Annotated in this window: 92 protein-coding genes, 2 tRNA genes and 1 other annotated feature (2 of these 95 running past the window's edge); of the genes, 40 read left to right on the plus strand and 54 right to left on the minus strand. The window is 47.4% G+C overall.

The window, feature by feature from the left end; genetic code table 11:
* The 3 genes from clpB to rluD all read right to left on the minus strand — a co-directional run.
* Positions 1 to 2,349: the 5' portion of an ATP-dependent chaperone ClpB gene (clpB, locus tag R4537_RS15585; protein ID WP_071179747.1), read on the minus strand. The gene continues 225 nt to the left of window position 1, outside the view; 2,349 of the gene's 2,574 nt are visible here — the first part of the coding sequence; the start codon lies at positions 2,347 to 2,349; its stop codon lies off the left edge, out of view.
* Positions 2,350 to 2,473: 124 nt separating this feature from the next.
* The gene (gene pgeF, locus R4537_RS15590) at positions 2,474 to 3,196 is read right to left on the minus strand and encodes a peptidoglycan editing factor PgeF (protein WP_071179746.1); all 723 of its coding nucleotides are present in this window, start codon (positions 3,194 to 3,196) and stop codon (positions 2,474 to 2,476) included.
* A 2-nt stretch (positions 3,197 to 3,198) separates the two neighbouring features.
* Complete coding sequence (rluD, locus tag R4537_RS15595; RefSeq protein ID WP_071179745.1) at positions 3,199 to 4,173, minus strand: 23S rRNA pseudouridine(1911/1915/1917) synthase RluD; 975 nt, start codon at positions 4,171 to 4,173, stop codon at positions 3,199 to 3,201.
* A gap of 154 nt (positions 4,174 to 4,327) precedes the next feature.
* On the opposite strand from rluD, the gene R4537_RS15600 reads away from it, so the two are divergent.
* The 6 genes from R4537_RS15600 to yjjX all read left to right on the plus strand — a co-directional run bounded on the left by R4537_RS15600 (position 4,328) and on the right by yjjX (position 11,252).
* Entirely contained in the window at positions 4,328 to 5,053 is a 726-nt protein-coding gene (locus R4537_RS15600) for an outer membrane protein assembly factor BamD (protein ID WP_000877193.1), read from the plus strand.
* Positions 5,054 to 5,453: 400 nt separating this feature from the next.
* On the plus strand, positions 5,454 to 5,783 hold the full coding sequence (hpf, locus tag R4537_RS15605) for a ribosome hibernation-promoting factor, HPF/YfiA family (protein ID WP_000700175.1): 330 nt from the start codon (positions 5,454 to 5,456) through the stop codon (positions 5,781 to 5,783).
* Positions 5,784 to 5,895: 112 nt separating this feature from the next.
* Positions 5,896 to 6,018: a sequence feature (Phe leader region), on the plus strand.
* Positions 6,019 to 6,029: 11 nt separating this feature from the next.
* A complete protein-coding gene (gene pheA, locus R4537_RS15610) occupies positions 6,030 to 7,205 on the plus strand; it encodes a prephenate dehydratase (protein WP_071179744.1) in 1,176 nt (391 codons plus the stop codon).
* 181 nt (positions 7,206 to 7,386) lie between these two features.
* Complete coding sequence (locus R4537_RS15615) at positions 7,387 to 8,421, plus strand: polyamine ABC transporter substrate-binding protein (protein WP_071179743.1); 1,035 nt, start codon at positions 7,387 to 7,389, stop codon at positions 8,419 to 8,421.
* The gene (gene mbaA / locus R4537_RS15620) at positions 8,405 to 10,780 is read left to right on the plus strand and encodes a biofilm architecture maintenance protein MbaA (RefSeq protein ID WP_071179742.1); all 2,376 of its coding nucleotides are present in this window, start codon (positions 8,405 to 8,407) and stop codon (positions 10,778 to 10,780) included. The genes R4537_RS15615 and mbaA overlap by 17 nt, the downstream gene beginning before the upstream one ends.
* A complete protein-coding gene (yjjX, locus tag R4537_RS15625; RefSeq protein ID WP_071179751.1) occupies positions 10,767 to 11,252 on the plus strand; it encodes an inosine/xanthosine triphosphatase in 486 nt (161 codons plus the stop codon). The genes mbaA and yjjX overlap by 14 nt, the downstream gene beginning before the upstream one ends.
* 77 nt (positions 11,253 to 11,329) lie before the next feature.
* On the opposite strand, the gene trpR is transcribed toward yjjX, so the two are convergent.
* Both trpR and sltY read right to left on the minus strand, forming a co-directional pair.
* A complete protein-coding gene (trpR, locus tag R4537_RS15630; RefSeq protein ID WP_071179750.1) occupies positions 11,330 to 11,641 on the minus strand; it encodes a trp operon repressor in 312 nt (103 codons plus the stop codon).
* A gap of 54 nt (positions 11,642 to 11,695) precedes the next feature.
* Positions 11,696 to 13,642 (minus strand): murein transglycosylase, encoded by a 1,947-nt coding sequence (gene sltY, locus R4537_RS15635; RefSeq protein ID WP_071179741.1) that lies wholly within the window; start codon positions 13,640 to 13,642, stop codon positions 11,696 to 11,698.
* A gap of 361 nt (positions 13,643 to 14,003) precedes the next feature.
* On the opposite strand from sltY, the gene ettA reads away from it, so the two are divergent.
* Together ettA and R4537_RS15645 are read left to right on the plus strand one after the other, a co-directional pair.
* A complete protein-coding gene (gene ettA / locus R4537_RS15640) occupies positions 14,004 to 15,671 on the plus strand; it encodes an energy-dependent translational throttle protein EttA (RefSeq protein ID WP_000852861.1) in 1,668 nt (555 codons plus the stop codon).
* 170 nt (positions 15,672 to 15,841) lie between these two features.
* Positions 15,842 to 16,213 (plus strand): PilZ domain-containing protein, encoded by a 372-nt coding sequence (locus R4537_RS15645; protein ID WP_071179740.1) that lies wholly within the window; start codon positions 15,842 to 15,844, stop codon positions 16,211 to 16,213.
* A 66-nt stretch (positions 16,214 to 16,279) separates the two neighbouring features.
* On the opposite strand, the gene tyrA is transcribed toward R4537_RS15645, so the two are convergent.
* Both tyrA and R4537_RS15655 read right to left on the minus strand, forming a co-directional pair.
* Positions 16,280 to 17,407 (minus strand): bifunctional chorismate mutase/prephenate dehydrogenase, encoded by a 1,128-nt coding sequence (gene tyrA, locus R4537_RS15650; RefSeq protein WP_071179739.1) that lies wholly within the window; start codon positions 17,405 to 17,407, stop codon positions 16,280 to 16,282.
* A 12-nt stretch (positions 17,408 to 17,419) separates the two neighbouring features.
* A complete protein-coding gene (locus R4537_RS15655; RefSeq protein ID WP_000747931.1) occupies positions 17,420 to 18,493 on the minus strand; it encodes a 3-deoxy-7-phosphoheptulonate synthase in 1,074 nt (357 codons plus the stop codon).
* A 241-nt stretch (positions 18,494 to 18,734) separates the two neighbouring features.
* Between R4537_RS15655 and R4537_RS15660 the strand changes: the two genes are divergently transcribed.
* Together R4537_RS15660 and btsR are read left to right on the plus strand one after the other, a co-directional pair.
* Positions 18,735 to 20,411 carry a sensor histidine kinase gene (locus R4537_RS15660; protein WP_071179738.1) on the plus strand — a complete coding sequence of 559 codons (1,677 nt, stop codon included), beginning with the start codon at positions 18,735 to 18,737 and terminating at the stop codon, positions 20,409 to 20,411.
* A 9-nt stretch (positions 20,412 to 20,420) separates the two neighbouring features.
* Positions 20,421 to 21,134 carry a two-component system response regulator BtsR gene (gene btsR, locus R4537_RS15665; RefSeq protein ID WP_000947378.1) on the plus strand — a complete coding sequence of 238 codons (714 nt, stop codon included), beginning with the start codon at positions 20,421 to 20,423 and terminating at the stop codon, positions 21,132 to 21,134.
* A gap of 26 nt (positions 21,135 to 21,160) precedes the next feature.
* Here btsR and nagZ read toward each other — a convergent pair whose 3' ends face one another.
* On the minus strand, positions 21,161 to 22,153 hold the full coding sequence (gene nagZ, locus R4537_RS15670; protein ID WP_071179737.1) for a beta-N-acetylhexosaminidase: 993 nt from the start codon (positions 22,151 to 22,153) through the stop codon (positions 21,161 to 21,163).
* 105 nt (positions 22,154 to 22,258) lie between these two features.
* Here nagZ and R4537_RS15675 point away from each other — a divergent pair, with 105 nt between their 5' ends.
* The gene (locus R4537_RS15675) at positions 22,259 to 23,371 is read left to right on the plus strand and encodes an anhydro-N-acetylmuramic acid kinase (protein ID WP_071179736.1); all 1,113 of its coding nucleotides are present in this window, start codon (positions 22,259 to 22,261) and stop codon (positions 23,369 to 23,371) included.
* Between the two features lie 17 nt (positions 23,372 to 23,388).
* The gene (gene murQ, locus R4537_RS15680; RefSeq protein WP_000180252.1) at positions 23,389 to 24,312 is read left to right on the plus strand and encodes an N-acetylmuramic acid 6-phosphate etherase; all 924 of its coding nucleotides are present in this window, start codon (positions 23,389 to 23,391) and stop codon (positions 24,310 to 24,312) included.
* 42 nt (positions 24,313 to 24,354) lie between these two features.
* Here the strand turns inward: murQ and R4537_RS15685 are convergent, their stop codons facing one another.
* Positions 24,355 to 24,696, minus strand: coding sequence for a DUF2799 domain-containing protein (locus R4537_RS15685; RefSeq protein ID WP_000759195.1), 342 nt, complete (start codon positions 24,694 to 24,696; stop codon positions 24,355 to 24,357).
* Positions 24,697 to 24,948: 252 nt separating this feature from the next.
* On the opposite strand from R4537_RS15685, the gene R4537_RS15690 reads away from it, so the two are divergent.
* Positions 24,949 to 26,433: a carbon starvation CstA family protein gene (locus R4537_RS15690; RefSeq protein ID WP_000964327.1), complete on the plus strand. Its 1,485-nt coding sequence runs from the start codon at positions 24,949 to 24,951 to the stop codon at positions 26,431 to 26,433.
* A gap of 136 nt (positions 26,434 to 26,569) precedes the next feature.
* On the opposite strand, the gene ispH is transcribed toward R4537_RS15690, so the two are convergent.
* The 6 genes from ispH to murJ all read right to left on the minus strand — a co-directional run bounded on the left by ispH (position 26,570) and on the right by murJ (position 34,174).
* Positions 26,570 to 27,520: a 4-hydroxy-3-methylbut-2-enyl diphosphate reductase gene (gene ispH / locus R4537_RS15695; RefSeq protein WP_080483671.1), complete on the minus strand. Its 951-nt coding sequence runs from the start codon at positions 27,518 to 27,520 to the stop codon at positions 26,570 to 26,572.
* Between the two features lie 46 nt (positions 27,521 to 27,566).
* Complete coding sequence (gene fkpB, locus R4537_RS15700) at positions 27,567 to 28,001, minus strand: FKBP-type peptidyl-prolyl cis-trans isomerase (protein ID WP_001068088.1); 435 nt, start codon at positions 27,999 to 28,001, stop codon at positions 27,567 to 27,569.
* Positions 28,002 to 28,163: 162 nt separating this feature from the next.
* Positions 28,164 to 28,679 carry a signal peptidase II gene (gene lspA / locus R4537_RS15705; RefSeq protein ID WP_071179734.1) on the minus strand — a complete coding sequence of 172 codons (516 nt, stop codon included), beginning with the start codon at positions 28,677 to 28,679 and terminating at the stop codon, positions 28,164 to 28,166.
* Positions 28,680 to 28,694: 15 nt separating this feature from the next.
* Positions 28,695 to 31,544, minus strand: a complete 2,850-nt coding sequence (ileS, locus tag R4537_RS15710) for an isoleucine--tRNA ligase (protein WP_071179733.1) — start codon at positions 31,542 to 31,544, stop codon at positions 28,695 to 28,697.
* A 30-nt stretch (positions 31,545 to 31,574) separates the two neighbouring features.
* Positions 31,575 to 32,543 carry a bifunctional riboflavin kinase/FAD synthetase gene (gene ribF, locus R4537_RS15715; RefSeq protein WP_071179732.1) on the minus strand — a complete coding sequence of 323 codons (969 nt, stop codon included), beginning with the start codon at positions 32,541 to 32,543 and terminating at the stop codon, positions 31,575 to 31,577.
* A 68-nt stretch (positions 32,544 to 32,611) separates the two neighbouring features.
* Positions 32,612 to 34,174, minus strand: a complete 1,563-nt coding sequence (gene murJ, locus R4537_RS15720) for a murein biosynthesis integral membrane protein MurJ (protein ID WP_071179731.1) — start codon at positions 34,172 to 34,174, stop codon at positions 32,612 to 32,614.
* A 257-nt stretch (positions 34,175 to 34,431) separates the two neighbouring features.
* On the opposite strand from murJ, the gene rpsT reads away from it, so the two are divergent.
* Complete coding sequence (gene rpsT, locus R4537_RS15725; protein ID WP_000002742.1) at positions 34,432 to 34,692, plus strand: 30S ribosomal protein S20; 261 nt, start codon at positions 34,432 to 34,434, stop codon at positions 34,690 to 34,692.
* 67 nt (positions 34,693 to 34,759) lie between these two features.
* Here rpsT and R4537_RS15730 read toward each other — a convergent pair whose 3' ends face one another.
* Complete coding sequence (locus tag R4537_RS15730) at positions 34,760 to 35,062, minus strand: ArsR/SmtB family transcription factor (protein WP_001053149.1); 303 nt, start codon at positions 35,060 to 35,062, stop codon at positions 34,760 to 34,762.
* A gap of 223 nt (positions 35,063 to 35,285) precedes the next feature.
* A complete protein-coding gene (gene nhaR, locus R4537_RS15735) occupies positions 35,286 to 36,176 on the minus strand; it encodes a transcriptional activator NhaR (protein WP_000018879.1) in 891 nt (296 codons plus the stop codon).
* A gap of 394 nt (positions 36,177 to 36,570) precedes the next feature.
* Here nhaR and R4537_RS15740 point away from each other — a divergent pair, with 394 nt between their 5' ends.
* Positions 36,571 to 37,719, plus strand: coding sequence for a Na/Pi symporter (locus R4537_RS15740; RefSeq protein ID WP_071179730.1), 1,149 nt, complete (start codon positions 36,571 to 36,573; stop codon positions 37,717 to 37,719).
* Between the two features lie 88 nt (positions 37,720 to 37,807).
* Here R4537_RS15740 and R4537_RS15745 read toward each other — a convergent pair whose 3' ends face one another.
* The 5 genes from R4537_RS15745 to rppH are packed head-to-tail and all read right to left on the minus strand — an operon-like array spanning position 37,808 to position 43,084.
* The gene (locus tag R4537_RS15745; protein ID WP_071179729.1) at positions 37,808 to 38,659 is read right to left on the minus strand and encodes a thymidylate synthase; all 852 of its coding nucleotides are present in this window, start codon (positions 38,657 to 38,659) and stop codon (positions 37,808 to 37,810) included.
* A gap of 9 nt (positions 38,660 to 38,668) precedes the next feature.
* On the minus strand, positions 38,669 to 39,484 hold the full coding sequence (gene lgt / locus R4537_RS15750; protein ID WP_071179728.1) for a prolipoprotein diacylglyceryl transferase: 816 nt from the start codon (positions 39,482 to 39,484) through the stop codon (positions 38,669 to 38,671).
* 28 nt (positions 39,485 to 39,512) lie between these two features.
* Positions 39,513 to 40,307, minus strand: coding sequence for a sulfite exporter TauE/SafE family protein (locus tag R4537_RS15755; RefSeq protein WP_071179727.1), 795 nt, complete (start codon positions 40,305 to 40,307; stop codon positions 39,513 to 39,515).
* Positions 40,308 to 40,316: 9 nt separating this feature from the next.
* Positions 40,317 to 42,563: a phosphoenolpyruvate--protein phosphotransferase gene (gene ptsP, locus R4537_RS15760; RefSeq protein ID WP_029628503.1), complete on the minus strand. Its 2,247-nt coding sequence runs from the start codon at positions 42,561 to 42,563 to the stop codon at positions 40,317 to 40,319.
* Between the two features lie 2 nt (positions 42,564 to 42,565).
* Positions 42,566 to 43,084: an RNA pyrophosphohydrolase gene (gene rppH, locus R4537_RS15765; protein ID WP_001971555.1), complete on the minus strand. Its 519-nt coding sequence runs from the start codon at positions 43,082 to 43,084 to the stop codon at positions 42,566 to 42,568.
* Between the two features lie 630 nt (positions 43,085 to 43,714).
* Here rppH and mutH point away from each other — a divergent pair.
* Together mutH and R4537_RS15775 are read left to right on the plus strand one after the other, a co-directional pair.
* The gene (mutH, locus tag R4537_RS15770; RefSeq protein WP_071179725.1) at positions 43,715 to 44,380 is read left to right on the plus strand and encodes a DNA mismatch repair endonuclease MutH; all 666 of its coding nucleotides are present in this window, start codon (positions 43,715 to 43,717) and stop codon (positions 44,378 to 44,380) included.
* Positions 44,381 to 44,596: 216 nt separating this feature from the next.
* Entirely contained in the window at positions 44,597 to 45,631 is a 1,035-nt protein-coding gene (locus R4537_RS15775) for an NADP(H)-dependent aldo-keto reductase (RefSeq protein WP_071179724.1), read from the plus strand.
* Between the two features lie 37 nt (positions 45,632 to 45,668).
* Here R4537_RS15775 and R4537_RS15780 read toward each other — a convergent pair whose 3' ends face one another.
* The 5 genes from R4537_RS15780 to brnQ form a co-directional block, all read right to left on the minus strand.
* Positions 45,669 to 45,920: a hypothetical protein gene (locus tag R4537_RS15780; protein ID WP_001249919.1), complete on the minus strand. Its 252-nt coding sequence runs from the start codon at positions 45,918 to 45,920 to the stop codon at positions 45,669 to 45,671.
* 580 nt (positions 45,921 to 46,500) lie between these two features.
* The gene (vpsR, locus tag R4537_RS15785; RefSeq protein WP_071179723.1) at positions 46,501 to 47,835 is read right to left on the minus strand and encodes a cyclic-di-GMP-binding transcriptional regulator VpsR; all 1,335 of its coding nucleotides are present in this window, start codon (positions 47,833 to 47,835) and stop codon (positions 46,501 to 46,503) included.
* 273 nt (positions 47,836 to 48,108) lie between these two features.
* Complete coding sequence (gene lysS, locus R4537_RS15790; RefSeq protein ID WP_071179722.1) at positions 48,109 to 49,641, minus strand: lysine--tRNA ligase; 1,533 nt, start codon at positions 49,639 to 49,641, stop codon at positions 48,109 to 48,111.
* 30 nt (positions 49,642 to 49,671) lie between these two features.
* Positions 49,672 to 50,770, minus strand: a protein-coding gene (gene prfB / locus R4537_RS15795; RefSeq protein ID WP_108911955.1) for a peptide chain release factor 2 whose coding sequence is annotated in 2 segments (ribosomal slippage) — positions 49,672 to 50,694 and positions 50,696 to 50,770 — 1,098 coding nt in all. Because the reading frame shifts where the segments join, the coding sequence is not laid out codon by codon here.
* A gap of 169 nt (positions 50,771 to 50,939) precedes the next feature.
* Positions 50,940 to 52,253: a branched-chain amino acid transport system II carrier protein gene (gene brnQ, locus R4537_RS15800; protein WP_071179721.1), complete on the minus strand. Its 1,314-nt coding sequence runs from the start codon at positions 52,251 to 52,253 to the stop codon at positions 50,940 to 50,942.
* Between the two features lie 308 nt (positions 52,254 to 52,561).
* Between brnQ and R4537_RS15805 the strand changes: the two genes are divergently transcribed.
* On the plus strand, positions 52,562 to 53,284 hold the full coding sequence (locus R4537_RS15805) for a tRNA1(Val) (adenine(37)-N6)-methyltransferase (RefSeq protein WP_071179720.1): 723 nt from the start codon (positions 52,562 to 52,564) through the stop codon (positions 53,282 to 53,284).
* Positions 53,285 to 53,371: 87 nt separating this feature from the next.
* Positions 53,372 to 54,643: an ATP-dependent RNA helicase SrmB gene (srmB, locus tag R4537_RS15810; RefSeq protein WP_032480042.1), complete on the plus strand. Its 1,272-nt coding sequence runs from the start codon at positions 53,372 to 53,374 to the stop codon at positions 54,641 to 54,643.
* 105 nt (positions 54,644 to 54,748) lie between these two features.
* On the opposite strand, the gene prfC is transcribed toward srmB, so the two are convergent.
* Positions 54,749 to 56,338 (minus strand): peptide chain release factor 3, encoded by a 1,590-nt coding sequence (prfC, locus tag R4537_RS15815; protein ID WP_000108385.1) that lies wholly within the window; start codon positions 56,336 to 56,338, stop codon positions 54,749 to 54,751.
* A gap of 208 nt (positions 56,339 to 56,546) precedes the next feature.
* On the opposite strand from prfC, the gene R4537_RS15820 reads away from it, so the two are divergent.
* Positions 56,547 to 58,604: a putative bifunctional diguanylate cyclase/phosphodiesterase gene (locus tag R4537_RS15820; protein ID WP_071179719.1), complete on the plus strand. Its 2,058-nt coding sequence runs from the start codon at positions 56,547 to 56,549 to the stop codon at positions 58,602 to 58,604.
* Here R4537_RS15820 and rimI read toward each other — a convergent pair.
* The 4 genes from rimI to ubiT form a co-directional block, all read right to left on the minus strand.
* Positions 58,593 to 59,042 (minus strand): ribosomal protein S18-alanine N-acetyltransferase, encoded by a 450-nt coding sequence (gene rimI / locus R4537_RS15825; RefSeq protein ID WP_071179718.1) that lies wholly within the window; start codon positions 59,040 to 59,042, stop codon positions 58,593 to 58,595. The two genes, R4537_RS15820 and rimI, sit on opposite strands and share 12 nt — an antisense overlap.
* On the minus strand, positions 59,039 to 59,446 hold the full coding sequence (locus R4537_RS15830) for a DNA polymerase III subunit psi (protein WP_029627946.1): 408 nt from the start codon (positions 59,444 to 59,446) through the stop codon (positions 59,039 to 59,041). Before R4537_RS15830 ends, rimI begins: the two co-directional genes overlap by 4 nt.
* A 110-nt stretch (positions 59,447 to 59,556) precedes the next feature.
* Positions 59,557 to 60,060 (minus strand): GNAT family N-acetyltransferase, encoded by a 504-nt coding sequence (locus R4537_RS15835; protein ID WP_071179717.1) that lies wholly within the window; start codon positions 60,058 to 60,060, stop codon positions 59,557 to 59,559.
* Positions 60,044 to 60,571: a ubiquinone anaerobic biosynthesis accessory factor UbiT gene (ubiT, locus tag R4537_RS15840; RefSeq protein ID WP_071179716.1), complete on the minus strand. Its 528-nt coding sequence runs from the start codon at positions 60,569 to 60,571 to the stop codon at positions 60,044 to 60,046. The genes R4537_RS15835 and ubiT overlap by 17 nt, the downstream gene beginning before the upstream one ends.
* 232 nt (positions 60,572 to 60,803) lie before the next feature.
* On the opposite strand from ubiT, the gene R4537_RS15845 reads away from it, so the two are divergent.
* From R4537_RS15845 to R4537_RS15855, 3 genes are all read left to right on the plus strand, one after another.
* A complete protein-coding gene (locus R4537_RS15845; RefSeq protein WP_071179715.1) occupies positions 60,804 to 62,858 on the plus strand; it encodes a bifunctional diguanylate cyclase/phosphodiesterase in 2,055 nt (684 codons plus the stop codon).
* 107 nt (positions 62,859 to 62,965) lie between these two features.
* Complete coding sequence (gene ubiU / locus R4537_RS15850; protein WP_071179714.1) at positions 62,966 to 63,979, plus strand: ubiquinone anaerobic biosynthesis protein UbiU; 1,014 nt, start codon at positions 62,966 to 62,968, stop codon at positions 63,977 to 63,979.
* An 11-nt stretch (positions 63,980 to 63,990) separates the two neighbouring features.
* Entirely contained in the window at positions 63,991 to 64,869 is an 879-nt protein-coding gene (locus R4537_RS15855; protein WP_071179713.1) for a U32 family peptidase, read from the plus strand.
* Between the two features lie 46 nt (positions 64,870 to 64,915).
* Here the strand turns inward: R4537_RS15855 and vcrM are convergent, their stop codons facing one another.
* The 17 genes from vcrM to rlmE all read right to left on the minus strand — a co-directional run bounded on the left by vcrM (position 64,916) and on the right by rlmE (position 82,831).
* Positions 64,916 to 66,253: a sodium-coupled multidrug efflux MATE transporter VcrM gene (gene vcrM / locus R4537_RS15860; protein ID WP_000981941.1), complete on the minus strand. Its 1,338-nt coding sequence runs from the start codon at positions 66,251 to 66,253 to the stop codon at positions 64,916 to 64,918.
* A 42-nt stretch (positions 66,254 to 66,295) separates the two neighbouring features.
* Complete coding sequence (locus tag R4537_RS15865; protein WP_000887848.1) at positions 66,296 to 66,703, minus strand: MarR family winged helix-turn-helix transcriptional regulator; 408 nt, start codon at positions 66,701 to 66,703, stop codon at positions 66,296 to 66,298.
* A gap of 98 nt (positions 66,704 to 66,801) precedes the next feature.
* A complete protein-coding gene (gene nlpI / locus R4537_RS15870) occupies positions 66,802 to 67,713 on the minus strand; it encodes a lipoprotein NlpI (protein WP_071179712.1) in 912 nt (303 codons plus the stop codon).
* Between the two features lie 115 nt (positions 67,714 to 67,828).
* Positions 67,829 to 69,958 (minus strand): polyribonucleotide nucleotidyltransferase, encoded by a 2,130-nt coding sequence (gene pnp / locus R4537_RS15875; protein WP_071179711.1) that lies wholly within the window; start codon positions 69,956 to 69,958, stop codon positions 67,829 to 67,831.
* Positions 69,959 to 70,320: 362 nt separating this feature from the next.
* Entirely contained in the window at positions 70,321 to 70,590 is a 270-nt protein-coding gene (rpsO, locus tag R4537_RS15880) for a 30S ribosomal protein S15 (RefSeq protein WP_000055654.1), read from the minus strand.
* 141 nt (positions 70,591 to 70,731) lie between these two features.
* Positions 70,732 to 71,670 (minus strand): tRNA pseudouridine(55) synthase TruB, encoded by a 939-nt coding sequence (gene truB / locus R4537_RS15885; RefSeq protein WP_071179710.1) that lies wholly within the window; start codon positions 71,668 to 71,670, stop codon positions 70,732 to 70,734.
* Entirely contained in the window at positions 71,670 to 72,068 is a 399-nt protein-coding gene (gene rbfA, locus R4537_RS15890) for a 30S ribosome-binding factor RbfA (RefSeq protein WP_001123653.1), read from the minus strand. The genes truB and rbfA overlap by 1 nt, the downstream gene beginning before the upstream one ends.
* Before the next feature lie 100 nt (positions 72,069 to 72,168).
* The gene (infB, locus tag R4537_RS15895; RefSeq protein WP_000192213.1) at positions 72,169 to 74,865 is read right to left on the minus strand and encodes a translation initiation factor IF-2; all 2,697 of its coding nucleotides are present in this window, start codon (positions 74,863 to 74,865) and stop codon (positions 72,169 to 72,171) included.
* Between the two features lie 23 nt (positions 74,866 to 74,888).
* A complete protein-coding gene (gene nusA / locus R4537_RS15900) occupies positions 74,889 to 76,376 on the minus strand; it encodes a transcription termination factor NusA (RefSeq protein ID WP_000031599.1) in 1,488 nt (495 codons plus the stop codon).
* Between the two features lie 18 nt (positions 76,377 to 76,394).
* Positions 76,395 to 76,850 carry a ribosome maturation factor RimP gene (rimP, locus tag R4537_RS15905; protein WP_000147147.1) on the minus strand — a complete coding sequence of 152 codons (456 nt, stop codon included), beginning with the start codon at positions 76,848 to 76,850 and terminating at the stop codon, positions 76,395 to 76,397.
* Positions 76,851 to 77,062: 212 nt separating this feature from the next.
* Positions 77,063 to 77,139: transfer RNA gene (locus R4537_RS15910), tRNA-Met, on the minus strand.
* Between the two features lie 53 nt (positions 77,140 to 77,192).
* Positions 77,193 to 77,276, minus strand: a tRNA-Leu gene (locus R4537_RS15915).
* An 8-nt stretch (positions 77,277 to 77,284) separates the two neighbouring features.
* A complete protein-coding gene (gene secG / locus R4537_RS15920; protein WP_002031100.1) occupies positions 77,285 to 77,620 on the minus strand; it encodes a preprotein translocase subunit SecG in 336 nt (111 codons plus the stop codon).
* A gap of 256 nt (positions 77,621 to 77,876) precedes the next feature.
* Positions 77,877 to 79,217: a phosphoglucosamine mutase gene (gene glmM / locus R4537_RS15925; protein ID WP_071179709.1), complete on the minus strand. Its 1,341-nt coding sequence runs from the start codon at positions 79,215 to 79,217 to the stop codon at positions 77,877 to 77,879.
* Between the two features lie 25 nt (positions 79,218 to 79,242).
* Positions 79,243 to 80,079 (minus strand): dihydropteroate synthase, encoded by an 837-nt coding sequence (folP, locus tag R4537_RS15930; RefSeq protein ID WP_071179708.1) that lies wholly within the window; start codon positions 80,077 to 80,079, stop codon positions 79,243 to 79,245.
* 66 nt (positions 80,080 to 80,145) lie between these two features.
* A complete protein-coding gene (gene ftsH / locus R4537_RS15935) occupies positions 80,146 to 82,092 on the minus strand; it encodes an ATP-dependent zinc metalloprotease FtsH (RefSeq protein ID WP_071179707.1) in 1,947 nt (648 codons plus the stop codon).
* Positions 82,093 to 82,201: 109 nt separating this feature from the next.
* Positions 82,202 to 82,831 carry a 23S rRNA (uridine(2552)-2'-O)-methyltransferase RlmE gene (gene rlmE, locus R4537_RS15940; protein ID WP_000043220.1) on the minus strand — a complete coding sequence of 210 codons (630 nt, stop codon included), beginning with the start codon at positions 82,829 to 82,831 and terminating at the stop codon, positions 82,202 to 82,204.
* Between the two features lie 119 nt (positions 82,832 to 82,950).
* Between rlmE and yhbY the strand changes: the two genes are divergently transcribed.
* The gene (gene yhbY, locus R4537_RS15945; protein ID WP_001054290.1) at positions 82,951 to 83,247 is read left to right on the plus strand and encodes a ribosome assembly RNA-binding protein YhbY; all 297 of its coding nucleotides are present in this window, start codon (positions 82,951 to 82,953) and stop codon (positions 83,245 to 83,247) included.
* A 76-nt stretch (positions 83,248 to 83,323) separates the two neighbouring features.
* Here yhbY and greA read toward each other — a convergent pair whose 3' ends face one another.
* Positions 83,324 to 83,797: a transcription elongation factor GreA gene (greA, locus tag R4537_RS15950; protein ID WP_001924700.1), complete on the minus strand. Its 474-nt coding sequence runs from the start codon at positions 83,795 to 83,797 to the stop codon at positions 83,324 to 83,326.
* A gap of 555 nt (positions 83,798 to 84,352) precedes the next feature.
* Between greA and R4537_RS15955 the strand changes: the two genes are divergently transcribed.
* A complete protein-coding gene (locus R4537_RS15955; protein WP_071179706.1) occupies positions 84,353 to 85,375 on the plus strand; it encodes a porin in 1,023 nt (340 codons plus the stop codon).
* A 97-nt stretch (positions 85,376 to 85,472) separates the two neighbouring features.
* Entirely contained in the window at positions 85,473 to 86,918 is a 1,446-nt protein-coding gene (gene dacB, locus R4537_RS15960; RefSeq protein ID WP_071179705.1) for a serine-type D-Ala-D-Ala carboxypeptidase, read from the plus strand.
* A gap of 70 nt (positions 86,919 to 86,988) precedes the next feature.
* On the opposite strand, the gene tyrS is transcribed toward dacB, so the two are convergent.
* Positions 86,989 to 88,176, minus strand: a complete 1,188-nt coding sequence (tyrS, locus tag R4537_RS15965; RefSeq protein ID WP_000146479.1) for a tyrosine--tRNA ligase — start codon at positions 88,174 to 88,176, stop codon at positions 86,989 to 86,991.
* 130 nt (positions 88,177 to 88,306) lie between these two features.
* Here tyrS and R4537_RS15970 point away from each other — a divergent pair, with 130 nt between their 5' ends.
* Entirely contained in the window at positions 88,307 to 89,608 is a 1,302-nt protein-coding gene (locus tag R4537_RS15970; protein WP_071179704.1) for a peptidoglycan DD-endopeptidase ShyC, read from the plus strand.
* Between the two features lie 80 nt (positions 89,609 to 89,688).
* Here R4537_RS15970 and vexF read toward each other — a convergent pair whose 3' ends face one another.
* From vexF to erpA, 3 genes are all read right to left on the minus strand, one after another.
* On the minus strand, positions 89,689 to 92,808 hold the full coding sequence (gene vexF / locus R4537_RS15975) for a multidrug efflux RND transporter permease subunit VexF (RefSeq protein ID WP_002031092.1): 3,120 nt from the start codon (positions 92,806 to 92,808) through the stop codon (positions 89,689 to 89,691).
* Positions 92,809 to 92,818: 10 nt separating this feature from the next.
* A complete protein-coding gene (vexE, locus tag R4537_RS15980; RefSeq protein ID WP_071179703.1) occupies positions 92,819 to 93,919 on the minus strand; it encodes a multidrug efflux RND transporter periplasmic adaptor subunit VexE in 1,101 nt (366 codons plus the stop codon).
* A gap of 97 nt (positions 93,920 to 94,016) precedes the next feature.
* Positions 94,017 to 94,358: an iron-sulfur cluster insertion protein ErpA gene (gene erpA, locus R4537_RS15985; protein WP_000005743.1), complete on the minus strand. Its 342-nt coding sequence runs from the start codon at positions 94,356 to 94,358 to the stop codon at positions 94,017 to 94,019.
* Positions 94,359 to 94,641: 283 nt separating this feature from the next.
* On the opposite strand from erpA, the gene hemL reads away from it, so the two are divergent.
* From hemL to R4537_RS16050, 13 genes are all read left to right on the plus strand, one after another.
* Entirely contained in the window at positions 94,642 to 95,940 is a 1,299-nt protein-coding gene (hemL, locus tag R4537_RS15990; protein WP_000167257.1) for a glutamate-1-semialdehyde 2,1-aminomutase, read from the plus strand.
* A gap of 267 nt (positions 95,941 to 96,207) precedes the next feature.
* A complete protein-coding gene (locus tag R4537_RS15995; RefSeq protein WP_071179702.1) occupies positions 96,208 to 97,293 on the plus strand; it encodes an AI-2E family transporter in 1,086 nt (361 codons plus the stop codon).
* A 72-nt stretch (positions 97,294 to 97,365) separates the two neighbouring features.
* Positions 97,366 to 98,388, plus strand: a complete 1,023-nt coding sequence (rsmC, locus tag R4537_RS16000; protein ID WP_071179701.1) for a 16S rRNA (guanine(1207)-N(2))-methyltransferase RsmC — start codon at positions 97,366 to 97,368, stop codon at positions 98,386 to 98,388.
* A gap of 63 nt (positions 98,389 to 98,451) precedes the next feature.
* The gene (chiS, locus tag R4537_RS16005) at positions 98,452 to 101,985 is read left to right on the plus strand and encodes a two-component system sensor histidine kinase ChiS (RefSeq protein WP_175463874.1); all 3,534 of its coding nucleotides are present in this window, start codon (positions 98,452 to 98,454) and stop codon (positions 101,983 to 101,985) included.
* Between the two features lie 915 nt (positions 101,986 to 102,900).
* Positions 102,901 to 104,571 carry an ABC transporter substrate-binding protein gene (locus R4537_RS16010; protein WP_071179699.1) on the plus strand — a complete coding sequence of 557 codons (1,671 nt, stop codon included), beginning with the start codon at positions 102,901 to 102,903 and terminating at the stop codon, positions 104,569 to 104,571.
* A 169-nt stretch (positions 104,572 to 104,740) separates the two neighbouring features.
* Positions 104,741 to 105,727: an ABC transporter permease gene (locus R4537_RS16015; RefSeq protein WP_071179698.1), complete on the plus strand. Its 987-nt coding sequence runs from the start codon at positions 104,741 to 104,743 to the stop codon at positions 105,725 to 105,727.
* A gap of 2 nt (positions 105,728 to 105,729) precedes the next feature.
* Positions 105,730 to 106,755: an ABC transporter permease gene (locus R4537_RS16020; RefSeq protein WP_071179697.1), complete on the plus strand. Its 1,026-nt coding sequence runs from the start codon at positions 105,730 to 105,732 to the stop codon at positions 106,753 to 106,755.
* Between the two features lie 2 nt (positions 106,756 to 106,757).
* Complete coding sequence (locus R4537_RS16025; RefSeq protein ID WP_000211040.1) at positions 106,758 to 107,741, plus strand: ABC transporter ATP-binding protein; 984 nt, start codon at positions 106,758 to 106,760, stop codon at positions 107,739 to 107,741.
* Positions 107,742 to 107,783: 42 nt separating this feature from the next.
* Complete coding sequence (locus tag R4537_RS16030) at positions 107,784 to 108,779, plus strand: ABC transporter ATP-binding protein (RefSeq protein ID WP_000042560.1); 996 nt, start codon at positions 107,784 to 107,786, stop codon at positions 108,777 to 108,779.
* A 56-nt stretch (positions 108,780 to 108,835) separates the two neighbouring features.
* Positions 108,836 to 110,560: a glycoside hydrolase family 9 protein gene (locus tag R4537_RS16035; RefSeq protein WP_071179696.1), complete on the plus strand. Its 1,725-nt coding sequence runs from the start codon at positions 108,836 to 108,838 to the stop codon at positions 110,558 to 110,560.
* Positions 110,557 to 111,441, plus strand: a complete 885-nt coding sequence (locus tag R4537_RS16040; RefSeq protein ID WP_071179695.1) for a glucosamine kinase nucleotide-binding domain-containing protein — start codon at positions 110,557 to 110,559, stop codon at positions 111,439 to 111,441. Before R4537_RS16035 ends, R4537_RS16040 begins: the two co-directional genes overlap by 4 nt.
* Complete coding sequence (locus tag R4537_RS16045; protein WP_071179694.1) at positions 111,438 to 113,351, plus strand: beta-N-acetylhexosaminidase; 1,914 nt, start codon at positions 111,438 to 111,440, stop codon at positions 113,349 to 113,351. Before R4537_RS16040 ends, R4537_RS16045 begins: the two co-directional genes overlap by 4 nt.
* Positions 113,352 to 113,468: 117 nt before the next feature.
* On the plus strand, positions 113,469 to 115,343 hold the 5' portion of the coding sequence (locus R4537_RS16050; RefSeq protein WP_071179693.1) for a glycoside hydrolase family 94 protein. The gene runs 531 nt beyond the window's last position; only the first 1,875 of its 2,406 coding nucleotides appear in the window; its start codon is at positions 113,469 to 113,471; the stop codon falls past the right edge of the window.

A 115,343-nucleotide genomic window follows, 5' to 3' on the forward strand; every position in this document is an offset into this window, starting at 1 on the left:
ACGTAATCGTGCCAACTGAATAGAGGCGATCGACTTAATATGCTCTTGACCTAATGGGTGGAATACCACACTTTCATCGACTCGGTTTAAGAACTCAGGTCTGAAGTGTTTGCTGACGATATCCATCACTTGTTCTTTAATGCCTTGATAGTCCAACCTTGCAAAATTTTCTTGGATACGGCTTGAACCCAAGTTGGAGGTCATGATCACCACGGTATTTCGAAAATCGACCGTGCGCCCTTGCCCATCCGTCAAGCGGCCATCATCCAAAACTTGCAACAGAATATTAAAGACATCCGGGTGTGCCTTTTCCACTTCATCAAGCAAAATCACCGAGTAAGGTTTACGGCGCACAGCTTCCGTTAAGTAGCCACCTTCTTCATAGCCGACATAACCTGGAGGCGCACCGACTAAACGAGCAACCGAGTGTTTCTCCATAAATTCCGACATATCCACACGTACCATGGCATCTTCACTATCAAACAGGAAGTTGGCCAAGGTTTTACACAGCTCAGTTTTACCGACCCCTGTTGGCCCTAAGAATAAGAAGGAGCCAATCGGACGATTTGGATCAGAAAGCCCTGCGCGACTACGGCGAATCGCATTCGCAACCACTTCTACCGCTTCTTTTTGGCCAATCACGCGTTTATGCAGCACTTCTTCCATGCGCAGCAACTTTTCTTTCTCGGCTTCAAGCATTTTTGATACAGGAATACCAGTCTGTTTTGAAAGCACTTCGGCAATTTCTGCATCCGTCACTTTATTACGCAGCAGAGTCATTTCCTGCATTTCAGCCTGTGCGGCTAGATCGAGCTGCTTTTCTAGCTCAGGAATGCGGCCATATTGCAGCTCTGACATACGGTTTAAATCCCCCGCACGGCGAGCGACTTCCAGATCCATCCGCGCTTGTTCAAGTGCCGCTTTAATATGTTGCGTGCCGGAGAGTGCCGCCTTTTCCGCTTTCCATACTTCTTCCAACTCCGCGTAATCACGCTCTTTCTCTTGCAGCTCTTCATTTAAGATAGCCAAACGTTTTTCACTGGCTTCATCGTGCTCATTAGAGAGCGCTTGCTGCTCGATTTTCAGTTGGATGATTTTGCGCTCAAGCTTGTCCAGAGCTTCTGGTTTGGAGTCAATCTGCATCCGAATGCTTGAAGCCGCCTCATCGATCAAATCGATCGCTTTATCGGGTAATTGGCGATCAGAAATATAGCGATGCGATAGGCTCGCTGACGCCACAATCGCTGGGTCTGTAATTTCGACATGGTGGTGCAGCTCATACCGCTCTTTCAATCCACGCAAGATGGCGATGGTATCTTCTACCGTGGGCTCATCGACCAACACTTTTTGGAAGCGGCGCTCTAGCGCTGGATCTTTTTCGATATATTGGCGGTACTCATCTAAAGTGGTTGCGCCGACACAGTGCAACTCACCACGCGCCAAAGCGGGTTTGAGCATATTGCCCGCATCCATCGAGCCTTCGCCTTTCCCAGCGCCAACCATGGTGTGCAGCTCATCAATAAATAAGATGACATTGCCCTCTTCCTTAGCCAGCTCGTTGAGCACTGATTTCAAGCGCTCTTCAAATTCGCCGCGGTATTTCGCTCCAGCCACCAGTGCGCCCATATCTAAAGACAATACGCGGCGCCCACGCAGGCCTTCTGGTACTTCATTATTAATGATGCGCTGCGCCAAACCTTCCACTATCGCAGTTTTACCGACACCGGGTTCACCGATGATCACTGGGTTGTTTTTAGTACGACGTTGCAGCACTTGAATGGTGCGACGAATTTCATCATCACGACCGATCACAGGATCGAGTTTGCCCTGCTCAGCGCGTTCAGTGAGATCGATGGTGAATTTTTCCAACGCTTGGCGCAGCTCTTCTGCATTCGGGTCATTGACCTTCTGGCCGCCACGAATTTTTTCAATTGCATCAGAGAGCTTCTTCTCGGTCAGTCCAAACTCTTTAAGCAAGGTTCCAAGTGGACCTTTATCTTCCAATGCAGCCAATAGATAGATTTCAGAGGAGATGTAGGCATCTTGACGCTTTTGCGCAACCTTATCACACAGATTAAACAGCGAGCCAAGCGCCGAAGAGAGCTGTACATCACCACCAATGCCACTGACTTTGGGTAAACGATCGAGCATTTCACCCAGTTTTGAGCGCAGTTGCATCGCATCCACATTGAGCATGGTGAGTAATGGGCGAATTGGGCTGCCGTTTTGATCCAGCAGTGCCACCATCAGGTGCACAGGTTCGATATATTGATGATCACGGCCGAGCGCTAATGACTGGGCATCGGAAATCGCGATCTGAAATTTGCTCGTAAATCTGTCAAGACGCATACCAACCTTCCTAACCTCATCTGAGATAAATTGAATACGTTAGGAAAGATGGTTATCACGAACCAGATTTTCAAGGGAAGTTGAGGAAACTTTCTTGTTGTTTGATATGGGTATGGATGAAAGCTTACTCTTCAAGCCAAATAAAAGCGGCTTGGCGCCCCGTTACTCCATCGCGGCGGTAGGAATAAAAACGCTCAGCATCCTGATAAGTGCATAAGCCACTATCAAAGACTTGCTCAATACCTAGTTGATGTAAACGCAGTTTGACTAATTGGCTCATATCCGCCAGCCATTTCCCTTGTTGTACACAAGGAGTGAAAGCGAGTTCGGCTTGAGGATGGTGAACAACAAAAGCGGCGAAAACATCTTCCCCCACTTCAAACGCCTGCGCGCCAATCGCAGGGCCAAGCCACACCATGACATCGCCAGACATTCTTGCCGCTGTGTGTTCAACGATGCCATTCACCAAACCACGCCAACCGGCATGTACAGCCGCGACTTGGGTACCAGTACGATTGGTCATTAATACCGGCAGGCAATCCGCCGTCATTGCCGAGCACACCACATTCGGCGTTGAAGTAATGATGCCATCGGCATCCAACACTTGCTCAGTCGGAGCATCAACATCGAGTACCACTGTGGAATGGGTCTGGTTTAGCCAAATGGGTGAACTTGGCATAGCTGACGTTTCCACCAGCCATTGCCGATTATGCAGCACAAGCGCAGGGTCGTCCCCAACATGCATACCGAGGTTCAATCCTTGGTAGACACCTTGTGAAAATCCACCTTGGCGAGTCGAACTAAACGCTTTGACTTGTTTGGGGGCATTCCAGTTGGGGATAATCATATTTAGTACTCTTCAGTGTGGTTCAGTTTGGCATCTTCACGCAGTGCAAGTGTCATCTCAACCATATCATCAGGCACTGGTGCATGGAATTCGAGCTCTTCACCCGTAACCGGATGCTCAAATTTCAACATCACCGCATGCAGCGCTTGACGATCAAAGCCACGGATCATTTCCGTCAGCTTTTCAGACGCACCTTTCGGGATACGCGCACGACCACCATATGCAACATCACCTAAAAGAGGATGCTGCAAATAAGCCATGTGCACACGAATTTGGTGGGTACGACCTGTTTCCAAACGCAGACGCAAACGCGTATGTTCACGGAAATGCTCCGCAACACGATAGTGAGTAATCGCATGTTTACCCATAGGGGAAACCGACATTAAAGTACGTTTGGTTGAGTGACGACCAATCGGCTTATCAATCATGCCACCCGCGGTCATTGTGCCAATCACAATCGCTTCGTACTCACGAGTGACGTCGCGCTTTTGTAGTGCACGTACCAAGCGTGTTTGCGCTGGAACCGTTTTCGCCACCACCATCAAACCCGTCGTGTCTTTATCGAGACGATGGACGATACCTGCACGTGGCACTTCAGCAATGGGCGGATAATGGAATAGCAATGCGTTAAGCACGGTACTATCGGCCTGCCCTGCACCAGGGTGAACCACAAAGTCACGCGGTTTGTTAATAACGATAATGTCGTCATCTTCATACACAATGTTCAGTGGCAAATCCTGCGCTTCCCAGCGCTGTTCGTCTTCCAGTTCTGCCTGAACGGTAATCACCTCGCCACCCATCACTTTGGTACGCGGTTTGGTGATGACATCACCATTCACGGCAATCTTGCCTTCCAACAACCACTCTTTTAAACGTGAGCGGGAAAAGTCGGTAAATAATTCAGCCACAGCTTGATCAAGACGTTGACCAAGCTGGCTATCTTTTACTGTTTGAGTTAATTCAATCTGATGAGCCATATCGAACTTTTTAAAAAACCGTGAGACTAATAGTCGCTAGTATGGAAAAATACGCCGACATTGTATCTGTTACTGCCAAGAAAGTAACGAAACGATTTGCGCGCGGTTTACGCACCTATTGAAAAGCAAGATTTGCAAGGAATTCCACCCTGACATGAAATACCAGACTTTATCAGGCCTACTCGCGTTATCCCTGTTATTTGGTTGCTCTAGCGGCCGAGACGTAGTGCCAGATGTACCGCCATCAGAGCTATACTCACAAGCGCAAACCGCTCTACAAAGCGGAACGTGGTTAACCGCTATCGAAAAACTAGAGGCGCTCGATTCACGCTATCCATTTGGTGCTTATTCAGAGCAAGTACAACTTGATTTGATTTATGCCTACTATAAAAATGATGACCTGGCCCTTGGCCTCGCGACCATCGAACGTTTTACACGCCTTAATCCAACCCATGAAAAAATGGATTGGGTACTCTACATGCGCGGTTTGACGCACATGGCGCAAGATCGCAACTTCATGCATGACTTGTTTAATATCGATCGCCGTGACCGCGATCCAGAACCCGTGAAAGCGGCCTTTGCGGATTTTAAGAAGCTGCTCCAGCGTTACCCCAACAGCCCATACGCAGAAGATGCACAGCGTCGAATGTTTGCGCTCAAGAACCGTTTAGCAGAATACGATTTAGCGACCGCAGATTTCTACCTGCGCCGTGAAGCATGGATTGCGGCGATTAATCGCACTCAAGAGTTACAAAAAACCTATCCAGATACCGAAGCTGCACGTAAATCCTTAGACATCCAACTCAAGGCTTATCAGCAGCTTGGTTTAACCGACGCAATAGAACGAACTAAGCAGTTAATGCAGCTTAACCCTTTATAAGGGCTAGAACGCACCAACAAAAAGAGCCACAGTAATTGTGGCTCTTTTTGTTTTGATTTTTTTATTGATCTAACGTGGCGATGTTTCCCTTAGACGCCCACCAACAAAGTGACTTTCATCACAAAAGCAACATGGCGACTTTTCATCCATTAAGCTTTTTTAGGTCGAAACAAAGCGCTAAAAAATCGGAAATTTTTAGTCTCTACTTACCTGAATCTAGCGGTTTTATAAGAGATAACAAGCTTTTTCTTTACCTCTTCAGCACAAGCTTTGCGATAGATCACGTTTATTTCACATCAAGAAAAACCCTCAATATAAAGTGATCTTAATCACATTATTTCCGCGATAGCGCGCTAATCTGAACTTAACCCATAAGGGATGACACAGAGGAAAATGCATTATGAAAATCAACATCACTGGTAAAAACATCGAAGTCACCTCTGCAATCCGCAATCATATCGAGGGTAAACTCAAAAAATTAGAAAAATGGCAAGTCGACATTATTGGCTGCCAAGCCAGCTTCAGCGAAGAGCCCAACAAACAGAAAAAATTTGAAGCAGTCGTTAGCATTCCACGCGGTCAGTTAGTCGCTTCTGCGATTCACGAAGATTTGTACGCCGCCATTAACGAGGTAGAGCAAAAGCTCGAACGACAATTGAATAAACTACGCCACAAACCAGAAGCTCGCCGAGCAGATAAAGCAGAACTGAGCGAAGAAGAAGTGGAATAAACATATAAACAGAATGATGGGAGATAGCGCCTTAGGGCGCTATTTTTTTGCTTGACGCTCTCTAGGGGCTTGCTTATTGTGTGGTGACTTACTTGGATAAATATGCATTGATGACACCTCATTTCCTGTACTTTTTTGACTTCTTTTTTCTCCAATAATGTTTGGAGGCTCGCTCGTTGCTCAAAGACAAGTCAAAAACGAACAGAAAGCCTCCTCTTAAGGGGGTTTTTTTATAAGGATAACTTTATGACAGACAAACAATACTCACTCGACGACATTCGCTTACGGCTAAACGAACTCGACGATCAACTGCTAAACCTGCTGTCAGAACGACGCAAAATGAGTATTGAGGTCGCCAAAAGCAAAGTCGAAACTGCGAAACCTGTGCGCGATCCGGCTCGTGAGCAGCAGCTACTGGTAAAACTCATCAATGCTGGCAAAGAGAAATATCAGCTCGATCCTCAATACATCACCAAAATTTTCCACACCATCATTGAAGATTCAGTGTTGCTTCAGCAATCCTATCTGCAAAATCTTGCGAATCCACAAAGTCGTAAGCCATTGGCTAGAGTCGCCTTTTTAGGCGCTAAAGGCTCTTATTCACATCTGGCGACTCGCGAATATTTCAGCCGAAAAAATACTGAGCTGATTGAGCTCAACTGCGACCATTTTAAAGAAGTGGCAAGAACCGTGGAATCCGGCCACGCGGATTATGGTGTGCTACCGATTGAGAATACCAGCTCAGGCTCCATCAACGAAGTTTACGATTTGCTGCAGCACACCACACTGTACATAGTGGGTGAGTTAGCGCAGCCAATAGAGCATTGCTTGGTGGCCACGCAAGAGATTCGTTTGGAGGATCTGAAAGTCCTCTATTCCCATCCACAACCTCACCAACAGTGCAGCGAATTTCTTAGCCGCTTAAAAGGGGTCAAGTTAGAAAGTTGCGCCAGTACTGCAGATGCCATGAAAAAAGTGCAAGAGCTCGATCGTGCGGATGTGGCAGCGATTGGCAACTCAGCCAGCGGCAAGCTGTACGGACTGCAACCGATTCAAAGTAATATTGCCAACCAAACCGAAAACCACACTCGCTTTATCGTGGTAGCTCGTAAACCCGTCGAAGTTTCACCACAAATTCCAGCCAAAACCACCTTGATTATGTCAACGTCACAAGAGGCGGGCTCGCTGGTTTCGACCTTACTCGTGCTGCAACGTTACGGCATTAATATGACTAAGCTGGAGTCGCGTCCGATTATGGGTAATCCGTGGGAAGAAATGTTCTACGTAGATTTAGAAGCGCATATTGACTCCGATGAGATGCAGCAAGCGTTGGCAGAACTCACTCAACTGACTCGACACCTCAAAGTGCTTGGCTGCTACCCTAGTGAAAACGTTAAACCCACTCAGGTGAAATTCATTTAGCGTCAATAAATTGAACCTTTTAAGCTGACAGCCTCACCCACTCTGATTATAATGCGACCAAATTATACATAGAGTTAGGTGATCCAGGCTGTCAGCGTAGCCAAAATATTGGCTTTTACGCTATTAGGTTATTTGTCGGATCGTGACCAATTTTTGCAACGAATGGGTATCGTATTCACAAATGATCAAACGCTTTCTGTCGCTGATGGTATTGAATACTGTCTGTTATCAAGCCAGCGCTTTGGAACTGAATGTCTACCTTTGGGAAGATACGATTGCGCCAAACGTGGTTGAGGCATGGCATAAAAAAACCGGCGTCTCCGTTAATCTCTACCATTTCGATAATGATGACGAACGCAGTTTATTAATGCTCAAAAGCGTACAACTGCCCTTTGACATCATGGTTTTGGATAACGTCTCCGCGTTCATGTTCTCAAGGCAAAATGTTTTTGAGGATCTGACCTCCCTTCCCAATCGCGCGAATAACGATTCTATGTGGCTACAAGCTTGTGGCACTCATGCGGTACCTTATTTCTGGGGCTCTGTCGGGATAGCCTATCGCAAAAGCTTGTTTGATAAGCCTCCGACGCAGTGGAGTGAGGTCGTCGATATCGCTCCGGCGCATCGTGGGCGAGTGGGTATGCTTAAAGACAGCGTCGAAACACTACTGCCTGCACTGTACATGCTCAACGCCTCTCCCATTACCGATTCTATCGACACACTAAGACAAGCGTATCGTCTCTTAGACGCCGCCAATCCCCATATCCTGACCTATGAGTATGTATTGAGCTATGTACGCAGCCACCCACAAACCGACAATCTACATATGGCGGTCTCTTACAGTGGCGATCACTATTCATTGAACCGCTTCTTCAATACTCAAGACTGGGACTTTAGCGTTCCAGAAGGACGCCCTTATTTGTGGGTTGATTGTATGGCCGTAAATAGCGTTTCTCCTAACACAGTGCAGGCCAAAGCTTTTTTGGATTTCTTGATGAAACCTGACATTGCCGCAATCAATGCCGAATACATTCGAGCTGCAAGCCCAAACTATAAGGCACGCGCTTTGCTGCCTGTAGAGCACCGAGAAGATCTCTCGATTTATCTCCCCGAGCAGCGATTGGCGGAGGGGATAATCGACAGCGAACTCTCGGCGAAAAACCTCAGTCTGCGCGCCAAAATCATCAGCAGTGTGACTTATGAAGCTAAACCATAGAATTCTGTTACTGATTGCACCAGTGATCCTGCTCAGTGCAGCCGCATCAAGCTACATCATTTATACCAGTCAGAAAAATGCGCTGCTAAAAAGAACCGACAGTTACCTGCAGTTGAATATTGAAAAGTTAGCCAGCCATTATCGACAAGCTCAGTCGCTTGTCAGCAGTTATGCCTTCACGCTAGCCAAAAGCGACATCATCCGCCACTACTTCTCTTTAGAAAAAAATCCTTATCGTGAACTAGAACTGGTGGGTAACTTACGTGAAACCCTGCAAATTTTGCAGCCGAATGAAAAACAGCTCGTGTCGTTATCGATCCTCAATGGCCATGAAGAGCTGCTTTATTATGCGGAAAATAGCTCCGATCCTTTTGCCGAGCTTGACCCTAAGGTGATGGCGTACATCAAACAGCGTTTTGCATCCACACAAAAAAACTCTGATATCAGCTACACCGTCAACTCAGCGGGTGAAGATATTTTGGTTCGCTACGATATGTTGGATACTCAGACACTCTCAACACCACTCAGTTATAACCGCCAAGACGTGTTTTTTGTAGTGGTGTATGTGGTACTTGAGCAGTTCAGTCAACTGCGCAAAAAAATTGAATTTGATAACCAGAGCCCGATATTTTTTACGCACTCACCTCCGAGTTACCGCACAAGCTTGTTGCAATCGGTTGAATTACAACCGGGCTTTTACGCCATACTCGACCCAGCACCGAAACTGATTAACGCCCAGCTTCACTCCATTCAACGCGAACTTTTACTCTCTTTTGGCGTTTCGGCACTGGTGACTGTACTCATGCTGCTGCTCCTTCTCTATCGCCATGTGATCAATCCGATCCTGCATTTGGATAAACAGCTTGAAGAGGTGGAAAACAACCAACGTAAGAACATTGAAAAACTCGATACTGACGATGAAATTGGGCGGCTTTCCTCGCGTTTTTACGCCATGTACAGCGAACTTCACTCAACTTATCAACGCACAAAAGCACTTGCGGAAAACGATCACCTCACCAAGCTGGCTAACCGCTATCAGTTTCAAGTTCAAGCCGATCTGCTGCTATCACGTTGTTACGATACTCAGCATATCTGGGTGATGTATATCGACTTAGATAACTTCAAGTACGTCAATGATAAGTATGGTCACCAAATCGGTGATTCCCTGCTGGTCAGCTTCGCGACCCACGTTCGTCAATTGTGTAAAAATTTTGAGGCCAGCCACAACACCTACAGTATTGCGGCCCGTTTATCTGGTGATGAATTTGCTATTTTGCTCGTCTCCCCCAAACGGTTTAATGATTGTGCGAAGATCTTTGCGCAACGCTTGTTGGCACCGATCCAAAATAAAGACAACTCACCACTTAGCCATTTTCCCATAACTGCCAGCATTGGTATTGCGACCTTCCCTAAAGATGGCGAACACATTGAGAAATTGCTGCTCAATGCCGATACCGCCATGTATCAAGCAAAAAATGCGGGCAAAAACCAAGTCGCTTACTATTCGCAGGCGCTAGATCAGATAGTACAGCGGCGCAATAATATTGAACGAGCGCTGCGCTTAGGGTTATTTGATCAAGAGTTCAATTTGGCTTATCAACCTTACTTTACTTGCTCAGGGAAACGCTTAGTGGGCTTCGAAGTATTGCTGCGCTGGCAATCTGAATTGCTCGGCGAAGTGTCGCCGGAAGAGTTCATTCCAATTGCAGAGCAAACTGGATTGTTTGGCACGATCGACCGCTGGGTCATTTCAAAAGCTTTTCAAGAGATATCAACTCTACAAGCCATAGTGAAAGAGCCGATTCAGGTGTCGATCAACCTCTCTTCGGCTGAACTCAATTCGCTGAAATTGGCTCAATTTATCCATCGACAAGCTGAGCAGTTTGCCGTCTCCCCTGCATGGATCGATTTTGAAATCACCGAGACGTTTGCCGCAGATTCGCAAAGCTTCCCATTGCTGCACGAACTCTCGCGTCTTGGCTATGGGTTAACGATTGATGATTTTGGCTCAGGCTATACCTCTATTACTCAGTTGGTGCAGTATCCAGTACAAAAGATTAAGTTTGATCGCCATTTTTTGGATACACTCATCGCCACCAACAAACAAAATGTTATTCGTCCACTGATTGATCTCTGCCACTCTCAATCCATGAAAGTGACCGCTGAAGGCATTGAGAGTGAAACTATGCATCAATGGTTGGCCGATTATGAGTGCGATTACATGCAAGGCTTCTACTTTGGTTATCCAATGAGCCTAAGCGAGATCTCCCCATGGCTTCATGCCTCCAATCATAAAAAGAAGAGTTATGCGCAAGATCATTATTGCTTCACAGAACCCAGCAAAAGTGAATGCCGTTAGAAGTGCCTTTAGCACCGTATTTCCAGATCAAGAATGGGAATTTATTGGCGTATCAGTACCGAGCGAAGTCGCCGATCAACCCATGAGTGACAAGGAAACCAAGCAAGGAGCCCTCAACCGAGTCCAAAATGCCAAACAGCGCCACCCTGGTGCAGAGTATTATGTCGGATTGGAAGCGGGCATCGAAGAGAACAAAACCTTTGCGTGGATGATAGTGGAATCAGACCAGCAACGCGGAGAATCACGCAGTGCCTGTTTGATGTTGCCACCACTGGTATTAGAGCGTTTACGCCAAGCTAAAGAGCTCGGCGATGTGATGGATGAAGTATTTGGAACTGAGAATATTAAACAAAAAGGCGGAGCCATTGGCCTTTTAACCCGCCACCATCTCACCCGCAGCACGGTTTATCATCAGGCCTTAATTCTCGCTTTGATCCCCTTTCTTAATCCAGAACATTATCCGTCAGCTTAGTGAATATGAGTTGAAGCGCTGATTCGCTTCAACTCATCGAGTTCCTCAATAAACACGTGGCTCAGCAAGTGATGGCATTAGGCTTCTGACGATGGAGGTTGCATAAGCAATTGGGCTAATACCGCTTTTTCATCCTCACTCCGTGACTTGAGCTCATTCGAACCACGCGTAATAGTGGCGATTCCTACCCCAAGCATTTGGCTAATTTGGCGCTGAGAAAGCTCACCACCCAGAAGCTCATTGACGATATTAACGCGAGCCACCAATGCCTCACGCTCATCAGGTGTCATCAGCATGGTCAGTAGCATTTCGTGCTGCTCTTGCCGCACGGCTTGCTTAACCAGATCCAAAATCTGCTGCCAGTCACTGTAATCTGGGGTTTTCACTATATTTGTACTCGTTAAGTGATACACCAGCTTATTGTAGTGCAGCAAGTTAAGGAATCAATACTTAGTATTTAACTCGCTCGCTTTGAGAAACTGCCCCTTAACTCCCATTAGATCGCGGTAGTAGTTTTCAAACATCAAAATGTTCTGCACATAACCTCGGGTTTCAGCAAACGGAATAGCCTCAATGAACGCATAAACATCAAGCTGTCCTTGGCTGCGTCTCAGCCAAGTATCTACTCGGCTCGGTCCCGCATTATATGCAGCAAATGCTAAAATTCGATTTTGGTTATAACGATCTAGCAAGCTACTCAAATAACGACTACCAATTTCGATGTTTTTCCCAACTTGAAATAACTCATCGGGATTAGAGTAATTTAATCGATATTTTTTGGCTGTATAACGCGCCGTGTCTGGCATGATTTGCATAATGCCTCGTGCGCCCACTGGTGAGCGAGCATCGGCATTCATGGCGCTTTCTTGGCGTGCCAATGACATCAGTGTTACGGGGTCAATCCCATTTTTCTGACCATGGAGAGTAAATAAATGTTTGTGTACGATAGGAAAGCGTAACTGAGTATTGTCCCATAAGCTGGCTGAGATTGTGGCGGTAATCATCATTTGATACCAACCTGCATTTGAGGCATAAGCAGCCAGCATCTCTTTCTCTTTTTGAGACGCTCGGTCTAGCAACCAATTCCATTCGCTTCTTGCTGCTGCAAGTTTATCCAACATGAGCAATTCTTTGATCCGCTCTAACGCTTTTTGATGATCACGAATCCATTGCATATCCAGTTTAGTGGTGCTGGTAGGGTAAGTAATCGGGCGTTGTAACTGGTTAGCTGCTGCAATACTATAAAAGTTACGTTGACCCAACAGGTTATTTAAGCGTTGCTTACCCTCTTTTGATTTTCCAAGCGCAAGCTCACTACGTGCCAACCAATATTGCCAACGTGAAGAATTACGGTCGTGCTCAGGTAAGAGTGCAATCCAACTGGTTAACCCTCTCCAATCAGTATTACGCAACGCAAGGCGAGCTCTTGCTTCGATCAAGCGAACTTCCTTAGATTGTCGCGTAATTTCATCACGCCATTTGGCCAACAGACTGTCTTCTGTCTCCATCAAGCGCAGAGCAATAAAGCTACCGACCCGAATCTTTTGCTCCTTGCCCCATCCTTGCGCAGCGGCCACTTCATTGAATACTTTTTGCGCGGCCGCAGTGTTTTCTCTTGCCCATTTTTGCAGAGCTAACTCAGCCAACTGTTGATTGATCGCGTTTTTTGCCGCTTTACGACTATAGGCAAGTACACGTTCAGGTTTATCAAACAGCTCTAACATCCCCTGCCCTTGAGCTTGAGCTGCTTGAGATTTAAGTTGACGATTGAGATAGACAATCAATGAACGATTGCGCCCTTCAAAAGCTAATAATGCACGTTTAAGAACCCACTCATCATTGAGCCCGCCGACTTTGCGCCATTCATTAAATAGCGGATCACACGCATCCGCAATACTGGCACCGTTCATCCAAAGTTTTTGGGCACCTTCAAACGCTTCTTTACGCAAACCTGTTTGCGACTTGGCATAGTAATAATGACAACGATAGGTTTCTGTAATCGGCTCTTGGGTTTGAAATTGTAAAAATGTGGTCCATTTCTTACCTCTTGCGAGTGCGTCTAAATAGGGTGCAGCAGTACGTCCAGCGAACGGAAACTCCTGATGGCTATCAATAAAATTGCGCACAACAATCGGTGATTTGTTACCTATATCAATCAAAAAGACACGATAATCGAGATAAGGTGTTAACGGGTAATTGGCGATCTGTTTGCGAACGCCTTGATAGGCAGAAACATTTTTCTCATCTAACCAGCGTTGCGATTTCTCATACAGTGCTCTCTGCGCCTCTAAATCGAGCGCACTTGCAGCGGTAGAACTCACGGCGCATACCGTGCTTAGCATCAAGATCGAAATAAAACTACGCGACTTAAATAGTGTCTGGCACGTCATGAGATCTCATCCTTAAAATCAGTGTGATAACAAATTATTACGCGTAATCTCGCCTTAAATGTAAAGGTAAGTGAAGTAAACTTAACGCAAATAATGCAACATTTTATTGAATTTCCCACTATCGTGAACGATGAAATAACATTCTTGAATATTAATCAATTTATTCATCATTAACACCTTGGTTAATCAAGGTTAATTGTATTGGCTGAGCACAAAGAGTTCGCGCTGTACTCTCATTAGATAAGAAAGCGATTAAGAATTTTTTACACAAGATGAAATGCAGGCACTCTAGTAACAAAAAGTCGCTCTTTGATATAGAATAGCGATTTTATTCCGTTTGAAAGATTAGGAACGATCGGCAATGGCTGAATACGTATATACCATGTCTCGGGTGAGCAAGATTGTGCCACCCAAGCGTCAAATTCTGAAAGATATCTCCTTGAGTTTCTTCCCTGGTGCCAAAATTGGTGTTCTGGGCCTTAACGGTGCGGGTAAATCGACCCTGCTGCGTATCATGGCAGGCATTGACAAAGACATCGACGGTGAAGCTCGTCCACAACCGGGTTTAAAAGTGGGCTATCTGCCCCAAGAACCTAAACTGGACGAGAATAAAACCGTACGCGAAGTTGTCGAAGAAGCCGTTGCAGATGTGGCTTACGCACTCAAGCGACTTGATGAAGTTTATGCCGCGTACGCTGAGCCTGATGCAGACTTTGATGCTCTGGCTAAAGAGCAAGGTGAGCTCGAAGCGCTGATCCAAGCGAAAAACGGTCACAACCTAGATAACGCATTAGAACGTGCCGCCGATGCACTGCGTCTACCGGAATGGGATGCGCAAGTGAAATTCCTCTCTGGTGGTGAACGCCGCCGTGTGGCAATCTGTCGTCTACTGCTGGAAAACCCAGATATGCTACTGCTCGATGAGCCAACCAACCACTTGGATGCCGAATCAGTGGCTTGGCTAGAGCGTTTCTTAGTCGATTATTCAGGTACTGTGGTGGCGATTACTCACGACCGCTACTTCCTAGATAACGCAGCAGGCTGGATTCTAGAACTTGACCGTGGTGAAGGTATTCCATGGCAAGGCAACTATACCTCATGGCTAGAGCAAAAAGATGCTCGTCTAAAGCAAGAAGCCTCTCAAGAGAAAGCGCGCCAAAAGACCATTGAGAAAGAACTGGAATGGGTTCGCCAGAATCCAAAAGGCCGTCAGGCAAAATCAAAAGCGCGTATGGCACGTTTTGAAGAGCTGCAAAATACTGATCACCAAAAACGTAATGAAACCAACGAGCTGTTTATTCCGCCCGGTGAGCGCCTAGGTGACAAAGTGATTGAAGTGAAAAACCTCACCAAATCATTCGACGGTCGAGTGCTGATTGATGATCTCTCTTTCAGCATGCCAAAAGGTGCGATTGTCGGCATCATCGGCCCGAACGGGGCAGGTAAATCAACCCTATTCAAAATGCTGAGCGGTGTAGAAAAGCCGGATTCAGGCACCATAGAACTGGGTGATACCGTGAAACTGGCGTCAGTGGATCAGTTCCGTGACAGCATGAACGACAAACACACCGTGTTCCAAGAGATTTCCGAAGGTGCGGATATCATTCGTATCAACAACTTTGAAATCCCAGCTCGTGCTTACTGTTCACGCTTTAACTTCAAAGGTGTCGATCAGCAAAAAGTGATTGGTGAGCTGTCTGGTGGTGAGCGTAACCGTGTCCACTTAGCGAAACTGCTTAAAGCGGGCGGCAACGTACTGTTACTCGATGAACCTACCAACGATCTGGACGTCGAAACCCTGCGTGCTCTGGAAGAAGCGCTGCTAGAATTCCCAGGCTGTGCCATGGTGATCTCGCATGACCGTTGGTTCCTAGACCGTATTGCCACCCACATCCTAGATTACCGTGATGAAGGTAAAGTGAACTTCTACGAAGGTAACTACACCGAGTACATGGAGTGGCTGAAGCAGACGCTTGGCGCGCAAGCAGCAGAGCCTCACCGGATTAAGTACAAGCGCATTACCAAATAAAATACCGTCGGGTATCAAACTCAGAAAAGGTCGCCATGCGGCCTTTTCTTTTGCTCCACATAAACCGAGTTTGTGATTGAGTAAGCTTATTTCAGCATACATCCGGTGATTTAATGTACCCTTTGCTATGCTTGTCCTATCTATACGTCGTCTTTGTCAGAGAGAACGCCATGATCGAAAAACGTCGCTTTTCACGCATCCTGTATCAAGCGCCAGCCACCCTAAGCCAAGGCGATAAACAACTGTCGACTTGCATTCAGGATCTATCGCTGCACGGTTTGCTGCTCTGGTCAGAAGATGAGCCGAATTTAGATACTCACGCTTTAGTGGATGTGGTTTTTAGCCTACCAGAAAGCGATGTAACCATATCACTCACTGCAAAAATCATCAGCATCCAAGAGCGGATCATTCGAATGGCGATCAGCCATATTGATATTGAAAGTATTGCGCACTTACGTCGCTTAGTTGAGTTGAATGTGGGCGATGACAGCTTACTGCATCGGGACTTAGAGCATCTTTCTGATTTAGGACTGCATGAGTAATCCCAAGCCCAAATGGACTTGGGATGTTATTGACAGTGAGAGTGACGGTGAGAGGCGAATGATGCATTAACCTCTGTGGATCGCATCATTCGCTTGTTTGAGTAAGTTTTGGCTCTCATGCATAAACTGCTGTGAATAATCACCAAACCACTGGCTAACTCGTTCAAATTGAGCCACAAAACTCGCCTTATCTCCCGCGCTCACCAACTCAACCGCCTCGCTTAAGCAGCGATGAAAACGCTGGATCATCTCAATATTTTCTGGTGATGAGAGAATAATATCGCCATACAGATGGGGATCTTGCCCAAATAGCCGTCCGACCATGGCAAGCTCTAAACGGTAAATCGGTGAGCTGAGTTTCAGCAGTTGTGCCAAGTTCGGGTTCTCTTTGGTCAGATGCAAGCCATAAGCAAAGGAAGTGAAGTGACGCAGTGCTTGAATAAGTGTCATACCACGATCATGTTCAGCCGCATCAATCTGGCATAAACTTGCGCCCCAAATAGCAAACTGTTGCAAGAGCCATTGGTAGTGTTCATTGCCTCGACCATCACAGTAAACAATCACCTGCTTCGCTAAGCTTGGAACGTCAGGGCCAAACATAGGGTGCAGCCCAACCACAGGGCCTTTGTGTGCTTGTAGCATGGCGGCAAGCGGCTTGGCTTTGATTGAGGTGAGATCGCACAAAATGCAATCGTCCGGTAACTGGCGCAGCTTTTCGATAACACCGAGCGTTAAATGGATAGGTACCGTGACTACCACTAAGCCTGCATCACTGAGCAGTTCATCCGCTTTGTCCCAATCTTGGCTGCCCAGCACTTTGACTTGATAGCCAGAGAGTTTAAACATACGGCCAAATAGTCGCCCAAGCTGACCGTTACCACCAATTATCACCACGGAACGTAACTCCGGATTGAGGCATTTAAAGCCGGAGTCCTTTTCACTGGCGTAGGATTCACGCATGGTTCGGCGCAAAATATCTTCAATCAGTTGGGGCGGAACGCCTTTACTTTCCGCTTCCGCTCGACGTGAAGCGAGCATTGCCGCTTCACGATCGGGGGCATAAATCGGCAACCCATATCGACTTTTCACTTGCCCGACCTGCTCCACCAACGCCAGACGGCGGGCCAATAACTCCACCATCTGCTTATCGACTTCATCGATTTGGTCGCGTAACTGATTCAACTCTACGGCCATGTTCTATCCTTGTTATCCTTGCAAACGATTGTGCAAAAAGGGAATAAGTTCCTGATGCGCACGACGTAATAATGCCTCAGTCGTTGACCAATTTATACAGCCGTCAGTGATCGAGACTCCGTATTGCATCTTTTCACGAGGCAGATCCGAAGACTGATTTCCTTCATTGAGATGGCTTTCAATCATCAGGCCAATGATAGAGCGATTGCCTTCACGAATTTGATGAATCACATCTTCTGCCACCAATGGCTGACGGCGGTAGTCTTTACGTGAGTTCGCATGGCTACAATCCACCATCAAAGAGGGTTCCAAACGCGCTTTTTGCATCTCTTCTTCACATTCCGCGACAGAAACCGAATCGTAGTTGGTCTGTTTGCCACCACGCAAAATCACATGCCCATTCGGGTTGCCTTGTGTAGTGAGCAGTGCCACTTGTCCTTCGCGGTTAATTCCCATAAAGCGGTGACTGGATGAAGCGGCCTGCATGGCATTAATCGCCGTTGCCAAGTTACCATCCGTGCCATTTTTAAAGCCAATCGGCATAGAAAGGCCACTTGCCATCTCGCGGTGAGTTTGTGATTCCGTGGTGCGCGCACCAATCGCTGCCCAACTAAAAGTATCCGCCAAGTATTGTGGGCTAATCGGGTCCAACGCTTCGGTTGCCAGTGGGATTTCCATTTCGGCCAAATCGACCAAGAGTTGACGCCCAACATGCAGACCGTGTTCGATATCAAAACTACCATCAAGATGCGGATCGTTAATCAGCCCTTTCCAACCGACCGTGGTACGCGGTTTTTCAAAATACACGCGCATCACTATGTAGAGCTGGTCACTCAGCTGCGCCGAGAGTGCTTTGAGTTTTTTGGCGTACTCTTTCGCTGCATCCACATCATGAATTGAGCAAGGACCACAGACGATCAACAAACGAGGATCGCGTTTGTGGATAATGTCCGCCACCGTCTGACGTGACTCACGAATAAACTTACGCGCCTTGTCGCTGAGTGGAATCTTGGCTTTCAAGGCATCAGGGGTGATCAATATCTGTTCATCACTGATATTCACATCACTCAATTCACTTTTTTTCATCTCATCACCTGTAATTTATTATTTACACACCTAACAAGGCGAGCTAGAAACTTAAACAGAAAACACGTTAACAGGCTTTAAAAACAATGCAAGTGTAAATTTAAACCAACATTGACTGTAAATTTAAAATTACACTCATCATTTAATGACACTTGGCACACAAACTGGGGAATAAAGCGTGTTTTGTTCGCTTTGAGTATCTTAAAATAAGCCGTTTTTCCGCTCAGACGATGGACAAGTTATGGATCTCATCCTCTCATTACTGCAACAGATGTGTGTTTACCTTGTTCTCGCCTATATGTTGAGTAAAACGCCGATCTTCATTCCTTTACTTAACATTTCTGGTCGGTTTGACCACAAAATCAGTGTTTATGTTCTGTTTTCACTGTTTTGCATCATGGGCACCTACTTTGGCTTGCAGATCAATGATGCGATTGCCAATACGCGTGCCATCGGCGCTGTGATGGGAGGTCTGTTTGGTGGACCTGTGATTGGTTTTGCGGTTGGCCTCACCGGAGGCTTACACCGCTATACCTTAGGGGGATTTACCGATCTCGCCTGCGCGATTTCCACCACCGCTGAAGGTTTAATTGGCGGCTTGCTACACACCTATTTGCTGCGCAAAGGCAAAGGGAAATTACTGTTTAGCCCAAGTATTGTCTTTGCGGTCACCTTATTTGCCGAAATTGTGCAGATGCTGATCATCTTGGTCGTGGCTAAACCATTTGAACAGTCTTACGCGCTGGTTTCCACCATCGCCGCGCCAATGATCATCGCAAACTCAATCGGTGCCGCACTGTTTATGAGCATCCTGCTCGATCGCAAAACCATTTTTGAAGAGTATTCCGCGACGTTTTCACGCCGCGCTCTGAATATTGCCGAACGTTCTGTTGGTATCCTTGCTGCCGGTTTTAACCCAGAAAACGCCAACAAAATTGCCCGAATCGTGTATGAACAGACCAATGTCGGCGCGGTCTCGATCACCGATCGCGAAAAAATCCTCGCCTTTGTTGGGATTGGCGATGATCACCATAAACCCAATACACCGATCAGCTCGCAAAGCACGCTCGATGCGATTAATCGCAACGCCATCATCTATCTCGATGGCAAAGAGCATCCTTATCAATGTTCTTTGTCTCCGACCTGCAAACTGGGATCTGCGTTAATCATTCCGTTGCGAGCAGGCGATCGAGTGATCGGCACCATCAAGCTCTACGAGCCAAAACGTAAGCTGTTTTCCACCATAAATATGTCAATGGCACAGGGCATCGCCCAACTGCTATCCAGCCAAATTCTGTATGGCGAATATCAGCAAAAACAAATCCTGCTCTCGCGAGCGGAAATCAAACTCCTGCAAGCGCAGGTCAATCCGCATTTTTTGTTTAACGCACTCAATACCATCAGTGCGGTGATCCGCCGTGAGCCAGATAAAGCTCGCGAGCTGATTTTGCATCTGTCGCAATTTTTCCGCAGCAACCTCAAACAGAACGTCGAAACCGTCACTTTGCGTGAAGAGCTTGCCCACGTGAACGCTTACCTCACTATTGAAAAAGCGCGCTTTAGTGACAGGCTCGATGTGGAAATTGCGATTGATGATGCCCTGCTAGAACGTAATGTTCCCAGCTTCACTTTGCAGCCTTTGGTGGAAAATGCCATCAAACACGGCACCTCTAACCTGCTCGAAGCTGGCCAAGTGCGCATTTACAGTGAAATGGTTGAAGGGGGAATGCGCGTCGTAGTGGAAGACAACGCCGGGCTCTATCAGCCTCCGAGTGAAGATTATGATGGTTTAGGGATGCAAATTGTTGAAAAGCGCCTCACCAACAAATTTGGTCTTAAGTCAGGGCTACAGATTGAGGTCGCGCCACAAGAGTACACGCGAATGAGCTTTGTCATTCCACAGCAAGGCACTTACTAAGGGATTAACATGTTATCTGCTCTACTCATTGACGATGAACGCTTTGCCCGTGAAGAGCTCGCGGAACTCTTAGCGGAAAGTGGCCAGATTGAGGTCATCGGCCAAGCCAGCAATGCAATTGAAGGGTTGAAAAAAATCAATCAGCTCAAGCCGGATGTGGTGTTTTTAGATATTCAGATGCCGCAAATTTCGGGCATTGAGCTGCTAAGTATGCTTGACCCAGAGACCATGCCTGAGGTGGTGTTTGTTACCGCCTACGATCAATATGCGCTGCAAGCGTTTGAAGATAACGCGTTTGACTATCTGCTCAAGCCGGTCGACACCGAACGTTTAGCCAAAACAGTGCAGCGTTTGCTGCGCCAACACAAGAAAAGTGACTACTCACCACTGACGCAACCAAGCTTAGATCAGATCCCTTGCACGGGTTTAAACCGAATTGTGCTACTGCCGATTAATGAAGTGGAATTTGCCTACAGCGACATCAGTGGCGTCAATGTGCAGACTGCGCAGCAAAAAGCGACCAGTCAATTGACCTTGAAAGTGTTGGAAGAGAAAACCGCGTTAGTGCGCTGCCATCGCCAGTACTTGGTGAATTTGAAAGCGATTCGCGAAATTAAACTGTTAGAAAACGGGCTGGCGGAGATGATCACTCATGCAGGCCATAAGGTTCCGGTCAGCCGCCGTTATCTTAAAGAGCTGAAAGAGATGCTGGGATTTTACTGATCCCAGCTCCACTTCGATGAGCAAAACTATTCGGAGAACTGCTCGATTAAGCGCTGCATATTGGCTGACGCTTGCTGCCAACGCTCTGAGCGCTTCAGCTCACTGTAGCTAAGTTGCTGTTTTTTCAGCAGTGCTTCAGCTTGCGGCACTTCCATGATCGGTAGATGATCCAGCACTTCGACTGCCGCTTCACGCTTGTTACAGATCAAAATCATGTCACAACCCGCGACTAAGGCTTGGTGGGAGCGCTCAACTGGCCCCCCCATTACGGCTGCGCCTTCCATGCTCAAATCATCCGAAAATACGATGCCTTTAAAGCCGAGTTCTTCACGTAACACTTGTTTTAGCCAGTAGCTCGAACCGCTCGCAGGTTGAGCATCGTAATGCGGATACACCACATGCGCTGGCATCATGGCATCCAGCACTCCAGCCTCAATTTGCGCACGGAAAATCGCTATATCTTGCGCAATCGTCTCCCGCTCATCGTAAGGGGTTTCTAAATGCGAATCGGCAATCACCGCGCCATGACCGGGAAAATGTTTGCCTGTGGTCGCCATACCGACAGCTTTCATGCCGCGCAAAAAAGCACTGCTGTGCTTAAGTACAGTTTGAACATCTTCACCAAAAGCACGGTTGCCAATCGCTTTACACGCAAAGCCCATATCGAGCACAGGCGCAAAACTTAAATCGACATCGTGTGCAATCAGCTCTGCCGCCATCAACCAACCGCCCTGCTCAGCAAGCTCAACGCCATTCTCAGCACGCGCGTAATACTGCGCAGGGGGAATGCGAGAAAAGCCTTCACGGAAACGCTGCACGCGGCCACCTTCTTGATCGACACCAATCAAAATCGGTCTTTTCGCCGCTTGACGGATCGCTTTATTGAGTGCCAGCAATTGCTGGTTATCGTGATAGTTGCGACCAAACAGAATCACACCACCCACTGTAGGGTGCTGCAGAATTTCGCGATCTTCGGCACTCAGTTCGTAACCGGCCACATCCAACCAAAGCGGTCCCATGCTTGCTCCTTGAAAAAATTGGCAAAATTGTCACAAGCCACGAGGTTATTCAGTTTATTTTTCAATTACAATGCCTTTGTTTGAATATGACAGAGGGATAACCAAATGGCAGAACGCGAACTCTATATCGGTGTGATGTCGGGAACCAGTTTGGATGGTGTGGATACCGCTTTAGTGGCGCTGCAAGACGATAACATCGAACTGCTGGCTCACCACGACTACCCTATGCCTGCCGATCTTAAGCAGCGGCTGCTCAATGTCTGCATCGGCCAACCAACCACCTTGATTGCGATGGGTGAATTGGAGCACGATCTGGGCCATCTGTTCAGTGATGCTGTGCTGGCACTTTTGCAGCACAGTGGCTATCGTGCCGAGCACATCCGTGCGATAGGCTGTCATGGACAAACCGTGTTTCATCAGCCTACAGGCACCAAACCATTTACCATGCAAATTGGCGATGCCAACATTATCGCGGCGCGCACAGGCATTACGACTGTCGCCGATTTTCGGCGCAAAGATGTTGCGCTCGGTGGGCAAGGCGCACCGCTAGTTCCCGCGTTTCATCGCACGATTTTTCATGCTGAGCAATCGACTGTGGTCGTGCTCAATATCGGGGGGATTGCCAATATTTCGGTGCTCAAGCCCAATGGTGAAGTGGTGGGCTATGACACCGGCCCCGGCAATATGCTGATGGACAGCTGGTGCCAAAAGGAACGTAACCAGCCTTATGATAAAGATGCCCTGTGGGCCAAACAAGGCAGCGTGAATGCCGCATTACTTAGCCATTTAAAACAAGACCATTACTTTGCTCTGCCAGCTCCCAAAAGCACAGGCCGCGAGCTATTTAATCTGCCTTGGTTAGAAACGCAGCTCGCCACGTTTTCGGTTGATGCCACTGATGTGCAAGGCACCTTGTGTGAATTCACCGCGCAAACCATTGTTGAGCAAGTCACACCATTCGCCGAAGGGCCACAACCACAGCTTTTAGTGTGTGGCGGCGGTGCGCAAAATCCTTTACTCATGGAACGCTTACAAGCCTTGCTGCCAAGCTGGCAAGTTGCCCCAACTACCCAAATGGGCGTGGATGGCGATAATATGGAAGCCATGGCTTTCGCTTGGCTGGCACAACGGCGTATACACGGTTTACCCAGTAATTTGCCCGCCGTGACGGGCGCATCACGTCTTGCGAGTCTTGGCGTGATTTACTACCCCGATTAATCGCTACAGGAATTTTTATGACCAACGATGCACTTATTGCCGCGCTTTCTCATCTGGTTTCCGAAGGTCGTAACCCCGATACGATGGATATTGATTTGCTCTCGTCGCAAGAAATTGTCGAGCGGCTTAATCAACAAGACAAACAAGTGCCACTGGCGGTGGAAGCGGTATTGCCGCAGATTGCCCAAGCGGTTGATAAAATCACTGCCGCCTTCAAACAAGGTGGCCGCTTGATCTACTTAGGGGCAGGTACCAGCGGTCGTCTGGGTGTGCTGGATGCCTCAGAATGCCCACCCACTTTCGGAGTGAGCGATCAAATGGTGATTGGCCTGATTGCGGGCGGTAAAGAAGCCATGTTTACCGCACAAGAAGGGGCGGAAGATAACGCCACGCTGGGCGCACATGATTTACAGCAAATCGACTTTAGCAGCAAAGATGTGCTAGTCGGGATTGCGGCGAGTGGCCGCACACCTTATGTGATTGGCGCGTTAGAGTACGCCAATGATTTAGGCGCGACCACCATCGCACTCTCGTGCAACCCTGATTCTCCGATTGCCGAAATCGCCCAGATTGCCATTTCTCCCGTCGTTGGGCCAGAAGCACTAACCGGTTCAACCCGACTTAAATCCGGTACGGCGCAGAAATTGGTGCTCAATATGCTCACGACTGCGAGCATGATCCGTCTTGGTAAAAGCTATCAAAATCTGATGGTCGATGTCCGAGCCACCAACCGCAAGCTGATTGCCAGAGCGGTACGAATTGTCATGCAAGCGACCGATTGCCAACGCGAAGAAGCCGAAGCACTACTCAAAGAGAGCCACAACAACGCGAAACTGGCGATTTTGATGCATCTGACCGGCATGAACTATGAGCAAGCGACGGCGAAACTCTCGCAGTCGGATGGTTTCTTGCGCCGCGCCATGGAAGAGCACGAAGAGTAATTAACCAGAGCAAAACGAGAGCCCTATGGGCTCTCATGCTCATTATTGATTGTACTCATTCCAACCGCGCTGCCACTCCATACGAAAACGCTGCGCCTGCTCTGTACCTTCACAAATTCCTTCATAGTATTGACCGCTCAAGCCAATTTGATAAGCCACATCGGGGTTACAATATTGGTCTAATCCCTTTTGGTAGCCTTGTTCATAATCACCCAGTTTGGCAGAGCCGAGCGCCATTAAGCTTTTATAGCTCCTCTGGGTATGCCCGGTCACGGCATCCTGATAACCGATTTGATACCAGTTGCCCTCTTGTGCTAACTGCGACTCACTCGCGGCACAGCCGACAAGCAGTACAATACAGCCCATTACCATCCATTTTTTCATGTTTTACCTTGAGTTAAGCAAATGCATCTTGTTAATGAAACGAGCATGCCATTGAATAGCATAGCCTGCTACTCTATTTTCATGCTCGCGTCGTAGCTTCAAGTTAGAAGTGGGTATATTCAAAACCACTTATTTAGCTAAAACACCGCTTAATTCTCCACACGACCACTGACTCGGAAAGCCAGTGAAGCTCGCTTATTGATAAATTACTATCCACAGTGAGCTTAATTCATTAACAAAAGGACAAACGCTATGTTGTGGTTTCTTACCTGTGTCGTAGCCCTCGTTGGCGGTTACTTTATTTACGGAGCTTTCGTAGAAAAAGTATTTGGCATCAACGAAAAGCGTCAAACCCCTGCCCATACAAAAACGGACGGCGTCGACTATGTACCGATGTCCACCCCAAAAGTTTATCTCGTACAACTGCTGAACATCGCCGGTGTTGGCCCTATTTTTGGTCCAATTATGGGTGCGCTGTACGGTCCAGCCGCCATGCTGTGGATCGTAGTTGGCTGTATCTTCGCGGGTGCAGTACACGACTACTTCTCAGGTATGCTTTCTATCCGTAACGGTGGTGCTTCGGTTCCATCCATCACGGGTCGTTACTTAGGCAATGGCGCTAAACATTTTATGAACATTTTTGCCATTGTGTTACTGCTTCTGGTTGGTGTGGTATTCGTTTCAGCCCCTGCTGGCATGATCACTAACCTGATTAACCAACAAACGGACTTAACCGTCAGCATGACCACCATGGTCGTGATCATCTTCGCTTACTACATTCTGGCGACTATCGTTCCTGTTGATAAAATCATCGGCCGTTTCTACCCACTGTTTGGTGCGCTACTGATTTTCATGTCGGTTGGTTTGATGACGGCGATTGCGTTCTCTTCTGAGCACCAAGTGTTGGGCGGATTTGAAATCAGCGATATGGTGAAAAACCTCAACCCGAATGACATGCCTCTGTGGCCAGCTCTGTTCATCACCATCGCGTGTGGTGCTATCTCTGGCTTCCACGCGACTCAGTCTCCGCTGATGGCACGCTGTATGGAAAATGAGAAGAACGGCCGCTTCGTGTTTTACGGCGCGATGATTGGCGAAGGTATCATTGCCCTTATCTGGTGTACTATTGCTCTCTCTTTCTTCGGCTCACTGGAAGCGCTGTCTGAAGCGGTGAAAAATGGTGGCCCAGGTAACGTGGTTTACGGTGCTTCTTTTGGCCTGCTGGGTGTGTTTGGTGGTGTAATTGCTTTCCTTGGCGTGGTGATCCTGCCTATCACTTCGGGTGATACCGCATTCCGCTCAAGCCGTTTGATCTTGGCTGAGTACTTCAACATGGAGCAGAAGACCCTACGTAACCGCCTGCTGATGGCTCTGCCTCTGTTCGTTATCGGTGCAGTGCTGACTCAAGTCGATTTCGGTATCATCTGGCGCTACTTCGGTTTTGCCAACCAAGCGACCGCAGTCATGATGCTGTGGACAGCCACCGCTTACCTGATGCGCCACAACAAACTGCACTGGATCTGTACGGTACCTGCGCTGTTTATGACTACCGTGTGTATCAGCTTCATCCTCAACAGCAGCACGCTAGGCTTTGGCTTACCAATGCAAATTTCAACCATTGCAGGTGTACTGGCTTCTCTGGGTGCTCTAGCTTACGTAGCGAAAGTATCAAAAGGCAAAGGGGAAACCGATCTTGCCGATGAAGATAAACCGCAAGGCGTAACGAAAACCGCTTAATCTCGACGCTTCAATCACCTGATTTAAAACGAAAATGGCTCCCAATCTGGGAGCCATCTTTTTATGCGATATTCCTTTGCAAAGAAATGGCAAAGAAACCATCCATCTTAGATTCACAAGATAGATGGCGAAATGATTAGTCGACTTGCTTAATTTGCAGCTCTTTAGGCACTTCAAAGAACATGTTCTCTTCGCGGCCAAGCACCTCTTCTACCGAGGTTGCGCCGAGCGCTTTGATGCGATCCAAGATTTGGTTTACCAACTCTTCTGGTGCCGAAGCGCCCGCAGTCACCCCAATTAACTGCGCAGCAACGAACCACTCAGGGTCGATATCCTGTGGGCAGTCAATCAAGTAACCGGGAGTGCCCAACTTCTCAGCCAACTCCTTTAATCGGGTCGAATTCGATGAGTTTTTCGAGCCCACCACCACCATCACATCGACTTGCTCAGCCAAAATACGCACCGCATCTTGACGGTTTTGGGTGGCATAACAGATGTCATCTTTACGCGGACCTTGGATTTTAGGAAATACACGGCGCAGTTCATCAATCACATCCGCCGTTTCATCGACTGACAACGTGGTTTGGCTCACGTAGTGCAGGTTACTTGGATCTTTCACCTTAGTTTGCAGTGATACGACATCTTCCGGCTTTTCGACCAGATACATGCCGCCTGTATCACTGGCATACTGCCCCATCGTGCCTTCCACTTCAGGATGGCCAGCATGACCAATCAACACCACTTCCATATGTTTACGACTGGCACGCGCCACTTCCATATGTACTTTAGTCACCAGTGGACAAGTCGCATCAAATACCGTCAGTGAACGCTCTTTCGCTTCTTGGCGAACCGCTTGCGACACGCCATGAGCCGAAAAAATCACAATGTTATCGTCGGGAACTTCATTTAATTCCTCAACAAAGCGGGCTCCACGCTGCTTTAACCCCTCGACCACAAAGCGGTTGTGCACCACTTCATGACGCACATAAATCGGCGGCTGATAAAGCTCCAGCGCACGCTCAACAATGCTGATCGCGCGATCCACACCCGCGCAGAAACCGCGAGGGTTGGCTAACAGTATTTTCATTGGTTTGCTCATTGCTAGTCGTTATGGTTGGCTATTGTAAGGAAACTCACTCAACAGACAAGATCTCAACATCAAAGGTGATGTCTTGCCCTGCCAATGGGTGATTGAAATCGACAGTAACTGAGTCACCGGCAATCTCCGTGATGATTCCGGGAATTTCCATTCCGTCAGGGCCACTGAAAGCCATAATGGTTCCGACCTCTAACTGCAGATCGCCACCAAGAAACTTACTGCGATCCATGTAATGGACATGATCTGGATTGGGCGCCCCAAACGCATCTTGCGCCGCTAAAGCGACCGATTTTTTCTCGCCCGGCAACATTCCGAGTAAACACTGCTCGAAATTGGGGCTCAGGCTACCATCGCCCATCACTAGCTTGGCAGGTTTTCCTTGATTATGGGTACTGTCAGCAACAGAGCCATCCTTAAGCTTGATCGTAAAATGCAGGGTAACTGCAGAGTTAGAGGCAATAGGGTTCACGTTATCACTACCTTGTTATTGTTTAACGAACGCCGCTTCAATTTAGCGGAGACGGGCGGGCGCTGATGCCAGCCTTTATAGTAAAAAGCGCCCTCCGAATCAACGGACGGCGCTTGTGGTTATTTGCCGCAGTGTCTTTGCTTTACGGCGCAATGCAGAGCACTAAGACTGACTTGGCGCACTTTTCTTAGCGCGAAAACCATCGAGAATAATCATCGCTGCACCGATACAGATCGCACTATCCGCCAGATTGAACGCTGGCCAGTGGTAGGTTCCCCAGTAAAAATCGAGATAATCGACCACAAAACCATGCACGATGCGATCAAACACATTGCCCGAGGCACCGCCAATGATCAGCGCATAAGCAATATTGTTCCACTTATCACTCGCCGGAAGACGACGCATCCAGTAAGCAAGCATGCCAGTGACCACAAAGGCAATACCCGTAAATAGCCAGCGCTGCCACCCTTCCTGATCGCTCAGAAAGCTAAAAGCAGCGCCATAGTTATGCACATACAGCAGGTTAAAGAAAGGCAGCACCTCAATACGGTTTGCCCAACCATAGCCCATGTTATCCATCACAATTAACTTGATCGTGATGTCAGCAATGAACACCAGAAGCGCCAGCCACAGCCAGCGCAATCCAGATTGTTTAAGAGTCTGAGACGAATTCGACATGATGGTTAGCCTAAGTTACGCAAACTTGCGTACTTCGCCTTCACCCTCAACGTTAGACACGCAGCGACCACAAATGGTGGTGTGGCCTGCAATCGTGCCTACATCAGGGGTGTGGTGCCAACAGCGATCGCACTTCTCAGCTTCAGTTTTGTTCACTTGAACAAACAAGCCATCGATATCGGTCGCCTGTGCAGCCTCGCTCTTCTCAGCCAGTGGTTTCACCACGGCTTTTGAAGTCAGCAGCACGAAACGCAGCTCATCGCCCAGTTTCGCTAGCTTACTCGCCAATACATCATCAGCAAACAGCACCAATTCCGCTTGCAGTGAACCGCCGATCAGTTTTTCGTTACGAGCGTTTTCCAGCAGTTTGTTAACTGAGCCACGCACTTTCTGAATATCATTCCAGAATGCATTATTTAGCTCTTCGCCTTCTGCCAAACCAAACAGGCCATCAAACCATTCCGTGGTAAACACGAACTTGTCACGTGCGCTGCCGTCAGCTTGCTGCGCTGGCATTGCGTTCCAAATTTCATCAGCGGTGAATGACATGATAGGCGCCATCCAACGAACCAGAGCTTCCACAATGAAGAACAAAGCGGTTTGACAGCTACGCTGTGCATGACCACCACGTTTGGCTGTGTATTGACGGTCTTTGATCACATCCAGATAGAATGAACCCATCTCGATTGAGCAGAAGTTCATCAAACGCTGTACCACTGCGTGCAGGTTGTAATCCTGATACGCTTGAATGATCTCTTGTTGCGCGGCCAGTGCGCGACCAACAGCCCAACGATCCAATGCCACCATTTCTTCAGCAGGAATAATGTCAGTAGTTGGATTAAAGCCATTCAGGTTCGCTAAGAAGAAACGGGCGGTGTTACGAATACGACGGTACGCATCCGCAGAACGCTTGAGGATCTCATCCGATACGGCGACTTCACCAGTATAATCAGTTGACGCCACCCATAGACGCAGAATATCCGCACCCAGCTTGTTGGTCACATCTTGTGGAGCAACCACGTTACCGATCGACTTCGACATCTTGCGGCCTTGGCCATCAACCACGAAACCGTGCGTCAATACTTCTTTGTACGGCGCTTTGCCTTTCATCGCCACAGAAGAGATGAGAGATGATTGGAACCAGCCGCGGTGTTGGTCAGAACCTTCTAGGTACATGTCCGCTTCTGCGCCGTTGAATTCTTGACGTGCATCCACAACCGCAGAGTGAGTCACTCCTGAGTCAAACCATACATCTAGCGTATCCAGCACTTTTTCATAGTTGGCCGCATCTTCAGCGCCAAGCAGTTCCGCAGTATCGAGATCCCACCATGCTTGAATGCCTTTTTGCTCAACCAGCTGTGCTACTTTCTCAATCAGCTCAGCGCTGTTTGGGTGCAGTTCAGCGGTTTCTTTGTGCACGAACAGTGCAATGGGCACGCCCCAAGTACGTTGACGAGAGATACACCACTCAGGGCGACCTGCCACCATACCTTCAATACGACTTTGACCCCAATCCGGCATCCAATGTACGCCCTTGATTGCCGTCAGAGCTTGTTCACGTAGACCCGCTTGTTCCATAGAGACAAACCATTGCGGTGTCGCACGGAAGATGATCGGCGTTTTATGACGCCAGCAGTGTGGGTAGCTGTGCTCATACGCGTGATGATGCAACAACGCGCCTTTTTCTTTCAGTACTTCCAACACAGAATCGTTGGCTTTAAATACGTGTTGACCCGCAAACAGCTCAGTGTCTGGCAGATATACGCCGTTTGAACCCACAGGGTTTGCCACTTCCAAACCGTACTGTTGACCAACGGCAAAGTCTTCTTGACCATGACCTGGTGCAGTATGTACCACACCGGTACCAGAATCGGTCGTCACGTGATCGCCTAAAATGGCAGGCACAGTGAAGGAGTAGAATGGATGTTGGAACGCTACCAATTCAAGATCGGCACCAGTTGCGAAACCAAGGTTATGGAAGTGTTCAATGCCCGCGCGATCCATCACCGATTTTGCCAACTCAGAGGCGACGATAATGCGCTCTGGTTGCTCACCTTCAACTTGGATCAGTACGTATTCTAAATCTGCACGCAGACATACCGCGCGGTTAGCCGGCAGTGTCCAAGGTGTGGTTGTCCAGATCACAATCGACACATCGCCTTTGCCTTCATGGCCAGCAGCCAGACCAAACTTAGCCAGCACAGCGGCTTCATCAGCGGCTTTAAAACGAACGTCAATCGAAGGAGAAACTTTGTTTTTGTACTCCACTTCTGCTTCAGCCAATGCTGAACCACAGTCAGTACACCAGTGAACCGGTTTAAACCCCTTCAGCAAGTGGCCATTGTCGGCAATTTTGCCAAGCGCACGGATGATGTTGGCTTCGGTCACAAAATCCATGGTGCGATAAGGCTTATCCCACTCACCAAGAACACCAAGGCGCTTAAAGCTCTCTTTTTGGCCTTCAACTTGGCCTGCGGCGTATTCGCGACATTTTTCACGGAACTCGGCCGCGGTGACTTTCTGCCCCGGCTTGCCCACTTTCTTTTCTACCATCAATTCAATAGGTAGACCGTGGCAATCCCAACCCGGAATGTAAGGCGCATCAAAACCTGAAAGAGTTTTGGATTTAATAATGATGTCTTTAAGAATCTTATTCAGAGCGTGACCAATATGAATGTCACCGTTGGCGTATGGAGGGCCATCGTGCAATACGAAAGATTTTTTGCCTTTTTTAGCCTGACGGATCGCACCGTACAGGTCTTCTTGATACCAACGTTGCAGCATTTCTGGCTCGCGTTTGGCCAGATCGCCGCGCATTGGAAACCCTGTTTCAGGTAAGTTCAGGGTATCTTTATAGTCACTCATCGATTCTTAATTCCGTTATATTGGGCGAAGTTAGACATGTTGTTGTTGGGTGGAATAAACCGAACAATCTTTAAGCTGACGCAGCCACACCCGAGCTGCTTCAGCATCCAATTCAATTTGTTGCTTTAACGCCTCAAAAGAGGCGAATTTGCGCTCATCACGTAATTTATGTAACAGCGCGACTTCCAATTGCTTACCGTACAGGTTGCCTTGAAAGTCAAAAAAGTGCACTTCTAGTTGCTGACGAATACCATCAACTGTCGGACGATTACCGATATTGGCTACGCCACCGATAGGCATTTGGCCTACACCATAAGCTTCTACCACATACACACCAGAAACCGGAGAGACACAACGTTTCAGCGGGATATTGGCCGTGGGAAAACCTATAGTACGTCCGAGTTTTTGACCATGCGAGACACGGCCACTGATACTGTAATCACGTCCTAGCATAGTAGCGGCACTACTCAATTGGTCAGCCGCTAAAGCTTCACGAATCGCGGTACTGCTTACACGCAGTTGTTGTAAACAGAAGCTTTGGGTACTGACGACTTCAAAACCTAAGGTTTGTCCTGCTTGCTGTAGCAGCGCAAAGTTGCCTTTACGCTCTTTACCGAAGCAGAAATCATCGCCAACCACCAGAAACTTAACACCCAAACGGGTCACCAACAAGTCACGAATAAACGCTTGAGCGTCCAATTGAGCAAAATGATGATTGAAGTTGATGCACAGCAGGCGATCGACGCCCAATTTACTCAGTTGAACAAACTTATCGCGCAGGCGAGTCAAACGCGCTGGCGCTTGTTGTTTGGCAAACAACTCTAAGGGCTGAGGTTCAAAAGTCATCACCACCGAAGGCAAACCCATCTGCTGGGCACGCTGCACCACCTGACTGAGCACTTGTTGATGACCAAGATGAACACCGTCAAAGTTACCAATCGTCAATACACAGCCGTGATGGCGAGATTGAATGTTATGAATACCGCGTATTAATTCCATCGGAAGATGCTTAAAACCTATATTTTCATTCTCATGGTGCGAAACTGGCGGATTATACCTAAAGCTCGCTACTCTGTCGCCGCTTTTAGATCTTTGAGACGAACACCCAGTAACAGCAAAATAGCCAGATAAGATGCCACACCAAGACCAATCAAACCTGTCAGCGTCAATGCACGCTGACTGATTCCCCAGCTCAGCCATGTAGCCATAGTGTCTAACTGCCACAAAAGCGCACCAGTCATTACCGCTCCCGCCATCACTAGCCGTGCAATAAACCACACGGTTTTGCGAGTCAGATGATAAACACCTTGTAAGTGCAAACCACGATAAAGCAGTGCCATATTAAGGAAAGCGGACATCGAAGTCGCGACCGCCAAGCCAACATAACCGTAAAACCACGCAAAGATCGCGTTAAGTACGATGTTACTGACCATAGCGATAATTCCGTAACGTACGGGGGTTTTCGTATCTTGACGTGAGTAATATCCCGGCGCTAACACTTTGATCAACATAAAGCTGAGCAGGCCAGATGAATAAGCGAGTAACGAATAGGACGCTTGCTCTACATCGCTTGGAGTAAATTCCCCGCGCATAAACAGCACCATCAGCATAGGTTTTGCAAGTACCATCAACCCCAGCATGGCAGGAATGCCGAGAAACGTAACCATGCGGATGCCCCAATCCATGGTGTGGACAAAGCCATCACTGTGCGCATCGACATGTTTCCGCGATAAGGCAGGCAAAATCACTGTGGCAATCGCAATTCCAAATAAACCGAGGGGGAATTCCAGTAAGCGATCCGAATAATAGAGCCAACTGATCGAACCGGTTTGCAGAAAACTGGCCACGAAGGAGTCAAATAACAAGTTGATTTGACTGACCGATACTCCAAACAGTGCAGGAATCATCAGTGTGCGAATTTTCACCACCCCAGGATCTTTCCAGCCCCATTTAGGCCTAACCAGCACTCCAGCCTTGATCAAAAATGGCAGTTGAAATAAAAACTGGACTAAACCACCTAAAAACACGCCTATTGCTAAGCCCACTTCCGGCTGTTCTAGATTTGGCGAGAGGTACCAAGCACACAGAATCATCATCACGTTCAAGAAAACTGGCGTGAAAGAGGAGACGGCAAACTTACCTAAGGTGTTTAAAATTGCCCCAGACAAGGCAACAAAGGTGATAAACCACAAATAGGGAAAAGTAATCTTAAGCAGCAGGCTCGCTAACTCAAACTTTCCTGCTGCAGGGCCCCCATTCAGCCAGTCTAAGAACCAACCTGCGCCAAATAATGCGGTGACTGCGCCAGAGCCGAGCACGCCAATTAGCGTCACTATGGTCACTAAAACACCGAGAGTTCCCGACGCTCGCGCAATCAAATCTCGAGTTTTATTCATATCACCCGAGGCGTGATATTCGGTTAATACCGGGACAAAGGCTTGAGAGAAGGCCCCTTCTGCAAATAATCGGCGTAAAAAATTGGGAATTCGGTTGGCAAAAAAGAATACGTCAGCACTGGCACCTGCGCCCATCAAATTGGCCACAACCACATCGCGCACTAAACCTAAAACACGAGAAATCAAAGTCATAGCACTTACAATGATGCCAGACTTGAGTAAGCGTTTACTCACGGTAACCTCGAACAAAGAGTCAAAACCACATTATCTGATTCGAAAGGATAAGAATGTCATAGTGAGATCAGATAAGTATTAGCATTGGTAAAAAAATGCTGATAGAATCCCCGCCATCTTAACCGCGAAGGCTCTTCGATACCAAGTTTGTTTGGTCCAGTTGGGTTTTTGCACAAATCATTTGACATTAAAGAGCAAATCGGGGATATTTCCCGCCCTTAAAATGTCACCGAACTAAGTTTTTGGGAGTTAGACCCTTGGCAAATAACAAATCTGCTAAGAAGCGCGCTATCCAAGCTGAGAAACGTCGCCAGCACAATGCTAGCCGTCGTTCTATGATGCGCACTTACATGAAGAAAACTGTTGCTGCAATCGCTGCTGGCGACAAAGAAGCTGCAACTGCTGCATTCGCTGTAGTTACACCAATCCTAGACCGCATGGCGACTAAAGGCCTTATTCACAAGAATAAAGCAGCTCGTCACAAGTCTCGCTTCTTTGCTGCTATCAACGCTCTGTAATAGAGTTTGATCTTCAGCAACAAAAAACCGGCCTATGCCGGTTTTTTTATACCTTTTTTCAATCACCCTACTGATTCGCCTGACAATAAAGACGGTGCAACAGTTCAATCATTGCCTTCACTTCTGTACTGCTCAGCGTATAAAACACGGTTTGTGCTTCTTTACGTGTGTTAACTAAACCATCACGACGTAGCCATGCTAAATGTTGAGATAGAGCAGATTGGCTGAGTTCCAAACGGCTACTGAGCTCACCTACCGACAGTTCATTGTCCAGTAACATACACAAGATTTGCAATCGCCGCTCATTGGCCATCGCTTTGAGCAAAACTACCGCTTTGGCAGAATTTTTTTCCATCTCTTGGAGATTCATTGGTGCACCCCTTTAAATACGGCATTTTAATTCCAACCCATTCATTCACTTTTCTCTGTCGTTCTAATCACCGATATAGTAGTTCGGTTGAGTGATCATGATGGGTTGAAACGGTGAAAGCGGAGAAAAATCGCTGATAGTGATAAAAAACTAATCAAGAACGCTAGTTTATTGTTTTCACTTATCATTGGATAGTAACCAAAGACTTAATAGTGATAACTATTCACAAAAATAAGTTAGTAAAATCAGCATCACAGACATTTTTTACTGCCGGATGCTGGATCATGCGTTCCGCGAAGATGACATAATACTCCTCTTTAATCTCATCCACATGTCCGATGAGTTTCAATGATGAATCCGAATCTACTTCTGAGACATAAAAAGAGGGGGCCATAAACACCGCATCGCTGTGATAGATGGCAAACGCTTTCATCAAAGCCGAGTCGTCAAATTCACCGAGAATATGCGGTTGTAGCCCTTGGCGATCAAACCACTGGCGCACTTTGCGCCCCATTGCGGTTCTGCTTCCAGGAACTAACAATTTTTTACTCTGCAACACGGCGGGAAATGGAGCCAGATCCACTTCACCAAAGCTGAAAAAGCTCATGCGGCTTTCACCGAGTTTTTTACTAAATAAGCCGGGACTTTGGCTCGAATCCACTGGGCAATCGGACAAAATCATATCTAATTTATGCTGTGCTAACTGTTCTAACAACATCTCATGAGTCGATTCAAAACAGCGTAGATGGATCCGATTATCACCAGGTACTGAGGTCAACAATATTTTGCTGACCAATCTTTTGGATAAAGCATCCGCGACCCCTACATCAAACAGCAGGTTTGAGCGCTGGCTATAGTTGACGATATCCAACATTTCATAGCTCAAGCCAAACATACGATCGGCGTATTTAAAAACCAACTGCCCCAATTCAGTCGGCTCAATACTGCGACCATTACGTTTCGTCAACTTACCATCAAGTCGATCTTCTAAAGCTTTAATCTGCCCAGTCACGGTTTGTGGCGTTAAAAACAGAGCATCGGCCGCTTTGGTCACCGAGCCTTGTTTGCACACCATCCAGAAATAATAGAGGTGGTTATAGTTAAGATGAGACATGAAATCGACTGCCCGATAGAAATAACGCTTTCCTTATAACAGATGCGATCTTTTACAACAACGATTTCGGATAAACCGAAACAATCAGCCGTTTAGTTATAATTTTTCATCAACAAAAACACGCACTGTCATAAACCGATAGAACCCGAGGCCTATCGACAAGCTCATTACACAGTTTGTCACGCCCCAACCTCAAAGTGACATCAACTACATAATCATTATAAAACAATAAGATAATATAATTTCCATCTCCTAACTTTTAAGTAAACTGCAATATTGATGAATAACTCATCAGTTAAACTCAAATGTCATATTAGTGAAATATTTCCTCTCTACCATGAGCCTCGAATTCAACAATCGACCGAACCCTTAACAACGGTCCACGGAGAAAATAATGATAACCCAAGCAACTTCCCCTGCAGCGCCGATTTCGCTGACCACGAAAGGCCTACGTTGGGCAAACTTGGCTTTCATGCTGTATTTACTACTTCTTGCAGTCGCTATGGTCGGCAGCGGTTTTAAATGGGCGACCGGCGATCAAGCCAAAGTTCTATTTGAATTTGCTTCACACCCTGTTGCGGGATTAATGATTGGTTTAGTGGCTACGGCACTGATTCAATCCTCAAGCACGGTTACCTCGATTATTGTTGGTCTCGTTGCTGGTGGTTTACCGGTTGAAACCGCGATTCCTATGGTGATGGGGGCCAATATTGGTACTACTGTGACCAATACTCTAGTCAGCGTTGGCCATATGCGCTGTAAAGAAGAGTTTCGCCGAGCTTTCGCCAGTGCCACTATCCACGATTTTTTCAACCTTCTCGCGGTGCTGATCTTCCTACCTTTAGAAATGATGTTTGGTATTTTAGCCAAAGTATCACATTGGTTTGTTTCGCCTCTGCTTGCAACTGGCGATATGAGCATGAATGGGCTGGATTTTATCAAGCCGATCACCAAACCTGTTATCAGCGGGTTAGAAAGCCAATTGTCCGTATTCGGAAATACTTGGGGGGGGATTGCGCTTATCGTATTGGGTATTGCGACTATTTTCGTTGCCATTACGGTGATGGGCAAACTGATGAAGAGTTTGATGGTTGGCCGTGCACGTGAAATTCTACAAAATGCCATTGGCCGAGGCCCACTACACGGTATTGCTTCAGGTACGGTGGTAACGGTATTAGTTCAATCATCCTCAACCACAACCAGCTTAATGGTTCCTCTCGTGGGTTCTGGCGTGCTGAAAGTGCGTGAAATCTACCCATTTACCCTAGGTGCGAACATTGGTACTTGTATCACCGCTCTGCTCGCCGCAACCGCAGTCTCAGGTGAGTTTGCCGTGTTTGCACTGCAAATTGCACTGGTGCACTTAAGCTTCAATTTAATGGCCACTGTTTTGATTTACGGTATTCCTTTCTTGCGTGAGCTGCCCATTAAAGGGGCTGAGCTCATCTCAACTTGGGCTTGCAAGAGCAAAATGGTGGTGGTGTGTTACTTATTGGGTGTGTTTGTCGTGATCCCCGGCAGTATTCTTGCCCTGACAGCTTAAACGAGATCGTCCAAATACAAAAAAGCTCCCGACATTCGGGAGCTCTTTTAATATAAAACCCATCAAACTGTACCGCACAAAAACGGCGTTAAACTGAAAATGGGTATTGAATAGGATCGTGGAACTGATATCCGGTCACTTCAAAATCATCCAAAGTAACCCAAGTTTCCAAATCATGCAGTGTTTTGATTTTTGGATTGATATGGAACTGAGGCGCAGGGAATGGCTCACGCTTTAGCTGCACATCGCGCATCAATTCGAGTTGATCTTGGTAAATGTGCGCATTGACGATCTTGTGATACGCCAAGCCCGGCTTTTTCCCTGTGATCTGCGCCATCAGCGCAAGGAACACATAAACCTGTACCATGTTGAAATTCAAACCCAAGGGCACATCACATGAACGCTGAGTACTATTGAGATACAAGGTATCCCCCAGCAATGAAAAATGATGACTGTACATGCAAGGGCGCAAACACCCCATATGAAATTCACCCGGATTGTAGAAGTTAAGGATTTCACCTCGGTCATCAACGCCACGACTCAAATCATCGACAATCTTTTTCAACTGGTCAATATGCCCCCCATCAGGCTTAGCCCAAGCTCTACCCTGAACGCCATACACGCGTCCCATGTCATCCTCACCTTTACGGTAAGGATTGTTTAGCCACGCTTGGTTTAAATTGGCATTAGCATCCCAGGTTTTGGTACCTAATTGGCGAAAATCCGCCGCATTATCGTAACCACGAATATAGCCGAGCAACTCGGCTACGGCAGCTTTCCAAAAACTCTTGCGCGTAGTCACTAGAGGAAACTGATTGTTGCCCACATCGTAGGTCAAATCGGCATTAATCACGGTCAAACAACGCTTGCCCGTTCGTTCATTTTCAACCCAAACACCTTGTTCGACGATGCGCTGACAAAGATCTAAATACTGTTTCACCTAACTACCCTATTTTGCTACTACACGGTCTTGATACAAACCGCGCTTGTAAGACCAAACCATCATCAAAATACCGATGATCACCATAGGTAACGAGAGGATTTGCCCCATTGAAATGAAGCCACCAAACAGCCCCAGTTGAGCATCTGGCTCACGGACATATTCCACAAGGAAGCGGAATGTGCCATATCCAGCTAGAAACAGTCCTGATACGCTGCCTAGCGGACGAGGTTTACCAATAAACCAATTGAGAATAAAGAACAGAACCACGCCTTCTAAGGCGAATTCATAAAGCTGTGAAGGATGACGCGGCAGTGGGCCACCATTAGGGAATACAAAGGCCCAAGGCACATCCGTCACTCGTCCCCAAAGTTCGCTATTCATAAAGTTACCGATACGCCCCATTCCCAAGCCGAATGGCACTAAGGGGGCAACAAAATCGGCCACACCAAAAAAGGTGCGTTGGTTTCTGCGCGCGTACCAGAACATGGCAGTGATCACACCCAATAAGCCGCCGTGGAAGGACATGCCGCCAGTCCACACTTTGAATAAATAAAGAGGGTCAGCAAGGAACAGATCAAAATTGTAGAAGATCACATAACCAACTCGGCCACCGATCACTACACCTAAAAAGCCAGCAAATAACAAGTCAGAGACTTGCTCGCGTGTCCAACCACTGCCCGCGTGATCCGCTCGGCGATTGGCCAACCACATAGCAAAAAGGAAACCCACCAAATACATCAAGCCATACCAGCGCACCGCTAGAGGGCCGATCGAAAACAATACGGGGTCAATATTGGGAAACTGCAGATAACCCTGAGGCATAACAAACCTTCTCTATAAACAATGAGTATTACTGGAACAACATGGTCACAGCGACGCACATTAAAAAAATGGCAAAGAATCGCTTAAGCCTTGCTGTTGGCATTTGGGTGGCAAGTTTAGCGCCAATTCGCGTGGTAAGCATCGATGTTGTAGCAATCGCTAACAATGCAGGTAAATAAACATAACCAAGGCTGTATTGTGGCAAGTTCTCCACTTGATAACCGTGCAAAATAAAACCAATCATGCCCGATATCGCAATCGCAAAACCACAGACCGATGAAGAACCTATCGCCTTTTTCATTTCAATGCCATGTCGATTCAAAAAAGGCACCGATAAAGAACCACCGCCAATACCAGCCAAACTTGAGATCACCCCAATTCCGGTACCGCACAAGGTGGTAATCCATGCACTTGGCATTGGATGATTTTGCAATGCACGTATCGAACGGTACATCTGCACACTCAAACAGAGCACAATGACCCCGAACACTTTGGGTAAATATTGGCTTGGGATCCACTCTGCAACCACTGAGCCTAAAAACCCACCGACCACTACACCCGGCATTAACCATTTCACGACGAAAACATCGACATTGCCCAGCTTTAAATGGTTTAACGCCGAGGAAGCTGAAGTGAGTATGATCGTCGCTAATGATGTGGCCAACGCAAGCTGCATCACAATCTCAGTCGAGATGCCAGCATAAGGCAGTAAAAACAGTAGAGCGGGGACCACCAGTAAGCCACCACCAATGCCTAATAAGCCAGCAAGCACACCCACCACTGCCCCTAACAGCAGCAGTATAGCTAAGAGTTCAATATTCACATTTTGTTCCTATTTTTTGCCTGCACGGACAAAACCTGCAAAACCGTGTTTTTCGATATAGGCGAGCATCATGTTGTAGATTTCTCGTCCATAAGGTTGGCTTAATGCCTGCTCAGCGAGCTCGGTTAATTCCGCCAGTTCAGAGTGTCGCACCAGATATTTCACTTTAGCAACGTTAGACGTGTTCATACTTAAAGTGGTGTAGCCTAACCCTATCAACAGCAAAGCACCAATCGGATCTCCCGCTAACTCACCACAGACACACACGGGTATTTGATGGGTAGTACAAATCTGTTGGATCTGCTTCAGCGCCATCACCACCGCAGGATGCATAGATTCATACACATCAGCCACTCGCGCGTTGTTACGATCCACGGCAAGCAGATATTGGGTCAAATCGTTTGTACCGACAGAGACGAAATCAATTTTATCGGCAATCAGTGGCAGCAGATACAGCATCGAAGGTACTTCGAGCATGATCCCGATTTGCGGCATCACCACGCGTGGATCTTGTTGCGAAACTTCTTGATAGGCTTGATAGATAAACTTCAGCGCATCATCCAGCTCTTTGGCACCGGAAATCATCGGCAGCAAGATGGATAAATTTCCCGACTCCGCACTCGCTCTGAGCATGGCGCGCAGTTGGATAATAAAAATGTCAGGATGATCTAAGGTAAAACGGATGCCACGCCAACCGAGAAATGGGTTGTCTTCTTCAATCGGCAAGTAAGGTAAAGGTTTATCACCACCGATGTCGAGCGTGCGCATAACAACACGTTGATGAGGGTAAGTGTTCAGCACATGCCGATATTGCTGAGTCTGCTCCTCTTCTGAGGGAAACCGGTGCTGCAATAAGAACGAGATTTCTGTGCGATACAACCCAACACCATCCACCCCTTGATTGACGGCAATACTGGTATCGGCACTCAAACCGGCATTCAGTAACAATTCGATTCGTGCGCCATCAAGAGTACATGCGGGCTCGCGAATCGCATCATTGACCATGCGCGACAACTCACGCTCTTCATTCGCTAAGGCGCGATACTCATTCAAAATGGTTTTCGAAGGCGAAATGAATAACTTACCGCTGTAGCCATCAACAATGCCTTTTTTGCCATTCAGATCGCGCAGGTTAATCGACACCCCCATCACCGCAGGAATGCCTAATGCGCGCGACAAAATAGCCGCATGGGAGTTGGCCGCGCCTTCCAGTGATACCACAGCCAGCAGCTTATCTTTGGGCAGTGCGGCTAACACGCTCGCGGTCAGCTCTCGCACCACCAAGATAACCGGCTTATCGATTTTGGGCTGATTGGTTTCGGTATTGAGCAAGAAAAACAGTAAACGTTGCCCTAACTCACGAATGTCTTGCGCTCGCTCTCGCAGATAAACATCCGACATGCGCGCAAAACGGTTCGAGTAACTTTCGACCACTTGGCGCAGCGCCCAATCGGCACGATCCCCTTTTTGGATCTGCGCCTTGAGATCTTTCCGCAGCATAGGATCGTTCAATAAGTGAGTGAACAGATCAAAAATGGCTAACGCTTCTTTGTTGATATCCCCATCGAGCTTTTTACGCATCCGGCGAAAATCGGCCAACGCACTCTCTACCGCCAAGGCAATACGCTCTTGCTCAAAATCAGGATCCAGAGCTGAGGCGGGTAGCACTTCGGACAGATCTGGCTGGGTATCATCCCACCAAAACTCACCAATCGCGACCCCAGAAGAGGCGGCAACACCCGTAATGGCCTGCTGCTTTTTGGATAAACGCCAGTGACCTTGCGTTTGAGCATGCGCCACCAGCACCGCAAGCTGCGCTGCAAGAGTAACCAAAAAGGAGACTTCCATCTCGCTAAATAAACGGGGAGATTTTTGCTGCACCACCAGCACACCAAGCACCTGTTTGCGATAGATGATCGGTGTACCGAGGAAGGAGTGATAAACCTCTTCACCCAACTGCTTAAAATATTTAAAGCTCGGATGTTTTGAGGCTTCGGCTAAGTTAATCGGTTCGGCAGAACGTTTAACCAACCCGACCAAGCCTTCATCAAAATCAATATGGATCTTATCGCCCTTGAACTTTAGACCTTGTGTGGCCATCAATTCCAGACGGTGCATCTCTTCATTCGCTAAATAGACAGTACAACACTCTGTGCTCATCGCCTCACAGGTCTGCTTTACAAAAATATCCAACGCCTGATAGACGTCTTCGACTTTTGAAACTTGTTCTACTATGTCCCTTAGCTGAGAAAGCATGCTTAACCTCTGTGAATGTTGCGTTTGCCCTTCACTTTCCGTTCTCTAAATGGCATCGCTAATGAGGCGAACTCTTTCATTGCGCGGCGATAAACATCACGCTTAAACGACACCACTTGCCTAACCGGATACCAGTAGCTTACCCAGCGCCAACCATCAAACTCAGGGGAACTGCCGCGTTGCATGTTGATTTTCGACTCATCACATTCCAAACGCAGCAAGAACCATTTCTGTTTTTGTCCGATACAGACAGGTTGAGAATCCCAACGCACCAAACGCTTTGGTAACTTATAACGCAGCCAATGACGACTGGTTGCAATCACTTTGACGTCTTTTTTGGTTAACCCAACCTCTTCGTATAGCTCACGGAACATGGCTTGCTCTGGAGATTCTCCATCATCGATTCCCCCCTGAGGGAACTGCCATGAATGTTGCCCGTATCGTTTCGCCCAGAAAACCTGACCATGGTTGTTACAAATCACAATCCCGACATTTAGCCGGTAACCATCGCCATCGATCACTGGCAAACCTCTAGTAAATTCTTTAATTGCGTTGATTTTTCCACATATCCCCAAGCGGAGCAAACTTACTATTGTGATTAGCCCGATATTTATTAGTAAATGGGATAAAAAAGGATAAGTTCTGTGCCAGATCTAAGTTATCAACAATTTTATGAGACATACCGCGCATTTATTCACGTTTTCTGTGAATAACCGTGTGAAGAAACTTGGGGGCTGTGTAAAAAAAGGCATTTATCAACAATGACCAATCTAACAACCAGAAAGAAAAACAACAAAAAACAACTGAAAAACAAAAGGTTAAGTCAAATCACTCCATAATCAGAAACTTAACCTACCAGACCACATGAAGATCCTCACCAGAAGGTTAAAGATCCATCAATTCGTCATCCTTACACCTTTGCGGGTGCTCAATCGTCGAGAGAAGCATCAATCTAATCTCAGTAGGCCCTCTCTGGGTACTGTTTATTGATCCATACCTTAGCCGACTCTCAAGCCAACAAAATAAAGCTGTGGATAACCTCATCAATAGACCTTTTAATCTCATTTCAAACATCAAAAATCGTTCATCCATGGCAAGCGCAAACAAAATCAGTACAATCCCCACTGTGATTATCCAAACCGAAAGCCTTTATGAAACCAGCACCGACGACTCAACAAGAATTACTCACGCGAGCCCAACAAATTGCAGGGCTGAGTTTTGCTGAACTCGCCGATGAAGCAGGCATGACCGTACCGCCAGATCTGCGTAAAGACAAAGGCTGGGTAGGCCAATTACTGGAATGGCACTTAGGGGCGACAGCCGGCAGTCGTCCACAACAAGATTTTGAACATCTCGGGATTGAATTAAAGAGCATACCCATCAGTTACACCGGAAAACCGTTGGAGACTACTTTCGTTTGCGTCGCCCCTCTCACCGGAGTTCATGGCTTAACATGGGAGCAAAGTCATGTGCGCAATAAGCTCTCTAAGGTGCTCTGGATCCCTGTACAAGGTGAGCGCGAGATCCCGCTCGCTGAGCGCTGTGTGGGCTCTCCTTTGTTGTGGAGTCCTTCTCCCGAAGAAGAAGCGCAGCTCAAAGCGGACTGGGAAGAGTTAATGGAATTGATTGTGCTGGGTAAAGTGGCACAAATTACCGCTAAACACGGTGAAGTGCTGCAACTGCGCCCTAAAGCCGCTAATGGTCGAGCGCTCACTGAAGCCTATGGGGCTAACGGACGCCCAATCAAAACTCTGCCACGTGGTTTTTATCTGCGCACCCAATTTACTGCGCAAATTCTGCAGCTCTATTACGCCTAGTTATCTTCACGACGATCTTTTTTGTTTTCGCAGTGTCGTGACTCGCTTATAGTGAAAAAACTGTCTCCCTCGTGACTGGGTTCTATTTGTGGCGACAGCGCAAACCTCTGTGATTTTTCTTATTCCGAATGTAACGAAGTCGCCGCCATTACTCGGCTTCAACTTCCAATACAAGGGAATATCATTCGTTCTTTGGCTCTAAGACAAGGAAGTGTTATGCAATATACCAAGCTGCCTCATTCCAGCCTCGAAATCAGCAAGATCTGTTTAGGCACCATGACTTTTGGTGAACAGAATTCGCAAGCTGATGCCTTTCAACAGCTCGATTATGCTCTCGAGCGTGGAGTGAATTTTATCGATACGGCGGAGATGTATCCGGTTCCGCCAACGGCACAAACACAAGGTAAAACCGAAGAGTTTATTGGCAATTGGCTGACTAAATCCGGTAAGCGAGAGAAAATCGTACTCGCCACCAAAGTCGCAGGGCCACGTAATGTACCTTACATTCGCGACAAAATGGCGCTCGATCATCGCAATATTCATCAAGCGGTCGATGACAGCCTACGTCGCCTGCAAACGGATTATATCGACCTGTACCAACTTCACTGGCCGCAGCGCCAAACCAATACTTTCGGCCAACTCAACTACCCTTATCCAGACAAACAAGAAGAAGTAACGCTGATTGAAACACTGGAAGCGCTCAATGATTTGGTGCGCATGGGTAAAGTGCGTTATATCGGAGTCTCTAATGAAACGCCATGGGGAGTGATGAGCTACCTGCGTCTTGCAGAAAAACATGAACTGCCAAGAATTGTCTCGATCCAGAACCCTTATAATCTGCTCAACCGCAGTTTTGAGGTGGGACTTGCCGAAATAAGTCATCTGGAGGGCGTCAAGCTACTCGCTTACTCGCCACTCGCCTTTGGTGCTTTAAGTGGTAAATACCTCAATGGCGCTCGTCCTGCAGGTGCGCGTTGCGCACTGCATCAGCGCTTCTCACGCTACTTTACAGAACAAGGCATCCTTGCAACAGAAGCCTATGTCGCATTAGCCCAGCAATTTGGGCTCGATCCTGCGCAAATGGCACTGGCGTTTGTTAATCAGCGTCCATTTGTGGCCTCGAATATTATCGGAGCCACAACGATGGAGCAGTTAAAATCGAATTTGGATAGTTTGGATATTTCATTAAATGCAGAACTTCTGCAAAAAATTCAGGAGATTGGAACCACTTATTCCAATCCCTGTCCTTAGTGATGTGGGGGCAGGTGCACAGACCAGCCCCTTAGCATTACGTCGGTATTCGCGCAGCTAACACTCGGCGAATATGTCTCACACGGCGTTCCGCGACAACAGCATCCGGTAAACTCAAGCCGATTGGACGACCATCGGTTTCCAAGCCAATATCACGCAACAAATGCGGATTATTCCAAGGTAGATGATAACTACTTCTGCGTACTTTACGCTTCCACACTCGCTCCTCACGGCGCAGCTCAGCACGAACCAGTAACACAGCTAATTGTAAGTAAATAGATTGACGCATGATATTTTCTCCAGTGGTTTTGCTGGGGAAAATGACGATCGAAAGGGAAAAGTCAGAAGACACTCCTACTCAGCTGCCATTTTCCGCAGCCTAATAAGAGGTTACGGATTAATTCAGTGATCTTTGCTCAAATCATTGCCCATTGCGCACACGGGAAAATCTCGGAGTGCGGTTTGATGGGTTGAATCAAGGTCAGAAGCGCAAAGCAAAGATGCAGATACGAAATGTGCCATGATGCGCCTCCAAGCAAAGTCAATTAATCCAAAAGAAAGGTGATATTAAGTAAGTGAAACTTACGGTTAAATTCTAAACAACTCAGGTAACAATATTCAACATCTTATTACACATGCTCGAAAAAACAGCGTTTTTAGCTAAGTCAGAGTTTTTATCGCGTTTATGAATAACATATTCAGCCAAGGAATAAACACAAGGCGCTATATGCATCCAAAGATTGATACTAGAAATAAGCCATAGCACTGAAATTCGCTGTAGAAAGACGTCCCAAAATCAGTCTGTACTGCAAAAAATTCAGCCACTTAACCAAGTGGCTGAACATGAGTACAAGGTAAATCAGCAAAACTTAGAAGTTTTCATCGGTGATCAAGTTGTGTTTATTCAGTAAGCGATACATGGTTGCACGCGATACTCCCAGCTCTTTGGCTGCCGTTGAAACTTGCCCAGAATGCGACTCCAACACCAGCAGCAATGCATCACGCTCGGAGCGTTCCCGAATGCTTTTCAGGCTGCGACGGCCATCACTGCGCTTGGGAAGATCGAGCTGAGATTCATCCAGCACCACAGTATCTGACATTAATACCACACGCTTGATCTGGTTCATCAGCTCACGCACATTACCCGGCCAATGGTAGCGAGTTAACCCACGTACGGCATCATCAGAGAAGCTACGCGCCTGGGCGTTGTACTCTTTGGAGTATTCTTGCAAAAAGTGTTTAGCCAGTAGCACGATATCCGATGCGCGCTCTTTCAAACTAGGCACATTAATCCGCAATACGTTAATGTAGTGGTACAACTCTTCGTTAAAATCACCATCGATCAGCGCTTTTTCGATGTCTGACGAATTGGCGGCCAAAATACGCACATCGACTGCACGAACCCCTTGGCGCGTCTCCACAGTCCCTTCTTGTAAGAAACGCAGTAGGTTCAACTGTTGGCTTTTAGGCAAGGTCAAAATATCGTTTAGCAGCAGTGTGCCACCATCCGCTTGCAGCAAAAAGGGTTGTTGGCCTTCCTCCGTTTCGCCAAGACCAAACAGCTCGCTTTCAAGGCGCTTTTCTGACATAGCTCGGCAATTAACTGAAATGAAAGGTTTTTGTACGCGCGACGATGTTTTGTGAATCGCCTTAGCCACCGTTTCTTTCCCAGTCCCACTTTCGCCATAGATCAAAATACTGACATCGGTCGGGCCAATGCGTTTGATCTGATCGCGCAAACGCTTCATAGGCATAGATTCCCCAATCAAGCCCATGTTGCCGGCCGAGCCAAAATGTGGCCACACTTTCTTTTCCAACTTCAGCATGCCAAGTTGGTGACCAATGGTGCTCAACAACTGAGCATCAGGGATCGGCGCAGTAAAAAAGTCGATACAGAAGTTAACGATAAATTGGCAAATGGTATCTGAACTGAGCTGCGCCTCACGAATGAACGCCAGCCAACGGACTTGCTTATGGCTACTCACCAAATTCGCAATCCCGTTAAGGCTAAATTCATCATGACTTAAATCCACAATACCAATACATGGCCCAGTCTCGACAAATAACGCATCGGCTTTGCGCAAATCTGCTACTTGAGTACAGCGCCAACCCACTTTTTCCAACACAGCCAGCCAGGGTTCATAGGTACCTCCCACCACAACAAGAGAGCCAGGTACTGAATCCATACGGAATTGAGTGCTCATGAACCTATATTCCTTATTTTTATTGTTACGATGCGGATTATTCTATTCGCACCCACTACATGGTTACGGACGTTACATTAGCGAGACTTTGCACTAGAATCTGTCTCACAGATAAGACTAGCCAACAAATGCCCATTTTTCTAATCAACTTATGGGAGAAAGTCATAATTCAGTAAAAAGAATGACTTACATTGCACCGACTTGGCACGATTATTTCTTGAGGAAATAAAAAAAGCCGCTCAATAGAGCGGCTTTTTAATCAATCTACAGTGATTATTGCTGAGGACGCATCGCTGGGAACAAAATCACATCACGGATAGTGTGTGTATTGGTCAGGAGCATAACCAGACGATCAATACCAATACCTTGACCCGCAGTTGGCGGTAAGCCGTGCTCTAAAGCGGTAATGTAGTCGGCATCATAGAACATGGCTTCATCATCACCAGACTCTTTCGCTTCCACTTGGGCTTTGAAACGCGCATCTTGGTCTTCAGCATCGTTCAGCTCTGAGAAGCCATTTGCCACTTCACGGCCACCGATGAAGAACTCAAAGCGGTCAGTGAAGAACGGGTTGTCATCGCTACGACGTGCCAGTGGAGAGATATCTGCTGGGTAGCCAGTGATGAAAGTTGGCTGCATCAGTTTCGGCTCAGCCGTTTCACCAAAGATCTCTTCGAGAAGCTGACCACAGGTCCAGAAAGGCTCCACATCAACGTGAACGGATTTCGCGATAGAAACCATGAGGTCACGGTTTTGGATGTCTTCTTCGGTCAGAGCTTGGATCTGCGCGTGATTTGGGTTGTAGAGCTTGATCGCATCAAACATGCTCATACGCGCGTATTTACCACCAAATTCAACGGTATGCTCACCGTAAGGCATGGAGGTTGAACCGAGAACTTCTAACGCTACAGAGCTGAGTAGCTCTTCCGTTAGATCCATAAGATCTTTGTAGTCCGCGTACGCCATATAGAATTCCATCATAGTGAATTCTGGGTTGTGACGTGGAGAAAGGCCTTCGTTACGGAAGTTACGGTTGATTTCGAATACACGATCAAAACCACCGACAACCAGACGCTTCAGGTACAGCTCAGGCGCGATACGTAGGTACATCGGCATGTCGAGCGCGTTGTGGTGCGTGATGAATGGGCGCGCACTCGCACCACCAGGGATCACGTGCATCATCGGCGTTTCCACTTCCATGAACTGTTTTGAGATCATGAAGTTACGAATGGCTGACATCACCTTAGAACGTACAATGAAAGCGTTGCGAGAGTTTTCGTTGACGATCAGGTCAACGTAACGCTGGCGGTAACGCATTTCTTGGTCAGTCAGACCGTGGAATTTCTCTGGCAGCGGGCGCAGTGCTTTGGTCAGCAGTTGGAATTGCTCCATGTTGACGTACAAATCGCCTTTACCGGATTTGTGCAGGGCACCTTGTACACCGATAATGTCACCGATATCCAAACCTTGGTATTGGTCTTTCAGCTCTTGTTGTACTTCTTTCGATGCATAAGCCTGAATGCGGCCAGAGGTTTCTTGAATCACCAAGAATGGACCACGTTTTGCCATCACACGACCAGCGATAGACACCACGTGATTGAGCGCTTCCAGTTCTTCCTTACTCTTTTCACCGAACTTCTTCTGCAGATCACCCGCTAGGCTGTCGCGACGGAACGAGTTTGGGTGCCCGTTTGCTTTACAGTTCTTGCGGATGTGATCCAACTTGCTGCGACGCTCTGCAATCAGTTTGTTTTCTTCTTGCGCGATTTGCTCTTGATTAATCTCGTTTTGAACAGCATCAGTCATTTGCATGTACCTTGTTTGTCGGTAAAAAGCTTACAGGCCTGATTTCAGGCTAGCTTCGATAAATTTGTCTAAGTCACCATCGAGTACCGCTTGCGTGTTGCGGTTTTCAATACCTGTACGTAAATCTTTGATTCGTGAATCATCCAACACGTAAGAACGGATTTGGCTACCCCAACCAATGTCGGATTTAGCATCTTCGTTAGCCTGTTTCTCGGCGTTCTGCTTTTGCAGCTCCAATTCAAACAGTTTGGCGCGAAGTTGCTTCATCGCTTGGTCTTTATTTTTGTGCTGTGAGCGATCGTTTTGACACTGCACGACCGTATTGGTCGGTACGTGAGTGATACGTACCGCCGATTCGGTGGTGTTAACGTGCTGACCACCGGCACCAGAAGCACGATACACGTCTATACGCAGATCGGCAGGGTTAATTTCGATATCTATGTTTTCATCTACTTCAGGGTAGATAAACGCCGAAGCAAACGACGTATGACGGCGGCCACCTGAATCGAACGGTGATTTACGCACTAAACGGTGTACACCGGTTTCGGTACGTAGCCAACCATAAGCGTAATCACCAATGATACGCACTGTCGCAGATTTCAATCCTGCTACATCGCCTTCCGACACTTCAATCACTTCGGTTTTAAAGCCTTTAGCATCTGCCCAACGCAAATACATACGCAGCAGCATCGAAGTCCAATCTTGCGCTTCTGTACCGCCAGAGCCGGCTTGTAGGTCAAGGTAGCAATCGGAAGAATCGTGATCGCCAGAGAACATGCGACGGAACTCAAGTTGCTCCAATTTGACTTCTAATTCATCTAACTCAGGACCAATTTCATCAAACGTTTCTTGATCTTCCGCTTCGATGGCCAGTTCTAGCAGACCTTCGACATCGTCGACACCACGATCCAGTTGATCTATGGTATCCACAACCGCTTCAAGCGCTGAACGCTCTTTACCGAGGGCTTGCGCACGCTCAGGTTGGGTCCAGACATCAGGTTGTTCTAATTCGGCATTGACTTCTTCAAGACGCTCTTTCTTGGCGTCATAGTCAAAGATACCCCCTCAGGATATTTGTGCGTTCAGACACATCCTGCAGGCGGTTTTTAATAGGATTGATTTCAAACATGTTGGCTTACGGGTTATGAATAGAAATTAACCGCGGAATTCTACTGAAAAATGTGATGAAGATACAGGAAAAAATACGCTATCCCACCTTAGCAAACAGAATAAACCGCAAAAGATCCCTATAAAAAAGCGGAAGCCAAGGCTCCCGCTTAATCCGGTATTGAAGAGCGTTATGCTAGCTCTTCTTCTAGAACTGGTGATGATGCTGAAGGAATAAAGAACATGCAGATCATCGAAGCGCAAGTCGGTAGCAACCAGCCCATACCGTACTCAAAGAAAGGTAGGAAGCTGAACGCTGAAACATCAAAGCTCGCCACTTTCGCGGCATCCAGTAACGCCACCAACAGAGAAACGGACAGCACAGCACGGTATGCTACACGTGGGTTTGGCAGTTTGTGACGCACGAAAGTCAATGCGACCAGAGCAATCGCCACAGGGTACAGAGCAAACAGTACGGGAATCGAGAGTGTGATGAGCTGTGCTAAACCAACGTTCGCCACAACGCCACACGCTACACCATTAATGATTACCCATTTTTTGTATGACAGAGAGGTGTGCTTGCTGAAAAAATCAGAACACGCTGAAATTAAGCCAACCGCTGTGGTCAAACATGCCAGCATAACGATCACTGAAAGTACCAACTGACCATAGCTACCAAAGAGAGCTTGTACGTATTGGCTTAAAATCGCGCCGCCGTTGTTGGCCCCCGCCGCTACAGTTGAGCTAGTTGCACCAAGATAGAAGAGCGAGCCGTAAACCAACGCCAAACCAATTGCCGCAATCACCGCTGAAGTGATCAGATAACGGGTAGTCGCCGCACGATCGGTAATCCCTTTGCTACGCAGTGCATCGACAATCAAGATACCAAACATCAACGATGCGAAAGTATCCATGGTGTTATAACCTTCCAAGAAGCCTTTGGTAAGCGGTTGGCTTAGGTACTCACCTTGCGCAGCAATCATCTCGCCTTGTGGGTTCATAAACACGCCCAGCGCAAGGATAATCAGACCGATAAAGAGCGCAGGTGTCAGCAGTTTACCAATTAAATCCACCAGTTTGCCTTGAGACCATGAGAAGAACATCGCAACTGCAAAAAACAGCACAGAGAAAAGCGTTAGATAAGATTGAGTGCTCTCTGCAAAAAATGGTTTTACTGCCATTTCGTAAGCCACCAGACCCGTACGAGGAGCTGCAAACGCAGGACCAATGACGATCAGGATCAGTGCTGCCATCAGCACAGAGGCTTTTACAGGCAGATCTTTGGTGAGATGCTCCCAGCTACCACCCGCAACGGCAATCGCGATGATAGTGATCAGCGGCAAACCCACAGCGGTCAGCAAAAAGCCGAACATGGCAGGAGTAATGTTCTCACCCGCCAACTGGCCAGCGAGAGGTGGAAAAATGATATTGCCTGCGCCTAAGAAGAAGGCGAACAGCATAAAGCCCAAAGCTAAAATATCTGCTAGTTTTAACGTCTGCTTCACAGATAACCCTTATTTATTAAAGTAATGAATGTTGTGTATGCATTTCGCTGCTTAGAAAAATGTGATACCAAGCGGCTTATGGCCGAATAATGACGAATGCGCTTGTATTTCGCAACCGCAAAGCAAAAAACGCAACAATAATTTATAATCACAACAATTATGCAGTGTCATATGCTAGCTGATTGTAAAAATGCAGAATTACGACCTGCTTTATGCGCTCACTTTTTCACCAATCAACAGAATAAAATGTTATTAACCATCTTCAGAAGAGAGCTTTTCGCTTAACTCTGGTTTGACCTAGAATCTCGATGAAAACCAATAAATTAATCAATAAAAGCTTTCGCTTTAAACAATTCTCTATAGAAGAAGGCGCATGCGGTATGCCAATCAGTACCGATGGCGTTTTACTCGGTAGCTGGGCATTTACCCTCTCTCCAACGACGATTTTGGATATTGGATGTGGTACAGGGCTTTTGAGCTTAATGTGCGCGCAGCGCTTCCCTCATGCCCACATCACCGCTTTGGATATTGAGCAGAGTGCGTATCAAGCGGCAGAGCACAATCGCCAGCAGAGCCCTTGGGCTGAACGCATCGAATGCCAACATGCCGATATTCTGCACTGGCAGCCCAGCAAACGCTTTACCGCGATCATTTGTAATCCTCCTTATTTCAACAGCGGAGAAACCGCTCAACACCAAGTCAGAGCGACGGCACGCCACACCATCAGCTTGCAGCACCAAGCCTTGATTGAGCGCTTACCTAAGCTTCTCGAACCCGATGGCGTAGCGAGCTTTATTCTGCCTAAAACGGAAGGTGAAGATTTCATCTCCCTAGCCAAACAAGCTGGACTCTTTGTGGGTCGCTATTGTCAGGTTCAACCAACCTTGGACAAACCTGTGCACCGTCTATTATTTGAGCTGCACCTATCCCCTTGTTTACCAGTAGAGACAAGACTGGTGATCCGTGAGCAGCAGGGTTACAGTGAGGCGTTTTGCCAGTTAACTCGCGATTTTTATCTGAAGATGTCGTAATTAAAGATGTGATCTAAAGCGTGATCCATCTATAATGTGCGCCCTGTTTTAAGACAGAGCCTTTCAACGCTTGTGGAGTAATTATTTGTGATTAAAACCTTTGCCGACCTCGAACTCGATCCAATTTTGCTTGAAGCGATCGAAGAAATGGGCTTTAGCCGCCCAACCCAAGTTCAGGCTGAAGCAATCCCGCAAGCACTGGATGGTCGCGATGTCTTAGCCTCTGCCCCAACAGGCACGGGTAAAACGGCGGCTTTCGTGATCCCAGCGCTGCAATATTTGCTCGATTTCCCACGCCGTAAAGCGGGTCCTGCGCGGATTTTGATCCTCACTCCGACTCGTGAACTGGCGATGCAAGTGGCTGAACAAGCACAAGCGCTGGCCAAAAATACTCGTCTGAACATTTTCACCATTACCGGTGGGGTTCAGTACCAAGAGCACGCAGATATTCTGGCCACGACTCAAGATATCGTAGTCGCCACACCAGGACGTCTGCTTGAATACATTGACGCCGAGCGCTTTGATTGTCGTGCGATTGAATGGCTGATCCTCGATGAAGCGGACCGCATGTTGGATATGGGCTTTGGCCCAACCGTTGACCGCCTCTCGACCGAGTGTCGCTGGCGTAAACAGACATTGCTCTTCTCTGCGACGTTAGAAGGCCGCGGTGTCGAAGGCTTTACTGCCGATCTGTTAAAAGATCCCGCCCATATCGATGCTGAACCTCCACGCCGTGAACGTAAGAAAATTTCACAGTGGTACCACCGTGCCGATGATATGCCGCATAAAGTCGAACTGCTGAAAAAGATCCTGACCGAGCAAGCTGAACGTTCAATTGTGTTTTTGAAAACTCGTGAGCGTCTCGCTGACCTACGCTCAGAACTGGAAAAAGCCCAGATCCCTTGTGCTTGGATTCAAGGTGAAATGCCGCAAGATCGTCGTAACAATGCGATCAGCCGTTTCCGTGAAGGCGATGTCAATATTCTGCTGGCTACCGATGTGGCGGCGCGTGGTATTGATGTGCCAGACATCAGCCATGTGATCAACTTTGACTTGCCACGCAGTGCTGACGTTTACCTACACCGTATTGGTCGCACCGGACGTGCAGGGAAAAAAGGTATTGCTATTTCACTGGTTGAAGCGCACGACCAGCCGATGATGGCGCGTGTTGAACGTTACATCAAAGAAGAAGTCAAAGAGCGCTTTATTGATGGTTTACGCCCTAAGCACAAAAAACCTGTGTTTAAGAAAAAGAAAAAAGACAGCAAGAAAACCGCAGATAAAGACGTGGTAAAAAAGAAAAGCACCAGCAAGCCCAAAGCAAAATCGACTAAGAAGAAAGCTGCGCCAAAAGCCTAAATAAGATAGGCAAACCTGTTACGAAAAAGCCGATGAATTATCATCGGCTTTTTTATGGTTTTCGATAAAACACGCACCAACTAGAGGGGCGCGCTTATCTAATCCTTAGTGTTCACGAGTGGCGCGGAATTTCACCTCAGGTGAACGCTCCTGCGCCAAGTTCAAATTGACCATGGTCGGCGCAATATACGCAAGATTATCGCCCCCATCCAGCGCAAGGTTGCTCTGGTTTTTGCGTTTGAACTCTTCAAACTTCTTCACATCATCACACTCAACCCAACGTGCGGTCGCAACGTTAACGCCTTCGTAGATGGCTTCAACGTTGTATTCCGATTTCAGACGCGAGACCACCACATCAAACTGCAGTACCCCCACCGCACCCACGATGAGGTCGTTGTTTTGCAGTGGACGGAAAACCTGCACCGCGCCCTCTTCCGAAAGCTGTACTAAGCCTTTCAGTAGTTGCTTTTGCTTGAGTGGGTCACGCAGACGAATACGGCGGAACAGTTCAGGTGCGAAGTTCGGAATACCGGTAAATTTCAGCGTTTCACCTTGGGTAAAAGTATCACCAATCTGGATCGTGCCGTGGTTATGCAGGCCGATAATATCGCCAGCAAATGCCTCTTCTGCGCGTGCACGGTCGCCCGCCATAAAGGTTACCGCATCGGAAATATTAACCTGCTTACCAAGGCGCACATGGTTCATCTTCATGCCTTGCTTGTAGGTGCCCGATACAATCCGCACGAAAGCAATCCGGTCGCGGTGTTTAGGATCCATGTTGGCTTGAATTTTAAACACGAAGCCGGTGAATTTCTCTTCGCTCGCCTCAACTACACGCTCAGCCGCCTGACGAGGCATAGGTGATGGCGCCCATTGGGTCAGGCCGTCCAGCATATGGTCAACCCCAAAGTTACCCAGTGCTGTACCAAAGAATACCGGTGTCAGTTCGCCTTGCAGGAACAACTCACGATCAAACTCATGTGACGCGCCGAGTACCAATTCTAACTCTTCACGCAGCTGCGCGGCCAAGTCAGCACCGACGGCTTGATCCAGCTCAGGGTTATCCAAGCCTTTGACAATGCGTTCTTCTTGGATGGTGTGGCCTTGGCCTGAGGTGTACAAAATGGTTTCATCACGATGAATGTGGTAAACACCTTTAAACTCTTTACCACAACCGATTGGCCATGTGATCGGCGAACAAGCAATTTTCAGCTCATTTTCCACTTCATCCATCAACTCCATCGGGTCACGGATTTCACGGTCAAGTTTGTTCATGAAGGTAACGATCGGCGTATCACGCAGACGGGTAACTTCCATCAACTTACGGGTACGATCTTCAACCCCTTTTGCCGCATCAATTACCATCAAACAAGAGTCAACCGCAGTCAGAGTGCGATAAGTATCTTCCGAGAAGTCTTCGTGTCCCGGAGTATCCAAAAGGTTCACCAGACAATCGCCGTACGGGAACTGCATAACAGAGGTGGTCACCGAAATACCACGCTCTTTTTCCATTTCCATCCAGTCGGATTTTGCATGCTGGTTTGAGCCACGGCCTTTTACCGTGCCGGCTACTTGGATCGCACGTCCGAAAAGCAAGACTTTTTCAGTAATCGTGGTTTTACCCGCATCAGGGTGCGAGATGATCGCGAAAGTACGGCGCTTTGATACTTCGCCGAAATAGGGTGTAGTTGACATCAACAAGTTCTCTTTGTGCTCAATCAGCCCAACATAAGCTAGCGAGCGTTTCGGTTCAAATTTGCGCGGTATTCTCCCCTATCTTGGCGCAGGGAGCAACTTCACTCTATTCAATGAGTGAATTCATATTTCCTCATGGCATTTTTAATTAATTTATCAATAAATTTGAACTATAACTGTAGAGAGTAGAAAAAATGAAGTCGGGCCTATGACCAAATTTCGCAAGATTCATTCTTTGGCCTTTAAGCAAGCCAAAAGCGTGTTTTTAGTCTCTGTACTGTTGGGACTCTGTTTTAGTTTTTATCACACCTTGTCCGATCTGCACCAAGAGCAGAACAAGGTGCAGGAGCACTATAACTTTAAATTGGTGCAAAGCTATGAAAACGCCAGTCAGGCGGCTTACCATCTTAATAATCTACTCGCCGAGCAAGTCGCCACCACTTTGATGCTAGACCCTGGCATCTTCAAAGTGGAGATTGTGGATGACTTTGGCGATGTGATGACCCGTAAAGAAAAAGCAATCAGTGAACAGAGTCAACTAGTCAGTGTACTCGCCAGCTATCTTACCCCTGCGGTTTCCGTGTTTAGTGCTGAGCTGCATCAACCTAACTCCAACGTGGTGGTCGGTAAACTGAGCTTCTATATCGATGGCTCATCAATAGCCAAAGTGTTCATCGCCAAAACCACTCGCGTTTTGCTCTTCGACCTATTACGTAATACGCTATTGACGACCATTTTACTGCTGTTTTTCTACCAAAAGCTCTCTCGCCCAATCACTATGCTGATCACTTGGGTTAACTCACTCAATGACACACAGCGCTCACCACTTCCTCTTCGTCTTACTCATGACGATGAACTCAGTGAGCTCGCATCGACGTTTCAATCGATGTGGAAAGGCAAAGAGCTAGCAGAATCGAAACTCAACCAGCTGGCTTATTATGACAGCCTTACTGGACTCGCCAATCGCAGTTTGTTGCTGCAAAAATTGAGTGACGCCATTGAAACTGCGCAAAACTCACACAGTACTGGCGTACTGTTTTATCTCGATCTGGATCGCTTTAAAACCATTAATGACTCACTCGGTCATACCATCGGTGACCAATTAATTAAAGCCGTGGCGCTGCGCATGGAGGCATGGACTAAAAACGGCTACCTGTCAGCACGAATTGGTGGCGATGAGTTCGCAGTGCTGATCCCTTATCTCTCACCTGCGAAAGCTGAGGAAGTGGCTAAGCAGCTACTCACTCTGATCTCCAACCCTTATGCGGTGGACGATCACCAATTCTACTGTACCGTGAGTATCGGGATTTCGGTTTTCCCTTCCGTAGGGAGCAGTAATATTGATGTATTACGCCAAGCGGATACTGCACTGTATCGCGCCAAAGCCAGTGGGCGTAACAAGTTCATGTTCTATGAGCCGGAAATGCAGGCGCAGGTGGAGTCTTTCCTTGAAATTGAAAAAGGCTTGCATGAAGCGCTCAATCAGCGCCAACTCGAGCTTTTCTACCAACCTCAGGTCGACGAGCAGCACAACATTATTGGGGTCGAAGCGCTGATCCGCTGGAACCATCCTAAACGAGGGCTGTTGCCTCCCGGTGTGTTTATGCCGATCGCAGAAGAAACAGGACAAATTTTACCGATAGGTAACTGGATCATTGAGCAAGCGTGTTATCAATATGCTCAGTGGAAAAAACAAGGCATTTTACCGCCCCATTTTCGCCGTTTGGCGATCAATATCAGCCCATTACAGTTTGCTCAGGAGTCTTTTATTGAGCAAGTGAACCACGCTTTACGCCAAGCAGGGATCACGGGGGAGCCGATAGAATTAGAGATAACTGAAAGCTTACTGCTGGAAAATGTTGAGAGCGCCATAGAAAAAATGGCCAAACTGAAAGAGAGCCAAATCAGTATTTCGATTGATGACTTTGGAACAGGCTACTCTTCGCTGCGTTACCTCAAGCATCTTGCGGTCGATGTGCTGAAAATTGACCGCTCGTTTGTCAATCAACTGCACCTAGACGATAACGATCAAGCGATCGTCGACACCATCTTAGCGATTGCCAGAAAACTGAATTTAGAAGTGATTGCCGAAGGGGTGGAAGACACCTCTGAGTTGGCCGCACTCAAAAAACTGGGGTGTAACCAATTCCAAGGCTACCTGTTTGATAAACCGCTGCGAGCCGAAGAGATTGCGCAGCGTTTTGTCAGCAACAGTTATCGCAAAATTCAAACCTTACCCGTTGCGACAAACAGTTTACAAAAATAGGTAGCTCATGATGATCGCATCTTCACTCTTACCCTTTGCGACTGGGTAATAGTTAACACGGCGATCGATTTCATTAAACCCCGCTCGCTGATACAGCGCAAAAGCTCGCTGATTACTTTCGCGCACTTCTAGCCATGCGCTTTCTGCTTTTTGCTGTTCACACAACGCAATAAAGTGCTGCAAAAGCTGCTGACCATAACCTTTGCCTTGCTGCGCCGGATCAATCGCAATATTCAATAAGGTCACTTCGCCAACAATATTCTGGGCATAGAAATACCCCACGACCTGTTGATCCACCAACATGACTTGATGGCATGCTCCACGACTAGTTAAATCACGCACTAAGGACTCCGCCCAAGGATGTGAATGCGCCGCACATTCAATGCGCCAGATGGAATCCAGATGGGCCGGTTGCATTGCAGTAAAAACAGTCGTCATGATGCGGTTCCTTGATGAGCGCAAATTTGCTGCCACAACGCGCGGCGGTATTGAGTATTACCATCAATGTCACTCAACCGCGGTGAATGCAGCTGTTTTTGAGCCTGATGAGATAAAGGATCGCAGCCCGCAAACCAGATCCACTCGAGTCCAGTATAGGCAAGTTGACTGAGCTGAATCGGTGCGATGTAGCGAACCATCGACAGCTCAAGCTGAAAGCTTTTGAGAATTCTCTCCAGCAACAGAATTTCCGCGCCTTGTGGCGGCTGATTGGCCACCAACAAGAGTCGGCAATCGTGATCCAGCGTTTGTGTGCGCGGCTGAAATCCGGCCAAACGCTCTGGATGGATCAATTCCCATTGTTGAATGTCCATCGCGGACAAATAGTGTGAAGAAGAAAGCATGGTGTTACTCGCAGCCTATCTGAGCGGCAATGCTAACAAACTGGTGATGGACGACTCAAGGACTAGAGAGAAAAAGGAGCAGAAAGGCTCCTTTTCAGTATGGATTGGATTTATAAAGCCGCAAACTCCGGGCTATATTCAATCTCTCCACATCGACCATCTAACTCACGTTCCCATAATGCCACCACTTGAAATGCTCCTTGCGGTACATCCCAAGCACAACGCAACGAATAACGCGCGGCATCTTCAAAGCCAAAACGTGAGTAGTAGGCCGGATCACCAAGCACCACACAAGCAGGATAACCAAGCTCCCCAAGCGAGCTTAACCCTTCTTTGACTAACTCTGCGCCAATACCTTGGCAACGGTATTCTTCTTTTACTGCGAGAGGTGCAAGACCTTGCCAGTTGAGATCCTCGCCTTCTAACGTAACAGGACTAAACATCACATGCCCAACAATCTCACCTTCATCATCGCAAGCCACCAGTGACAAAGTGCGCTGGCCATTTTCACGCAGCGCCATCACTAAATCCGCCTCAGCCTCAGTAGCAAAGACGTTTTTCAACAGTTGATCGACCACCAAAATATCAGCAGGCGCTTCAGTTCGAATAAGCATTAATAACCTCGTGGGATGAATTCGGCGTTTGCATCCCTTTATGCACAAAATCGGCCAGTTGGTGAAGTAAAATCTGTAACGCTTTCGGCAATTGTTGTAGATCCACGCTATCCATCAGGTTTTTTACTTCCAAACCAAGTTCGGTATCTCCTTCAATGGAGAGTCGACGCTGGAAGAACAGCGTATCTGGATCTTCCTTACGTCCGGCAATTAAGATCAAATCATTCAGATTTCCGCTAAAACTCACATCTTCAGCAACGGGTTTATCTGCGACGACTAATTTGTCGTTTTGGTAACTGATAAACCAGCACAATTCCATGTCTTTTACTTCGACTTTCAGCCATTTATCTTCGAGGAATTCGAAGTCTCCGTCCTGTAAGGCTTCGCGGAATACTAAACCCATTGCATCAAGCAAGGCTTTTTTTTGAACGTTTTGGGGCAATAAGTGGATTGGAGATCGCAAAATTGAAGCAGCGTTCTGAACCAGTTGAGTGCGAATCTTGTTTAACACGAGCGTTATCCGTTACCTTGTTAGTCAATCTGCGCCCATGATACTGGATGTCAGCACTTGGATTCCTGTTATGTATCAAAAAATAACTTCAGGCCAAGATCCTTTTCTACTGTGGAAATCACAGTTATAGTTAATCACGTTACCGAATTGGTAACGCTATACCCCAACGACATACGCTGTTAAAGGGGATATTATAAACGTCGTCGCGTACGGACAGTTGGTAGTATTTTAAATGCCTGCTCAAACCTCATCTCAGCTCAAGCATTGGTTTGCAAAAATTACGTCACACAGTCCGTTCTTTTTTGCAATCCTCAATGATCAACACCAATACGTGATGGTCAACAAGCGCTATTGTGATATCGCCGGTCTCTCTAGCGAAGAGATGGTTGGGATGAGCGATAGTCAGGTTCTGGGTGAACATTTTTATCGCTACCTTAAACCTTTCTATGAACGTGCGTTTAACAATGAGCATATTGAGTCCGAGCTGACCCTCAGCGAAATCGACCTCGAAACCAGCTTACACTTTTCTCTCTCCCCCATCGTGATCAATGATCGGGTGCAATACCTTGTATTCCACGCAATTGATACCTCAGAAAAACAGATTTTAGTGCGCTCTCTGGAAGAATCTGAAAGCAAATACGCACTCCTCACGACACTGCTGCCTGATGGTTTAATGATGGTGGAAAATGACTGCATTATTTCTGCCAACCCTTCCGCCGCACGTTTACTTGGTTTTGACGATGCACAAAAACTGCTCGGAGAAAATCTCTCTAGACTGTTTATTGATGAAAAAACCAAAACCGTTTTTTCATCGCAGTTGGCTTCGCTGCTGACAGAAAAACCCTTGGTGTGCTTGACCGGGCCAAGGTGTGGGTTTGAACGGAAAATCCAGTTACACGCAGGTTGCACCTCTTTACTCGGTAATCGGTCACAGTTGATCTTATTGCAAGATGCCGATGAAGCTCCAAAACAGTTTTCTGCGACCACCCAAGTCGATGCGCATATCGATAGCCTCACTGGGCTGTACAACCGACACGGGTTTACCAAGCGCTTAGAGCAGTGCATCCAAAATGAGACGCCTTTGGTTATGCTCTATCTGGACATTGATAACTTCAAAAACATCAATGACTCTCTCGGCCATCACATCGGTGACAAAGTGATTAAAGAGGTGGCGGCGCGTTTAAAACGCTTACTACCACAGCAAGCCGTGCTTGGCCATTTAGGCGGTGATGAGTTTGGTTTGATCTTGCCGGAGCCAGAACACAACCGCTCTGCAGAAATGCTGTCCGACCGCATTATCTCTTTGATTAATCAACCTTTTGACCTACACCATTTCAGTAAGCGTTTAGCTTGTTCGATTGGCAGCGTGCGTTATCCCGGTGACGGCAATGATGCTCGCGTCTTATTGCAAAATGCCGATACCGCGATGTATGAGGCCAAAGAACGCGGCCGCAATCGCCTGATCAAGTTCAATGATCAGATGAACAAAGAAGCGCGGATGCGTCTTTGGTTGGAAATTGAACTGCAAAAAGCGCTACAACAAAACGGCCTAGAAGTGTGGTACCAACCGAAAGTCAACGCACGCGATTTTAGCATCAATGGCGCAGAAGCTTTGGTACGCTGGAAACACCCCGTTGAAGGCTATATCAGCCCAGGCGCCTTCATTCCCGTTGCAGAAAAAGCCGGCTTAATCGAACATTTAGGTCGCGTGGTTATGCGTGAAGTCTTCGCGACCGTCAAACGCTGGAAGCTGCAAGGCATTTTGCCAGGACGTGTGGCGATCAACATCTCCCCCGAGCAGTTTGGCAATCCTCAACTGATTGATTATTTAGAAAAACTACTGCGAACAACCGGGCTAGATCCCAATAACATCACATTTGAGCTGACCGAAAGTGCGGTGATGAGTGATAGTGAACACACCCAGCAAATGCTCAATGCCATCAAGAAACTCGGCTTCACCTTGTCGATTGATGACTTCGGTACAGGTTACTCGTCGCTGGCTTACTTAGCCCGCTTCCCGATCGATGAACTCAAAATCGACCGCGCGTTTATCAGTAATATCGATACCCTACCCAAACAGCTCACGGTGATTGAAAACATCATTAATTTGGGGCGCTCACTGAACCTGACCGTGGTTGCAGAAGGGGTAGAAACTCAGCAACAAGCCACTTTACTCTCCAACCTAAATTGCCACTCCATCCAAGGCTTCCATTTTTATCGCCCACAACCTAAGCACGAAGTGGAAGAGTTGTTTGCGCAAAATCGCCGCCATCGCAAATCCCTCTAAGGGGTTAATTTTACTCTGATTGGTGGAAACCTGCCTTACATCAAATCGGGGAGACTCAATCCTTCCTAAAATGCGTTCACTATTCCCTGAATTCAGAGCCTTACGCTATGGAACTTCTCTGTCCGGCCGGAAATTTGCCGGCCCTGAAAACAGCGATTGATTGTGGTGCCGATGCGGTTTATATCGGTTTCAAAGATGATACCAACGCTCGCCATTTTGCCGGCCTTAATTTTAGCGGCAAAAAGCTCGAAAATGCGGTGGATTACGTACACGACCACCATAAAAAAATTCATATTGCACTCAATACCTTCGCCCATCCTAATGGCTTCGAGCGCTGGACCAATGCGGTAGATCAAGCGGCCGATCTCGGGGTTGATGCCTTAATCATTGCCGATATTGCCGTGCTGGAGTATGCGGCGCGGCGCTATCCGCAGCTTGAATTGCATTTGTCGGTACAAGCCTCTGCGACTAATGTGAAAGCCGTTGAGTTTTATCATCAGAACTTTAACGTCAAACGTGTGGTTCTGCCGCGCGTGCTATCCATTCATCAGGTAAAACAGCTTTCGCGTAATATTCCACAAGGTGTCGAGCTGGAAGTGTTCGCCTTTGGCAGCTTGTGCATCATGTCGGAAGGCCGCTGTTATCTCTCCTCTTACATGACGGGTGAGTCGCCTAATACGGTTGGAGCTTGCTCTCCCGCCAAATATGTACGCTGGCAAGAGACAGAATCTGGACTTGAATCTCGCTTGAACGAAATTTTGATTGATAAGTATGCGGCAGGGGAAAATGCAGGCTATCCAACCCTGTGTAAAGGGCGCTTTATTACTGAGCTAGATGGCCAAAGTAAGTGCTATCACGCCCTTGAAGAGCCAACCAGTTTAAATACCTTGTCACTGCTGCCAGAGCTGTTTGCCGCCAATGTAGCTTCGGTAAAAATTGAGGGGCGTCAACGAAGCCCTGCGTATGTCGAACAAGTCACCCGCACTTGGCGTGCCGCGATTGATCGCTACTTAGCCAATCCTGCACAGTACCAAGTCGAACCTAAATGGAATGCGGCACTGGCCAATGTCTCAGAAGGTACCCAAACCACACTCGGTGCCTATCACCGTCAATGGCAATAAGGGCAACGATCATGAAATATGCTTTAGGTCCACTACTCTATTTCTGGCCAAAACAGGACGTTGAAAGTTTCTATACTCAAGCCGCCGCTAGCATGGCGGATGTGATTTATCTTGGTGAAACTGTCTGCTCGAAGCGCCGTGAAATGAAACCGCAACACTGGTTTGAGATTGCCAAATCCCTCTCCGCTGCTGGCAAACAAGTGGTGCTTTCTACTATGGCACTGCTTGAAGCGCCAAGTGAAATCAATGTGATGAAGAAGTACATCGATAACGGTGATTTCGCGATTGAAGCCAATGATGTTTCTGCTATTCAGATGGCGCACGAAAAAGGCCTTCCTTTTATCGTCGGCCCTGCCGTCAATACCTATAACGCACACACTCTCAAGCTGTTTTTAAAACAAGGCATGATCCGTTGGTGTATGCCAGTTGAGCTGTCACGAGACTGGCTAATCAACACCTTACAACAGTGTGACGAGCTCAATATTCGCGGACAATTTGAAGTAGAAGTGTTTAGCCACGGCTATTTACCACTGGCTTATTCGGCGCGCTGCTTTACCGCACGCGCCGAAAACCGCGCCAAAGACGAATGTGAGACCTGCTGTATTCACTACCCGACGGGCATTCAAGTCGCGAGCCAAGAGGGGCAATCGGTATTTAACCTCAATGGTATTCAAACCCAATCGGGTTACTGCTACAACTTGGTCAACGATTTACCAAGTATGGCCGGATTGGTCGATGTGGTGCGTTTAAGCCCACTGGGTGTTGAGACGTTCCAACATCTTGAGCAATTCAAAGCCAATGAACAAGGACTGAAGCCACAGCCGATTGCCAGCCATCAGTGCAACGGTTACTGGCATCAATTAGCTGGTTTGGCCGTTAAAAATAGCTAAGGTTTACCAAAGGGTTGCTCATCCGCAACCCTTTTTATTTGCCTTTTCATGCATAGGAAACTTGGGTAGGTTTGCCCATTTTGTTCACATCGCGCCAGAGCATAATGCCGACCACTGTACTCAGCACAATGTTGGAGATGGGTAAGGCGATCCATACTCCTGTCAGCCCAAAAAACTGTGGCAAAATAAACAGGAAGGGCAACATGATCGACATATTCCCCACGGTAATAAACATGGCTTTGCCACCGCGATTGGTGGATTGGTAATACGCCGCGCTCACTACTAAGAAACCATCAAGATACATCGCAAACAGATGCAGCTTAATACCCATTTGCGCTCCTGCGATCAATTCGCTGTCGCTGGAGTTAAATATCGCAATCGCCTGCTCAGGGAAAAGATTGAGCACCAGCACAAACGCCATCCCTCCCAGTACGGCAATCCCCATCGCCAAACGCAATAACTTACGAATGTGATCGTAATTACGTGCCCCAAAATGGTAGCTGGCCAGCGGCTGCATACCATTCGCAATACCTTCAACGGTCAGGTAGTAGATCGTCACTATGTACCCCATCACCGCATAAGCGCCGACCATGACGGCGTTGCCGTACTCGATCATCAAGGTGTTGTGCAGCGCAACCATGGTGGAACCGTAGGCGTACATAAAAAAGCTTGAGACGCCAATCGCGAAGATCTTGGGTAACGAGTGCCACTCCAACCTTAAGCAACGACGAGTTAAACGCATATTAGCTCGGGCAGAAAAGAAATACGCCAACCCTAATAACGTGACCACCACCTGCGCAAGAGTGGTGGCGATCGCTGCACCGGTCAGCTCCCATTGCAGCCAAGCGATAAACAGATAATCAAGTGCGATATTGGTCAGTGCGCCAATCACCATTAATAACGTAGCCAAATTGGGGCTGTGATCGTTACGCAGCAAAAACGGCATCGCAATCGAGCCTAAGGTGAACAAACAGCCAACAATTAACACTTGTAGGTACTGGAGGCCTAATTCAAACACCCTTCCTTCAGCGCCTTGCCAACGCAAGAAGTCATCCGCCATAAACCACAAAATCACTGCCACAATAGGGGCAAGTAGCAACAAACTCATCAATCCAGTGGCCAGAATACGCTTAGCACTGTCAGGGTGGCCTTCCCCTTGTTTGATTGAAGCCAAAGCTCCAGTTCCCACCCCAACTAACATACCAATCCCGAGGATGGTGCCAATCACAGGCCAAGCCACGTTAATGCCAGCTAATCCCTCAGCGCCCACATAGTGGCCAATGAAAATGCCATCCACCACTTGATACAGACCATTAACCAGCATCGCAGCCACCGTAGGAATGGTGTAGCGAACAAACTGTCGGTAAATCGAACGATTCATCATACAAACATATCTATTTAGTTAGCCTATCTAATAAAATTCTGACTAGCGCAGTGCTTTACCCAATAATAAGTCCAGCATCATCGCTTCTTCAGAAGATAAATTCTGCGCCACTTGTTCTGCCAAAATCTGATAAACCTTAGCTTCACTCGCCAGATGTAATTCCGCTTGTTCGGTCAGCTCAAACAATTGAGAACGCGCATCCGATTGGCACTGAACACGCTTCACTAAACCTCGCCGTTCAAGCTTCTTCAGCATGTTAGAGGCAGAAGGCTTACTCACTTCTAACGCCTGTGCTAAATCAGTTAAGCGGATCGCTTGAGGGGCGCTTTGGATCACTTTCAGGTAGTCATATTCGTTAAAACTGAGCTGAGCAAGGGGATCTTCTTTGCCATATTTACGCCAAACTTTGGCAGCAAAGCGTTCCATTTTTTCTAAATTAACGTCGAGCATATTCGATGACATATAGTTAGCAAGACTAACTATTATGCCAAAGTCCTAGCGACAAAAAAAGCCGCAAGATGCGGCTTTTTTATCAGAGAGAGGTGAAACTATTGTGTCATTGCTTCGGCTTTCGCGCGCGCTAACTGCTCTTCACGGGCTTGTTGATAGATACGCCCTAGCTCAAGAAAAGCATAGCGATGCTCCACATATTCATACACATTGAAGGAAATCGCGAGTTTATACAAAGAGAGAGCATGTGCCAGTTCTCCTTGCATTTGATAACGCTTACCTAGGTAGAAATAAGCCTCTGTGAGACGCTGTGCTAATAGCTCATTTTCTCGAGAGCCCGCAATAATGGCTTTGAATGCGACCTCTTCCGAGAGTTGTTCCAGCATCAGTCCTACCAGCACCCAGCCCCACTGTTCATCGTGCTGCTGATAGCGTTCAAGCAATTCTGTACGCGCTTTGGTAGGGTCAATATCGCTTTCTATGATATACAGCCACAGCGCCCGAAAGGGATCTTGTGGGTCTTGCTGATAGTGCTTAGTGATCTCTTCGAGTGCCAGTTGTGGGCGCTCGCCATAGTAAAGCGCAATGGCGCGATTGCGCACGGCGTACTCGTTACTAGGATCCAATTCTAACGTCGAATCGAAGGATTCATACGCGGCATCAAACTCGCCCGCTTCTGTGTAATACACCCCTAGCAAGTTAAACACATCGGGCTGCGCCGGGTTAATCGAGAGCGATTGAGTAAAATCGAGCCGAGCCAAATCACGTAAACCGACACTGTCGTAATAATTGCCACGTTCGAACAGCATTTTAGCGCGTATCTCAGGCTCAAGATCCGTGCGCTGTAATAATTGGCTCAAGCGGGCGATTTGCACTTCTTGTTGAATCGACGCTTGCAGCGGCACCGCCATTGGCGGGTAAAGCCATTGGGTTGCAGATTCATTCTGCGTGGCACACCCTGACAGCAGAACCAATCCTATCACCGCTATCGGGAATCGAAACCATTTCACTCATCATACTCCTGTGGGATTTCGCATAAAAAAGGGAGCGAATAACGCTCCCTTTATAGCACGCTTTTATTATGAAAAGTAAAAGCCGTGTTGTTTTTGCTCCAGCAACGGAAAATTATTCCGCTTGTGGTGCCACTTCTGCTACTGCTGCATCAGAAGTTTCAACCGCTTCTTTCATGCTTAGACGTACACGGCCTTGGCGGTCGATTTCCAGCACTTTAACTTGAACTTCTTGGCCTTCAGTCAGGTAGTCTGACACTTTCTCTACGCGCTTGTCAGCGATTTGAGAGATGTGTACTAGACCATCTTTACCAGGAAGAATCGTTACAAACGCACCAAAGTCTGCCAAACGAGCTACTTTACCAGTGTAGATCACGCCCACTTCAACTTCAGCGGTGATCTCTTGAATACGGCGGATCGCCTCTTTCGCTTGATCGCCGTCAGTCGCAGCAATCTTGATCGTGCCGTCATCTTCGATCTCGATGGTGGTACCCGTTTCTTCCGTCAACTGACGAATCACCGCACCGCCTTTACCGATCACGTCTTTGATCTTCTCAACGCTGATCTTCATCGTGTGGATACGTGGCGCAAATTCAGAGATATCGCTACGCGCTGCAGAGATCGCTTGATCCATCACAGACAGAATGTGTAGACGAGCGCCTTTCGCTTGGTTCAGAGCGATTTGCATGATCTCTTTGGTGATGCCTTCGATCTTGATGTCCATCTGCAGTGCAGTAACACCGGTCGCGGTACCTGCGACTTTAAAGTCCATGTCACCAAGGTGGTCTTCATCACCTAGGATGTCAGACAGAACTACAAAATCATTTTCTTCTTTCACCAGACCCATTGCGATACCCGCAACAGAAGCCTTGATTGGAACACCGGCATCCATCAGAGCAAGAGATGAACCACACACAGAAGCCATTGAAGATGAACCGTTAGATTCCGTGATTTCAGAAACGACACGTACTGTGTACGGGAACTCTTCTGGTGATGGCATAACCGCAGCAATACCACGTTTCGCCAAACGGCCGTGACCGATTTCGCGACGCTTAGGAGAACCCACAAAACCCGTTTCACCCACACAGTATGGAGGGAAGTTGTAGTGCAGTAGGAAGTGATCTTTCTTCTCGCCAGTCAGCTCATCGATGATTTGCGCATCACGTTGAGTACCCAGAGTTGCGGTAACCAGAGCCTGAGTTTCACCACGCGTGAACAGAGCAGAGCCGTGAGTACGTGGCAGAACGCCAGTACGAACGTCCAGAGCACGAACCATGTCTTTTTCACGGCCATCGATACGTGGGTTACCCGCGATGATGCTGCGACGAACAACGGTTTTTTCCAGATCGTGGAAAATGGTGTGAATTTCTTTGGTGTCTAAAGCTTCGTTTTCAGCCAGCAGAGCTGCTGTCACGTCTGCACTGATTTCATGGATACGATCATAACGCGCCATTTTCTCAGTGATTTGATAAGCTTCGACCAAACGCATTTCTGCTAGGGCAGCCACTTTCGCTTTCAGCTCAGTGTTTTCTGCTGGTGCAACCCATTCCCATGCTGGTGTTGCCACTTCAGCTGCGAATTCATTGATTGCTTTGATCACGGCTTGTTGTTGATCGTGACCAAACACAACGGCGGCCAGCATCTCTTCTTCAGTCAGAATTTGTGCTTCTGATTCCACCATCAATACTGCATTGTCAGTACCCGCAACCACCAGATCCAAACGAGACTGTTTCAGTTCTTTTTCACTTGGGTTCAGAACAAATTGACCATCAATGTGGCCCACACGAGCAGCACCAATTGGGCCATTGAATGGGAGACCAGAAATCGCCAGTGCTGCAGATGTACCGATCATCGAGATGATGTCAGGTTGTACATCTGGGTTTACTGAAACTACAGTCGCGATCACTTGCACTTCGTTAGTGAAACCATCAGGGAACAGTGGACGGATTGGACGGTCAATCAGGCGTGCGGTCAGTGTTTCGCCTTCAGAAGGACGACCTTCGCGCTTAAAGAAACCGCCTGGGATTTTACCTGCCGCGTAAGTACGCTCTTGGTAGTTTACGGTCAATGGGAAGAAATCTTGACCCACTACCGCTTCTTTCTTACCCACCACAGAGACAAACACTGCGGTGTCATCCATGGTAGCCATTACTGCTGCTGTTGCTTGGCGAGCCATTACGCCCGTTTCGAGAGTAACGGTGTGGTTACCGTACTTAAACGTTTTTACTACTGGTTTTTCGAACATGAGTATTCCTTATTCTCAGGACAAGCCTGAAATCAAATCATCAATACTCAGAGCACTACTAATCGCGACTAGTAAAAATAGACTGACAACTTGGGAGTACGTTCGAGAAACAATCGGTTTTAATGGCGATCTGTTTTTAAGAGCGATCTATTTGTAAGAGCAATCTGTTTTTAATAGCCGCGACCTTTTGGTCGACTACGGTGACTGTAATGCCATGAGCACAAACTTGTTCAGCCACGTAGACTGAACGGCGGATAGTATAAACTACTTAGAGGAAGGATAGCTAATTTAGAGTGCAAATTTAGCCTGCAAAAAAGGGGCTTACGCCCCTTTTTGTACAAACTGTGCTTTGCAGCGACGAATTAACGACGCAGGCCTAGACGTTTGATCAGATCTTGGTAACGAGACAGATCTTTACCTTTCAGGTAGTCCAGCAGTTTACGACGGCTTGAAACCATACGTAGCAGACCACGACGGCTGTGGTGATCGCCTTTGTGTGCTTGGAAGTGACCTTGCAGGTGGTTGATAGAAGCAGTCAGTAGAGCGATCTGTACTTCTGGTGAACCTGTGTCATTTTCGCAACGTGCGTATTCAGCAACGATTGCTGCTTTAGTTTCTGCATTCAGAGACATAGTTCTCTCCTAAAGAGTTTAAGGTTTAAGTTTGTGCCAGCCAATCTCTGATTCAGCCGACACGAGAAGCGCGGATTATAGGGAATATTCCTAATCCGCACAAGCGGAATGTCTCGCCATACAGCGAGCCCTTCCACGAATTTATTCGCCGTACACCACCAAGCGTTTCGGCGCAACCTTACCGTTATCGTCAATCTCGCCAACGCCAAGGAATAGCTTCTGCTCACCGCCAGTAATGCGTACCATACCATCGGATGGTGCACCCGAAACTTGTACTGCTTGCCCATGCTGAATAAGTGCCATCAGTTCTGGGATCACGTTGACTTCGGGTAAAGCTTCCACGGCGGTATCCATCGGCAGCAATAGCGGATCGAGAACATCAGCCACCGCTTTTTCGTCACGATGGGCTTGTTCAACCAAAGCGTTGAGTTGCTCTAGCGTCACCATTCGCTCATACGGATAGTTAGCGACACCCACACGGCGCAGCATGGTCACATGCGCTCCACAGCCCAGCATTTCACCCAGATCATCGACTATGGTACGGATGTAAGTGCCTTTCGAGCAGTGCACTTCCATCTCCACTTCATCAGCTTCAAAGCGATGCAGCTCAATCTCATACACAGTGATCTTGCGCGCTTCACGCGGAACTTCAATGCCCTGACGGGCGTATTCGTAGAGTGGACGACCTTGGTATTTCAACGCTGAAAACATGGATGGAACTTGATCCGTTTCACCGCGAAACTTGGTGATACAGGCCAGCAGCGTATCGCGATCCACCTGAACAGGACGGGTTTGTACCACTTGACCATCAGAATCTGAGGTATCGGTACGTTCACCCAATTTGGCGATCACACGATAACGCTTATCAGAATCGAGCAGAAATTGGGAAAACTTAGTGGCTTCACCGAGGCAGATTGGCAACATGCCCGTCGCCAAAGGATCAAGCGCGCCAGTATGTCCCGCTTTTTCAGCGCCATAGAGGCGTTTAACCTTTTGCAAAGCGTCGTTGGAAGAGATACCTGTCGGCTTATCCAACAGAATCACACCGTGGATAACCCGACCTTTACGTCGACGAGCCATTACGCTTCGTCCTCATCACGACCCGCTTCATGTTTACGACGCTTGTCACTATTGATCACTTCTGTCACCAAATTCGACATGCGCATACCTTCTACTAAGGTATTGTCGTAATAGAAGCGAACTTCTGGCGTTAAGCGTAAACGGATCTGTTTACCTAGCATCATGCGGATCTGCACTTCGTGCTCACGCAATGCTTCTAAGCAAGACTCAGGGGTTTGCTCTCCAATGCACAGGAAAGTCACAAATACTTTGGCATAAGCCAAATCGCGTGACACTTCCACATCAGAAATAGTCACCATCCCTAAACGAGAATCACGCACTTCACGTTGCAGGATCATCGCCAGTTCTTTTTGTAATTGCTGTGCCACACGTTGGCTACGGCTAAATTCTTTTGGCATATCGTTTCTCACTGATAGAAAGAATGGGGGGATGGTTTGACCAGCCCCCCATGGTGTATTCAACAACCTACATTGCCTCGATTAATACAACACAGGTTGATTAATCGATGGTACGTTGGATTTCGATAGTCTCGAAGACTTCGATCTGGTCACCGACGCGAACATCATTGTAGTTCTTAACGCCGATACCACACTCGTAACCATTCTTAACTTCTGCAACGTCATCTTTGAAGCGACGTAGAGATTCCAGTTCACCTTCATAGATTACTACGTTGTCGCGCAGAACACGGATCGGAGCATTACGCTTGATCACGCCTTCAGTAACCATACAGCCTGCAATCGCACCCAGTTTTGGTGACTTAAATACATCACGTACTTCAGCCAAACCAATGATCTCTTGTTTGAACTCAGGGGCAAGCATACCGCTCATCGCCTGCTTCACTTCATCGATCAATTGGTAAATGATTGAGTAGTAACGCAGATCGATATTTTCAGCTTCAATCATACGGCGAGCTGACGCATCAGCACGTACGTTAAAACCAACCACGATAGCGTTAGAAGCAGCAGCCAATACCGCATCAGTTTCAGTGATACCACCGACACCAGAGCCGACAATGTTCACTTTAACTTCTTCTGTAGAAAGTCTGGTCAACGAATCCGCAATCGCTTCCACCGAACCTTGTACATCAGCTTTGAGTACAATGTTCAGTTCAGCCACATCACCTGCAGTCATGTTAGAGAACATGTTCTCTAGTTTAGATTTCTGCTGACGAGCCAGTTTCACTTCACGGAACTTACCGGCACGGTAGTTAGCCACTTCACGCGCTTTACGCTCATCACGTACTACGGTTGCTTCATCACCGGCTGCAGGAACACCTGACAGGCCAAGGATTTCAACAGGGATTGATGGGCCAGCTTCTTCAACTTCATTACCGACTTCATCACGCATTGCACGAACGCGGCCATATTCTTGACCACATAGAACAATGTCACCCTTACGCAGAGTACCCGATTGAACCAGAATGGTAGCCACCGGACCACGGCCTTTATCCAGACGTGATTCGATAACCACACCAGACGCCATACCTTGTTTTACAGCTTTCAGTTCAAGAACTTCAGCTTGCAGCAGGATAGCTTCCAGTAGACCGTCAATGTTGGTGCCTTGTTTCGCAGAGATGTGAACGAACATGTTCTCACCGCCCCACTCTTCAGGCATGACATTGTATTGTGACAGTTCTGTTTTAACGTTATCTGGGTTCGCGGTATCTTTATCAATCTTGTTCACAGCGACAATCAAAGGTACGCCAGCCGCTTTCGCGTGTTGGATAGCCTCGACAGTTTGTGGCATTACGCCATCGTCCGCTGCGACAACCAGAACAACGATATCCGTTGCCTGTGCACCACGAGCACGCATAGCCGTAAAAGCCGCGTGTCCAGGTGTATCCAGGAAGGTGATCATACCGTTTGGTGTTTCAACATGGTAAGCACCAATGTGCTGAGTAATACCGCCAGCTTCACCAGAAGCTACGTGGGTACGACGAATGTAATCCAATGTTGAGGTTTTACCGTGGTCAACGTGGCCCATGATGGTCACAACAGGTGCACGAGAAACTTCTTCGAACTTATCGTCACGATCCGACATGATCGCTTCTTCTAGCTCGTTTTCCTTACGAATCAGAACCTTATGACCCATCTCCTCCGCCACCAATTGTGCCGTTTCCTGATCGATCACTTGGTTAATGGTTGCCATCGCACCCATTTTCATCATGACTTTGATAATTTCAGTCGCTTTAACTGACATTTTCTGTGCTAGTTCAGAGACGATGATGGTTTCACCAATCACAACATCTGCTTTTGCCACTACCGCAGTTTTATCAAAACCATGCTGCATTGAGGTAGGCTTGTTGATGCGACCCTTACGACCCGCTTTACCGCCACGAGGACGAGAATCGCGTTCTTGGTTATCATCACGAGAAGACATTTTTCTCTTGTTCGCTTTTGTCGAGCGACGACGAGCACCTTCTTCGTGAAGATCCGCTTCATCTTCGGCTTCACGTGCATAAAGCGAAGTCGTTACATGGTAGTCTGTGTTTTCTTGCATATCACCTACAGTCTCTTTATCAGCAGACCAACGCTCACCATTTTTTTCAGCCAATTCGCGTACTTTTTCAAGTTGACGGCGACTTTCCTCTTCGGCCTTACGTCTTGCTTCTTCTTCCTGGCGACGTTTTAGCGCCTCGGCTTCTTTGCGCGCTGCTTCTTGCTTCAATTTGTCTTGGTCAGAACGTGGTTGAGTCGTTGCTTGCGCTTCACGCTTCGCTTTTTCTTCTGCAACACGTTTTGCCTCTAGTTCACGTTTAGCTGCTTCTTCTGCTTCACGTTTGGCTTTTTCTTCTGCCGCACGTTTTGCTGCTTCTTCAGCTTCACGTTTTGCTTGCTCTTCCGCGGCACGCATTGCGGCTTCTTCCGCTTCACGAGTCGCTTCATCTTCGACAGAACCGCGCTTAACATACGTACGTTTTTTGCGCACCTCAATCTGAACATTCTTACTTTTACCGCCACCGGCGTTAACGCTCAGTGTACTGCGGGTTTTGCGCTGCAGAGTTAAACGTGTTGGCTCGGCGCCTGTTGTATCACCGTGCTCTTTACGTAAATGAGCCAACAACTTCTGCTTCTCATCTTCGGATACATTATCTGCAACGGCCTTGTTCATTCCTGCATCAGCAAGTTGCTCTAATAAGCGGTCTACTGGTGTACCAATTTCTTCACTCAGTGCTTTAACGGTAATTTGTGTCATGCCGCTTCCTCCCCTTGCTGAAATTATGCGTCTTCACCGAACCAACAGATATTACGAGCAGCCATAATGAGCTCACCCGCACGTTGCTCGGTCAGACCTTCAATACCTTCTAAATCATCCACACCTTGGTCAGCCAGATCTTCCAGTGTCGCAACACCTTTCGCTGCCAGTTTGAATGCCATTTCGCGTTCTAGTCCTGCAAGCGCAAGCAGATCTTCTGCAGGCTCAAGACCTTCGAACGACTCTTCTTTTGCAAGAGCAATGGTAGTGAGCGCTTCTTTAGCGCGTCCTCTTAGCTCTTCAACCAGATCTTCATCCATACCATCAACATCAAGTAGCTCATTCATTGGTACGTAAGCGATCTCTTCTAGAGTAGAGAAACCTTCTTCAACCAACAATTCAGCGAAATCTTGCTCAATATCTAAGTACTTCATAAAGTTCTCAATGGATGCCATTGATTCTTCTTGGTGTTTCTTCTGCAGATCTGCGACTGTCATTACATTCAGCTCCCAACCCGTAAGTTGAGAAGCTAGGCGCACGTTTTGGCCATTACGACCGATCGCTTGCGCAAGGTTATCGGCTTCAACTGCGATATCCATTGAATGTGCGTCTTCATCCATAATGATTGAAGCAACATCGGCAGGAGCCATAGCGTTAATGACGAATTGCGCTGGATTATCATCCCAAAGCACAATGTCGATACGCTCGCCACCCAGTTCACCAGAAACCGCTTGTACACGTGCTCCACGCATACCCACACACGCACCAACAGGATCGATACGCTTATCATTGGTTTTTACCGCGATCTTGGCACGCGAACCAGGATCACGCGCTGCAGCCTTAAGCTCAATCAGCTCTTCACCAATTTCTGGCACTTCAACACGGAACAGTTCAGCTAACATCTCTGGCTTAGAACGAGTGATGAAGAGTTGGAAACCACGTGCTTCTGGAGCCACTTTGTACAGCAAACCACGGACGCGATCGCCAGGACGGAAGTTTTCGCGTGGCAGTTGATCTTCACGCAAAATTACCGCTTCTGCGTTGTTGCCAAGGTCAAGGATTACGGTTTCGCGGTTCACTTTCTTAACCACGCCGGTAACCAATTCACCTTCATTATCAATGAACTGTTCAACGATTTGTGCACGCTCAGCTTCACGAACTTTTTGTACGATCACTTGTTTGGCTGTTTGGGTGGTAATACGGTCGAAAGTAACAGAATCAATCTGATCTTCGATGTAGTCGCCCAATTGAACAGAATCATCATCAAAGCTTGCTGCATCAAATGAGATTTCTTTGGTTGGGTGTTCAACATTTTCAACCACTAACCAACGACGGAAAGTTTCAAATGCACCGGTTTTGCGATCGATTGCTACGCGTACATCGATCTCGATTTCATACTTCTTTTTGGTTGAAGTCGCTAACGCAGTTTCCAGCGCTTCAAAAATACGCTCACGAGGTACCGCTTTCTCGTTAGAAACCGCCTCAACTACCGCTAAAATTTCTTTACTCATTGTTCTAGCCTCAAAGACTTAAAATTTAGGGATCAGGTTAGCTTTTGAAATGTTACTCAAGGCAAAGTGTTCTTCTTGCCCATCCACCATCACAACAACGGTTTCACCATCAATTGATTGAATGATGCCTTTCCACTTGCGACGGTTACCAACAGCCATCTTCAAAACGATGCTGACCTCGTGACCAATAAACTGCTCGTAATGTGCTGCTTTAAAGAGTGGTCTTTCTAGACCAGGAGAAGACACTTCGAGGTTGTAAACGACCGAAATAGGGTCTTCAACATCCAAAACCGCACTCACTTGGCGACTGACTTCTGCGCAGTCTTCCACTGTGATACCGTTTTCGTGATCAATAAAGATACGTAGTGTGGAATGTTGCCCTGCACGGACGAACTCTAATCCAACTAACTCGTAACCTGCAGCAACCACCGGAGCTTCAAGCATTTCAGTAAGTTGTCTTTCTAAACCAGTCATCTACTAAACCACTCCAGAAACAAAAAAAGGGCTTAGAGCCCAATTTAAATACCAAGCAAATACCTAAAACCCTTTAAAAAGGAAATTTAGATAATAAAAAACCCCGATTAAGTCGGGGTTTTTTATTGCTGGACCCTGATAAATTGAGAATCGCTTCCCAACTGCAGTGAGGTTAACACTGCCAAACTTGTCTCTCTAATCGCTAAAGAGATTGGTTGCGGGGGCTGGATTTGAACCAACGACCTTCGGGTTATGAGCCCGACGAGCTACCAAGCTGCTCCACCCCGCGTCCGACTTGCGAGCATTATACGCTCAACAAGATGATTTACAAGTTTGTAAATATGGTGCCGAGAGAGGGACTCGAACCCTCACACCTAAGGCGCTAGCACCTCATGCTAGTGTGTCTACCAATTTCACCATCTCGGCATATCTATTTATTGAGGAATTTCGTCACTGCTTTTAGCAGGCGTTTCACTCACTGTGTCACCAGCTTTCTGAATCACTTGACCTTGTGAAGGGTCAACCCATTGTGATTCGGTCTTATGCGTTGACATATTGCCAAGCACTAGGCTGATAACAAAAAAAACTGTTGCGAAAATCGCAGTCATTCGGGTTAGGAAGTTACCTGAGCCACCAGCACCAAACACAGTGTTTGACGCGCCGGCACCGAATGAGGCTCCCATATCTGCGCCTTTACCTTGCTGAATCAACACTAGGCCAATAATAGCAACCGCTGCCAACAGGTAAATCACAAGTAGAACTGTAAACATTACTTCCACCTATGTCATATTTGTTGAGCTAGCGACGTTCCCATCGATTGATTTGAACAAAGCCAGCAACCTTTCTCTCCGAAAGCGGACGCAATACTAACGAATGGTTCCGAGGCTGACAAGAGGTATTTTCTAAAAAAAATCACTTTACGATTTGATCGCTCAAAAAACTCGCACAACAACGTTTTTTCGAGCATTTCTCCAATTCCTAGCAAGAAATCAACTGACTAGGAATCGAAGAAATACGTTGTTGCATTTAGCAGTTATCTTTTACTGCTTGAGCAATTTTCAGCGCAGACTGCTTAACTAGCGCATCATCTTCCCCTTCCACCATCACACGGATCAGCGGTTCTGTACCCGACTTGCGCAGTAATACACGACCTTTCGAACCTAGCTCAGCTTCAACTTCAGATACCGCCGCTTTCACCGCATCAGCTTCAAGTGGATTACCATCTCCAGCAAAACGAACATTCTCCAACACTTGTGGGTAAAGCGTCATGCCTTTCGCTAATTCATGCAAAGTCATTTCACTACCAACCACTGAAGCAAGCACTTGTAGGCCTGCGACAATCGCATCACCCGTAGTCACTTTATCAAGTAAAATAACGTGGCCTGAGTTTTCCGCACCAATCTTCCAGCCTTTCTCTAGAAGTTTTTCCATAACATAGCGATCACCGACTGCAGCGCGTACAAATGGAATGCCCAGCTGTTTGAGTCCATTTTCCATGCCAAGGTTCGTCATCAATGTCCCAACAACACCACCCTTGAGCTCACCACGGCGCAGTGCGTCGCGGGCAATAATGTAAGCGATTTGGTCACCATCGACTTTATTGCCTAGGTGGTCAACCATGATGATGCGATCGCCATCACCATCGAAAGCAAGGCCAAGATGTGCTTGTTCTTCAACAACGCGTTTTTGCAGTGCGCGAACATCGGTTGCACCGACTTGGTCATTGATATTCAAACCATTAGGCTCAACGCCCATCGCAATGACTTCCGCTCCCAACTCACGGAAAACATTGGGCGCAATATGGTACGTGGCACCATTGGCGCAATCCACGACAAGCTTCAAACCAGACAAACTGAGTTTTGAAGGGAAAGTGCTTTTACAAAATTCAATATAACGCCCAGCCGCATCCACCATGCGTGAAGCTTTACCAAGCTCAGCCGATTCAACACATTCAATGTCTTTATCCAACTCAGCTTCAATCGCTAACTCAATCTCATCTGGCAGTTTGGTTCCTTCATAAGAGAAGAATTTGATACCGTTATCGTAGTAAGGGTTGTGCGATGCAGAAATAACGATCCCCGCTTCTGCACGGAAAGTTTGAGTGAGATAAGCGACAGCAGGTGTTGGCATAGGGCCAGTAAATGTTGCTTTCAACCCCGCAGCGGCAAGCCCAGCTTCTAGTGCAGACTCCAACATATAGCCAGAAATACGCGTATCTTTACCTATGATGACCTTTTTCGTGCCTTGTTTTGCCAGTACACGTCCAGCCGCCCAGCCAAGCTTAAGTACAAAATCAGGAGTAATGGGGTACTGGCCAACTTTGCCACGAACGCCATCAGTGCCAAAATAACGTCTTTTATCAGACATTTGCGTTTCCTTTACATTATTGTTTTTACAAATTGTTATTCATCATCTGCACCATTTTGAGTGCATCAATGGTCTGCTCTACATCATGAACACGGATAATTTGTGCCCCTTTATGAGCAGCAAGAGTCGCACAAGCAACACTCCCAGCCACACATTCAGCAGGCTGCTTATTCAGTGTTTTAAAAATCATTGATTTACGTGACATTCCAGCTAAAACAGGCAATCCAAAACGATGAAACTGTTCTAAATGGGCGAGCAAATGATAATTGTGTTGCACCGATTTTCCAAAACCAAAACCGGGATCTAAGATGATATTCTCACGCTTAATACCCGCCGCTTCGCATTGTGTAATTCGCTCAGCTAAAAACTGGCAAACCTCTTCAATAAGATTGTCGTAGTGTGGGTTAGCTTGCATCGTCCGCGGTTGACCTTGCATATGCATAATACAGACGGGAACTTGAGCCTGCGCTGCTACTTCAAGCGCTCCCGGCTCTTGCAAAGCACGCACATCATTAATCAGATCGGCTCCCACGGCTAATGCTTGGCGCATCACTTCCGCTTTGCTGGTATCAATCGAAATCCATACCTTAGCATTCTGTTTTCGAATCGCTTTGATAAGCGGGATGACGCGCTGTAATTCCTCTTCTAAAGCCACATCAGGAGCGCCTGGTCGAGTTGATTCACCGCCAATATCAATAATCGCGACACCAAGGTCGATCATTTGCTGCGCTCTTGCCAATGCGATATCAAGGTCAACGTAACGGCCGCCATCAGAAAAGGAGTCTGGCGTAGTATTTAAGATCCCCATCACAACGGGTGAATGCAGCTCAAGCTGCTTATCGGCATGACTGATTTTCAGCATTCTAAAAATATATTCCCTGCAAACACAAAACCCCGAACAAGTCGGGGTTTAAAGTTAAAAGTGATGTTATTCAGCGTCTTTTTTCTCGCTTGCTGTCGCGACATCCGATGAAGCAGTCTCTGCTGTAGATTCTTCCGCCTTAGCTTCAGGCTCAGCTTTTACTTCAGGTTCAGACGGAGTTTTCGATTGATCACCCCAACCTGCTGGCTCACGAATCACAGGCTTACGCGCCATCAAGTCATCAATTTGACCTGCATCGATAGTTTCATACTTCATCAAGGCATCTTTCATTGCATGCATGATATCCATATTATCCATGATGATTTGGCGAGCTCGTTCGTAGTTGCGATCGATAATTTGGCGAATTTCGTCATCAATCAGCTTTGCGGTGTCATCAGACATGTGTTTGGTCTGTGTTACACTGCGTCCAAGGAACACTTCGCCTTCATCTTCCGCGTACAACATAGGACCTAGCTTTTCAGAGAAGCCCCATTGGGTCACCATCTTACGAGCAATTTCTGTTGCACGCTCGATATCGTTTGATGCGCCTGTTGAAACTTTCTCTTTGCCGTAAATCAACTCTTCAGCAAGACGACCGCCGTACAAGCTAGAGATCATCGATTCCAGATGCTGTTTAGACATACTCACGCGATCTTGCTCAGGCAGATACATGGTGACACCGAGCGCACGACCTCGAGGAATAATTGACACTTTGTAAACCGGGTCATGTTCAGGCACAAGGCGACCCACTACCGCATGGCCAGCTTCATGGTAAGCGGTAGACTCTTTGATCTCCTCAGACATCACCATTGAACGGCGCTCAGCACCCATCATTATTTTGTCTTTTGCAAGTTCAAACTCAACCATAGAGACGTTGCGCTTGTTGCCACGAGCAGCAAACAGCGCCGCTTCGTTAACTAAGTTCGCCAAATCCGCACCTGAGAACCCAGGAGTACCACGTGCAATCAATGATGGCTCTACATCATTCGCCAGAGGCACTTTGCGCATATGCACTTTAAGAATTTGCTCGCGGCCACGCACATCCGGCAGGCCTACCACGACTTGACGGTCAAAACGTCCCGGACGCAACAATGCAGGATCCAACACGTCAGGACGGTTGGTTGCCGCGATGACAATAATGCCTTCATTGCCTTCAAAACCATCCATTTCCACCAGCATTTGGTTTAGTGTCTGCTCACGTTCATCATGACCACCACCAACACCCGCGCCACGCTGACGACCCACTGCATCAATTTCATCAATGAAAATAATACATGGTGAGGCTTTCTTCGCTTGTTCGAACATGTCACGCACACGAGACGCACCAACACCGACAAACATTTCGACGAAATCCGAACCAGAGATAGTGAAGAATGGCACTTTAGCTTCACCAGCAATGGCTTTGGCAAGCAAGGTTTTACCAGTACCAGGAGGACCAACCATGAGTACACCCGTTGGGATCTTACCACCCAGCTTTTGGAAGCGGCTCGGATCACGCAGGTAGTCCACTAGTTCTTTCACATCTTCTTTTGCTTCGTCACAACCCGCTACATCGTTGAAGGTCGTCTTTATTTGGTCTTCACTCATCATACGCGCTTTGCTTTTACCAAATGACATGGCACCTTTGCCACCGCCACCTTGCATTTGACGCATAAAGAAGATCCAAACCCCAATCAATAGGATCATTGGGAACCAAGAGATGAAAATGGTACCCAGCAAGCTTTGCTGTTCAGGAGGTGTACCTTGTACTTTCACGTCTTGATTGATCAAGTCATCGAGCAGCTTTTGATCATAAACCGGCATGTAAGTTACATAACGGCTTCCGCCTCCACGACGCATGAAAGTAATTTCACCGTTGTTGAATTGAGCTTCCTGAATCTGGCCTTGACCAACTTCCTTTACAAATGTGGTGTAGTCGACTGCTCTGCCGTTATTCTCACCGGGGCCGAAGCTCTGGAATACAGACATCAAAACGACAGCAATCACAAGCCACAGGATTAAATTTTTTGCCATGTCACTCAAGGTGTAAGCCTCGCGATAACTAATTGTAATTAAAAGGTAGGGTACTACAGTTTGTAGCTAGCGGCTATAGGGTCTACTTAGGCACCAAATAGTGAAATAGTTAACCTTTGTAACCAGTCGCTACGATAAAAACTTCTCGTGAACGTGATCGAGAGGAGTCCGGTTTACGAATTTTAACCACTTTAAACAGGTCTCTTACTGCTTTGACATAATCATCAAAGCCTTCTCCTTGAAACACTTTCACCACAAAACTACCATTGGGAGCCAGAACTTGTCGACACATATCCAGTGCTAATTCGACAAGATACATGGCGCGTGGCTGATCGACGGACAAGTTACCCGCCATATTAGGTGCCATATCAGACATCACTACATCGACCATATCTGGCTGGATTCGATCTAGCAATGCATTGAGTACCGCTTCCTCACGAAAGTCACCTTGTAAGAAAGATACTCCAGCAATCGACTCCATGGGTAAAAGGTCACACGCAATAACACGCCCACCTTCGCCAACTACTTTGGCCGCAAATTGCGACCATCCACCAGGTGCAGCGCCAAGATCGACAACTGTCATACCAGCTTTTAGTAGTTTATCTTTGTTTTGGATCTCTTCTATTTTGAAGATAGCACGTGAACGATAGCCTTTCTTCTTTGCTTCGTTAACATATTTGTCGTCAAAATGCTCTTTTAACCAGCGAGTTGAGCTGGCCGAGTGTTTCTGTTTACTCATTTTGTTCCTAACTAAGTCACCACTATCCAAGAAAGTCTGGTAGAAAATATAGTCTTCTAGCATAGATGGCGTTAAAATGACGGTTTTCAACCCTAATATTAAATAAATTTGGCCGCGTAATGAACCTAAGCAACAAACAAAAGCAGCATCTGAAAGGCTTGGCACACAACTTAAAACCTGTTGTGTTGATGGGCGCTAACGGACTCACAGAAGCTGTGCTGGCGGAAATCGAAATTGCGCTCGATCATCATGAACTGATTAAAGTGAAAGTCGTTTCTGAAGATCGTGACACTAAGCAATTGATCGTTGACGCAATTGTTCGCGAAACTGGTGCCGAGAAAGTACAGGTAATTGGTAAAGTCCTAGTACTTTATCGCCAGTCTCAGCAACGCAAAATCGAATTGCCACGCAAATAATCAGCCAACGGATGAAAAAAAGGTCGCGACTGCGACCTTTTTTACTTTTTCCTAAAATGATTGGTTAATTGCGAAACTATAGATATTCCACTCGATCAATTTCGAAGGCCTTATTACCCCCCGGAGTCGCAATCGAGACTTCATCGCCTTCAAATTTACCAATCAAACCGCGAGCAATCGGTGAATTGACTGAAATACGACCCGATTTGATATCCGCTTCATCATCACCAACGATTTGGTAAGTCTTCTCTTCATCACTGTTAACATCAATCACCGTCACCGTGGCACCAAAAATGACTTTGCCACTGTTTTCCATCTTAGTGACATCAATAACCTGCGCGACTGATAGCTTGTATTCGATATCACGAATTTGCGCTTCACAGATCCCTTGCTCTTCGCGTGCGGCATGGTATTCCGCATTTTCTTTCAAATCACCAAGCTCACGAGCTTCGGCAATCGCTTCTGTAATTTTAGGTCTGAGTTTTAATAGTCTATCGAGTTCTTCACGCAGTAGCTTTTCACCACGCGCTGTCATTGGAACTTTTTCCATCATTTACCTCTGCGCCAAAGTTCTTCTTTGGACAATAAAAAATTTCCCAACATCCTAAATCGGGTCGGGTTAAGGTTGAACCATTTGGATTACTCAAAAGTGTAAACAAAGTTAAGAGCTAAATCATCCAAATTCAAGATTTGCGAGGCGAATTTAGTTGAATCCTCATTTTTGCTTTTTATATGTGATCTTTAGCACAATTAGATTGTGTGTATTTTGCTCAATCTCGATAAAAAAAAATAAAAAATACAACAAATTAAATTAAAAAAACCGCTCATGCAAAAAAGATAAAACATTTTAAAAACATCAACTTGATAAATTTTTACCACCAATAAAACAGTGTTCATAATTTGGATTTATATCATTTTACTAACTGATAGCGGAACTTTGGGAGTAAAAAAGTAGCCACGAAAATGGCTGAGCCATCAAATCTTTATGCTTTATGGTTTCAATACAACAATGACCAATGAAGCTTGATGCATCACCTATTTCGATTGACGTGGCTTACGTCGCACAAAAATCAAATTTATGGACAATAAATTAGGACTTAATAAGATGAACAAGACTCTGATTGCTCTTGCTGTATCAGCTGCTGCAGTGGCTACTGGTGTAAATGCTGGCGAAATCTACAACCAAGATGGCGCTTCTTTAAATATGGGTGGCCGTGCTGAAGCGCGTCTATCTCTTAAAGACGGTAAAGCAGATGATAAATCTCGTGTACGTCTAAACTTCCTAGGTAAAGTAGCTATCAATGATAGTCTGTACGGTGTGGGTTTCTACGAAGGTCAATTTGAGACTAACGACCAAGGTGAAAACAACGCTAACAACAACCTAGATAACCGTTATACCTATGCAGGTATCGGTGGTACTTACGGTGAAGTGACTTACGGTAAAAACGATGGCGCATTAGGCGTAATTACTGACTTCACCGATATCATGTCTTACCACGGCAACTCAGCTGCAGACAAAATTGCAGTCGCAGATCGCGTGGACAACATGCTGGCTTATAAAGGTCAATTTGGTGATCTAGGTGTGAAAGCAAGCTATCGTTTTGCTGACCGTAACACTGTTGATGCAATGGGTAATGTTGTAGCTGAAACAAACGCTGCCAAGTACTCTGACAATGGCAAAGACGGCTACTCACTGTCTGCTGTTTACGCATTTGGTGACACTGGTTTCAATATCGGTGCTGGCTACGCAGATCAAGATACTCAAGACCAATACATGTTAGCGGCTTCTTACGCTATTGCTGATTTCTACTTCGCAGGTCTATTCACTGACGGTGAAAAAGCTAAAGATGTTGACTACACTGGCTACGAGCTGGCTGCTGGTTACAAACTAGGTCAAGCTGCGTTTACTGCTACATACAACAATGCAGAAACAGCAAAAGAAACTTCAGCAAATAACTTTGCTATCGACGCGACTTACTACTTCAAACCAAACTTCCGCTCTTACATCTCTTACAACTTCAACATGATTGATGCTGGTGATGTGTTGGGTAAAGTTAGTGGTAAAGGTGTAGCAACTAAGATCGACGCTGAAGACGAACTGGCTATCGGTCTACGTTACGACTTCTAATTGTTGACTTCAGGTCACACGCCAAACGCCTGCTGACTAGCAGGCGTTTTTCTATCTCGTTATACTGCAGCAACGTTTCTTGGTGGATGTTATTGCTATGCTTTCTCGCTTCATACCCGTTTGGTTACTCTCCATTAGCTGTTTTCTAATCGCCTCTCCGATTTACGCGCAAACACCATTAACTGCCGCAACGACTAAACTTCCTCAAGGGGCTCGTTATAGCCTATTGATTGAAGATGCCGCATCGCAGCAGAACACTCTCGAACTCAATACTCATCTTTACTATCCCCCCGCTAGCACCCAGAAGATTTTGACGGCGCTCGCCGCAAAATTAGAACTGGGTGATGAGTTTCGCTTTCACACTGATTTAATGCGTTCAGGGCAAGATTGGATCATTCGCTTTTCAGGCGACCCTACCCTTACTACTACGGATTTAACGACACTGCTCAAAGCGATGAAAGCGCAAAGTGGCGGCAGAATTGAGGGCGATTTGTGGCTGGATAATAGTGTATTTAGTGGATATGAGCGTGCGGTAGGCTGGCCATGGGATATTTTAGGCGTCTGCTATAGCGCTCCAGCCAGTGCCATCAACCTCGATGGTAACTGTATTGAGGCCTCCATTTATACTGAGCCACAAGGTAAAACGCGCGTTTATGTCCCAGAGCACTACCCTGTGCATGTTCAGTCACAAGCCATCAGCGTGACACAGCGCGAACAAGAAGGTTTGCTGTGTGATTTAGAACTGACGGTAACACCTGAGAATCACTATAAGCTAGATGGCTGTTTAGCCTTACGAGACAAACCCTTACCGTTAAAATTTGCGGTGCAAGATACTGGGCTCTATACCCAGCGAGTGGTTTATCGTCTTCTCAACCAGCTAAATATCCAGCTCAAAGGGGAGGTTAAAGTCGGTAAAGCCAATACCAAACAAGCGCAGAAAATCGCTGCTCATCAGTCCAAGCCGCTGCCTGTGTTACTGAAAACCATGTTGCAAGAGTCCGACAATCTGATCGCCGATACCTTGACCAAAGCCTTAGGCCACCGTTTTTACTCTCAACCCGGTAGCTTTACCAACGGAACACAAGCGATTAAACAGATTTTTTACTCTCGCACTGGCATTTCATTACAAGATACTCAGCTTGCCGATGGCTCTGGCCTTTCACGTAATAACCGGATGCGTCCACAAGTGATGCTGGATACTCTTCGCTACCTTTATCGGCACGAAGCTGAGCTTGGGTTAATTGCGATGCTGCCTTCAGCGGGAGAATCGGGCACTTTGCAATATCGACGCAGTATGCGTGCGCCACAAATCAGTGGCCAAATTAAGGCGAAAAGTGGCTCACTTTATGGCACTTACAATATGGCGGGCTTTGTGATGGACGAAAATCAGCGCCCTAAGACCCTATTTGTTCAATTCGTCACCGACTATTTTCCTCCCAAACCCAATCCTGAAATAGCAGTTGAACCACCGATCATTCAGTTTGAAACTCAGCTCTATCAGGAGCTTATTCAGTTTAATCGCTTGGCATCCCAGTCAAACTAGGCTTCTAGCTGAAAAATAAAAAGCGCCGTTTGGCGCTTTTTATTTATTTTTAGCTCAGGTTTGGAAACCATTACTTGATGGTCACTCGAGCGAACTTACGTTTACCCACTTGGTAAACCGATGTACCGCAAGTAGGAATCAGCTTCGCATCCTCTAACTTCTCGCCATCAAGCTTCACCGCACCTTGCTTAATCATGCGCAGTGCATCAGAAGTAGAAGCCACAAGTCCCGCCTCTTTGAGTAGATTGGAGATAGCGATTCCAGCCTCGAATTCAAACTCTGGCATTTCCTCAGGCATCGCCCCTTTTTGGAAACGGTTGATGAACTCTTGTTCTGCTGCGTCAGCATCGGCTTGTGAATGGAAACGAGCGATGATCTCTTTTGCTAGCAAAATCTTGATATCACGCGGGTTAGCACCATTAGCAACCTCGGCTTTGAATTGGGCGACTTCTTCTAACGGACGGAAAGAGAGCAGCTCGTAGTAGCTCCACATCAAATCGTCAGAAATTGACATGATTTTACCGAACATTTCGCTCGGCGCTTCGCTCACACCAATATAGTTATGCGCCGATTTAGACATTTTCTTCTCGCCATCCAAGCCCACCAGCAGAGGCATCATCAATACCACTTGTGGTTTTTGGCCGTGGGATTTTTGTAGCTCACGCCCCATCAGCAAGTTGAATTTCTGGTCGGTACCACCAAGCTCAACATCGGTTTCCATCGCAACAGAATCGTAGCCTTGCAGCAATGGGTACATAAACTCGTGGATCGCAATCGGCTGACCATTGTTGTAACGCTTTTTAAAGTCATCACGTTCTAACATACGAGCGACTGTCTGGTTTGAAGCCAGACGGATCATCCCTTCCGCTCCCAGTTGTGACAACCATTCTGAGTTAAATTGAATCTTGGTTTTGGCAGGATCGAGGATCTTAAACACTTGTTGCTTGTACGTTTCCGCATTACGCAACACATCTTCGCGCGTCAAAGGTGGGCGTGTGGTATTTTTTCCGGTTGGATCACCGACCATTCCGGTAAAGTCACCAATCAAAAATGTCACGTCATGACCTAAATCCTGGAAAGTACGAAGCTTATTGAGGATTACCGTGTGGCCTAGATGGATATCCGGAGCCGTTGGATCCGCCCCCAACTTAATTCGCAGCGGACGATTTTCTTTGAGCTTAGCAATGAGCTCTTCTTCGGGGATCAGCTCTTCAACACCACGTTTAATCTCGGCTAAAGCGGCTTCAATACTCGCCATTCTTGTTCACTCCCACAGATTTGGCAAAAATATGATAGTTGGACATATTACTTGAATAGCGATGCATTTTGAAACCAGTTAGACTACCCGACAGCGATTTTGTTAATAATTAAATGAATTTGAACTGAACATGCTTTCTCTTTTCAATCGTCTTCCTTGGCTGCATCGAGTGTTAATCACCGCGTTTAGCGCCATTATTGTCTTCGCCATTTTTTTTCTGCCCAATTCTGAAGAATTACATAAACCAGATGCTCAGTTAGATGTGGGACGTCACTATCCTGTCACTCTCGATAAACAACTGATTACGAGACCAGAGGAAGAAGTAATCGCCCCACCCTCTGTTATGCTGCGTTGGGAAACCTACCAAGTAGCCAACGGTGAAAGTGCCGCTTTACTCTTCCAGCGGGCAGGACTCTCATCACGAGTTCTTTACGAATTAACCTCCAGCAACAGTGACATCAATAGTCAGCTTTCTAAGTTAATGCCTAAAGACGAATTGAAATTTGGCTTTGACAAAAATAACCAATTAGTTCAGCTAAAACGCACCATTAGCCCTTATGAAACCTTTGTGGTGACCCGTTCAGATTCTGGTTTTACCTCTGAGTTTGATAAGAAAGAAGTCACCTTCCAACTCAATTACGCCGAAGCCAAAATCACCTCTAATTTCTGGAATGCGGGTATCGCCTCAGGGCTAAGTGCTAACCAGATCATTGAGTTAGCCAATATGTTTGGCTGGGATATCGACTTCGCGCTCGATATTCGCGAAGGGGATCAATTCAAATTACTCTACCAAGAAAAAGTCGTCGAAGGCTCTGTGATTGGTCGCGGCAACATTATTGCAGCCACTTTTATCAACCAAGGTTCAACCTTTACTGCGATTTTGGATGACAATACAGGCAACTATTACGATCAGAATGGCCGAGCGATGAAAAAAGCCTTCTTGCGTTCGCCGCTCGATTTTCGTCGCGTCTCTTCTAACTTTAACCCTCGCCGACTCCATCCAGTAACGGGAGAAGTTAAAGCTCACCGTGGTACCGACTATGTTGCACCGGTAGGAACACCTATCTGGGCGGCTGGTGATGGTGTGGTTGAGAAATCCAGCTATAACCAATTTAATGGTAACTATGTCTACATTCGCCATAGCAATACCTACATTACTAAGTACCTACACTTACAGCGACGTCTAGTTAAAACCGGAGATCGAGTCAAACAAGGACAAACTATTGGTACCTTGGGAGGCACAGGACGAGTTACCGGCCCTCACTTGCATTATGAATTCTTGGTTAATGGCATCCACAAAAACCCGCGTACAGTTGAATTGCCACAAGCACAATCACTGACTGGCAAAGCAAAAGAGACCTTTATTGCAAATGCGAAGCAACGAATGGCAAAACTGGAACGCTACAGTCAGTTACTGTATGCCAATCAATAATCATCTCGTGGTGGAAAAAAGTTAGGCCAGCAATCGCTGGCCTAACTTTTATCAACATTCACTCTGTCGCTATGGCATGTTTAACTCTGCGCATCTTGAGGGGCTTCGTCTTCACTTACCCCTTTTCTTCGCCGCCCTAACATGAGCAAGCAAGGGGTAAGCACTAAGGTCAGTACCGTTGCAAATGCCAATCCTCCGGCCACCGCAGTCGCCAACTGTGACCACCACTGGGTACTCGGTGCACCAAACTCAATTTTCTGATTGATGAGGTCAATATTCATCTCAAGCACCATAGGCAGTAAACCTAAAATTGTCGTTACCGTCGTCAGAAGCACTGGACGCAAGCGTTGCACTCCCGTGCGTAATATCGCTTCCTCACGGCTCAAGCCACGCTTAAGCAATTGATTATAGGTGTCAATCAATACGATATTGTTGTTCACCACAATCCCCGCTAGGGCAATCACCCCAATACCAGACATGATGATGCCAAACGGTTTTTGGAAAATCAGTAATCCAGCAAAAACCCCTACGGTAGAGAAAATCACCGCGGTCAAAATCAGGAAGGCTTGGTAGAAACTATTGAACTGAGTGATCAAAATGATCGCCATCGCCGCGAGTGCAACCATAAACGCCTTTTCGAGGAAGACAGCTGAATGCTCTTGTTCCTCGTTTTGACCACGGATACGAAATTCCACACTAGTGGGTAAATTGAGATCACGTAGCGCCTGTTCAATGGCGGGAAGTTCTAGCGCTAAGTTGTACCCATCCTTGAGATCGGCCATCACGCTGATCACCCGTCGACCATCTACCCTATGAATCGTATCCTGCTTTTGCTCTGGAATAATTTGCGCAAAATTAGTAAGTGGCACTAAACCTTGCGCGGTTTTTACGCGTAGTTGTTCAAAACGTCCAATATCGCGATATTCACTCGGATAACGCACCAAGATATCGACTTCTTCATCGCTGTCATCAGGAAGATAATCGCCAATTTTGAGGCCATTTGTCACAAACTGTACGGTATTGCCCACCAAAGTAGCATCGGCCGCAAAACGTGATGCATCATCACGTCGAATATCAATTTTCCAATCAATCCCAGGCTTACTGCCGTTATCACTTAAATTGGTCAGTGCCGGATTGCCCTTTGCCCATAACCTCACTTGCTGAGCGGCTTTATCGAGTTCGTCTGCAACGCGAGCTGAAATTTCAATCTCCAGATCGTGCTCAACAGGTGGCCCTGCATCTGGGAATTTGTATTCGATTTCAACCCCTGGAAAGGTATTGGTGACTTGCTCCAGCTCCTCAATAATCGCTTTAACACTACGACGATATTGCCAATCAACGGGGGTTATCTGTACGACGCCAATTTCGTCATCGCCACCCGTACGGGTATAGACACTTTCAAACTCATCGTGGCCTAACATCACCTGCTCAATATCACTCATGATGCGATCTTTTTCATTCAGCGACAGATCGCCATAAGAGCGCACTTTGACCGAGAAAAAAGGCGGATCCACTTCAGGAAAAAACTCTGCACCTAAACCTGCTTTGCCATAAGCAAACGCAATCGCCGCAGACATCAGTAGCGCACCGCACAAAATTTTGATCGGGTGGCGAATCGCTATGGCAAGCGTGTGGTAATAGGCTTTGGTGATCCCCGTCGCTTGTGAAAAATCACCATTGTGCAGCGCCACCATCCGCGCTTGATTAGCTTGGGTCACTTTCTGCGGACGACCAAACAAGCTTCCCAATACCGGAACAAAGAGCAGCGCCATCACTAAAGAGGCAGTGAGCGTCGCCATTAAGGTCAGCGGAAGGTATTTCATGAATTCGCCAGTCACATCTGGCCAAAACAGCAGCGGGGCAAAAGCAGCCAGCGTGGTCGCGGTAGAGGCGGTGATTGGCCAAGCCATACGTTTCGCCGCATCGCGATAGGCTTCACTTCGATGCATACCCTCTTGCATGCGTCGATCCGCAAATTCGGTGACTACGATTGCACCATCCACCAGCATGCCAACGGCCATGATGAGAGCAAACAGCACAACGATATTGACTGTCAGACCGAAAACGGCCAGTACCAATAGCCCAGTCAAAAAAGACCCAGGAATCGAAACCCCAACCAATAGCGAAGTGCGTACGCCCAAAATCGCAATGATCACCACCACGACGAGAATGATGGCGGACAGAATATTGTTTTGTAGATCATTGAGCATGAGTTTGACATCTTTCGACTCATCCCAAATCGTTTTCACCAATAAATTATTAGGCCAATCGTCACGCGCTTGAGCTTCGCCTAAAACCGCTTTGACTAGCTCAACGGTTTCAATAATATTCTCACCAGAACGTTTTTTGATATCCAAAACAATGGCGGGTTTACCATCTAAGCGAGCTAAACTCTCAGGATCACGGAAAGATTTGCGTACTGTGGCCACATCACCGAACGTAATAACCTGCTTACCCTCGACTTTAATCGGCAGCTCTAACACATCCTTCAACGATTCAAATACGGAAGGCACTTTGACCGAAAAGCGGCCGTAACCAGTATCAACAAATCCGGCGGCGACCACTCGGTTATTGAGTGCAATCAGATTGTAGATGTCACTTTGATCCAGTCCGTAGCTCTCCATAAGCAGTGGATCGACGAGGATTTCCACGATCTCTTCACGATCCCCTGCGATATCAACAGATAGGATCTGGCGAAAGCTTTCCAATTTATCGCGTAATTGACGGGCTATCAGAACTGCCGTTCGCTCCGGTACTGTACCGTAGAGCACCACAGATAAAACAGGCTGCTCCGCCGCCAGCGTCACTTCATTCACCGTCGGCTCATCACTATCCGCCGGTAATTTGGGTTTGGCCAAATCGACTGCATCACGCACATCCGCCATCGCTTTGGCTAAATCGACACCCACATTGAATTCCAGTACGACAGAAGCATGCCCTTCTGATGCTGTGGCCGTCATCTCTTTCACACCTTCAATCGAGCGCATTTCCTGCTCAAGAGGACGAACAATCAATCTTTCTGCATCACTGGGAGATATACCTTGGTGGCTCACCGAAACGTAGATGATAGGAATGGTGACATCGGGGCTCGACTCTTTGGGAATGGTCAGGTAAGTCGCCACACCCGCAACCAAAATGAACACCAGTAAGGTCAACATGGTGCGCGTACGAGACAGCGCCGCATCAATCAGAGTGAACATGCTGCGACTCCTAGTGGGTTGCGCTGAGTTGAGTGGCGAGAACCTTATCCCCATCGCGAACAAATCCTTGTCCACGGGTAATAATATCCACTTGCTCGCCAAGTCCGGTTAACCAGACACCATCTTGTTCTGCTTTCACCAGTTGGATTGGCACAAATTTGACGTATTCACTTTGCAACGTTTTCACGCCAAGGTTGCCCTCTTCATCGAGAGCGAGCATGGCGGGGGTGATTTTGATCGCGGCTTGAGACATTAGACTCAACTCAACTTCTGCGCTTACCCCTGCAGGAATGGCTTGTTGTGGGTTATCGACCTCAACTTCAATAGCAAAGGTATTGGTTGCAGGCGATGAGAGCCTAGAAATATAGCGGACTTTACCTTGTGTTTGCGTGCCATCGATAAAGCGGATCCGCGCCGCTTGTTCAAGCTGCACATGTTGAATGTGTCGCTCACTGACATCCGCTTCTATCACCAACTGGTGCAGATCGATAATGGAGGCAACCGGATCGCCAATCCCAACAAAATCGCCTTTTTCGATAGGTAAAGTCTCCACGACACCATCAAAGGGGGCGCGAACTTGGGTATTATCCAGTAAACGTTGCACAGTACTGAGCGAGGATTGTGCGTCTGTGAGAGCAGCCGCAGCATTGGTAAAAGCGACTTCGCCTTGTAAGCCTTTATTTTTCAGTGCACTAGCCGCATTAAACTCTTGTTGTCGCACTTTGAGCTGCGCTTTCGCTCGCTCTAACTGGGCATCCAGATCGCCTTTATCAATCAAGGCGATTATCTGGTTTTTGGTGACCACTTGCCCTTTCGCAATCTTCACCTCGGCGATCCGCCCAGCAATTTCAGCGCCAATTTTAGCCTGCCGATCCGGCGCTGTGCGGCCATACAACTCGATAACTTTATCGGTTTGAGTGGCGTTAAAAGTTTGATAACCGACTTTGGCTAGAGGGACTTGTATTTCCGTCGCCGTTTTCGGCTCTTTAGCATTGGAATCACCTAGACCTAACCAGAGTGCTAACAGAATAATTAAGGCAAAAGAAATCAACCAAGGTTGATGTAGAAAGTAGTCGCGCGCTTTAGATGAAGATGTTTTGAGCGGAAACATAACTATTCCTTATTGTAATCGCTACGTGACATCCTAATACGCAGCGTCGGCCAATCGAGTTTATCGACTGGCCTTATTTTCCTGAAAAATCTCAGGATTAGACGCTAAATGATGCGCCGCAACCACACGTGGTCGTTGCATTGGGGTTGTTAATGAAGAATCTTGAGCCTTCGAGACCTTCGGTATAGTCGACCACACCGCCGATCAAATATTGCAAACTCATAGGATCAACCACCAAAATGACGCCGCTATTCTCAATTTTGGTATCACCTTCGTTGACGGTTTCATCGAAAGTAAAGCCATATTGGAAGCCGCTACAACCACCACCAGTGATGTAAACACGCAACATTAACGATGGATTTTCTTCTTCTGCGATCAACGCTTTAACACGTTGTGCTGCCGCATCAGAAAAGGATAATGGAACATTAACTTCGCTCACGATGACCTCTCTCATTCGTGGAAAATACAACAACACCGCAAAATCCGATGTGCTGCACATCTAATAGTGATAATGGCGGCGATTATCTAATACCTGAGTTGGCCGTTCAAGTATTAGCCTTAATCCGAATCAACTTGGCGGATATATTCGCTTTCCTGCTCGCTATTTTGCGGATACAGGCAGGGAAAATCGATCAAAATGTAGCGAAAACATTTCACCCACTGGAGCATAGGCGTACAATGCGCCCCAAAATTGGTCCGATTCATCATAAGAGGAAACTAGCATGACCAAATCAGCCGAGTTGTATCAAAAGGCGCAAACCACTATTCCGGGTGGAGTTAACTCTCCTGTTCGTGCCTTTAACGGAGTGGGTGGTTCACCGATTTTCATTGATCGTGCCGATGGCGCGCTGATTTTTGATGCCGATGGTAAAGCATACATTGACTACGTAGGATCATGGGGACCAATGATTCTCGGCCACAACCATGCGGTAATTCGTGAAGCGGTGATTCAAGCTGCACAACGCGGTTTAAGTTTCGGTGCACCCACCGAGATGGAAATCACCATGGCAGAGTTGGTGTCTGAGCTCGTTCCTTCAATGGAACAGTTGCGTATGGTGAACTCGGGCACTGAAGCCACGATGAGTGCCATTCGTCTTGCGCGTGGTTATACAGGCCGTGACAAAATCATCAAGTTTGAAGGCTGTTACCATGGTCATGCTGACAGCTTACTCGTTAAAGCGGGATCTGGGGCTTTGACTCTAGGCCAACCAAGCTCACCCGGCGTTCCTGCTGATTTTGCTAAACATACCTTAACTGCTCGTTTTAACGATCTAGACTCAGTGCGTGAGCTGTTTGCGGCCAATCAAGGTGAAATCGCCTGCATTATCGTTGAACCCGTGGCTGGCAATATGAACTGTATCCCACCAGTGGAAGGCTTCCACGAAGGGCTGCGTGAAATTTGTGACCAAGAAGGCGCACTACTGATTTTCGATGAAGTGATGACTGGTTTTCGTGTCGCATTGGGCGGCGCTCAAGCGCACTACAACATCAAACCCGATTTGACGACACTTGGTAAAGTGATCGGTGGCGGTATGCCTGTCGGCGCTTTTGGTGGTCGCCGTGAAGTGATGCAATACATTGCGCCAACAGGCCCGGTTTACCAAGCTGGTACACTATCAGGCAACCCAATCGCGATGGCAGCAGGCTATGCCTGTCTGAATCTACTGCGTGAAGAAGGCAATGAAAAGCGCTTAGCCGCGAAAACCAAGCAACTGGCTGATGGCTTTAAATCTCTGGCCGATCAACATGGTATTCCACTTTTAGTACACCAAGTTGGCGGAATGTTCGGTTTCTTCTTTACCGAACAAGAGACAGTGACTTGCTATGAAGATGTCGCCCGTTGCGATGTAGAGCGTTTCAAACGTTTCTTCCATCTGATGCTGCAACACGGCGTTTATCTCGCCCCCTCTGCCTTTGAAGCAAGCTTTACCTCACTGGCGCACGGTTCAAAAGAGATTGAAGCCACGTTGGAAGCCGCAGATCGTAGCTTTGCGATTTTGGCAGCGGAAGCGAAAGCTTAACCTACTGTGGGTCACCTAATTTGGGTCACCACTTTGCGAAGGCAGCCTCGGCTGCCTTTTTCATTGAGTGCAGATCTATTGCCAATAATAGAGACTCAGTAGCACGAGAGCACAAAGCACTACGCCAAACCACGGAATCGGTCTGCGTTTCGCTTTCTTGTCACAACATTCATTTTTATCACAACAGCCCATCTCGACCTCCGGATTGCTAACCAGCTGAATTGGCGTCATTATAACGCTTCCAATTCCTTTAGGTGGACAACTCCTGTGTCAGAAAAAATCAAATTAGCATCCAGTCATCGCGTATTAGTTGTGGCGCTGCTCGCTTCTGCACTCGCGTGTTACTGGTTGGTCGAGCCTTACATCAACTCGATAATAATGGCCTTCATCATTTCGCTCTTGATGTTTCCAATCCATGATTGGTTTGAAAAAAAACTGCCTTCACACAACAATTTAGCGGCCTTTTTATCTTGTGTTGTGCTAACCGTCATCATCGTTATTCCCCTACTGTTTATTTTTGGGGCCATTGTTCAACAAGGCTCTAAGTTCTCACAAAACCTCTACGCATGGGTTACACAAGGCGGAATTCAGGCTCTCTTTAACCATCCTTGGGTGGTCAAAGGGCTCAGCTTAGCCAATCACTATCTGCCTTTTGAAGAGATCAGCCCCCAACAAATCGCCCAACGAATTGGTCAGTTAGCAACCACATTCGGCAGTAATTTAGTCAGTATTAGCGCAAAAATTCTCGGGGATGCCACCAGCTTCGTAATGCATTTTTTCCTGATGCTGTTTGTGCTGTTTTTCCTGCTGCGCGATCACGACAAAATCATCAGTGCGATTCGCCATATTCTGCCCCTCTCTCGCAGCCAAGAAGATCGCCTGCTCAGCGAGATAGAAAATGTCTCCAAGTCAGCGGTAATGGGCTCATTTTTAACCGCCATCGCACAAGGTTTAGCAGGGGGAATCGGCATGTGGCTGGCAGGTTTCCCGGGACTTTTTTGGGGAACCATGATGGGCTTTGCGTCCTTTATCCCCGTCGTCGGTACCGCGTTAATTTGGATCCCTGCGACACTCTATCTATTTTTAACCGGTGATACGACTTGGGCGATTTTCCTCGCCATTTGGAGTGTTGCGGTTGTGGGCTCGATTGATAACTTACTCCGCCCCTTCTTAATGCAAGGCAGTGCAGGGATGAATACCTTGATGATTTTCTTCTCCCTGCTCGGCGGTATTCAGTTGTTTGGTTTAATTGGCTTAATTTATGGCCCGCTGATTTTTGCCATCACCATGGTGCTGTTTAATATCTACGAAGAAGAGTTTCGCAGCTTTTTAGATCAGCAAGACCGAAGCTAAGTCTAAGTTAGGGTTTCATTCAAGGGGCAGAGTGTGCGAAAATCTGCCCCCTTTTCTTGAGTAGAGCGTGTCATGCAACCTTATACTGCCCCGAGTGAAATCGCCCTTCGTCAACTCGACTATTTTGCTGATAAGCATGTACTGGTAGCGGGCGAAGTTGAAGATCGTTTTCCCATCGAACTTCGTCAATATTGCGCTTCCGTTTCGGTGTTTACCACGCATTACGGCTACTATTCGCAGCTCAAAGCTTACCCTGAGATTACTCGCTACTTTGGCGAGCAATTAACAGCAGATCTCAATGCTGACCTGATTTTGCTTTACTGGCCTAAAGCCAAGCAAGAAGCGGAATACTTACTCGCGATGCTACTGGCAAAGCTCGGTACAGGCACTGAAATTGTGGTGGTCGGTGAAAACCGCTCTGGAGTGAAGAGCATTGAAAAAATGTTCGCAGCTTATGGTCCAATCCACAAATACGACTCCGCACGCCGCTGCTCATTTTATTGGGGACACTGTGTCCATACTCCAGCCGCTTTTGAGATTGAGCACTGGTTTAAATCTTACGCGGTAAACTATCAAGGTCATGAGCTGATTATCCGTAGCTTGCCGGGTGTTTTTAGCCATGGCGAATTTGACCTGGGAAGTCGCTTACTACTCGATACCCTACCAGCCCTGAATGGCAAGGTAATCGATATTGGCTGTGGTGCCGGCGTTTTGGGCTGTGTGATGGCAAAGCTCAACCCTAATATTGCACTAGAGATGACAGACATCAGCGCTCTGGCGATTCGCTCTAGCCAAGAAACCCTAGTGGCTAACCAACTGCACGGCGACGTTTATCCATCCGATATGTTTTCCGACACCGGGCATCACTACGATTATATTGTGACCAATCCACCATTCCATTCGGGATTGGAGACCAGCTATAACGCCACAGAGCGTCTTCTTGCCGAATCTGTAGATCATCTTGCTTCGGGAGGCTCGATCTGGGTGGTGGCAAACAGCTTTTTGAAATATCCGCCAATTCTTGAGCAAGCGTTTGGTCACTGCGATATCGCCGCTAAAACCAATAAATTTGCCATCTATCACGCAAAAAAATAACTGGTTACATTTTGCCGCTTTTAACGTAAATCAGCCTCAAAAGCGGCATTCTCCTCACGTTTTTTGCGTCTATGCCCACGCTTTAGCTTGGACTTACTTGTCAAAGTAAAAAAACTCGTTAATTTCGTTACTTTAGGTTTTCCTTGTCTATCACCCACTCATGCTTGGCGATCGCCGCAGAGTTTCACCGAAAGTAACACCTTAATTATGTTTAGGTTCTATCGAAAACAAAAATTCAAACGCCTGCAAAATACCTTGATGGCGGCATTTCTTGCCCTCAGCATTATTCCGTTGACTATTACTGCGTTGTTTTTCCTACATTCACACAGTAAAGATCTGGAGCAGCAGAGCACATCTTACTTGGTTTCAGTTCGGGATAATAAACAGCAACAGGTCATCGACTATATGATGGCCAAAGAGTCAGAAGTGATGGGCTTTGTCCGCTCCGAATTAGCTTATGCCAGTGGCGGACGTTTTTATGGTCTGGTCAATGCTTTTCAGCGCTTAGACGTCAGTATTGAAGCGGCTCGTGAACATGCTCAGCAGCGCTATATTGCTGGCTCTGGTGACCAAATTAAAACATCAATACTTCCTCAATCAAGCAGCTATGTAGGCAGTGAACGCTACAGACTGCTGCATAAACGCTATCACTGGGCTTATTTAGAACTACTTAAACGGTCGGATTTTGATGACATCTTATTAGTCGATATTGATGGCAACGTCGTTTATTCGATCTATAAATACGACAATTTTGGCACCAACTTATTAACGGGCAAATACCAAGACTCCAATCTAGGCCATACCTTCAAACGTTTAGAACAAACGGTCAATGAACAGCGCAAAAACAACGAAGATTTCACCCCCGTCGTGATTTCTGATTTTGTGCAAGAGAATGGCAAACAATACGCTTGGCTTGGCGCACCGATTATTCAGCAAGGCTATTTACATAGCTACGCCATGTTCCGTTTACCGAGCAATGCGATCACAAAACTTATCGCAGAAGGCAGTAGCTATCCTTCTATGCAAACTATTTTAGTGGGGCAAGATCACCGCTCAAGAACCTTAACTTCCGCCGAAATTGCGGTTGAAAAAAGCAAAGAAGTGGTCGATTTAGCCTTATCGGGTAAACGCGCCGTAGGCACTTACACCAATACCGATGGTGAACAGATCATCGCAGCCTACGCACCGATCAATTTGAAAAATATTCATTGGGCTTTGGTGGTGGAACTGCCTGAGAAAGAAGCGTTTGCCCGCGTTCGTCAGTTAGAAAAACTGTTTGTTTTTGCGATGTTGACGGCCATTGTCTTAGTGGTCATCGCCTCGCATTACCTTTCCAATTTCATTACCTCACCGCTTTTGAAGCTGACATGGGCAGCCGAACGTGTTTCGGCAGGCGATCTTGATGAAGCCATGATCAATACCGAACGCAAAGATGAAATTGGCCGCTTGGCGGTCAGTTTTGAGCGTATGCAGCGTTCCATTCGCGAAAAAATATCGCTGATCAAATCGCAAAATAAAGAGTTAGAGAGCAATTTACTGATCATTCGTAAGCAAAACGATGAGTTACAACTAGCCAATAAGCTAAAAGATGAGTTCCTCGCGACCACATCACATGAATTACGAACCCCATTGCATGGCATGATTGGCATTGCCGAAGCGCTGATCTCGGGGGCAAATGGCCCTATTTCAGCGGCGCACAAGTATCAACTCGACATCATTATCAGCAGTGGTCAGCGTTTGGCGACTCTGGTTGATGATCTACTCGATTACCACAAAATGCGCTATGGTGCGCTGGATATTCAAAGGTGTGCCGTCGATTTATCGAGCGCTACGCGCTTGGTCTTAGAGCTTTCTCACCATTTACTTGGCAAGAAAACGCTGCGCATTATTAATCAAGTCTCAGAACAACCGGTCTGGGTTTCAGCAGATCCTCAACGCTTAGAGCAAGTCCTGTATAACTTGATCGGTAATGCCATTAAGTACACTTCTGAAGGCAAAATTGTTATCTCCGCAACCTATATTGACGATAAAGTGCGTGTGCAGGTGGTGGATACAGGTCAAGGCATTCCAGCAGAACAACTGGAGCACATCTTTGAGCCATTGATTCAAGCGGGCCACGATGCGAGTCGCTATCGCCAAGGCGCAGGACTCGGGCTTTCCATCAGTCGCCAGTTAATCGAATTGATGCACGGTACTCTCTACGTAAGTAGTCAGCCGATGGTTGGCACTACCTTTAGCTTCACGCTGCCTCTGGCGAGCGAAGAAGAGATTGCTCAAGCGCGCTTGACCGAGCTCCCCCACTTCCAAGCACCGGAAGTGTTAGATACTGAACTGCCCGAGCAAAGCACCTTACCCGAAAATGAACATGGCCCACTTCTGTTGGTCGCCGATGATGAGCCTGTCAACTTGCGTGTGCTGGACAGCTTTTTACGTCTTGAAGGTTATCGCGTCCATACCGCACAAGATGGCCATCAAGTACTTGAAGCAATTAAACGTGAAAAACCTGAATTGGTGTTACTCGACATCATGATGCCAGGCATGAGCGGTTATCAAGTGTGTGAAAAACTTCGACAAACTTACGACCACGCTGAACTGCCTATTATTATGCTGACGGCCCTCAACCAATCTGATGACCGAGTACGAGGGTTTGAAGCTGGAGCCAATGACTACTTATCCAAACCATTCAACAAACAAGAGCTGGCCGCGCGCATTGTCGCTCACCTCACGGCGAGCAAAGCCGAACTGCGCCGCATTGAGAATGCCCAACTGCAAAAAGAGTTGAAGCATCGCGCTATGGTAGAAGCAAGCCTATTGGAAACCCAAGGCCGCTTATTGGAGCAACTAGAATCTGCGCCAGAAGCGATTTTGTGCGTCAAAGAAGGCAATAAAGTACGTTTTGCTAACGAAGCGGCAGCACGTTTATTTAGACGTACCCCTGAGCAGCTCAAACGCTCCAACGCCGAAGAACTGATTGCACCTAAATTCTTGAATATTGAACAAGAACATTACTGCGGCAATATTGATGTTTACGTCGATGATGTGCGCCAACACCTCTCTGCCGATGTCCTGCGCTTGCCACAAGGCTCTGGCTTACAAGCGATGTACATTTTTAATGTCGGCGGCAGCGTCAATGCCGCACGGATTCATAACCTAGAAACCGCGATAGAAGCCCTGTCTAGCTATGCCTTCGAAGGCGATAAAGACAAGCTGCAAAAACTCAAGGAGCTGGGTGGTGAGTTTACTCGTATTGCTGATAAAGCCTCTGGCGAGTATCAATCGAAACAGGATTTGATGCGCGCCGTGTTAGTCGAAGCCATGACCAGTGCCTTGAACTATTGGGAACGAGTCTCAGGACAAAGCAAGTTCACGTTTGCCGAACAAAGTGGCTTATGGCGCGTTTATCTTGACCGCAGCACACTACAAACTCGTACCCTAGACAAATACTTACGAATTGAGACACTGCCTAAAACACCGCGTTGGCGAACCGTACTGAACTCGCTCGATTACATTCTTGAGCATTGCAAAGAATCAGGCCCTGAGCGCACCCATATCGAAATGCAGCGCGACAAATTGCAAAAGCTCCTGACTAGTGAGTAACACCATTCGCCAAACAGTGATAACTGCCAACCCACCGCATGGTGGGTTTTTTATGTCCATTACAAAACGTTTTCCCAGCGCGGTTAATCAGGGTCTTGAAGTGGCATACCCAAGCAACTTGAATTGCCGCTGGACAACAACAGAATTTATCCCCATGAGCACAGATAAACCATTCTAGACACACCATACCCAAACAACTTGGAGTTATAGGTAGGCGGCAAGTAAGTGAATCCCATGAGCATAGGTAAACTATGTGATTAGGGTGAACCAACAAAACCAATACCACGCAGCTTCCAATCGCAAATGAATTCGTCTCTTTATATTGAGCACTAGAGTGACATACTCAGACTTGATTCAAGAGATAAAAAAAGCATATTACTCCCCTCTTCTTGTATTCAAAAAGTCGGGATAAAACGGTAAGAAAAGACTTCATACTCCTCAATTCGCCAGTCTTTGTTTGAGATTGCGAAGGGAGTCACAACAATTCGCCAGATTTAATTTAATCGATTAAATTAACGTAAAATCAGGCTAGTGAGCGAGATCTCGCAAATAGCACTCAGGCAAAAAACCATTATCAAACAAGGCCAAATAAGTAAGTAAACACTAACAAACCTAACTAAACCGTACCCGTTTTGCGAGTTGAATCACTTCGCATTTTTTGTACAAAAATCACACATCAGAAGGTATTTTGACGTTAATGACGTAGGGCATCTAGGTTTTGACGTTTTTAACGGGAATTGCAATTGATAAATTTCTTGGCTAGGTGTTTTCTTACTCCTGCCAAAGGCCTACAGGCCACTCATGACTCCCCACCCTCCGACGGGGTAAAAGTGATGAGGTAGGTCTTGGAGAGTGTTTATCAATTGATGACATTCCATCCATTAGTGAAATGAAAGCAACTAGTAAGGAACAGCTATGCTTGCCAATATTAAAAAGACAGCACTAGCCGCCGCAGTAATCGCAGCAGCAACCAGTGTTTCAGCTCCAGCGTTTGCACGTAGTGAGCTCACCATCGTGCCAGATTTCTACCCTACAATGGTACGTAACTTCAACCCGTACCTAGCGACTAACCTGCGTACAACCACTGACTTTATCTACGAGCCTCTTGTTGTATTCAATGAAATGAAAGGTAATACGCCTGTTTTCCGTCTGGCAGAAAGCTACAAAATGGCTGACGACCTGATGAGCGTAACTTTCGATATCCGCAAAGGCGTTAAGTGGTCTGACGGTGAAGCATTCACAGCTGACGACGTGGTTTACTCTTTCGGCCTGCTGAAAGCGAAACCAGAACTCGATCAACGTGGTATCAACAAGTGGGTTACCAGCGTTGAGAAAGTGGACGAGTACAAAGTGCGTTTCCGTTTGTCTGAAGCAAACTCAAACGTACCTTATGAAATTTCTCTGATCCCTATCGTTGCTGAGCACGTGTGGAAAGATGTGAAAGAGCCAACCACCTTCACTAACGAAAACCCAGTAGGTACTGGTCCTTTCACTGTGATCGATACTTTCACTCCACAACTGTACATCCAGTGTCGTAACCCGAACTACTGGGATGCCGCTAACCTAGAAGTTGACTGTCTGCGTGTTCCACAAATCGCAAACAACGACCAACTACTGGGCAAAATCGTTAACTCTGAACTCGACTGGACCTCTTCATTCGTTCCAGATATCGACCGTACTTACGCCGCAGCGAACCCTAATCACCATTACTGGTACCCAGCATCAGGTACACAGGCGTTCATGGTAAACTTCAAAAACCCAGATCCAGCGAAAAAAGAAGCATTGACTAACGTAGATTTCCGTCGTGCGTTCTCTATGGCTCTGGATCGTCAAACCATCATTGACATCGCATTCTACGGCAGCGGTACAGTGAATGACTTCGCATCTGGCCTTGGCTACGCATTCGAAGCATGGTCTGATGAAGCGACCCACAAAAAGTACAAAGGCTTCAACACTTATGACGTTGAAGGCGCGAAAAAACTACTGGCAAAAGCAGGCTTCAAAGATGTGAATGGTGACGGCTTTGTTGACACCCCATCAGGCAAGTCTTTTGAACTGCTGATCCAATCTCCAAACGGCTGGACTGACTTTAACAACACAGTTCAACTGGCGGTTGAGCAGCTACAAGAAGTGGGTATCAAGGCACGTGCTCGTACTCCAGAATTCGCGGTTTACAACCAAGCAATGCTGGAAGGTACTTACGATGTGGCTTACACCAACTACTTCCATGGTGCGGATCCTTACACTTACTTCAATAGCGCTTACAACTCAGCACTACAATCTGGTGACGGTATGCCACGCTTTGCGATGCACTACTTCACCGACAAGAAGCTCGATGGTTTGCTAGACAGCTTCTACAAAACAGCGGACAAGAACGAGCAGTTAGCGATCGCTCATGGTATTCAGAAGATCATTGCTGAAAACCAAGTGACTATCCCTGTAATGTCTGGTGCATGGATGTATCAGTACAACACCACTCGTTTCACTGGCTGGTGGAGCGAAGAAAATCCGAAGGGCCGTCCAAGCATTTGGGCTGGTATCCCAGAGCGTCTACTACACGTACTGGATCTGAAACCAGTTAAGTAATACACGTTCATTTCTTGCGGCGCACGCTGTGCGCCGCCTATCTAAATCCCCTCATGTTGTTAAGTAAACATATGGCGCTCGTCGTCAGGGGATTTCTCGCTCTCAAATTCGCTAGGGGCGAGACCTGAAACCAGAGACAGGACAAAACTGGGTGAGTAAGGTGTAAGTTATGGGTTACTTTTTAAGACGATTGTCGTTCTATTTTGCCGCGTTGCTGGTCGCAGCAACATTAAACTTTATTATTCCGCGTGCCATGCCAGGTGATCCGGTCACCATGATGTTTGCTCACGCAACCGCACAGGTTACTCCAGAACGTATCGAAGCCATGAAACAGTTACTTGGCTTTGTTGAAGGTCCTTGGTATGTGCAGTATCTGACGTACATCAAAAGCATTCTGACTTGGGAGTTGGGTACTTCAATCAAATTCTACCCTTTAAGTGTGAATGAGCTGCTTGGTGGTGCATTTGGTTGGTCACTATTCCTTGCCGGTACTGCGGTTATCATCTCTTTCTCAATCGGCTCTGTGCTGGGTATTTTTGCTGCATGGAAACGGGGTAGCCGTTACGACACCTTTATTACTCCGGGAATGCTGGTGATTCAGGCTGTACCCCAAGTGGTTATTGCCATGCTCGCCATGTTCACTTTCGCTATCGGTTTAAGTTGGTTCCCGACTGGCTACGCATACACAGCAGGTACTACACCAGATTGGACGAACTGGGCATTCATCAAAGACGTGGGCTATCACGCAGCCCTTCCTCTGTTTTGTGCTTCGATCGTGCAAATCGGTGGCTTCTTAGTCAACATGCGTAACAACATGATTAACCTGCTCGCTGAAGATTACATCACCATGGCAAAAGGCAAAGGCCTGAGCGAAAACCGAGTAGTGTTCAACTATGCCGCACGCAATGCCCTACTACCAAGTGTAACGGCACTATCGATGTCACTCGGTATGGCAATTGGTGGTCAGTTGATTATCGAAATCATCTTCAACTACCCAGGTTTAGGCACCGTACTGTTCAACGCAATTACCGCACGTGACTACCAAGTTCTGCAAGGCCAGCTCCTCATCATGACGCTGTTCATGCTGTTCTTTAACCTGCTTGCAGACATGTTATACGTTGTTCTAGACCCTCGCTTACGCAAGGGAGGTAAATAATCATGAAAGCACTTTGGAAACTTTTACGCGGCAACCGTATGGCGATGATTGGTGTGGTCATCTTAAGCATATTTTTATTTATCGCGCTAGCCGCACCACTGATCACCTCCTATGCACCGGATAAACGTACGGGGAATCCACATGAATACCCTGCGTTTATTGTAAAAGCAGCTAAAGCCAATCCTGATGGCTGGATTTCTGAAAACCTAGCGACAGATCGCCGTACTCTTGCGATGTCGAAAAAAGCCGACCACATACTTGGTACCACACGTATGGGGCGTGATGTGTGGTCACAAGTCGCTTATGGTGCTCGCGTATCCCTCGCAGTAGGCTTCGGCGCGGGGATTACGGTTTGTTTCTTAGCTACAGTGATCGGTATTTCAGCGGGTTACTTTGGTGGGAAGATTGATGATTTTCTGACGGCCGCCATGAACATCATGCTGGTGATTCCACAATACCCACTGCTGTTCGTATTAGCTGCCTTTATTGGGGAAGCAGGACCTCTCACCATCGCGCTGATTATTGGCTGTACGTCCTGGGCCTGGGGTGCGCGTGTGGTTCGCTCGCAAACCATGGCACTGCGTGAGAAAGAGTTTGTGAAAGCCGCAGAAGTACTAGGCGAATCTTCATGGCGCATCATCTTTATTGAGATTCTGCCAAACCTGATTTCGATTGTCGGCGCAAGTTTTATCGGTTCGGTGATGTACGCGATCATGATGGAAGCGACGATCTCCTTCTTAGGCTTGGGCGATCCGAACACCATCAGTTGGGGCATCATGCTCTACAACGTACAAACCTCATCTTCGATGCTGATTGGCGCCTGGTGGGAACTGCTGGCACCTTGTTTATCTTTGACTCTGTTGGTCACAGGTCTCGCTTTGCTGAACTTTGCGGTTGATGAAATTGCTAACCCGCAACTGCGTTCACACAAAGGCATGAAACGTTGGAAAAATCTGGCCAAGCAAGACCAAAAAGCGCGTCAACCGAACGTACCACCACAAAATGCACTTTGGAGCGGAGATAAATAATCATGACTACGCCATTAATCTCAATCCGCAACTTATGCGTGGACTACATTACCGATGCTGGTGACGTCCGTGCCTGTAACAATGTGAGCTTTGATTTAGCCCCAGGTGAGGTGTTTGGCCTTGCGGGTGAATCCGGTTGTGGTAAATCCACCGTTGCCTTCTCGCTGATGCGCCTGCACAAGCCGCCCGCGTTCATCACTGGTGGCGAGGTGATCTTCAACGGTGAAGACATCCTGCAATACAGTGATGAGCGTATGCAAGCGTTCCGTTGGAAAGAAATGTCGATGGTGTTCCAAAGTGCGATGAACGCGCTGAACCCAGTTCTGACCATGGAAGAGCAATTTTGCGATGTGATCATGCGCCATACCAATATGACGCGTGAACAAGCAAAACGTCGTGCTGAAGGGCTGTTAGAAATTGTAGATATTCACCCAAGCCGTCTTAACGATTATCCGCACCAGTTCTCGGGTGGTATGCGTCAACGCTTGGTGATTGCGATTGCGCTCGCACTCAATCCAAAAATGATCATTATGGATGAACCTACGACCGCGCTAGATGTTGTCGTTCAGCGTGAAATTCTGCAGAAGATCTACGCACTCAAAGAAGAGTTTGGTTTCTCTATTCTGTTCATTACTCATGACTTGTCACTGATGGTCGAGTTCTCAGACCGTATCGGCATCATGTACTCCGGTGAATTGATTGAAGTTGCTCCTTCAAAACAAATTCTGGAAACCCCTTACCACCCTTATACCAAAGGGTTGGGAAGTTCTTTTCCACCATTAACTGGACCAAAAACAAAACTCACAGGGATCCCTGGAAACCCGCTCAACCTGTTGGACATTCCTCAAGGTTGCCGTTTCCAAGCTCGCTGCGATCGAGTTCATGAAGCTTGTACTAAGGTACCGACCGTACTGCGCCAAATCGAGCATGGCCGCTTTTCTAACTGCCATCTCTATACGCAATCGAATGCCACTATAAAACGCTAAGGCGTACGACAAAGCAGTAGCAAAGAATTTCTGGAGACAATTATGAGCAAACCACATGGCGAATTACTGGTTGAGGGAAAAAATCTGGTTAAAGATTTTGCCATCAACAGTAACGCACTCAAACAACCCATGATGCGTGCCATCAACGACGTATCATTCAAAATGTACAAAAGTCGCGGTTTATCTGTGGTGGGTGAGTCTGGCTCAGGCAAATCCACCACCGCCAAGATGATCGCCAAAATGTACGCGCCGACCTCTGGGGTTATCGAGTACAAAGGCCGTGATATTCAGGACATCGTTTCTCGTAACGATCTGATGCATTACCGCGAAGGCGTACAGATGGTATGGCAAGATCCGTTTGGCTCACTCAACCCAACCCATACTATTTTCCACCACATTGCTCGCCCGCTGCTGATCCACAAAAAGGTTACGCCGGGCAACAAAAAAGAGTTGGAAGAGCGTGTTTACGAATTGCTTGAACAAGTCGGTCTCATCCCACCAAAAGCCACGGCCGCAAAATATCCGCACCAACTTTCTGGTGGCCAGCGTCAGCGCGTTAACTTGGCACGTAACATTGCTGTTGGTGCTGAGGTTGTTCTGGCTGATGAACCCACTTCAATGCTCGATGTGTCAATCCGTGCGGGCGTACTCAACCTGATGGAAGAGATGAAGTTTGAGCGTCAAATGTCACTGTTGTACATCACGCACGACATCGCGACCGCTCGCTACATCGCTGAAGACTTGGCCGTTATGTACGTAGGCCATATGGTGGAATGGGGCGATACCGATGAGATCATTCACGATCCACAGCACCCTTATACCAAGCTGTTAGTCTCTGCAGTGCCGGATCCGAAAAAGTCGATCCACGAGAAATTAGAAGGCAACAAAGGCGAGATCCCATTGTGGACACCTAACTCTGTCGGCTGCCCATTTGCAGGCCGCTGTTTGCACGCTTCCGCGAAATGTCGCGAAGCCTTGCCAGAAGTTACTCAGCTGTCTGACAACCACTTTGTGCGTTGTTATCTGTTTGAAAAATAAAACCAGCAGCTCCCTCTTGCAGGGAGCTTGCTCAATCCATACTGTGGAGAAAATGAATGCTGTTACTGACCAACCACATTGGCTATGAAACCCAAGGCCCTAAACAGGCGGTGTTGCTGTGTGGACAAACACAACTCATGGACGATTGTGTGCTTTTGGTTTGCGCCCGTAGTCACCAAACCGTTGCCAAGCTCGCTATTGAGTGGCACGGCAAGATCGACAACTGGCATCAGGGACAATTTCATCGTATCGATTTTTCCGATTTCACGACGCCAGGCGACTATTATCTGCGCCTGGAACACACGCATTCTGCCACTTTTACTATTGCGCGAGGCGTATTAATGCAACGCACATTTTCTGATGTGCTGCACTACTTTAAATCGCAACGCTGCTCTGGGCAGTTTGATCAACAAGACAAGCAAGTACCGCTGCTGGGCACATCAACCACTGCCGATGTGCACGGTGGCTGGTACGACGCTTCAGGTGACGTTAGCAAGTATCTCAGTCACCTTTCTTACGCTAACTATTTGAACCCACAACAAACACCTTTGGTGGTCTGGAACATGCTCAAAGGGTTAGCGGTTTTACAACATCACTCGGGTTTTGCATCGTTTTCTCGCACTCGCCTCAAGGATGAAGCGTTGTTTGGTGCTGATTTTCTACGCCGTATGCAAAACTCCGAGGGATTTTTTTATATGACCGTCTTTGACAAATGGAGCAAAGACACCCAACAACGGGAGATTTGTGCCTACGCGACCCAACAAGGCCATAAATCCGATGACTATCAAGCGGGTTTTCGTCAAGGTGGTGGCATGGCGATTGCGGCACTTGCCGCAGCCGCGCGTTTGGATACGCACGGCGAGTTCACACAAGCTGACTATTTACAGGCGGCAGAAAAAGGCTACTGGCACCTCAAAGAGCATAACCTCGCCTACCTCAATGATGGGGTTGAAAACATCATTGATGAGTACTGTGCACTCTTGGCGTGTTGCGAACTTTACCGCACGACAGAGAATGACCAATATCTGGCTCAAGCTCGTGAGTGGGCACAGCGTTTAGCCAAGCGTCAATGCAGCGATGAACAAATTGCGCACTACTGGTCTGCCACCAGCAACGGTGAGCGCCCATACTTCCACGCCAGTGATGCAGGTCTGCCTGTCATTGCACTTTGCGAGTATCTGAATATTGAAACGGATACTGCTAACTACGCTCAACTCCAAAGAGTGGTCGAGCAAGCCTGCCAATTCGAATTAGCGATAACTCAACAAGTCTCCAACCCGTTTGGGTACCCGCGTCAGTATGTCAAAGGGGTGGAAAGCGCCAAACGCACCAGTTTCTTTATCGCCCAAGACAACGAAAGTGGTTACTGGTGGCAAGGTGAAAATGCCCGTCTCGCCTCTCTGGCGAGCATGGCCTATCTTGCTCAGCCTCATTTGAGTACCGCCATCGCTAAACCGCTTGAACAGTGGTCACAAAATGCCCTGAACTGGATTGTCGGGCTCAATCCTTACAACATGTGCATGCTCGATGGACATGGGCACAATAATCCCGATTACTTACCTCATTTAGGCTTTTTCAATGCCAAAGGCGGTGTGTGTAACGGCATAACCGCGGGCTTTGATGACCCAAGAGATATCGCGTTTAACCCAGCAGGGCAAAAAGATGACATGCTGCAAAACTGGCGTTGGGGAGAACAATGGATCCCGCATGGCGCTTGGTATCTGCTTGCCATCATCAGCCAATTTGCTCACTTTACCGCTCACGGGGAGGAGAACCAATGAACTACTACGTAGGCATTGATGGCGGCGGTACATCCTGCCGTGCTCGCATTCGTAATCAGCAAGGTGAATGGATTGGCGAAGCCAAAAGTGGCAGCGCCAACATCATGCTCGGTGTTGAGGTGGCGTTGCGTTCTGTAGTCGATGCGATCACCCAAGCGACAGAGCAAGCCGGGTTATCACCAGACGACTTCCCTCGTATGCATGTAGGTCTTGCTTTGGCTGGTGCGGAGCAAAAAGAGGCGTGGCACGCTTTTATGCAGCAAGCGCACCCTTTCGCTTCCATCACGCTTAACACCGATGCTTATGGCGCTTGTCTTGGCGCGCACCTTGGAGAAGAGGGCGCGATCATGATCGCCGGAACCGGATCGTGTGGCATTTTGCTAAAAGGTGGCAAACAGTACGTGGTTGGCGGTCGTGAGTTCCCAATCTCCGATCAAGGCAGCGGCGCCGTCATGGGCTTACGCCTGATTCAACAAGTGCTGCTCGCACAAGATGGCATCCGTCCCCATACTCCGCTGTGTGATGTGGTGATGAACCACTTTAACCAAGATATTGATGCCATTGTGGCTTGGTCTAAAACCGCTCTACCTCGCGATTATGGGCAATTTTCACCTCAGATTTTCAGCCATGCTTATTGCGGCGATCCTCTCGCGATTGAATTACTCAAACAGACCGCCGCAGACATTGAAATGCTCCTGTTCGCCTTACACCACAAAGGCGCAGAACGCATCTGTTTAATGGGCAGCATTGCTGAGCGCATTCAAGATTGGCTCTCCCCACCGGTACAGCAGTGGATTGTCAAACCGCAATCGGATGCTATCGAAGGCGCATTAATGTTTGCCGGTAAGCCTGAGCACAACCTGTATAAGGATGGTTTATGAGTTATCGAATTGAATTTGCGGTGCTCTCGGAACAAAAACCGGATTGCCGTTTTGGTTTAACCCTGCACAATTTGAGCGATCAAGATTTGCATGATTGGTCGCTGTATTTTGTGATTGATCGTTACATCCAACCCATGAGTGTGACCAACGGTCAACTGACCCAAGTCGGCAGCTTATGTTCGATTGTTCCAACGGAAAAAGTGTTGCCAGCTAATGGCCACTTTTATTGTGAGTTCATCATCAAAACCGCGCCTTACCATTTCTACACCGATGGGGTAAAGCACGCGTTTGTCCAACTCAATGATAAACAGCCTGTTGAACGTATTAACGTCGCGGTTAACCCTATCGTTCTCGCATCACCATTTCGCGAGCGTAGCCAGATCCCTGAAGTGACCGCGGCTGAGCTCTGCCTCATCCCCAAACCTAACTCACTGCAACGTTTCCAAGGTGAGTTTGTGGTCAACCACTCCAGCCAGATCTCGCTGCAATCGGACTCGGCCGCGCGTGCTGCACGCTGGTTAGAGCAAGAATTGCATGCACTGCATGGGTTCAAACTGAATACGGTTGGCCATAGCGATATCGTCTACCGCAGTAATCCCACGCTCGATGAGGGCCATTATCAACTCAATATCGAAGCGCAAGGGATCAAGATTGAAGCAGGTAGCCACAGTGGCTTTATGCATGCCAGCGCGACTTTGCTGCAACTGGCGCAAGCGCATCAAGGCTCATTGCGCTTTCCTCTGGTCAAAATTGTCGATGCACCGCGCTTTAAGTATCGCGGCATGATGCTCGATTGCGCCCGCCATTTTCACTCGCTTGAGCAGGTCAAACGAGTGATCAATCAACTGGCACACTACAAATTTAACGTGTTCCACTGGCATCTGACCGATGATGAAGGTTGGCGTATTGAGATTAAACGCCTGCCGCAACTGACAGACATTGGTGCATGGCGTGGCATGGATGAAGTGCTTGAACCTCAATACAGCTTACTCACCGAGCGTCATGGCGGTTTCTATACCCAAGATGAGATCCGTGCAGTGATTGAGTACGCCAGCGATCGTGGCATTACTGTCATCCCTGAAATTGACGTACCAGGGCACAGCCGCGCCGCGATTAAAGCGCTGCCGGAATGGCTGGTTGATGAGGAAGATTGCTCGCAATATCGCAGTATTCAGTACTACAACGACAATGTGCTCTCCCCTGCACTGCCGGGCACTTATCAATTCCTCGACATCGTATTGGAAGAAGTGGCTGCGCTGTTTCCAAGCCAATTTATCCATATCGGTGCCGATGAAGTCCCACACGGCGTGTGGGTAGATAGCCCGAAATGCCAAGCCTTAATGCAAGAGCAAGGCTATACCGACCCGAAAGAGCTGCAAGGCCACTTACTGCGCTACGCCGAGAAAAAACTCAAGAGCTTGGGTAAGCGCATGGTCGGCTGGGAAGAAGCCCATCACGGCGACAAAGTGAGTAAAGATACGGTGATTTACTCTTGGTTATCGGAAAAAGCCGCCTTGGATTGCGCCAAACAAGGCTTTGACGTGATTTTGCAACCGGGACAATTCACCTATCTCGATATCGTTCAAGACTACGCTCCTGAAGAGCCGGGCGTGGATTGGGCGGGTGTTACTCCGCTAGAGCGTGCTTACGGTTATGAACCGTTAGCCGACGTTCCGGCCAATGACCCACTGCGTAAACGCATTTTAGGTATTCAATGCGCTTTGTGGTGTGAATTGATCAATAACTCAGAACGCATGGAATACATGCTCTATCCACGTCTCACGGCATTAGCAGAAGGCGGTTGGACAGAGAAATCCCAGCGTAACTGGTTGGATTATCTCGCGCGTTTGAAAGGGCACCTACCTCTGCTTGATAAGCAAGGCATCCCTTACCGCGCGCCTTGGAAGTAATTTTGCCTTGGAAGACATTCTTCCGAAATCGTAACAATGGCGTGACGGAATTCACGCCAGTTTTCACTAGCAAAATTTTTAGCTGCCACAAGGCAGCTGGTTTAAAAGGAAAGCACAATGAAATACGGCTATTTCGATAATGATAACCGCGAATACGTCATCACTCGCCCTGACGTACCCGCACCTTGGACTAACTACCTCGGCACTGAAAAGTTCTGTACTGTGATTTCGCACAACGCAGGGGGATACTCATTCTACCACTCACCTGAGTACAACCGCGTCACCAAGTTTCGTCCAAACTTTACCCAAGATCGTCCCGGGCACTATGTTTACCTACGCGATGATGCGACAGGCGATTTCTGGTCAATCTCTTGGCAACCAGTTGCGAAAAGCCTTGAACAAGCGAAATACGAAGTTCGCCACGGCTTGTCCTACTCAAAATTCAAGTGTGAGTACAACGGCATTCACGCCACCAAAACTCTGTTTGTTCCTAAAGGCGAAGATGCCGAAGTTTGGGATGTTTTGATTGAAAACACTTCGAACGAAGTGCGCACCATCAGTGCGTTCAACTATGTTGAGTTCTCTTTCAGCCACATCAAATCAGATAACCAAAACCATCAGATGTCGCTCTACTCAGCGGGAACAGCGTTCAAAGATGGCGTGATTGAGTATGACCTGTACTACAACACCGATGATTTCCTCGGCTTCTACTACCTGACTGCAACTTTCGATGCCGACAGCTACGACGGCCAACGTGACCAATTCCTAGGCATGTACCGTGATGAAGCCAACCCAATCGCCGTGGCGCAAGGTAAGTGCTCAAACAGCGCGCAAACTTGTTACAACCACTGTGGTGCACTGCATAAGCAATTCGTGCTGCAACCGGGCGAGAAGGTGCGCTTTGCGGTGATCTTAGGTGTAGGTAAAGGCAACGGCGCAAAACTGCGTGAAAAATACCAAGACCTGAGCAAAGTGGATTCGGCCTTTGCAGGTATCAAAGCACACTGGGATGAGCGTTGTGCGAAATTCCAAGTGAAATCACCAAACCAAGGTCTCGATACCATGATCAACGCTTGGACTCTGTACCAAGCGGAAACGTGTGTGGTGTGGTCGCGTTTCGCCTCTTTCATTGAAGTCGGCGGCCGTACAGGCCTTGGCTACCGTGATACTGCGCAAGATGCGATCTCCGTACCGCACACTAACCCAGCAATGACTCGTAAGCGCCTCGTTGACCTACTGCGTGGTCAAGTGAAAGCCGGTTACGGTCTGCACCTGTTTGATCCTGACTGGTTCGATCCAGAAAAAGCGGATGTTAAACCGTCTAAATCACCCACAGTTGTCCCCACACCGTCGGATGAAGACAAGATCCACGGCATTAAAGATACTTGTTCTGACGATCACCTATGGATTGTGCCAACCATCCTCAACTATGTGAAAGAGACCGGTGACTTCGCCTTTATCGACGAGGTGATCCCTTACGCGGATGGCGGCAACGCAACCGTATATGAGCACATGATGGCAGCGCTAGATTTCTCTGCAGAATATGTGGGTCAAACCGGTATCTGTAAGGGTCTGCGTGCCGACTGGAACGACTGTTTGAACCTCGGTGGTGGTGAGTCCTCTATGGTCTCTTTCCTACACTTCTGGGCGTTGGAATCTTTCCTTGAACTATCACGCTATCGCAATGATGAAGCGGCAACCGACAAGTACCAAGCGATGGCCGATGGTGTACGCGAAGCGTGTGAAACTCACTTGTGGGATGAACAAGGCGAATGGTACATCCGTGGCCTGACCAAAAATGGCGACAAGATCGGAACCTTCGAACAAGTGGAAGGCAAAGTGCATTTAGAGTCTAACTCGCTGGCAGTTCTGTCAGGCACGGTTAGCCATGAGCGCGGCATCAAAGCGATGGATGCGGTCTACAAATACCTGTTCTCCAAATACGGTCTACATCTGAACGCCCCCTCATTTGCAACGCCAAATGATGATATC

The sequence above is a fragment of the Vibrio paracholerae genome (assembly GCF_037672085.1).
Taxonomy (GTDB): Bacteria; Pseudomonadota; Gammaproteobacteria; order Enterobacterales; family Vibrionaceae; genus Vibrio; species Vibrio cholerae.

Excerpts from the sequence above, each read along its gene's own strand:
- pgeF (WP_071179746.1), bottom strand. The coding sequence starts at position 3,196 with ATGATTATCCCCAACTGGAATGCCCCCAAACAAGTCAAAGCGTTTAGT.
- rluD (WP_071179745.1), bottom strand. The coding sequence starts at position 4,173 with ATGGCTCATCAGATTGAATTAACTCAAACAGTAAAAGATAGCCAGCTT.
- R4537_RS15600 (WP_000877193.1), top strand. The coding sequence starts at position 4,328 with ATGAAATACCAGACTTTATCAGGCCTACTCGCGTTATCCCTGTTATTT.
- hpf (WP_000700175.1), top strand. The coding sequence starts at position 5,454 with ATGAAAATCAACATCACTGGTAAAAACATCGAAGTCACCTCTGCAATC.
- pheA (WP_071179744.1), top strand. The coding sequence starts at position 6,030 with ATGACAGACAAACAATACTCACTCGACGACATTCGCTTACGGCTAAAC.
- R4537_RS15615 (WP_071179743.1), top strand. The coding sequence starts at position 7,387 with ATGATCAAACGCTTTCTGTCGCTGATGGTATTGAATACTGTCTGTTAT.
- mbaA (WP_071179742.1), top strand. The coding sequence starts at position 8,405 with ATGAAGCTAAACCATAGAATTCTGTTACTGATTGCACCAGTGATCCTG.
- sltY (WP_071179741.1), bottom strand. The coding sequence starts at position 13,642 with ATGACGTGCCAGACACTATTTAAGTCGCGTAGTTTTATTTCGATCTTG.
- ettA (WP_000852861.1), top strand. The coding sequence starts at position 14,004 with ATGGCTGAATACGTATATACCATGTCTCGGGTGAGCAAGATTGTGCCA.
- R4537_RS15645 (WP_071179740.1), top strand. The coding sequence starts at position 15,842 with ATGATCGAAAAACGTCGCTTTTCACGCATCCTGTATCAAGCGCCAGCC.
- tyrA (WP_071179739.1), bottom strand. The coding sequence starts at position 17,407 with ATGGCCGTAGAGTTGAATCAGTTACGCGACCAAATCGATGAAGTCGAT.
- R4537_RS15655 (WP_000747931.1), bottom strand. The coding sequence starts at position 18,493 with ATGAAAAAAAGTGAATTGAGTGATGTGAATATCAGTGATGAACAGATA.
- R4537_RS15660 (WP_071179738.1), top strand. The coding sequence starts at position 18,735 with ATGGATCTCATCCTCTCATTACTGCAACAGATGTGTGTTTACCTTGTT.
- btsR (WP_000947378.1), top strand. The coding sequence starts at position 20,421 with ATGTTATCTGCTCTACTCATTGACGATGAACGCTTTGCCCGTGAAGAG.
- nagZ (WP_071179737.1), bottom strand. The coding sequence starts at position 22,153 with ATGGGACCGCTTTGGTTGGATGTGGCCGGTTACGAACTGAGTGCCGAA.
- R4537_RS15675 (WP_071179736.1), top strand. The coding sequence starts at position 22,259 with ATGGCAGAACGCGAACTCTATATCGGTGTGATGTCGGGAACCAGTTTG.
- murQ (WP_000180252.1), top strand. The coding sequence starts at position 23,389 with ATGACCAACGATGCACTTATTGCCGCGCTTTCTCATCTGGTTTCCGAA.
- R4537_RS15685 (WP_000759195.1), bottom strand. The coding sequence starts at position 24,696 with ATGAAAAAATGGATGGTAATGGGCTGTATTGTACTGCTTGTCGGCTGT.
- R4537_RS15690 (WP_000964327.1), top strand. The coding sequence starts at position 24,949 with ATGTTGTGGTTTCTTACCTGTGTCGTAGCCCTCGTTGGCGGTTACTTT.
- ispH (WP_080483671.1), bottom strand. The coding sequence starts at position 27,520 with ATGAAAATACTGTTAGCCAACCCTCGCGGTTTCTGCGCGGGTGTGGAT.
- lspA (WP_071179734.1), bottom strand. The coding sequence starts at position 28,679 with ATGTCGAATTCGTCTCAGACTCTTAAACAATCTGGATTGCGCTGGCTG.
- ileS (WP_071179733.1), bottom strand. The coding sequence starts at position 31,544 with ATGAGTGACTATAAAGATACCCTGAACTTACCTGAAACAGGGTTTCCA.
- ribF (WP_071179732.1), bottom strand. The coding sequence starts at position 32,543 with ATGGAATTAATACGCGGTATTCATAACATTCAATCTCGCCATCACGGC.
- R4537_RS15730 (WP_001053149.1), bottom strand. The coding sequence starts at position 35,062 with ATGAATCTCCAAGAGATGGAAAAAAATTCTGCCAAAGCGGTAGTTTTG.
- nhaR (WP_000018879.1), bottom strand. The coding sequence starts at position 36,176 with ATGTCTCATCTTAACTATAACCACCTCTATTATTTCTGGATGGTGTGC.
- R4537_RS15740 (WP_071179730.1), top strand. The coding sequence starts at position 36,571 with ATGATAACCCAAGCAACTTCCCCTGCAGCGCCGATTTCGCTGACCACG.
- lgt (WP_071179728.1), bottom strand. The coding sequence starts at position 39,484 with ATGCCTCAGGGTTATCTGCAGTTTCCCAATATTGACCCCGTATTGTTT.
- ptsP (WP_029628503.1), bottom strand. The coding sequence starts at position 42,563 with ATGCTTTCTCAGCTAAGGGACATAGTAGAACAAGTTTCAAAAGTCGAA.
- mutH (WP_071179725.1), top strand. The coding sequence starts at position 43,715 with ATGAAACCAGCACCGACGACTCAACAAGAATTACTCACGCGAGCCCAA.
- R4537_RS15775 (WP_071179724.1), top strand. The coding sequence starts at position 44,597 with ATGCAATATACCAAGCTGCCTCATTCCAGCCTCGAAATCAGCAAGATC.
- R4537_RS15780 (WP_001249919.1), bottom strand. The coding sequence starts at position 45,920 with ATGCGTCAATCTATTTACTTACAATTAGCTGTGTTACTGGTTCGTGCT.
- vpsR (WP_071179723.1), bottom strand. The coding sequence starts at position 47,835 with ATGAGCACTCAATTCCGTATGGATTCAGTACCTGGCTCTCTTGTTGTG.
- lysS (WP_071179722.1), bottom strand. The coding sequence starts at position 49,641 with ATGACTGATGCTGTTCAAAACGAGATTAATCAAGAGCAAATCGCGCAA.
- R4537_RS15805 (WP_071179720.1), top strand. The coding sequence starts at position 52,562 with ATGAAAACCAATAAATTAATCAATAAAAGCTTTCGCTTTAAACAATTC.
- prfC (WP_000108385.1), bottom strand. The coding sequence starts at position 56,338 with ATGTCAACTACACCCTATTTCGGCGAAGTATCAAAGCGCCGTACTTTC.
- R4537_RS15820 (WP_071179719.1), top strand. The coding sequence starts at position 56,547 with ATGACCAAATTTCGCAAGATTCATTCTTTGGCCTTTAAGCAAGCCAAA.
- rimI (WP_071179718.1), bottom strand. The coding sequence starts at position 59,042 with ATGACGACTGTTTTTACTGCAATGCAACCGGCCCATCTGGATTCCATC.
- R4537_RS15830 (WP_029627946.1), bottom strand. The coding sequence starts at position 59,446 with ATGCTTTCTTCTTCACACTATTTGTCCGCGATGGACATTCAACAATGG.
- R4537_RS15835 (WP_071179717.1), bottom strand. The coding sequence starts at position 60,060 with ATGCTTATTCGAACTGAAGCGCCTGCTGATATTTTGGTGGTCGATCAA.
- R4537_RS15845 (WP_071179715.1), top strand. The coding sequence starts at position 60,804 with ATGCCTGCTCAAACCTCATCTCAGCTCAAGCATTGGTTTGCAAAAATT.
- ubiU (WP_071179714.1), top strand. The coding sequence starts at position 62,966 with ATGGAACTTCTCTGTCCGGCCGGAAATTTGCCGGCCCTGAAAACAGCG.
- R4537_RS15855 (WP_071179713.1), top strand. The coding sequence starts at position 63,991 with ATGAAATATGCTTTAGGTCCACTACTCTATTTCTGGCCAAAACAGGAC.
- vcrM (WP_000981941.1), bottom strand. The coding sequence starts at position 66,253 with ATGATGAATCGTTCGATTTACCGACAGTTTGTTCGCTACACCATTCCT.
- R4537_RS15865 (WP_000887848.1), bottom strand. The coding sequence starts at position 66,703 with ATGCTCGACGTTAATTTAGAAAAAATGGAACGCTTTGCTGCCAAAGTT.
- pnp (WP_071179711.1), bottom strand. The coding sequence starts at position 69,958 with ATGTTCGAAAAACCAGTAGTAAAAACGTTTAAGTACGGTAACCACACC.
- rpsO (WP_000055654.1), bottom strand. The coding sequence starts at position 70,590 with ATGTCTCTGAATGCAGAAACTAAAGCAGCAATCGTTGCTGAATACGCA.
- truB (WP_071179710.1), bottom strand. The coding sequence starts at position 71,670 with ATGGCTCGTCGACGTAAAGGTCGGGTTATCCACGGTGTGATTCTGTTG.
- rbfA (WP_001123653.1), bottom strand. The coding sequence starts at position 72,068 with ATGCCAAAAGAATTTAGCCGTAGCCAACGTGTGGCACAGCAATTACAA.
- infB (WP_000192213.1), bottom strand. The coding sequence starts at position 74,865 with ATGACACAAATTACCGTTAAAGCACTGAGTGAAGAAATTGGTACACCA.
- nusA (WP_000031599.1), bottom strand. The coding sequence starts at position 76,376 with ATGAGTAAAGAAATTTTAGCGGTAGTTGAGGCGGTTTCTAACGAGAAA.
- rimP (WP_000147147.1), bottom strand. The coding sequence starts at position 76,850 with ATGACTGGTTTAGAAAGACAACTTACTGAAATGCTTGAAGCTCCGGTG.
- secG (WP_002031100.1), bottom strand. The coding sequence starts at position 77,620 with ATGTTTACAGTTCTACTTGTGATTTACCTGTTGGCAGCGGTTGCTATT.
- glmM (WP_071179709.1), bottom strand. The coding sequence starts at position 79,217 with ATGTCTGATAAAAGACGTTATTTTGGCACTGATGGCGTTCGTGGCAAA.
- folP (WP_071179708.1), bottom strand. The coding sequence starts at position 80,079 with ATGCTGAAAATCAGTCATGCCGATAAGCAGCTTGAGCTGCATTCACCC.
- ftsH (WP_071179707.1), bottom strand. The coding sequence starts at position 82,092 with ATGGCAAAAAATTTAATCCTGTGGCTTGTGATTGCTGTCGTTTTGATG.
- rlmE (WP_000043220.1), bottom strand. The coding sequence starts at position 82,831 with ATGAGTAAACAGAAACACTCGGCCAGCTCAACTCGCTGGTTAAAAGAG.
- yhbY (WP_001054290.1), top strand. The coding sequence starts at position 82,951 with ATGAACCTAAGCAACAAACAAAAGCAGCATCTGAAAGGCTTGGCACAC.
- greA (WP_001924700.1), bottom strand. The coding sequence starts at position 83,797 with ATGGAAAAAGTTCCAATGACAGCGCGTGGTGAAAAGCTACTGCGTGAA.
- R4537_RS15955 (WP_071179706.1), top strand. The coding sequence starts at position 84,353 with ATGAACAAGACTCTGATTGCTCTTGCTGTATCAGCTGCTGCAGTGGCT.
- dacB (WP_071179705.1), top strand. The coding sequence starts at position 85,473 with ATGCTTTCTCGCTTCATACCCGTTTGGTTACTCTCCATTAGCTGTTTT.
- tyrS (WP_000146479.1), bottom strand. The coding sequence starts at position 88,176 with ATGGCGAGTATTGAAGCCGCTTTAGCCGAGATTAAACGTGGTGTTGAA.
- R4537_RS15970 (WP_071179704.1), top strand. The coding sequence starts at position 88,307 with ATGCTTTCTCTTTTCAATCGTCTTCCTTGGCTGCATCGAGTGTTAATC.
- vexF (WP_002031092.1), bottom strand. The coding sequence starts at position 92,808 with ATGTTCACTCTGATTGATGCGGCGCTGTCTCGTACGCGCACCATGTTG.
- vexE (WP_071179703.1), bottom strand. The coding sequence starts at position 93,919 with ATGTTTCCGCTCAAAACATCTTCATCTAAAGCGCGCGACTACTTTCTA.
- hemL (WP_000167257.1), top strand. The coding sequence starts at position 94,642 with ATGACCAAATCAGCCGAGTTGTATCAAAAGGCGCAAACCACTATTCCG.
- rsmC (WP_071179701.1), top strand. The coding sequence starts at position 97,366 with ATGCAACCTTATACTGCCCCGAGTGAAATCGCCCTTCGTCAACTCGAC.
- R4537_RS16010 (WP_071179699.1), top strand. The coding sequence starts at position 102,901 with ATGCTTGCCAATATTAAAAAGACAGCACTAGCCGCCGCAGTAATCGCA.
- R4537_RS16015 (WP_071179698.1), top strand. The coding sequence starts at position 104,741 with ATGGGTTACTTTTTAAGACGATTGTCGTTCTATTTTGCCGCGTTGCTG.
- R4537_RS16020 (WP_071179697.1), top strand. The coding sequence starts at position 105,730 with ATGAAAGCACTTTGGAAACTTTTACGCGGCAACCGTATGGCGATGATT.
- R4537_RS16025 (WP_000211040.1), top strand. The coding sequence starts at position 106,758 with ATGACTACGCCATTAATCTCAATCCGCAACTTATGCGTGGACTACATT.
- R4537_RS16030 (WP_000042560.1), top strand. The coding sequence starts at position 107,784 with ATGAGCAAACCACATGGCGAATTACTGGTTGAGGGAAAAAATCTGGTT.
- R4537_RS16035 (WP_071179696.1), top strand. The coding sequence starts at position 108,836 with ATGCTGTTACTGACCAACCACATTGGCTATGAAACCCAAGGCCCTAAA.
- R4537_RS16040 (WP_071179695.1), top strand. The coding sequence starts at position 110,557 with ATGAACTACTACGTAGGCATTGATGGCGGCGGTACATCCTGCCGTGCT.
- R4537_RS16045 (WP_071179694.1), top strand. The coding sequence starts at position 111,438 with ATGAGTTATCGAATTGAATTTGCGGTGCTCTCGGAACAAAAACCGGAT.